104 protein-coding genes and 4 pseudogenes (2 of these 108 cut by a window edge) are annotated in these 115,343 nt (G+C 43.1%); 68 read left to right on the forward strand and 40 right to left on the reverse strand.

Annotated elements, in window-relative coordinates:
• The 9 genes from H571_RS0103805 to H571_RS0103845 all read right to left on the reverse strand — a co-directional run.
• Positions 1 to 441, reverse strand: partial view of a 3-hydroxybutyrate dehydrogenase gene (locus H571_RS0103805; RefSeq protein WP_027848154.1) — the 5' portion only. Its footprint begins 333 nt before the window's first position; 441 of the gene's 774 nt are visible here — the first part of the coding sequence; its start codon is at positions 439 to 441; the stop codon falls past the left edge of the window.
• 39 nt (positions 442 to 480) lie between these two features.
• Positions 481 to 1,821 (reverse strand): TRAP transporter large permease, encoded by a 1,341-nt coding sequence (locus H571_RS0103810; protein WP_027848155.1) that lies wholly within the window; start codon positions 1,819 to 1,821, stop codon positions 481 to 483.
• Positions 1,811 to 2,422 carry a TRAP transporter small permease subunit gene (locus H571_RS15440; protein WP_051168131.1) on the reverse strand — a complete coding sequence of 204 codons (612 nt, stop codon included), beginning with the start codon at positions 2,420 to 2,422 and terminating at the stop codon, positions 1,811 to 1,813. Before H571_RS15440 ends, H571_RS0103810 begins: the two co-directional genes overlap by 11 nt.
• Positions 2,422 to 3,462, reverse strand: a complete 1,041-nt coding sequence (locus tag H571_RS0103820; RefSeq protein ID WP_027848156.1) for a TRAP transporter substrate-binding protein — start codon at positions 3,460 to 3,462, stop codon at positions 2,422 to 2,424. The genes H571_RS15440 and H571_RS0103820 overlap by 1 nt, the downstream gene beginning before the upstream one ends.
• A 270-nt stretch (positions 3,463 to 3,732) precedes the next feature.
• Positions 3,733 to 5,370, reverse strand: a complete 1,638-nt coding sequence (locus H571_RS0103825; RefSeq protein WP_027848157.1) for a methyl-accepting chemotaxis protein — start codon at positions 5,368 to 5,370, stop codon at positions 3,733 to 3,735.
• A 77-nt stretch (positions 5,371 to 5,447) separates the two neighbouring features.
• Positions 5,448 to 6,842, reverse strand: a complete 1,395-nt coding sequence (locus tag H571_RS0103830; RefSeq protein ID WP_051168132.1) for a sigma-54 interaction domain-containing protein — start codon at positions 6,840 to 6,842, stop codon at positions 5,448 to 5,450.
• 11 nt (positions 6,843 to 6,853) lie between these two features.
• Positions 6,854 to 7,771, reverse strand: coding sequence for an LpxL/LpxP family Kdo(2)-lipid IV(A) lauroyl/palmitoleoyl acyltransferase (gene lpxL, locus H571_RS0103835; protein ID WP_027848159.1), 918 nt, complete (start codon positions 7,769 to 7,771; stop codon positions 6,854 to 6,856).
• 96 nt (positions 7,772 to 7,867) lie between these two features.
• Complete coding sequence (locus H571_RS14110; RefSeq protein ID WP_051168133.1) at positions 7,868 to 9,160, reverse strand: TolC family outer membrane protein; 1,293 nt, start codon at positions 9,158 to 9,160, stop codon at positions 7,868 to 7,870.
• Between the two features lie 210 nt (positions 9,161 to 9,370).
• On the reverse strand, positions 9,371 to 10,144 hold the full coding sequence (locus tag H571_RS0103845; RefSeq protein ID WP_027848160.1) for a FadR/GntR family transcriptional regulator: 774 nt from the start codon (positions 10,142 to 10,144) through the stop codon (positions 9,371 to 9,373).
• 115 nt (positions 10,145 to 10,259) lie between these two features.
• Between H571_RS0103845 and H571_RS0103850 the strand changes: the two genes are divergently transcribed.
• Positions 10,260 to 10,796: a hypothetical protein gene (locus tag H571_RS0103850; protein WP_027848161.1), complete on the forward strand. Its 537-nt coding sequence runs from the start codon at positions 10,260 to 10,262 to the stop codon at positions 10,794 to 10,796.
• 33 nt (positions 10,797 to 10,829) lie between these two features.
• On the opposite strand, the gene H571_RS0103855 is transcribed toward H571_RS0103850, so the two are convergent.
• The 3 genes from H571_RS0103855 to H571_RS0103865 are packed head-to-tail and all read right to left on the reverse strand — an operon-like array spanning position 10,830 to position 14,333.
• The gene (locus H571_RS0103855) at positions 10,830 to 12,848 is read right to left on the reverse strand and encodes a TRAP transporter permease (protein ID WP_051168134.1); all 2,019 of its coding nucleotides are present in this window, start codon (positions 12,846 to 12,848) and stop codon (positions 10,830 to 10,832) included.
• A gap of 30 nt (positions 12,849 to 12,878) precedes the next feature.
• On the reverse strand, positions 12,879 to 13,349 hold the full coding sequence (locus tag H571_RS14115; protein WP_036217522.1) for a DUF1850 domain-containing protein: 471 nt from the start codon (positions 13,347 to 13,349) through the stop codon (positions 12,879 to 12,881).
• Positions 13,350 to 13,355: 6 nt separating this feature from the next.
• Positions 13,356 to 14,333, reverse strand: a complete 978-nt coding sequence (locus tag H571_RS0103865) for a TAXI family TRAP transporter solute-binding subunit (RefSeq protein ID WP_027848163.1) — start codon at positions 14,331 to 14,333, stop codon at positions 13,356 to 13,358.
• A gap of 192 nt (positions 14,334 to 14,525) precedes the next feature.
• On the opposite strand from H571_RS0103865, the gene H571_RS0103870 reads away from it, so the two are divergent.
• Complete coding sequence (locus tag H571_RS0103870; protein ID WP_027848164.1) at positions 14,526 to 15,704, forward strand: acyl-CoA dehydrogenase; 1,179 nt, start codon at positions 14,526 to 14,528, stop codon at positions 15,702 to 15,704.
• Positions 15,705 to 16,934 (forward strand): CaiB/BaiF CoA transferase family protein, encoded by a 1,230-nt coding sequence (locus H571_RS0103875; protein WP_027848165.1) that lies wholly within the window; start codon positions 15,705 to 15,707, stop codon positions 16,932 to 16,934.
• Between the two features lie 3 nt (positions 16,935 to 16,937).
• Here the strand turns inward: H571_RS0103875 and H571_RS0103880 are convergent, their stop codons facing one another.
• Together H571_RS0103880 and cysK are read right to left on the reverse strand one after the other, a co-directional pair.
• Positions 16,938 to 17,909 (reverse strand): polyprenyl synthetase family protein, encoded by a 972-nt coding sequence (locus H571_RS0103880; RefSeq protein ID WP_027848166.1) that lies wholly within the window; start codon positions 17,907 to 17,909, stop codon positions 16,938 to 16,940.
• Between the two features lie 80 nt (positions 17,910 to 17,989).
• Complete coding sequence (gene cysK, locus H571_RS0103885; protein WP_027848167.1) at positions 17,990 to 18,958, reverse strand: cysteine synthase A; 969 nt, start codon at positions 18,956 to 18,958, stop codon at positions 17,990 to 17,992.
• Positions 18,959 to 19,231: 273 nt separating this feature from the next.
• On the opposite strand from cysK, the gene rplU reads away from it, so the two are divergent.
• The 14 genes from rplU (at position 19,232) to lspA (ending at position 31,028) form a co-directional block, all read left to right on the forward strand.
• Complete coding sequence (rplU, locus tag H571_RS0103890; protein WP_027848168.1) at positions 19,232 to 19,543, forward strand: 50S ribosomal protein L21; 312 nt, start codon at positions 19,232 to 19,234, stop codon at positions 19,541 to 19,543.
• A 29-nt stretch (positions 19,544 to 19,572) separates the two neighbouring features.
• Positions 19,573 to 19,830, forward strand: coding sequence for a 50S ribosomal protein L27 (gene rpmA, locus H571_RS0103895; protein WP_027848169.1), 258 nt, complete (start codon positions 19,573 to 19,575; stop codon positions 19,828 to 19,830).
• A 93-nt stretch (positions 19,831 to 19,923) separates the two neighbouring features.
• Complete coding sequence (gene cgtA, locus H571_RS0103900; protein ID WP_027848170.1) at positions 19,924 to 21,123, forward strand: Obg family GTPase CgtA; 1,200 nt, start codon at positions 19,924 to 19,926, stop codon at positions 21,121 to 21,123.
• 2 nt (positions 21,124 to 21,125) lie between these two features.
• Positions 21,126 to 22,253 carry a glutamate 5-kinase gene (gene proB / locus H571_RS0103905; RefSeq protein ID WP_036217524.1) on the forward strand — a complete coding sequence of 376 codons (1,128 nt, stop codon included), beginning with the start codon at positions 21,126 to 21,128 and terminating at the stop codon, positions 22,251 to 22,253.
• On the forward strand, positions 22,250 to 22,468 hold the full coding sequence (locus tag H571_RS0103910; protein ID WP_027848172.1) for a VF530 family protein: 219 nt from the start codon (positions 22,250 to 22,252) through the stop codon (positions 22,466 to 22,468). The genes proB and H571_RS0103910 overlap by 4 nt, the downstream gene beginning before the upstream one ends.
• A gap of 146 nt (positions 22,469 to 22,614) precedes the next feature.
• Positions 22,615 to 22,884: a 30S ribosomal protein S20 gene (gene rpsT, locus H571_RS0103915; RefSeq protein ID WP_027848173.1), complete on the forward strand. Its 270-nt coding sequence runs from the start codon at positions 22,615 to 22,617 to the stop codon at positions 22,882 to 22,884.
• A gap of 62 nt (positions 22,885 to 22,946) precedes the next feature.
• Entirely contained in the window at positions 22,947 to 24,536 is a 1,590-nt protein-coding gene (murJ, locus tag H571_RS0103920) for a murein biosynthesis integral membrane protein MurJ (protein ID WP_027848174.1), read from the forward strand.
• 134 nt (positions 24,537 to 24,670) lie between these two features.
• Positions 24,671 to 25,075, forward strand: coding sequence for a prepilin-type N-terminal cleavage/methylation domain-containing protein (locus tag H571_RS0103925; RefSeq protein ID WP_027848175.1), 405 nt, complete (start codon positions 24,671 to 24,673; stop codon positions 25,073 to 25,075).
• A gap of 5 nt (positions 25,076 to 25,080) precedes the next feature.
• Positions 25,081 to 25,764 carry a type IV pilus modification PilV family protein gene (locus H571_RS0103930; protein WP_027848176.1) on the forward strand — a complete coding sequence of 228 codons (684 nt, stop codon included), beginning with the start codon at positions 25,081 to 25,083 and terminating at the stop codon, positions 25,762 to 25,764.
• Entirely contained in the window at positions 25,761 to 26,003 is a 243-nt protein-coding gene (locus tag H571_RS0103935) for a hypothetical protein (RefSeq protein ID WP_027848177.1), read from the forward strand. Before H571_RS0103930 ends, H571_RS0103935 begins: the two co-directional genes overlap by 4 nt.
• Positions 25,993 to 26,502, forward strand: coding sequence for a prepilin-type N-terminal cleavage/methylation domain-containing protein (locus tag H571_RS0103940; protein WP_027848178.1), 510 nt, complete (start codon positions 25,993 to 25,995; stop codon positions 26,500 to 26,502). Before H571_RS0103935 ends, H571_RS0103940 begins: the two co-directional genes overlap by 11 nt.
• Before the next feature lie 82 nt (positions 26,503 to 26,584).
• The gene (ribF, locus tag H571_RS14120) at positions 26,585 to 27,601 is read left to right on the forward strand and encodes a bifunctional riboflavin kinase/FAD synthetase (protein ID WP_084482653.1); all 1,017 of its coding nucleotides are present in this window, start codon (positions 26,585 to 26,587) and stop codon (positions 27,599 to 27,601) included.
• Between the two features lie 36 nt (positions 27,602 to 27,637).
• A complete protein-coding gene (gene ileS, locus H571_RS0103950) occupies positions 27,638 to 30,490 on the forward strand; it encodes an isoleucine--tRNA ligase (RefSeq protein ID WP_036217528.1) in 2,853 nt (950 codons plus the stop codon).
• A complete protein-coding gene (gene lspA / locus H571_RS0103955; protein ID WP_084482655.1) occupies positions 30,483 to 31,028 on the forward strand; it encodes a signal peptidase II in 546 nt (181 codons plus the stop codon). Before ileS ends, lspA begins: the two co-directional genes overlap by 8 nt.
• A 13-nt stretch (positions 31,029 to 31,041) precedes the next feature.
• Here lspA and H571_RS0103960 read toward each other — a convergent pair whose 3' ends face one another.
• The 4 genes from H571_RS0103960 to H571_RS16165 form a co-directional block, all read right to left on the reverse strand.
• On the reverse strand, positions 31,042 to 31,740 hold the full coding sequence (locus H571_RS0103960; protein WP_027848181.1) for a DUF4276 family protein: 699 nt from the start codon (positions 31,738 to 31,740) through the stop codon (positions 31,042 to 31,044).
• Positions 31,733 to 32,848: an AAA family ATPase gene (locus H571_RS0103965; RefSeq protein ID WP_027848182.1), complete on the reverse strand. Its 1,116-nt coding sequence runs from the start codon at positions 32,846 to 32,848 to the stop codon at positions 31,733 to 31,735. The genes H571_RS0103960 and H571_RS0103965 overlap by 8 nt, the downstream gene beginning before the upstream one ends.
• A complete protein-coding gene (locus H571_RS0103970; protein WP_027848183.1) occupies positions 32,841 to 36,146 on the reverse strand; it encodes a type ISP restriction/modification enzyme in 3,306 nt (1,101 codons plus the stop codon). The genes H571_RS0103965 and H571_RS0103970 overlap by 8 nt, the downstream gene beginning before the upstream one ends.
• A 103-nt stretch (positions 36,147 to 36,249) precedes the next feature.
• Positions 36,250 to 38,244, reverse strand: a complete 1,995-nt coding sequence (locus H571_RS16165; protein ID WP_051168135.1) for a methyl-accepting chemotaxis protein — start codon at positions 38,242 to 38,244, stop codon at positions 36,250 to 36,252.
• Between the two features lie 232 nt (positions 38,245 to 38,476).
• Here H571_RS16165 and fkpB point away from each other — a divergent pair, with 232 nt between their 5' ends.
• Positions 38,477 to 38,926 (forward strand): FKBP-type peptidyl-prolyl cis-trans isomerase, encoded by a 450-nt coding sequence (gene fkpB, locus H571_RS0103980; protein WP_027848184.1) that lies wholly within the window; start codon positions 38,477 to 38,479, stop codon positions 38,924 to 38,926.
• Positions 38,927 to 38,944: 18 nt separating this feature from the next.
• Positions 38,945 to 39,898 carry a 4-hydroxy-3-methylbut-2-enyl diphosphate reductase gene (gene ispH / locus H571_RS0103985; RefSeq protein WP_027848185.1) on the forward strand — a complete coding sequence of 318 codons (954 nt, stop codon included), beginning with the start codon at positions 38,945 to 38,947 and terminating at the stop codon, positions 39,896 to 39,898.
• Here ispH and H571_RS15445 read toward each other — a convergent pair.
• Positions 39,895 to 41,064 (reverse strand): HD-GYP domain-containing protein, encoded by a 1,170-nt coding sequence (locus H571_RS15445; RefSeq protein WP_051168136.1) that lies wholly within the window; start codon positions 41,062 to 41,064, stop codon positions 39,895 to 39,897. The genes ispH and H571_RS15445 overlap by 4 nt on opposite strands.
• A gap of 219 nt (positions 41,065 to 41,283) precedes the next feature.
• Between H571_RS15445 and H571_RS0103995 the strand changes: the two are divergent.
• The 12 genes and pseudogenes from H571_RS0103995 to H571_RS0104045 form a co-directional block, all read left to right on the forward strand.
• Positions 41,284 to 41,709: pseudogene (locus H571_RS0103995) on the forward strand (transposase); the annotation flags it as partial.
• Between the two features lie 354 nt (positions 41,710 to 42,063).
• On the forward strand, positions 42,064 to 42,363 hold the full coding sequence (locus tag H571_RS15990; RefSeq protein WP_211219754.1) for a hypothetical protein: 300 nt from the start codon (positions 42,064 to 42,066) through the stop codon (positions 42,361 to 42,363).
• 150 nt (positions 42,364 to 42,513) lie between these two features.
• Positions 42,514 to 43,092: a helix-turn-helix transcriptional regulator gene (locus H571_RS14135; RefSeq protein ID WP_281167269.1), complete on the forward strand. Its 579-nt coding sequence runs from the start codon at positions 42,514 to 42,516 to the stop codon at positions 43,090 to 43,092.
• Positions 43,089 to 43,292, forward strand: a complete 204-nt coding sequence (locus H571_RS0104005) for a hypothetical protein (RefSeq protein ID WP_027848187.1) — start codon at positions 43,089 to 43,091, stop codon at positions 43,290 to 43,292. Before H571_RS14135 ends, H571_RS0104005 begins: the two co-directional genes overlap by 4 nt.
• Positions 43,293 to 43,356: 64 nt before the next feature.
• A complete protein-coding gene (locus H571_RS14140; RefSeq protein ID WP_051168137.1) occupies positions 43,357 to 45,807 on the forward strand; it encodes a dynamin family protein in 2,451 nt (816 codons plus the stop codon).
• The gene (locus H571_RS0104015; RefSeq protein WP_027848188.1) at positions 45,804 to 46,733 is read left to right on the forward strand and encodes a diguanylate cyclase regulator RdcB family protein; all 930 of its coding nucleotides are present in this window, start codon (positions 45,804 to 45,806) and stop codon (positions 46,731 to 46,733) included. The genes H571_RS14140 and H571_RS0104015 overlap by 4 nt, the downstream gene beginning before the upstream one ends.
• A complete protein-coding gene (locus tag H571_RS14145; protein WP_051168138.1) occupies positions 46,726 to 47,826 on the forward strand; it encodes a patatin-like phospholipase family protein in 1,101 nt (366 codons plus the stop codon). Before H571_RS0104015 ends, H571_RS14145 begins: the two co-directional genes overlap by 8 nt.
• Before the next feature lie 154 nt (positions 47,827 to 47,980).
• Positions 47,981 to 48,154, forward strand: a complete 174-nt coding sequence (locus H571_RS15715; protein ID WP_084482660.1) for an SHOCT domain-containing protein — start codon at positions 47,981 to 47,983, stop codon at positions 48,152 to 48,154.
• Between the two features lie 85 nt (positions 48,155 to 48,239).
• The gene (locus H571_RS0104030; RefSeq protein WP_027848189.1) at positions 48,240 to 48,542 is read left to right on the forward strand and encodes a YtxH domain-containing protein; all 303 of its coding nucleotides are present in this window, start codon (positions 48,240 to 48,242) and stop codon (positions 48,540 to 48,542) included.
• 72 nt (positions 48,543 to 48,614) lie between these two features.
• On the forward strand, positions 48,615 to 49,076 hold the full coding sequence (locus H571_RS0104035) for a hypothetical protein (protein WP_027848190.1): 462 nt from the start codon (positions 48,615 to 48,617) through the stop codon (positions 49,074 to 49,076).
• Positions 49,077 to 49,226: 150 nt separating this feature from the next.
• A complete protein-coding gene (locus tag H571_RS0104040) occupies positions 49,227 to 49,568 on the forward strand; it encodes a YkvA family protein (RefSeq protein WP_211219755.1) in 342 nt (113 codons plus the stop codon).
• Between the two features lie 70 nt (positions 49,569 to 49,638).
• On the forward strand, positions 49,639 to 49,899 hold the full coding sequence (locus H571_RS0104045; RefSeq protein WP_027848192.1) for a hypothetical protein: 261 nt from the start codon (positions 49,639 to 49,641) through the stop codon (positions 49,897 to 49,899).
• Here H571_RS0104045 and H571_RS0104050 read toward each other — a convergent pair.
• A pseudogene (locus H571_RS0104050) lies at positions 49,872 to 50,911 on the reverse strand (IS3 family transposase). The gene H571_RS0104045 and the pseudogene H571_RS0104050 overlap by 28 nt on opposite strands.
• 120 nt (positions 50,912 to 51,031) lie before the next feature.
• Here H571_RS0104050 and H571_RS0104060 point away from each other — a divergent pair.
• From H571_RS0104060 to H571_RS0104070, 3 genes are read left to right on the forward strand one after another with little or no spacing between them, the layout of a single operon-like run.
• A complete protein-coding gene (locus H571_RS0104060; RefSeq protein ID WP_027848195.1) occupies positions 51,032 to 51,592 on the forward strand; it encodes an AAA family ATPase in 561 nt (186 codons plus the stop codon).
• Positions 51,589 to 52,527 (forward strand): radical SAM protein, encoded by a 939-nt coding sequence (locus H571_RS0104065; protein ID WP_036217533.1) that lies wholly within the window; start codon positions 51,589 to 51,591, stop codon positions 52,525 to 52,527. The genes H571_RS0104060 and H571_RS0104065 overlap by 4 nt, the downstream gene beginning before the upstream one ends.
• Positions 52,517 to 53,005, forward strand: coding sequence for a hypothetical protein (locus H571_RS0104070; RefSeq protein WP_027848197.1), 489 nt, complete (start codon positions 52,517 to 52,519; stop codon positions 53,003 to 53,005). The genes H571_RS0104065 and H571_RS0104070 overlap by 11 nt, the downstream gene beginning before the upstream one ends.
• Before the next feature lie 199 nt (positions 53,006 to 53,204).
• Here H571_RS0104070 and H571_RS14150 read toward each other — a convergent pair.
• A pseudogene (locus H571_RS14150) lies at positions 53,205 to 53,840 on the reverse strand (IS3 family transposase); the annotation flags it as partial.
• Positions 53,841 to 54,009: 169 nt separating this feature from the next.
• Between H571_RS14150 and H571_RS15720 the strand changes: the two are divergent.
• The 4 genes and pseudogenes from H571_RS15720 to H571_RS14160 all read left to right on the forward strand — a co-directional run.
• Positions 54,010 to 54,546, forward strand: a pseudogene (locus H571_RS15720) (transposase); the annotation flags it as partial.
• Positions 54,547 to 54,907: 361 nt separating this feature from the next.
• Positions 54,908 to 56,116, forward strand: a complete 1,209-nt coding sequence (locus tag H571_RS0104090; protein WP_027848200.1) for a molybdopterin molybdotransferase MoeA — start codon at positions 54,908 to 54,910, stop codon at positions 56,114 to 56,116.
• Between the two features lie 87 nt (positions 56,117 to 56,203).
• A complete protein-coding gene (rapA, locus tag H571_RS0104095) occupies positions 56,204 to 59,143 on the forward strand; it encodes an RNA polymerase-associated protein RapA (protein ID WP_036217538.1) in 2,940 nt (979 codons plus the stop codon).
• 23 nt (positions 59,144 to 59,166) lie between these two features.
• Positions 59,167 to 59,985, forward strand: a complete 819-nt coding sequence (locus H571_RS14160) for a phospholipase A (protein ID WP_051168139.1) — start codon at positions 59,167 to 59,169, stop codon at positions 59,983 to 59,985.
• On the opposite strand, the gene H571_RS0104105 is transcribed toward H571_RS14160, so the two are convergent.
• The gene (locus tag H571_RS0104105) at positions 59,982 to 60,872 is read right to left on the reverse strand and encodes a TIGR01777 family oxidoreductase (RefSeq protein ID WP_027848202.1); all 891 of its coding nucleotides are present in this window, start codon (positions 60,870 to 60,872) and stop codon (positions 59,982 to 59,984) included. The genes H571_RS14160 and H571_RS0104105 overlap by 4 nt on opposite strands.
• Positions 60,873 to 60,947: 75 nt before the next feature.
• On the opposite strand from H571_RS0104105, the gene H571_RS0104110 reads away from it, so the two are divergent.
• Genes H571_RS0104110 through H571_RS0104125 form a run of 4 tightly spaced genes read left to right on the forward strand, consistent with a single transcriptional unit; the run spans position 60,948 to position 63,949 of the window.
• Positions 60,948 to 61,892, forward strand: coding sequence for an NAD(P)/FAD-dependent oxidoreductase (locus H571_RS0104110; RefSeq protein WP_027848203.1), 945 nt, complete (start codon positions 60,948 to 60,950; stop codon positions 61,890 to 61,892).
• 24 nt (positions 61,893 to 61,916) lie between these two features.
• Positions 61,917 to 63,389 carry a deoxyribodipyrimidine photo-lyase gene (phrB, locus tag H571_RS0104115; protein ID WP_027848204.1) on the forward strand — a complete coding sequence of 491 codons (1,473 nt, stop codon included), beginning with the start codon at positions 61,917 to 61,919 and terminating at the stop codon, positions 63,387 to 63,389.
• A gap of 15 nt (positions 63,390 to 63,404) precedes the next feature.
• Positions 63,405 to 63,683 carry a BrnT family toxin gene (locus H571_RS0104120; RefSeq protein WP_027848205.1) on the forward strand — a complete coding sequence of 93 codons (279 nt, stop codon included), beginning with the start codon at positions 63,405 to 63,407 and terminating at the stop codon, positions 63,681 to 63,683.
• The gene (locus H571_RS0104125; protein WP_027848206.1) at positions 63,680 to 63,949 is read left to right on the forward strand and encodes an antitoxin; all 270 of its coding nucleotides are present in this window, start codon (positions 63,680 to 63,682) and stop codon (positions 63,947 to 63,949) included. The genes H571_RS0104120 and H571_RS0104125 overlap by 4 nt, the downstream gene beginning before the upstream one ends.
• Before the next feature lie 64 nt (positions 63,950 to 64,013).
• On the opposite strand, the gene H571_RS0104130 is transcribed toward H571_RS0104125, so the two are convergent.
• From H571_RS0104130 to H571_RS0104150, 4 genes are all read right to left on the reverse strand, one after another.
• The gene (locus H571_RS0104130; protein ID WP_027848207.1) at positions 64,014 to 64,355 is read right to left on the reverse strand and encodes a zinc ribbon domain-containing protein YjdM; all 342 of its coding nucleotides are present in this window, start codon (positions 64,353 to 64,355) and stop codon (positions 64,014 to 64,016) included.
• Positions 64,356 to 64,415: 60 nt separating this feature from the next.
• On the reverse strand, positions 64,416 to 65,633 hold the full coding sequence (metK, locus tag H571_RS0104135) for a methionine adenosyltransferase (protein WP_027848208.1): 1,218 nt from the start codon (positions 65,631 to 65,633) through the stop codon (positions 64,416 to 64,418).
• A gap of 384 nt (positions 65,634 to 66,017) precedes the next feature.
• Positions 66,018 to 66,893, reverse strand: coding sequence for a DNA adenine methylase (locus H571_RS0104145; protein WP_027848209.1), 876 nt, complete (start codon positions 66,891 to 66,893; stop codon positions 66,018 to 66,020).
• Entirely contained in the window at positions 66,883 to 68,610 is a 1,728-nt protein-coding gene (locus H571_RS0104150; RefSeq protein ID WP_036217541.1) for an ATP-dependent nuclease, read from the reverse strand. The genes H571_RS0104145 and H571_RS0104150 overlap by 11 nt, the downstream gene beginning before the upstream one ends.
• A 647-nt stretch (positions 68,611 to 69,257) precedes the next feature.
• Here H571_RS0104150 and tkt point away from each other — a divergent pair.
• A complete protein-coding gene (gene tkt / locus H571_RS0104155) occupies positions 69,258 to 71,264 on the forward strand; it encodes a transketolase (protein ID WP_027848211.1) in 2,007 nt (668 codons plus the stop codon).
• 113 nt (positions 71,265 to 71,377) lie between these two features.
• Here the strand turns inward: tkt and H571_RS0104160 are convergent, their stop codons facing one another.
• A complete protein-coding gene (locus tag H571_RS0104160) occupies positions 71,378 to 71,938 on the reverse strand; it encodes a YIP1 family protein (RefSeq protein WP_027848212.1) in 561 nt (186 codons plus the stop codon).
• A 90-nt stretch (positions 71,939 to 72,028) separates the two neighbouring features.
• Here H571_RS0104160 and H571_RS0104165 point away from each other — a divergent pair, with 90 nt between their 5' ends.
• The 9 genes from H571_RS0104165 to fba all read left to right on the forward strand — a co-directional run bounded on the left by H571_RS0104165 (position 72,029) and on the right by fba (position 81,172).
• Positions 72,029 to 72,421 carry a MarR family transcriptional regulator gene (locus H571_RS0104165; protein WP_027848213.1) on the forward strand — a complete coding sequence of 131 codons (393 nt, stop codon included), beginning with the start codon at positions 72,029 to 72,031 and terminating at the stop codon, positions 72,419 to 72,421.
• Positions 72,422 to 72,631: 210 nt separating this feature from the next.
• A complete protein-coding gene (locus H571_RS15460; protein ID WP_027848214.1) occupies positions 72,632 to 73,705 on the forward strand; it encodes a methyl-accepting chemotaxis protein in 1,074 nt (357 codons plus the stop codon).
• Entirely contained in the window at positions 73,693 to 74,280 is a 588-nt protein-coding gene (locus H571_RS15725; RefSeq protein ID WP_425411346.1) for a methyl-accepting chemotaxis protein, read from the forward strand. The genes H571_RS15460 and H571_RS15725 overlap by 13 nt, the downstream gene beginning before the upstream one ends.
• Positions 74,281 to 74,345: 65 nt before the next feature.
• Positions 74,346 to 75,323: a serine/threonine protein kinase gene (locus tag H571_RS0104180; RefSeq protein WP_036217543.1), complete on the forward strand. Its 978-nt coding sequence runs from the start codon at positions 74,346 to 74,348 to the stop codon at positions 75,321 to 75,323.
• Positions 75,324 to 75,356: 33 nt separating this feature from the next.
• A complete protein-coding gene (locus H571_RS0104185; protein ID WP_027848217.1) occupies positions 75,357 to 76,091 on the forward strand; it encodes a glucose 1-dehydrogenase in 735 nt (244 codons plus the stop codon).
• Between the two features lie 87 nt (positions 76,092 to 76,178).
• Positions 76,179 to 77,753 carry a sensor domain-containing diguanylate cyclase gene (locus H571_RS0104190; protein WP_036217546.1) on the forward strand — a complete coding sequence of 525 codons (1,575 nt, stop codon included), beginning with the start codon at positions 76,179 to 76,181 and terminating at the stop codon, positions 77,751 to 77,753.
• Positions 77,754 to 77,834: 81 nt separating this feature from the next.
• The gene (locus H571_RS14175) at positions 77,835 to 78,866 is read left to right on the forward strand and encodes a type I glyceraldehyde-3-phosphate dehydrogenase (RefSeq protein WP_036217549.1); all 1,032 of its coding nucleotides are present in this window, start codon (positions 77,835 to 77,837) and stop codon (positions 78,864 to 78,866) included.
• Positions 78,867 to 78,899: 33 nt separating this feature from the next.
• Positions 78,900 to 80,063, forward strand: coding sequence for a phosphoglycerate kinase (locus H571_RS0104205; RefSeq protein WP_027848219.1), 1,164 nt, complete (start codon positions 78,900 to 78,902; stop codon positions 80,061 to 80,063).
• Positions 80,064 to 80,107: 44 nt separating this feature from the next.
• Positions 80,108 to 81,172 (forward strand): class II fructose-bisphosphate aldolase, encoded by a 1,065-nt coding sequence (gene fba / locus H571_RS0104210; protein WP_027848220.1) that lies wholly within the window; start codon positions 80,108 to 80,110, stop codon positions 81,170 to 81,172.
• 29 nt (positions 81,173 to 81,201) lie between these two features.
• Here fba and H571_RS14180 read toward each other — a convergent pair whose 3' ends face one another.
• Positions 81,202 to 82,917: a putative bifunctional diguanylate cyclase/phosphodiesterase gene (locus tag H571_RS14180; RefSeq protein WP_051168140.1), complete on the reverse strand. Its 1,716-nt coding sequence runs from the start codon at positions 82,915 to 82,917 to the stop codon at positions 81,202 to 81,204.
• A 61-nt stretch (positions 82,918 to 82,978) separates the two neighbouring features.
• Positions 82,979 to 83,884: an acyltransferase gene (locus H571_RS0104220; protein ID WP_027848221.1), complete on the reverse strand. Its 906-nt coding sequence runs from the start codon at positions 83,882 to 83,884 to the stop codon at positions 82,979 to 82,981.
• A gap of 123 nt (positions 83,885 to 84,007) precedes the next feature.
• On the opposite strand from H571_RS0104220, the gene H571_RS0104225 reads away from it, so the two are divergent.
• Both H571_RS0104225 and H571_RS14185 read left to right on the forward strand, forming a co-directional pair.
• Positions 84,008 to 84,382 (forward strand): translation initiation factor Sui1, encoded by a 375-nt coding sequence (locus H571_RS0104225; protein ID WP_027848222.1) that lies wholly within the window; start codon positions 84,008 to 84,010, stop codon positions 84,380 to 84,382.
• 5 nt (positions 84,383 to 84,387) lie between these two features.
• Positions 84,388 to 86,688, forward strand: a complete 2,301-nt coding sequence (locus tag H571_RS14185; protein WP_051168141.1) for a sensor domain-containing protein — start codon at positions 84,388 to 84,390, stop codon at positions 86,686 to 86,688.
• A gap of 2 nt (positions 86,689 to 86,690) precedes the next feature.
• Here H571_RS14185 and uvrD read toward each other — a convergent pair whose 3' ends face one another.
• A complete protein-coding gene (uvrD, locus tag H571_RS0104235; RefSeq protein WP_027848223.1) occupies positions 86,691 to 88,952 on the reverse strand; it encodes a DNA helicase II in 2,262 nt (753 codons plus the stop codon).
• A gap of 165 nt (positions 88,953 to 89,117) precedes the next feature.
• On the opposite strand from uvrD, the gene H571_RS14190 reads away from it, so the two are divergent.
• Positions 89,118 to 91,412 carry a putative bifunctional diguanylate cyclase/phosphodiesterase gene (locus tag H571_RS14190; protein ID WP_051168142.1) on the forward strand — a complete coding sequence of 765 codons (2,295 nt, stop codon included), beginning with the start codon at positions 89,118 to 89,120 and terminating at the stop codon, positions 91,410 to 91,412.
• 8 nt (positions 91,413 to 91,420) lie between these two features.
• On the opposite strand, the gene hexR is transcribed toward H571_RS14190, so the two are convergent.
• The gene (gene hexR, locus H571_RS0104245; RefSeq protein ID WP_027848224.1) at positions 91,421 to 92,275 is read right to left on the reverse strand and encodes a transcriptional regulator HexR; all 855 of its coding nucleotides are present in this window, start codon (positions 92,273 to 92,275) and stop codon (positions 91,421 to 91,423) included.
• A 192-nt stretch (positions 92,276 to 92,467) separates the two neighbouring features.
• Here hexR and H571_RS14195 point away from each other — a divergent pair, with 192 nt between their 5' ends.
• Positions 92,468 to 92,977 carry a disulfide bond formation protein B gene (locus H571_RS14195; RefSeq protein ID WP_051168144.1) on the forward strand — a complete coding sequence of 170 codons (510 nt, stop codon included), beginning with the start codon at positions 92,468 to 92,470 and terminating at the stop codon, positions 92,975 to 92,977.
• Between the two features lie 77 nt (positions 92,978 to 93,054).
• On the opposite strand, the gene H571_RS0104255 is transcribed toward H571_RS14195, so the two are convergent.
• The 5 genes from H571_RS0104255 to H571_RS0104275 form a co-directional block, all read right to left on the reverse strand.
• Positions 93,055 to 94,047: a c-type cytochrome gene (locus H571_RS0104255; RefSeq protein WP_027848225.1), complete on the reverse strand. Its 993-nt coding sequence runs from the start codon at positions 94,045 to 94,047 to the stop codon at positions 93,055 to 93,057.
• Positions 94,048 to 94,058: 11 nt separating this feature from the next.
• Complete coding sequence (locus H571_RS0104260; RefSeq protein ID WP_027848226.1) at positions 94,059 to 94,700, reverse strand: c-type cytochrome; 642 nt, start codon at positions 94,698 to 94,700, stop codon at positions 94,059 to 94,061.
• A gap of 123 nt (positions 94,701 to 94,823) precedes the next feature.
• Entirely contained in the window at positions 94,824 to 95,459 is a 636-nt protein-coding gene (locus tag H571_RS0104265; RefSeq protein WP_027848227.1) for a response regulator transcription factor, read from the reverse strand.
• A gap of 2 nt (positions 95,460 to 95,461) precedes the next feature.
• Positions 95,462 to 97,222: a sensor histidine kinase gene (locus tag H571_RS0104270; RefSeq protein WP_027848228.1), complete on the reverse strand. Its 1,761-nt coding sequence runs from the start codon at positions 97,220 to 97,222 to the stop codon at positions 95,462 to 95,464.
• A 12-nt stretch (positions 97,223 to 97,234) separates the two neighbouring features.
• Entirely contained in the window at positions 97,235 to 98,581 is a 1,347-nt protein-coding gene (locus H571_RS0104275) for a sodium-dependent transporter (RefSeq protein WP_027848229.1), read from the reverse strand.
• Positions 98,582 to 98,782: 201 nt separating this feature from the next.
• Here H571_RS0104275 and argH point away from each other — a divergent pair, with 201 nt between their 5' ends.
• From argH to H571_RS0104300, 5 genes are read left to right on the forward strand one after another with little or no spacing between them, the layout of a single operon-like run.
• Positions 98,783 to 100,216, forward strand: coding sequence for an argininosuccinate lyase (gene argH / locus H571_RS0104280; RefSeq protein WP_027848230.1), 1,434 nt, complete (start codon positions 98,783 to 98,785; stop codon positions 100,214 to 100,216).
• Positions 100,209 to 100,334 (forward strand): LPS translocon maturation chaperone LptM, encoded by a 126-nt coding sequence (gene lptM / locus H571_RS15730; protein ID WP_084482668.1) that lies wholly within the window; start codon positions 100,209 to 100,211, stop codon positions 100,332 to 100,334. Before argH ends, lptM begins: the two co-directional genes overlap by 8 nt.
• A 5-nt stretch (positions 100,335 to 100,339) precedes the next feature.
• The gene (gene lysA, locus H571_RS0104290; RefSeq protein WP_027848231.1) at positions 100,340 to 101,590 is read left to right on the forward strand and encodes a diaminopimelate decarboxylase; all 1,251 of its coding nucleotides are present in this window, start codon (positions 100,340 to 100,342) and stop codon (positions 101,588 to 101,590) included.
• Between the two features lie 12 nt (positions 101,591 to 101,602).
• Positions 101,603 to 102,433: a diaminopimelate epimerase gene (dapF, locus tag H571_RS0104295; RefSeq protein WP_027848232.1), complete on the forward strand. Its 831-nt coding sequence runs from the start codon at positions 101,603 to 101,605 to the stop codon at positions 102,431 to 102,433.
• Positions 102,430 to 103,131, forward strand: coding sequence for a DUF484 family protein (locus H571_RS0104300; RefSeq protein ID WP_027848233.1), 702 nt, complete (start codon positions 102,430 to 102,432; stop codon positions 103,129 to 103,131). Before dapF ends, H571_RS0104300 begins: the two co-directional genes overlap by 4 nt.
• On the opposite strand, the gene yihA is transcribed toward H571_RS0104300, so the two are convergent.
• On the reverse strand, positions 103,085 to 103,807 hold the full coding sequence (gene yihA / locus H571_RS14200) for a ribosome biogenesis GTP-binding protein YihA/YsxC (RefSeq protein WP_084482670.1): 723 nt from the start codon (positions 103,805 to 103,807) through the stop codon (positions 103,085 to 103,087). The genes H571_RS0104300 and yihA overlap by 47 nt on opposite strands.
• A 190-nt stretch (positions 103,808 to 103,997) precedes the next feature.
• On the opposite strand from yihA, the gene H571_RS0104310 reads away from it, so the two are divergent.
• The 3 genes from H571_RS0104310 (at position 103,998) to H571_RS0104320 (ending at position 106,335) form a co-directional block, all read left to right on the forward strand.
• Positions 103,998 to 104,603: a c-type cytochrome gene (locus H571_RS0104310; protein WP_342664329.1), complete on the forward strand. Its 606-nt coding sequence runs from the start codon at positions 103,998 to 104,000 to the stop codon at positions 104,601 to 104,603.
• Between the two features lie 72 nt (positions 104,604 to 104,675).
• Positions 104,676 to 105,290, forward strand: a complete 615-nt coding sequence (locus H571_RS0104315) for a thiol:disulfide interchange protein DsbA/DsbL (RefSeq protein WP_027848235.1) — start codon at positions 104,676 to 104,678, stop codon at positions 105,288 to 105,290.
• 121 nt (positions 105,291 to 105,411) lie between these two features.
• Positions 105,412 to 106,335, forward strand: a complete 924-nt coding sequence (locus tag H571_RS0104320) for a hypothetical protein (protein ID WP_027848236.1) — start codon at positions 105,412 to 105,414, stop codon at positions 106,333 to 106,335.
• Positions 106,336 to 106,355: 20 nt separating this feature from the next.
• On the opposite strand, the gene H571_RS0104325 is transcribed toward H571_RS0104320, so the two are convergent.
• The gene (locus H571_RS0104325) at positions 106,356 to 107,498 is read right to left on the reverse strand and encodes a cytochrome-c peroxidase (protein WP_036217553.1); all 1,143 of its coding nucleotides are present in this window, start codon (positions 107,496 to 107,498) and stop codon (positions 106,356 to 106,358) included.
• Between the two features lie 120 nt (positions 107,499 to 107,618).
• Between H571_RS0104325 and H571_RS0104330 the strand changes: the two genes are divergently transcribed.
• From H571_RS0104330 to H571_RS0104345, 4 genes are read left to right on the forward strand one after another with little or no spacing between them, the layout of a single operon-like run.
• Complete coding sequence (locus H571_RS0104330; RefSeq protein ID WP_027848238.1) at positions 107,619 to 108,893, forward strand: imelysin family protein; 1,275 nt, start codon at positions 107,619 to 107,621, stop codon at positions 108,891 to 108,893.
• A 10-nt stretch (positions 108,894 to 108,903) separates the two neighbouring features.
• A complete protein-coding gene (locus H571_RS0104335) occupies positions 108,904 to 110,340 on the forward strand; it encodes a di-heme oxidoreductase family protein (RefSeq protein WP_027848239.1) in 1,437 nt (478 codons plus the stop codon).
• Entirely contained in the window at positions 110,340 to 111,455 is a 1,116-nt protein-coding gene (locus H571_RS0104340; RefSeq protein ID WP_027848240.1) for an imelysin family protein, read from the forward strand. The genes H571_RS0104335 and H571_RS0104340 overlap by 1 nt, the downstream gene beginning before the upstream one ends.
• A gap of 4 nt (positions 111,456 to 111,459) precedes the next feature.
• Positions 111,460 to 112,575 carry a DUF1513 domain-containing protein gene (locus H571_RS0104345; RefSeq protein WP_036217555.1) on the forward strand — a complete coding sequence of 372 codons (1,116 nt, stop codon included), beginning with the start codon at positions 111,460 to 111,462 and terminating at the stop codon, positions 112,573 to 112,575.
• Between the two features lie 25 nt (positions 112,576 to 112,600).
• On the opposite strand, the gene H571_RS0104350 is transcribed toward H571_RS0104345, so the two are convergent.
• Both H571_RS0104350 and H571_RS0104355 read right to left on the reverse strand, forming a co-directional pair.
• On the reverse strand, positions 112,601 to 114,331 hold the full coding sequence (locus H571_RS0104350) for a potassium/proton antiporter (RefSeq protein ID WP_027848242.1): 1,731 nt from the start codon (positions 114,329 to 114,331) through the stop codon (positions 112,601 to 112,603).
• A 116-nt stretch (positions 114,332 to 114,447) separates the two neighbouring features.
• Positions 114,448 to 115,343, reverse strand: partial view of a TRAP transporter large permease gene (locus H571_RS0104355; RefSeq protein WP_027848243.1) — the 3' portion only. The gene runs 388 nt beyond the window's last position; 896 of the gene's 1,284 nt are visible here — the last part of the coding sequence; its start codon lies beyond the right edge, outside the window; its stop codon occupies positions 114,448 to 114,450.

Consider the following 115,343-nt stretch of genomic DNA (forward strand, 5'->3'; position numbering starts at 1 on the left):
AGAAAAACCAACCAAGCCATTGATGGAGGCAAGATTAATAATTCTGCCGCCCTTCTGACGCTTCATCACTGGGAAAACCTGCTTAATAATTAAGAAGGGTGCAACCAGCATTATGTCTAAGAGTTTACGAAAGCTATCGGAAGGAAAGTCTTCTATCGGTGCAACGTGTTGTAGACCTGCATTATTGATTAACACATCTAGCCCACCCAACTTTTCTACCACTTCATTTACTGCTGTATTTAGGGCTGCTTCATCGGTTACATCACAAGCCACACCTATACGGTCCGGCCCTGCGCCACCTAAGCGATCTAACGCCTCGGCAAGCGCTTCTTTATCTAAATCAAGAATGGCAACTCTGGCACCTTCTTCTAAAAAGGCACTGGCAATTTCAAAGCCTATTCCCTTAGCTGCACCTGTTATAAGTACTCGTTTACCCGCCATAACATTTCCCCTTTTTTTATTAATAAGGCTTAGTTGTTTTTATAAAAGACCCGGTAGCCAAAGTATGATGGCAGGGAAAATAATACAGAGAATTAAGCCTGTTACTTGTAGCAACACATAAGGAATAATTGATTTATAAATAGTTGTTATTTTAACTTTTCCTTCGGTCACACCTTTTAAATAAAAGAGTGCATAGCCAAAAGGTGGGGTTAAGAAGCTTGTTTGTAAATTGATTGCCATTAAAATACCAAACCACACTAAAGTTGCTTGAGTGGTCATACCAAAATCTAACAAGCTAATAACAGGTAATAAAAGGGGTAAAACAACATAGCTAATTTCTATCCATTCTAAGAAAAATCCTAGGATAAAAATCATTAACATAATAGATAGCAGTAAACCGTAAGGACCTAAACCAATGGATGAAACGATATCCATAATTAAGTAATCACCACCTAGCCTTTTAAATATCAAACTATAGGCAGTAGCGGCTATTACAATAAACACGATCATTGCCGTACTTTTTGCTGTGTCGTAACAAACATCTCTTAAGGTCACATAATCAAGCTTTCTAGCAATAATTGCTAAGAACATAGCGCCCAAAGCACCTATAGCAGCGGCTTCGGTTGGTGTTGCAATACCGCTCATAATAGAACCCAACACTGCCACCATAAGAAATACAGGACCGACTAAATCTCTTAACAAAGCCAAAGCTAAAGGCGTGGTATCTGTATCCAAGTCATCAGGATCAGCTAAAGGCATCCATTCAGGTTTAAGCCAGCCCATAAACAATAAATAAGCAACGTATAAAGCACCTAGCATTAAGCCCGGAATCAAAGCACCTTTAAAAAGGTCGCCCACTGAAACCTGCATAATAGACCCCATTAAAACCAGCATAATGGAGGGTGGAATAAGAATGCCCAACGTGCCAGAAGCAGCTACAACGCCTAGTGCCATTTCTTCTTTATAGTTCTGCTTAAACATAACTGGTAGCGCCAGCATACCCAGCATAACCACTGAAGCACCTACTATGCCGGTACTCGCCGCCATAACCACACCAAGCAAAGCAACAGAGATAGCTAGGCCACCACGTACTTGCCCGAACAATCTTTGTAAAGTCAATAACAGGCGACTTGCCACGCCTGATTTTTCTAGCATTAAGCCCATAAATACAAAAAGTGGAATGGCGATATACAGCCAGTTTTCAACCACGCCGCCAAAAATACGCGAGCCCATCATGCCTAAATAGGGCAGAGGAATATCACCCACCAGAGCAAAAATAATACTCAAGCCGCCTAGTACAAAGGCAACGGGATAGCCAGTAAAGATACCCAGCAGCAAACAAACCACCATTAAAATGGGCAGCATATACTCAATAAACATGGAAAGGCTCCTTAGTTGCTCGTTTAGGATCTAAAACAACCGCTAAATTATAAAAAACACGTCCTAAAGCATTAAGTGCCATAAAGAAGAGTGCGACAGATAAAGCACCTTTAATTAAGAACCTATCCGTAAGCCCACCAAAATTTGATTGTTCACCTGAATTAAAGCTCATCACTACTTGTGGCCAATAGAGGTAAGCAACCATTAAACAAAAGGGAATTAGAAAAAAAACATGCCCAACCAAGTCAACTAGGTGCTGTGTTCTTGGTGAAAAGCGCTGGTAGAGCAAATCAACTCGCACATGCGAATCGGTATGCAAGGCATAGGTTGATGAAAAAAGCACTAGAAAACCATAAAGGTACCATTGCAACTCTGTGGCGGAGTTAATCGTGAAGGCTTTATTAAAAAGAAAGACTTCACTACCCCAACGCAACAGCTCGTTCATTCCTAAAAGGTTCATAACGATGGTGGTCATGACAGCGGCTATGACTGCCAGAACAAGCCAGCTAGTCATTCTTCCCACCCAAATCCCAACCCCTATTAGGGGCTGAGAAAGGTAGTGAAGTGCCGCCGCCACTTTTAAGTGAGCGGCGTCGTTCATTATTTTAGCTCCTGCAAGTCATACCAACCGTCAATTAGCTTGGCGTGCGCCATAAGTGACTCGTAAGCCTCTTTAAAGCTGGGGTTATTAGCCATTTCTTCAGCTACTACTTCATTCCAAGCACCTTCAAGGTCTTTTAAAGTTTCATCATTAAAGCGTCTAACTTCAAAACCTTCTTTCTTTTCCATACGCGCAATAGCACGCATCTGTTCAGGTGGTGAAGCAGTCATAGACCAAGCGAGTGTTGACTGACAAGCTGTTTGGAATTGCTGCTGTTGTTTTTCGCTGTACTTATTCCACACATTTTTGTTAATGATTAGCGAGAACCAACTTGCAGACTGGTGCCAACCGGGGAAGTAGTAGTATTTAGTAATGTCATTAAAGCCCATGACTTCATCTACCTGAGGTACAGAGAATTCTGCGCCATCAATACGTCCACGCTCTAGCGCTAGGTAAATTTCACCGCCAGGCACTAGCTGAGTTGAAGCACCAAACTTATTAAGTACACGTGCACCCAAGCCAGAAATACGGAAACGCAAACCATCAAAATCTTTTACTGAGTTAATTTCTTTATTATAGAAACCACCGGTTTCTTGTGGCGATACAAAACAAGGCATTACCTTAATGTTGTAATCATCATAAGCAGCCTGAATAAACTTAGTACCGTCACCTGCCCACATCCAAGAAGCAAAAGCTTCAGGCGTTGGACCAAAAGGTAGTGCACCGTATAAGTTTAGTAGTGGGATGGTTCCTGCCCAATAACCCATCCAATCCCAACCTGCATCAATAGCGCCAGTAGAAACCGCATTAAACACTTCAAAAGCCGGTACTAGATCACCTGGCTCATGCACTCGGAATTTAATTTTGCCATCAGAAGCGATATTAACTTGCTTACCCATGTACTGGGCACCTGCTCCAAGGAAGTTATTGGTTGCGAAGGTACTAGCAACATCAATACTCTTTGGCCCATCAGCCAGTGCGGCTGTAGATAAGGCCATAGTTGCAGCAGCTATAGCGGCAACAAGTGGTTTTTTAATCATGATTACTACTCCTGATTCTTATGTTTATTCTAGGAACGACTAACCGCTTAGCAGGCGGCTTCTAAGGTAATGCAAACTACATACCAATATACAATAATTTATTTAAATTCAACAGGTTAGATGAATATATATTTTAAATCTTCTTTTAAGCAAACAAAAAAGCCCACAAATTCCTGATTTAAGGAATTTGTGGGCTTAAATAACAACAAACCTAGGGTTTACAGCGTCCTAAAATCCGAACACTTTCCTGATTTCAGGAAACCAAAGCATTTATACCTTGAAGCGCCCCGTTTGCTGCTGTAATTCTTGTGCGTAATCCGCTAAAGAGCTACTAATGCTGCCTATCTCATTAGAGCGCTCAGCACCCTCTGCTGCTAAATCATTAATTTCTGTAATGCTACGGTTTATTTCATCGACTACCTGCGTTTGCTCTTCAGTGGCTGATGCAACGCTAGCGTTCATATCAGAAATTTGTGTAATTGAATGTAGAATTTCTTGAAGCTCGGCTTCTGTATCAGCAGATAACTTCTCTGTTGCTATCGCTTCTTTACTGCCTGCTTCCATTACATGAACAACTTCCGCAACACCTGATTGCAGGTTAGCTATCATGGTTTGAATATTTTCGGTTGATTCTTGGGTACGGCTTGCCAAAGTTCTTACTTCATCAGCAACTACAGCAAAACCACGGCCATGCTCACCTGCTCTAGCTGCTTCTATTGCTGCGTTTAGGGCAAGCAAGTTAGTTTGTTCTGCTACGCCTCTAATCACATCAAGAACGGTTGTGATGTTTTCAGAATCTTCTGCTAGTTTTCTTATCGCAGTAACGGCTGTTTCAATTTGCTGAGATAGACGGCGAACTTGCACTGTTGAGTTATGAATAATCTCTGCACCTCGATTACCATTTTCTTCAGCACTTTGGGTAAGTACAGATGCCTGAGAAGCATTTCCTGCCACCTCTTCTATAGCGCTATGCATTTCATTAATAGCAGTGGCCACCATAGAAATGGCATCAACCTGTTGTGTTACACCACCCTCATTATTTTTTGCTGCCTGCGCTAAGCTTGCAGCTTCATCTTTCAAACTCACCGTTAAATTTTGTACCGCACCTATCATTTGCTGCAAATTACCTAACACAGCATTAAAGCTGCTAGACAATTGGCCTAGATCATCATTATTAGCAACAGGAATGCGTTGCCTTAGATCACCTTCTCCCTGCGCGATGTTATCGAGTTGATCTCTAATTTGCTTAATAGACTGCACAATTAATTTTAAGAAAATGAAGAATAGAGCAGCGCTTAAAGCTAGGGTTAACAGCGTTATAATTGAGACAGTGATAGAGCTAGAATAGGCCTCTCCAGAAGCTTCTTTTGCTCGTAAGTTTGCTTGCTCATCAGCATGCTCACTAATTTCATTATAAAAATTTCTAAGCTGTTTAAATAAAGGTGCTGTCTCACTAATATTTAAATTACGGGCCGCGTCTGGCTGACCTTCATCTGCCAAGGCCATAACCTTTTTTGCAGATGCCAACCACTGTGCAAAAGCTTGATCAAAACCCCTAGAGTGCTCTTCTACTCCCGTTCCCTTTAAACGGTTAACCGCTAAACCAAAACGCTCTTTAGCTTGCTGAACATTTTCATTAAAGTCTTTTAAATTATCAGTATTATTTTCACGATTAAAAGCAGCATCTACATAACTAAACTGAGCAGTTAATGCCTGATAAAGATCACGGTCACCATTAAGAATTTCACTTACTGCTGGCAGGTAGTTATCTGCTACCTCATCAACATCTGAAACCAGGTTGCGTACTGCATTTATACTAAACAACCCAATAAAAACCAAAGCAGCTGCAGTAATTATAAATGGCAGCGCTATACGTGTACGAAACCCCAGTACCGCTAATTTAGACATAGCTAAATCCTTCTATCTCATTAAACACCATTACACTTTACTACATTCTTTCACTTGCAAATACAAACAATTTGTAACTATTCAATAAAAGACTCATTAGTTAACTCATAGCGAGATAACTTGTCGTATATAGTTGTCTTCCCTATACCTAGCATTTTAGCTGCCAGCTGCCGATTGCCTTTACAAGTAATTAAAGCCTGTTCAAGTATTTCTTTTTCTGCCATAGCTAACTGCTCTTTCAGAGTGCCCGCCACTAAACTTTTATCTACAACTGAAGACCCAGCAGTTAAAGAAGAAGGTAAAGCTTGCAAAGAAATTTTATAGCCTTGGCTGAGGTAAAAAGCAGACTCAATGGCATTTTCCATTTCACGTACATTACCTGGCCAAGCGTATTCAAGCATACGAGTCAAAGCATCAGCAGTTAATTTTGGTGCTCTGCGCCCTGTTCGAGCAGCCAACCTATTTAAAAAATGCTCAGCAAGCGCTGGAATGTCTTCGCGTCTGTCTCTTAGTGGTGACAAGTCGACAGAAACGACGTTAATTCGATAATAAAGGTCTTCTCTAAACTCTCCTGCTTCAACTAGTTTTTCTAGTGGCTGGTGAGTAGCTGTAACCAAGCGCACATCAATTTTAACCAAGCGATTAGAACCCACCGCTTCTATTTCACGGTCTTGTAATACTCGTAATAACTTTGCCTGCATTGTTAGGGGCATATCACCAATTTCATCAAGAAAAAGTGTGCCCTTATCAGCTAACTGGAATTTACCTTGTTTTCCGCCGCGTTTAGCGCCAGTAAAAGCACCTTCAGCATAGCCAAACAATTCCGACTCAAGCAAATTTTCAGGAATGGCCGCACAATTAATTTTAATAAAAGGCGCTTTAGAGCGCTCCGACAACAAATGCAGTGCATGAGCATACAGCTCTTTACCCGTGCCTGACTCACCACGAATGAGCACTGAGGCATCACCACCGGCTACTTTTTTAATTTTCTCATTGACAGCTTTAATTAAAGGGCTGCGTCCAATTAAGTCGTTAATATGGTAATGAGCACCCGTTTGTTCTTTATCTAAGGCACGACGATAAAAGTCTAATTCTGAAACCAGTGCTTTAATCTGAGTATTCATTTGTCGCCATTCATGGGTGTCGTGATAGAGCACAAAACCTATTGCCCCTATCACTTTTCCTGCCTGACGTATGGGGTAGCGATTGGCTATCATGTGCCGCCCACGTATTTCTTGTAGTTTAGATAGCTCTTCCTGCCCACTTTCAACAACCAAGTGCATACGTGTGTTTTCAATTACATCAACAACATAACAACCATAGGATGTTTCTCTTTTAACACCTAGAAATTGTGCATAGGGCTGATTAATGAAGAGTATTTTTGCTGATTCATCAACGACGACTACCCATTCATCTAAAGCATCTAAGGCTAAATTCAAACTAGCTAGGTCTCTGCCTAAGTGAATACTCATACTTTTAATACTCAGTAGAGTGAAGGTGATTTGGGGTCTGGCCGTGTTTTAAAACGGCGGTGCATCCATAGGTATTGTTCTGGATTTAACCTAATCATGGCCTCAATAACTTGATTAACCTGAGTGGCATCAGCTACATCATCACCACTAGGAAAGTTTTCTAAAGGTGGTAGGTATTCTAGTGTATAGGTGTAGTTATCTGGATTCCGACACATTCTTATAGGTATCACAGGTGCTTTAGTCATTTTTGCCATACGTGCAGTCATGGTTATGCTGGCAGCTTCCACGCCAAAAAAAGGAGCAAATACACTAACTTTTCGACCAAAATCCTGATCGGGGGAATACCAGCAAGCCTTGCCTTGGCGCACTCTTCTGACTAGCTCTTTTAAGTCTTTACTAGTAATTTGTTTCGTAAAGCTTTTTGCTCGCCCTCTTTCTATAAAACGATTAAATACTGGATTTTTGTGAGGCTTATAAATGGTATCAACCTTATAAAATAAACCATGCAAAGCACCACCTAAGTCCATTATTGAAAAGTGCACCCCTAAAATAATTGCGCCTTCACCTTTTGCCAAAACCTTATCAAGATGCTCGCGCCCTTTAAAAGTGACTCGATCACTTAAAAAACTTACATCACGCACTAAGCCAGTGGCTATTTCAAACACGCCTATGCCATTGGCTAAGAAAATAGCTTTAACGAGTTTCTTTTGTTCTTCGGCTGTTTTTTCTGGAAAACAAAGCTTTATATTCACTTCAGTAATATGGCGACGACGAGCAGCTACCCCTAAAGCAAAATAACCTAACCCCTTGCCTAAAAATAGCTTTACCGACCAAGGCAAGTAGGCTGCAATAGTTAATGCACCTATAGCTAACCAAGTTAACCAATAACGTGGGTACCAAGAGTCTTTAGGGTAAGTATATTTCGCCATAGCTAATATCCTGAAAATAAAACGCAATTCTAACCCACTAGAAAAAAGAAAACCTCGGTGCTAGGCCGAGGTTTTAGTGTTACTACTAGTTGGAGATTAATTTTTAGCTTTAACTAGCCAGCCATTAAGCTCTTGCAAATCTTTTACTACTAAGCTGCCTGCGACTCGCTTTAAGCGCAACTGGTTAATAACGTAATTATAACGTGCGGCATCATAGTCACGGCGAGCACCCCATAAAGCACGCTCAGCATTTAGCACATCAACAATATTACGTGTACCTACTTCGTAGCCAGTACGTGTTGCCTCTAAAGCACTTTCTGCCGACTTAATAGCTAGTTTACGTGCTTGCACTACCAGTACATCGGTACTAACTTGGGTAAAAAGACTGCGTGTTTGCTGAAGCACTTGGCGTTTAGCCAGCTCTTCATTTGACTTAGCTTCATCCAGCATTGCAGACCCTTCACGAATACTAGCACTAGTGCGGCCACCACCATAAATTTCTATACTTGCACTAACACCTATCACTGTTTTATCACCACCCTGACCCGTTGGCAGGTCTGAGTCATCAGTATACTCAGCAAACAAACCCACTGTAGGTAGGTGCTTGCTGCGCTTAGACTTCAGGCTTTCTTCTGAGGCAGTTAACCCAGCACGGGCTGCTTGTAAAATTAAGCTTGAAGTTAAGGCTTGATCAACCCAAGCTTGGCGATCGTTAGGAACAGGGGCAGTAATGGGCAGTTCTTTATTCAAAGCATCTATTTGCTCATACCGAGTGCCAGTTATCTGTTCTAAGTCCTCATAGCTAATCATTAAAGCCGCTTCTGTACCTATGCGGGCTGCACGCGCACCATCATAAGCAGCTCTTGCTTCTAGTACGTTGGTAATAGAAATAAGGCCCACATCATACTGTTCTTGTGCTTGATCTAGCTGACGCTTAATTGCCTGCTCTTCTGCTTCTGAGGAGCGCAGGTTATCTTCGGCACGTAACACATTAAAATAAGCTTCAGCAACTCTTAGTAATAAATTCTGTTCAGCATCTGAATAGCTGGCCTCTGCGGCGTTAAAAGCCGCTTTTGCAGCGCTTCGTCCATACCAAGCTTCCCCATTAAGTAGAGCCTGTCTAGCGGATAGCGTGATATTCGTATTACTATCTACAGGTAGGTTATCACCGTCGAGTTTAGAGAAAGTACCACTGGCTGTTACTTGAGGTAATAAATAGGAAGTTGCTTGGCTAGATTGGGCACGTGACTTTTCTAAACGCGCTCGTTCTACTGCTAACTCAGCATCTTGCTTAACCGCATCCTGATAAACTTCTAACAAACCAGCAGCATGCAAAGCGGGTGACAAGAAGAAAGCCAGCGCACTGGCCAAAAGTGTTTTGCGGTACATAAGGTCAATATCCTCTAGCGCTGAAAGAAGCGGCTACACAATGATTAATTAGCTAAAAATGCAGATTAAAATTACCGAGTAAATGAGTGTAACTTAAAGCAGGAGTCTACATTAACTAGACTAGCCAGTCTACTTAAGCCGTCAAGAATTACAATAACTCAATATTAGCTTATATTAATGTATATTTCATCCCCCTAAAGCTATTTCATTTTACAGCTCGGTTGCTGATAAAAATCCTTTGCTCAACTGGCCTTCTAACTCTATGTTGAATCGCTCAGCAGAAGCCATGTGCTCACTCATCAATTGGTGCACCTTAGCTGTATCTTTGGCTCGAAAAGCTTTAATTAGCTCACGGTGATAGTGCAGATTATCTCTTGAAAAGTCTTGTTGCTCTGGTAACTGCACCTTTTTGTAGATCACCAAATCTTTAATCAGGTCATTTAAAAACTGGCCAATAAAAGCTAACAGCGGGTCTTTGCAGCGTTCTGCCAACACACTATGAAAATCTAGCTCAGCAATCCTTTGCGCTAAACGCTCATCTAAGTTTTTAGGCGGTAAAGCGCACTGTTCAGTTAAAGCTTCTAGCTTATCTAAATCTTCTTCTGTTAAATCTTCAACCACTAAAGCAGCCAACTCTGGCTCCACTAGCTTTCTTAAACGATAAATATCTGGCCCAGTTGGGTTTTGAAAATGTAGGTAATTGCGTAATAATTGAGAAGCCAAAGAAAAAGGTACTTGAGCCAAAATTGCGCCACCATTAGGCCCGGTTTTAAGGGTGACTAGCCCTTGTACCTCAAGTGATTTTAATGCTTCTCTAACTGTGCCTTTAGAGCATTCAAAAAGCTCCATCAAGGCCTTTTCATTTGGTAGACGATAACCAGGCTGTATATCTTGCACCACCACCCAACGCTTAACCGACTCAACTATTTGATCTGAGCGTTTCATTTTCTTAGGTGATGCTAGCCCCTCGAAGGGGTTACTCATAGATCAAACCTCTTAAAAACTTGTACAATTGACTTACAATTATACGGGTTAATGACAATAAACTTGATTGATTTTACAACTTACATTAGTTTTAACCTTTTACAGGAGGCAACACATGGAACGTCAGTACATGACTCTGGGTTACTACTCAGGCTTTGATAAACTTTTTAAACCCACCTTTGAAGTGATGGACTACTTAAAAAACCCTATCTGGGGTGATGCAAAAATTATTCGTGAACTGATTAAGGACAGATTGATTAAAGGTGAAAATGATTTAGAAGGACTCGCTAACCACCTTAGAGATCAAAATATTTTGCACCTTACTGGTCATTTGGTAGAAGGAATCACCCTCGACCGAGCTGTACGCGAAAGAGTGCATATAGAACTCCCGCTTAGAGAAGATGAAAAGCGCTTTGGTATGGCCTGGAGCACTATTCATAAACTTGACGCTACTAATGGTCGCCTTCGACGTAATGTAAAACTACCCATAGGCACCTTTGACAAAGACACCCCTATTATTGAAATTCTACGTGAACTTAAGCCTGCCTTCCCTTTATTTGATCTAGACTTAGCACTTACTGATGGCGTAAATAAAATGCTTCTAATTCGCCGTGAAGAGCTACTGCAGGAGCTAAGTCCGGCACAAGAATAAATCTTGTGCCATTTTAGAATACAAGCCTATTAATTATAGGCTTTGCTCTGCTACTAGCTGGCTTTCTTTACGCTGTTGCAAAAAGTTAACCAATACTAAAACCAAGGTAACTAGGCTGCCTACTAGCTGTAGCTTAAAGTCTGGGTTATAAATTGCGATAACCCCGCAAGTAAGTGCTATTCGCATCCAAGTCTGCATCCAAGTAAATAAGAAACCTTCCACCACACCTGCAAAAGCCATCAATGCCAAGCTAATTAAAAAGCCATTCCAGAGTATTAACTCAAGAGGCCCACCAATAATCAGTGCGGGATTAAATACAAAAAATAGTGGAATTAAATACAAGCCTTTAGCAAAGCGCCAAGCCTGCATACTGGTTTCCATCGTTTTACTACCCGCAATCGCTGCTGCAGCAAAAGCTGCCAAGGCCACAGGTGGCGTAACATTGGAGTCTTGTGAATACCAGAAAACCAATAGGTGCGCGACTAACAGCGGCATACCAAACTCTACGGTTAAAGCAGGGCCTACCAATACAATCAGTACAATGTAGCTAGCAGTGACGGGCAAGCCCAAACCTAAAATTAAGCTTGCAAGCGCAACCAAAAGCACCGCTAAAATTAAGCTACCACCTGAAAAAGCAATCATCATGGATGAAAACTTCAACCCTAAGCCTGTTAAGCCAACTACAGCAACCACAATACCGGCAATACCACAGGCAATACTGACTGCTACAGCATTTCTAGCACCTAGCTCTAAACCTAAGAAAAAACGATGCAGTCCATCTAGTAGGGCTAGTTTTATGCTTTCAACTAAACGGTTTTCTTGCTTACCTCGCTGCCAAGCACGCCACAAACCATTAAGACCCGCAATAACAATAATACTTATAACTGCATAAAAACCGACACGCATAGGTGAATAACCACTCGCTAGTAAAAACACCAGCAGTATCAGTGGCAATAAAAAGTACCAACCCTGACGCATAACATCCTTTACTTGGGGCAACTCATTAGAAGGCAAACCCTTCATGCCCTGCTTAATAGCAATGATATGCACAAAAAGGTAAACGGTTGAAAAGTAGAGCAGTGCAGGAAAAACACTCACTTTGATTATATCTAGATAAGGTACACGCGTGTATTCCGCGATTAAAAAAGCGCCAGCACCCATAAGTGGCGGCATAATTTGTCCGCCTGTACTAGCAGCGGCTTCTATACCTCCAGCCTGTGCCGGCTTATAGCCCAACCTTTTCATTAAAGGAATGGTAAAAGCGCCCGTTGTTACTACGTTAGCTATCGAACTACCAGAAATAGAACCCATACTTGCTGAAGCAATAACCGCTGCTTTAGCAGGGCCACCACGTTGACGACCCGTTGCCGCAAAAGCCAGATCAATAAAGAACTTACCAGCACCCGTTACTTCTAAAAAAGCGCCAAAAAGAACAAAAATAAAGACAAAGGTTGCTGCCACACCAAGCGGAATACCGTAAATCCCTTCTTGGCCTAGGTACATTTGTGCAGCCACTCTATCTAGGGTGTAACCACGGTGATTTAAAATACCAGGCAACCCTTCTCCTAACCAAGGCAGCTCACCGCGAGAACCTGCAAAAGCATAAAGAATTGCGACCACCCCGATAATCGTTAACCCCAAACCTACAGCGCGTCTGCTAGCCTCTAACAGCACTAGGGTTGTCATCACACCAACCCAGACATCTTGTTGTGTCCAAAAACCAGCACGATCAAAAATTGCATCCAGGTTATAAACTAAATAAAAGCCCGAATAAGCCGCAGCTAAAAATAGCAGTAAATCGACTAACCACATAAAGCTATTGCGTGGCGATTTTTTAAAGGGTGGAAAGAGTAAAAAGGTCAACATCAGCACTACAGCTAGGTGAACGCCACGCTGAAAAAATAAACCTAAAGGGTCAATACCAGCGGTATATAGCTGGAATAATGACAAGCCAATAGCCAAGATTATAATGGCTGCTTCAACAACCTTTGGACCACTTCGCTTAAGCTTTATATCTAACTCGGCCGAGTCATAGGTGACTTGATTACTCATAGGTGCATCTCTTTGTAAGCCCGTATTGGGTTAATTTCTTAATAATTTCAGTGTGACTCGCTGACCAGCAGCCAGTTCACTCAAGCTAAGGGTTGTTTGGCGATAAGCAAAACGATGATTCACAGCCAAAGAACCAACACGCAGCAGCATTTGGTTACCACTTATTTTTACTGCCATGTCTTTAATAAAGTAACCACCCTGCCCATCGCTTATTTGCTTGCCTCGACCCAAGGTATGCCCTAAGCCTGCTGCAAAGTCAGGCTGATGGCTAGAATCAAGTAACCATTGACCCGCTTTCACAATAAAACAGTCCTCTACTGCAAAACCAGCAACAGAGTGATTCCAGACTAAACACCAGTTTTCTTGTTCATTTAAGGGTAGGCTAAGCAATACTTGCTGATCTCTAGTCACCACCTGCAAATGGTAAGCAGGTGATGCTAGAGCTAGCGGGGTTAGTAAAAGCAGACAGCAGCCTACCAACCCTCTTATTTTCACTAACATGGGTTATTACTTAATTAGCAAGCGCTCAGGAATTGTCTCACCAATTTCTTTGTAATAACGCAGTGCACCTGGATGCAAAGGAATAGGAGTAGACCCTAAACTAAACTCAACGGTTGTATCGTTAGCTGCTGAGTGAATAGCACGTAGCTCTTCAACTTTCTCAAATAGCGTTTTAGTTATTTGATAAGCCAACTCATCAGACATAGAAGCGTTAACCGTTAGAACATTAGGAATACTCAAGGTTTGTACCGGCTTATTAACACCTTCATACAAGCCAGCACGTAGCGTGTAAGGAGCAAAAACTGGCTCTGCCTTCATTGCCTTAGCCATTTCCTGCTGGGTGAATGAAATAATTTTAATATCACGGCTAGTCGCCAAGCTTAAAATTGAGCTAGTCGGTGGACCAACGCTCCAGAAACCTGCATCGATATCACCATCACGTAACGCATCGCCTGTTTCGTTAAAATTCAAGCGTCTAGCATTTAAATCAGAGGTTTTAATACCATTCGCTTCTAGCAGAGTACGCGCATTCACTTCAGTACCACTGCCTGGTGCACCCAAAGAAACACGCTTACCTTTTAAATCACTTAAAGAATTGATACCCGAACCAGCTAGGGTCACCAACTGCACAGCATTAGGGTAAACCGAACCTAGCGCACGTACATCGGCTACTTTACGACCCTTAAAAACACCTTCGCCGTGATAAGCCTTATAAACCGAGTCGGCTAAAGCAATGGCTAAATCAGAATCTTCGCGGTGAATAAGCCCCATATTTTCTACCGAAGCACCGGTTACTTCTGCTACACCTGTGTAACCGGGAATATGACGGCCAATCATTTCTGCAAGACCACCACCAATAGGGTAATAAACCCCGCCAGTTCCACCTGTTGCAATCGAAAGGGTCTGTTCAGCTTGTACCGTCGTAGTGCCTACCAGTAGAGAAAGAGGCAAAGACAGAGCTAGTGCCGAGACAAATTTACGCATAATCTGTACTCCAATTTATATTTATTATTACTCGTGAACTTCCACAAAGAAGTCTCCAAAAAACACTAATGCAAAATGAAGCTTATGGCTAGCATTGATATTTTTTATATTCCATCGCTTGCTTTTTACAATTTATTATAATAAATGTACAGTTACAACTTGACCAGTAAACTTTAGCCTTGAGGAACAAAAATGACCCCCTTTCAGTGGCAAGACCCTTTTTTAATTGATCAACAACTAACCGACGACGAACGCCAAGTACAAGCAGCAGCGCGTTCTTACTGCCAAGATAAATTACAGCCTCGTGTGCTTAAAGGTTTCCGTGAAGAACACTTCGATAAAGAAATCATGACCGAAATGGGCGAAATGGGCTTGCTGGGTGCAACGGTTGCTGAAGAGTATGGTGGTGCAGCTATGGGGCATGTGGCTTATGGCTTAATTGCGCGTGAAGTGGAACGTGTCGATTCTGGTTACCGTTCTGCTATGAGCGTACAGTCTTCTTTGGTTATGCACCCTATTGAAGCTTACGGTTCTGAAGAACAGAAGCACAAATACCTGCCTCAGCTAGCCAGCGGCAAAATGATTGGCTGCTTTGGTCTAACCGAACCTGATCACGGTTCTGACCCAGGCGGTATGTTAACGCGTGCTAAAAAAACTGAAGGCGGCTACCTGTTAACTGGTCAAAAAATGTGGATCACTAACAGCCCTATCGCTGATATCGCCATTGTTTGGGCTAAATCTGATGCCCACGACAACAAAATTAAAGGCTTTATTGTTGAACGTGGTACGGAAGGCTTTAGTACACCAACCATTGAAGGCAAGGTTTCTTTACGTGCCTCAATTACGGGTGAAATTGTTCTTGATAACGCTTTTGTACCTGAAGAAAACCTACTACCCAAGGCTTCTGGCTTAGGCGGTCCTTTTGGTTGCCTTAACAAAGCTCGTTTTGGTATTGCTTGGGGTGTTATTGGTGCAGCAGAATTCTGCTGGCATGCAGCACGACAGTACACGCTAGACCGTAAGCAGTTTGGTCGTCCTTTAGCCGCTACTCAGTTAGTTCAGTTGAAGCTAGCCAATATGCAAACTGAAATTACACTAGGTTTACAGGCAGCACTGCAAGTGGGTCGCTTAATGGATAGCGGTAACTGGGCACCAGAAATGGTTTCTCTAATTAAGCGTAATAACTGTGGCAAGTCTTTGGATATTGCTCGTTTAGCAAGAGATATGCACGGTGGTAACGGTATTTCTGATGAATACGGTGTTATTCGCCACATGGTTAACCTAGAAACAGTGAATACCTATGAAGGCACCCACGATGTTCACGCCCTTATTTTAGGCCGTGCACAAACTGATATTCAGGCGTTCTTTTAAATGCCTGCTCAGCCATTAAAAGGTGTTCGTGTCCTTGATTTGTCCCGCATTTTAGCGGGACCTTGGAGCACTCAACAATTAGCCGACTTGGGTGCTGAGGTTATCAAGATAGAAAAACCCGGCGCGGGGGATGATACCCGCAGCTGGGGACCACCTTGGCTAGAAGGTTCGCAAGAATCGGCTTATTACTTGTCGGCTAATCGCGGCAAACAATCCGTTGCTATCGACATCTCTAAACCTGAAGGGCAAGCATTAATCCATCAGCTATTAGAAGACTGCGATGTATTAGTTGAAAACTTTAAAGTAGGTGGGCTAAAAAAATACGGCTTAGATTACGCCAGCTTAAAAGACAAAAAGCCTGACCTTATCTACTGCTCAATTACTGGTTTTGGGCAAGACGGCCCCTATGCTCACCGTGCTGGCTATGACTTTATGATTCAAGGTATGGGTGGGTTAATGAGTTTAACAGGGTTGCCTGACTCTGAACCAGGCGGTGGCCCAGTAAAAGTAGGCGTGGCTTTTGTGGATGTTTTCACTGGGCTTTATGCTTGCAATGCTATTTTGGCAGCCTTGTTTCAGCGCCAACAAACGGGTGAAGGTACGCATATCGACTTATCCTTGCTTGATGTGCAGGTGGGTGTTTTAGCTAACCAAGGCTTGAACTACCTCACTTCTGGCAAAGTACCACAACGCCTGGGCAATGCTCACCCGAATATTGTTCCCTATCAGGCTTTTGCTACGACAGATGGCTACATTATTTTAGCGGTAGGCAATGATGGTCAGTTTCAACGTTTTTGCAAGGTAGCAGGGCAAGAAGCCTTGGCAACCGATGCACGCTTTACTAGCAATCAGTTAAGGGTTGCTAACCGAGAAGTGCTTATTCCACTATTAAATAAGCTACTTTTAGAACGCACCACGCAAGATTGGCTTGGCGACTTAGAAGCAGTGGGCGTGCCTTGTGGCCCTATTAATAACCTAGAACAGGTTTTTGCAGATCAGCAGGTGCAACATCGCAATCTAGCGTTTGAACTACCTCACCCTCAAGCAGGCAAGGTTTCTTTAGTTAGCAACCCAGTTAGGTTTGATGGCAAAGCACTCAACGCAAAAACCGCACCACCCTTATTGGGCGAGCATACTTTACAACTGCTAAAAGACAAGCTAAAGCTGAGCGAAGAACAGCTTCAAGCTTTAGTGGATAAAGGCATTATTGCGGATAAAAAGCCTAGCTAAACACTAGCTTTTACGCCCTAGCGCCACATCGGTTAGGTGCAATAAAGCCTCTTTGTATTGTGAAGCAGGTAATACCTCTAGGCAGGCTTTCGCTTTTTCTGAACAAAGGCGAGCCTGCTCACGGGTGTAGTCTAGCGCACCCGTTTTATTCACGATTGCCAAGACATCATCTAAAGAATCTAACCCACCTTTGCGTATCGCTTGGCGAATTAATAACGCTTCTGCTTCGGTACCTTGTGCCATAGCGTAAATTAACGGTAGGGTTGCCTTGCCTTCGGCTAGGTCATCGCCCACGTTTTTACCCATGGTTGCGGCATCGCCTTGGTAATCTAGCAAATCATCAATTAACTGAAACGCCAAACCCAACTGAGCGCCATATTCACGCATGGCTTCTTGCTGTTCTAAAGTGGCTTCGGCCAGTACGGCAGCGGTTTGGGTAGCACCTTCAAATAACTTGGCTGTTTTGGCATAAATCACTTCACGGTACTGTTTTTCGCTTACTTTGGGGTTACGCACATTAGTGAGCTGCATTACTTCGCCTTCAGCAAGCACACAAGTTACCTTGGCAAGTATCTCCATAATCCGCATGGAATTAACCCGCACCATCATTTCAAACGAGCGTGAATAAAGAAAATCACCCACTAAAACACAAGACTGATTGCTCCATTGGGTATTAGCCGTTGGGCGACCACGGCGCATACTCGACTCATCCACCACATCATCGTGCAGCAGCGTTGAGGTGTGCATAAATTCAATTAAAGCAGCTAAAAGCAGGTGTTTGTCGCCTTGATAACCCAGCGCACGGGCAGTCAACAAAGCTAAGAGAGGACGTAAGCGTTTACCGCCACTGTCGATTATATGGTGGGCAATTTTTTCTACCAAAGGCACCTGTGAACGGCATTCATTGATAATCAGCTGGTTAACAGCTTCAAAATCATCAGCAACAACAGCGTGCAGCGAGGAACTGGCAGACATGAATTTAACACCCTAAGCGGCTAGTAAGAATAGCTAGGTATCCTAGCAGCCGCTTGGGTGCTGTCAAGCAAAGGCTGGTGTTATTGCACCAGCTCTTTTTCAGTAAAGATACCGTCAAATAGCGGCGTAGAAAGGTAGCGTTCACCTGAGTCAGGCAGAATTACCACAAACATCTTGTCTTTGTATTCAGGTAAAGCAGCTAAACGTAAAGCAGCGGCTGTGGCTGCACCACAAGAAATACCGGCAAGAATACCCTCTTTACTCATTAGTTCACGGGCGGTAGCTATGGCATCTTCGTTACTGACCTGTTCAACACGGTCAACTAAATTTAAATCTAAGTTACCTGGAATAAAGCCAGCGCCCAAGCCTTGTATTTTATGGGGTGCAGGCTTAAGTTCAGCACCCACAAGTTTCTGGCTAATCACTGGGGAATCGGTAGGCTCTACAGCAACACTGGTAATCCCCTTGCCTTGCGTCTTCTTAATATAGCGTGAAATACCAGTGATAGTCCCGCCTGTGCCTACACCGGCAACCAAGACATCAACTTTTCCGTCGGTATCCTGCCAAATTTCTGGGCCAGTGGTTTGCTCGTGAATGGCGGGGTTAGCTGGGTTTTCAAACTGTTGCAGCATAATGTAGCTATCAGGGTTAGCGTCAACCAATTCTTGCGCTTTAGCAATAGCGCCTTTCATGCCTTTAGCTGGTTCAGTCAATTCAATTTCAGCACCTAAAGCTTTAACTAGCTTGCGGCGTTCTAACGACATAGATGAAGGCATGGTTAGAATTAAACGGTAGCCTCTAGCCGCCGCTACAAAAGCAAGTGCAATACCAGTATTACCACTAGTGGGTTCAACTAGAGTAACACCAGGCTTTAATAGGCCGCTGGCTTCGGCAGCATTAATCATGCTAGCACCTATACGGCACTTCACTGAACCGGCTGGGTTACGTGATTCTAACTTGGCATAAACATTACCCGCAGGCCAAAGGTGGGCTAAACGTACTAGTGGCGTGTTACCTATAGTCTGTGAGTTATCATTAAAAACTTTCATGAGTAGCTTCCTTATATCTAAAGTAGGTCAAGGCAAAATCTATTAACCCAGTGTAACCAAATAAATGCTTAAGTCTTAGCTAGACTTGCTATAAGAATATAAAATCTTGTTAGAAAAGCGTTTCAATCTTGCTTGTTATGCCTGCTTGCATTAGAATCACGCGTCCTTTCGTCTGGACGGCTCCCTGCACGAGGGTTACCAAAGTGTTTCCCTTCATCAACAGGTATTAGTAGCCTTTCTGATCCAGAAGAAGTTAAGTAAATGGAGAGCAGCATGTACGCAGTTATTAAATCTGGTGGTAAGCAGTACCGTGTTAAAGAAGGTCAAACCCTTAAGCTAGAGAAGTTAGAAGTTGCAACTGGCGAAACCATTAACTTTGACGAAGTTCTACTAACTTCTGATGGCGAAAACATCCAAGTTGGTGCGCCTTTAGTCGCTGGTGCAAAAGTAACTGCTGAAGTTATTGATCACGGTCGTGGTGATAAAGTAACCATTATCAAATTCCGTCGTCGTAAGCACCACATGAAGCGTCAGGGCCACCGTCAGTGGTATACTGAAGTTAAGATTACTGGTATTTCCGGTTAATTTTCATCCAGAATTTGAGGTAAGACATCATGGCACATAAAAAAGCTGGTGGTAGTACTCGTAACGGTCGCGATTCCGAAAGCAAACGCCTTGGCGTTAAGCTGTTTGGTGGCCAGGTAGTTCAAGGTGGCAACATCATTATTCGTCAGCGCGGTACTAAGTTCCACGCTGGTACAAACGTAGGTGTTGGCAAAGACCACACTTTGTTTGCTAAAACTGAAGGTGTTGTTAAGTTTGAAGTAAAAGGCCCTAAGAGTCGTCGCTTTGTAAGCGTCGTACCAGCCTAATTTACTTCAACAAGTAAGTTATAGTAAGACAAGGCTCTACCAACCGGTGGAGCCTTTTTATATGGGGCATTCTGACCCCAAAGGTAGTACCTAATGCAATTTTTAGATGAAGCAAGAATTACGGTAGTCGCTGGTAAAGGCGGTAATGGCTGCATGAGTTTTCGCCGTGAAAAATACGTCCCTAGAGGCGGCCCAGATGGTGGCGATGGTGGACACGGCGGCACCGTTTACCTAGTGGGCGATGACAGCCTTAATACACTTATCGACTTTCGCTTCCAAAAACATTATCGCGCCGCTAGCGGTGAATCTGGCCGTGGTGGCCAGTGTGCAGGTAAAGCAGGCGAAGACCTTTACATTAAGGTTCCTGTTGGTACCAGCGTTGTTGATGAAGATACCTTAGAAGTAATTGGCGATATTACCGAAAATGGACAACTGCTTTTAGTGGCACAAGGCGGTCATCGTGGTCTGGGCAACATTCACTTTAAATCCTCCACTAACCGTGCGCCTCGCCAAACTACCAAAGGCACAGAAGGGGAAGAGCGCAACCTTAACCTAGAAATGAAGGTTATGGCTGATGTTGGCTTGCTTGGTTTGCCTAATGCGGGTAAATCAACGCTTATTCGTTCTGTTTCTGCTGCCAAACCTAAAGTAGCTGATTACCCTTTTACTACACTAGTACCCAACTTAGGTGTAGTTAAAGTTGGGTTTCATCAGCACTTTGTTATGGCCGATATTCCCGGATTAATTGCCGGTGCTTCTGAAGGTACAGGTTTAGGTTTTAAATTTTTACGTCACCTAACGCGCTGCCGTTTATTGCTGCACGTCATTGATATAGAACCTGTCGATCAATCCGACCCTGTAGAAGCTGCTCGCATTATTGCTAAAGAGCTAGCCAATTACAGCCAAACGCTTGCCGAACGTCCGCGCTGGTTGGTGCTTAACAAACTAGACCTAATGCTAGATGAAGATGCCGAGGCTGTTTGTGAAAAAATTATTAGTGAACTTAACTGGCAAGGCCCAGTTTTCCGCATTAGCGCTATTAGCAACCAAGGTACTGAACGCCTAAGTCAAGCAATCATGACTTGGCTACTAGAGCAGCGTGCCCTTGAAGCCAATGACCCTGAAGCCGCCCAAGCTGAAGAGCAAATTCGTGCCCGTATGGAAGCAGAAGCCGTTGCCCGTGTTGAAGCTTGGCTGAATCGTCGACACAAACGCAAAGCCGTTGATACCGATGAAGATGATGAAGACTTTGACGAAGATGATTACGATGTTGATTTTGAGTATGTGCAATAGCTATGTCGCATGAACGCCAAACCCTAACCCAAAGCCGCCGAGTCCTTGTTAAGATTGGTAGCGCTTTATTAACTAACGATGGCCAAGGGCTAGATGTTGCTGCCATTGAAGGCTGGGTAGCACAAATGGCTAGGCTTAAAGAGCAAGGCCGTGAGCTACTACTTGTCACTTCTGGCTCAGTTGCTGAAGGCATGGTGCGCTTAGGCTGGAAGCAACGCCCAAAAAGTGTTCACGAGCTTCAAGCTGCCGCTGCGGTTGGTCAAATGGGCTTAATTCAAACTTGGGAAACCGCCTTTAAAAAGTACGGCATTAACAGCGCTCAAATTTTGCTTACCCACGATGACCTCTCTAACCGCAAACGCTATTTAAATGCCCGTAGCGCCCTGCGCACTTTGGTTGATTTAGGCGTAGTGCCAATCATTAACGAGAATGACACAGTTGCCACTGACGAAATTCGTTTTGGTGACAACGACACGCTAGGCGCTTTGGTCACCAACCTACTGGAAGTGGATACGCTGGTTTTACTAACCGATCAGCTAGGTTTGTTTGATGCCGACCCACGTGAAAAACCTGATGCCAACCTTATTAGCGAAGGTAGGGCGCAAGACCCTGCACTCTTGGCCGTTGCCGGTGACGGTGGTGCTTTAGGTCGTGGTGGTATGTTCACCAAAGTACGTGCAGCACGTTTAGCCGCTCGCTCAGGCGCTAGAACGGTTATTTTAGGTGGCCGTACTGAACAAGCTTTAACTCGCCTATTTGAAGGTGAAGAGCTAGGCACACTTTTACTGCCCAATGATGAACCCATCACCGCCCGCAAACGCTGGTTAGCCGGTCATTTACAAGAAAAGGGTGTGCTAGTGCTTGATTCAGGTGCCAGTAAAGCTGTGCAACAACAAGGTAAAAGCTTATTACCGGTGGGCGTTAAAGAAGTGCGAGGCCGTTTTGCACGTGGAGAACTAGTGGCTTGTATTGATGAAAACGAACAACGCTTAGCTAAAGGCTTAATTAACTACTCATCTAGTGAAGCACGCTTGTTAGCAGGCCAACCCAGTAACCAGATTGAGCGCATTTTAGGCTATATAGAATCACCAGAGCTTATTCACCGCGACAATCTTGTGGTTATTAAATGAGCAGCCAACAGCCCAACAACCCCTTGCATGGCGTTACCTTAGAGCAGCTAGTCACCCAGCTAGAAAAGCACTATGGCTGGGAAGGCTTGGCAAAGCGTATTAATATCAACTGCTTTAAAAGTGAGCCTTCAGTTAAGTCTAGCTTGAAGTTTTTACGCCGCACACCTTGGGCGCGTGAACAGGTTGAAAAGCTTTATTTAAATACACGCTTTTAGTCACTACCTTTTCTGCTCTTCTCTATGGTAGAATCGCTTTCCCTTTATTTGGGTCTGTTGCTAAGTCTATAGATCAACAAGTTTTTGGGATTTTCTGCTGGATACAACCAGCTTTTACGATCATTGCAAAACTCCAAGGAGTTATCGTGGCCAACATCAAGTCTGCCCAGAAGCGTGCGCTTCAATCCGAAAAACGTCGTCTGCACAACAACAGCCTACGTTCTAAAGTACGTACCAGCATCAAGCGTGTACTTAAAGAAGTACAAACTGGTGACTGGGAAAAAGCTATGGCTGCTTTCCAAGCTGCACAGCCAGTTATTGATCGCATTGCTGACAAGGGTGTTTTCAACAAGAACTGGGCTGCTCGTACTAAGAGCCGTCTGAACGCTCGTGTTAAAGCACTTAAAGCTTCCTAAGTTTTAGGTAGCTAATAGAAAAACCGGCTTTTAGCCGGTTTTTTTACATATAAAGCCGAACCATGACTAAAACTACACCAGTCACACCCAAACAAGACCGTCCTCCTGAGCGCAAAAAACGCAGTTTACTTGGTTCAGGGCTGATCGTTAGTAGCATGACTTTTCTGTCACGAATTTTGGGGTTGGTGCGCGATATAGTCATTGCTTCTTTAGTGGGTGCCGGTGGTGCCGCTGATGCTTTTTTTATTGCCTTTAAAATTCCTAATTTTTTACGCCGTCTCTTTGCAGAAGGTGCGTTTAATCAAGCTTTTATTCCAGTATTAAGTGAATATGCTGAGAAAAAAACCAAAGCCGAACTCCGGCTTTTAATTGATTCTGTCGCTGGCTGCTTAGGCCTATCACTTGTTACCCTAACCTGTTTAGCCATGTTGGCCGCACCCGCTTTGGTCTGGGTATTTGCGCCTGGCTTTGCTAGCGACCCAGCAAAACAAGCCATAACAGCTGATTTGCTACGCCTTACCTTCCCCTATTTATTGCTTATCTCTTTAACCGCCTTCTCTGGCAGCATATTAAATACTTGGGGACGCTTTGCTATTCCAGCCATTACCCCCGTACTTTTAAACCTTAGCTTAATAGGCTGTGCATTATTTTTAACACCTCTGGTTAGCTCTGCTGCTGAAGCACTTGCTTGGGGCGTACTTATTGCTGGTATGGTGCAACTGGCTTTTCAGCTACCTTTTTTAGCTCAAATTGGCTTATTCCCTATTCCACGCCCTAAATGGAAGCATGAGGGGGTTAAGCGTATTCTCAAACTCATGGCACCAGCACTTTTTGGGGTTTCTATTAGTCAAATTAACCTCTTGCTAGACACTCTCTTAGCCTCTTTTTTAGAAGATGGTAGCGTAGGCTGGCTTTATTATGCTGATAGGCTAGTGGAGCTACCCTTGGGAGTATTTGGCATAGCGATAGCAACAATTATTCTGCCTGCCTTGTCACGCCAACATGCCAGCTCCGATGGTGATAAATTTGCTCAATTATTAGATTGGTCGCTGCGTATGGTGCTATTAATTGGCCTGCCTGCAACCCTCGCTTTAGTTATTCTGGCTAAACCTTTATTGATAACTTTGTTTCAATACGGCGCTATGACAGCCACAGATATCGTTATGTCTGCCCAAGCTTTACAGGCTTATGCTTTGGGTTTGTTAGCTTTTATGCTGATTAAAGTGCTAGCACCCGGCTACTTTGCTCGTCAAAACACCCGCACACCCGTAAAAATTGGCATTAAAGCCATGCTAGCCAATATGATTTTTAACCTAATTTTAATTGTGCCTTTAGCGCATGTGGGCTTGGCTTTAGCAACCGCTGCTTCGGCTTTTTTGAATGCAGGCTGGTTGGCTTTGGGGTTAAAAAAAGAAGGCGTTTTACGCTGGTCGCCTGGCTGGGGACGTTATAGTTTGCAACTGGCAACGGCTTTAACTGCAATGGTTTTATTGCTCTTGTGGCTGACACCTCAGGCTACTACTTGGCTAAGCGAAAGCTTAACAGAGAGAGTGGTTCGCCTAGCCATAATAGTTATAGCCGGTGCTGGGACCTACCTAAGCGTATTGTTTTTAGCTGGCATAAGGCTTAAACATTTTAAGCATCAGGAGTAGATGTAAGCTACGCCACTTACAAACGTTTATTTATGTGATCTTTTCAATTCAAGTCAATAAAAACTAAGACTCACCTCGCACTTTTCATCCCAACTACTAGGCTAAAAGATATTCTTGAACAAGGAGCCTAGTTCATGCCTAACAACAGCTACTCACAAGGTTTCACGCTTATAGAGCTATTACTAAGCCTATTATTAACTTCTTTAATGGTGCTAGGTATTGCCCAGTATTTAACGGTTAGCTCCAAAGTTCAATTAACTATCCAGCAAGAAACTCTGGCAGCAAGAACATTGGAAAGCTTACTTCTTCAGGCATATATCAACCCCTCTAGCCAAGAAGACTTTGAGCGTGTTTTTTCTAGTAATAGCTGCCCAACTGGTGCTTTATCTACACAGCTTGATTTTACTCATTGGTGCCAAGCTTTAGTCCAGTTACCTCAGCTAACGCTTACCTCGAACAGCACTTCTTTATCACTAGACTGGCGTGCACCAACAGGCAATAGGAAGTTAGTACGCCCAGCTTTTCAAACGAGGGAGTAAAACACATGCAAAAAGGATTCTCTTTAATCGAAATGCTGGTTGTTAGCTTATTTGGTAGCTTTCTCTTATTGGCTACTAGCCATGCCTTAACAACGCTTATTAAATACCAAACCCAACAGTCTGAATTGCTACGTTTAGCAGAACGTAGCTACCTTGCTGAAATTGCTTTAAAAAATGCCGTTAATAAAGCACAAAGAGTTTTAAAAGCTGGCGAGGCAACGAACAACTACCCTAACTTAAAGCAACTAGACACTTTGTTGGGTTACCCAAAAGACTCAACGATCAATTTTGACCAATTTGCTAGCTCTGACTGGATGTTACTTTCTCACGGACAAAATATAACCCAGCGAAGCCTTTTTCATTTAGATGATAAAACCTATGGCTATGGTCTTGCCTTTCGAGACTTTGAAAAAGATACCTCTCGCTCCGACACGCTAGTTAACCAAGTTGAATTAATGCGTTTAAGATTCTTCTATGAGGACGATAAAACTTGGGTTAAGGGTAATCAAGTAATTGATAGCAATAAAATAAGGGGTGTCCAGTTTGCATTTTTAATTACTTCAAGCCAGCCAATAAAAAAAACCAGCCCTAGTGAGTTTATTTTGTGGGATGAAAAACTGGTTCCGCCAAATGATGGTCATTATCGACAGTTAATAAGTGCCACTGCTCGGACTAGGATGTTGCAATGAAGCAAGTTGCAAAAGATAACCAAGGCTTTGTATTAGTTCCGGTCATTGTATTAATGCTGATTAGCTTATTAATGATTTTAATTGGTGGCAGAGAGCTACAACAAGCCGTGCTGATACACCACTTAAAGCTTTATCAAGACTGTACTCGGCTTGAAATACAGTTAGATTTAAAGGCTAGCCAAACTAATAAAAGCTTCTGCCAAGTTTGCTCTAAAGCAGTGGGCTGCTATGAAGATTAAAAATACTCAACAACTAGGCTTCAATCTTTTAGAAGTCTTACTCGCTTTGCTGGTTGTTAGTTTTTTAATGGGTTTTGCCGTGCCTTCTTACCAACACCTACTAGAGAAACAAAGCCAAACTGCTGAGTTAGCAAGGTTGCAAGCAGTACTTAATCATGCACGTTTAATGGCAAACTTAAAAAATGAAACTTTAAAAATTTGCAATACGAAGGATAGCAAAACTTGTAGCAGTTCAAGAGTTAGTCTAGGTGATTTGCTTATAGTGGTTGATAAAACTCAAGAGCCAGTACATTTTTCACCCGGCACGGGTTACCCAATTGTTCTTCCAAACCACTCATTAAGAATTCACCCTTTACCTACACAACAATCGGGTGGGACACTGCTTGCTTGCACAGGTTTTAGTAAAATTAGATCAAAACCTATTGTTCTTTCACCTACCGGGCGTGTCAGAGTTAGTGATAAAGATGATACTGACTTGGCTGACAAATGCCCTAACTAGCTGTTCGGCTGTTAGTAACCAGCTATCTTCTATATAATCAACTACTCAAATTCTTCTACTCAATAAACCAACCAGAGCCTAAATGGAACTGATTCGCGGCATTCATAACCTACGCAAAGAACACCAAGGCTGTGTAGCTACCATTGGTAACTTTGATGGTGTGCACCTAGGTCATCAACAAATCCTTCAGCAAGTGAGGGAGATAGCTGCACGCCTACGCCAACCAGCAACAGTAATGGTGTTTGAGCCTCAGCCCCGCGAATTTTTTGCCGGTGCAAAAGCGCCACCACGCATTAACAGTTTTCGTGAAAAAGTGGAACGCTTAACCGAGTACGGTGCAGAGCGCATTGTTTGCCTGCAATTTAATAGCCGTTTACGCCAACTCACCGCTGAAGAATTTGTTCAGCAAATTTTGGTCGATGGTTTGGGCATTGCACACCTAGTAGTGGGTGATGACTTCCGTTTTGGCTGTGATAGATCAGGCGACTTTCATTTATTGCAAAAACTAGGGCCAGAAAAAGGCTTTAGCGTTGAGCACACGCAAACTTTTTTAATGGATAATGAGCGGGTTTCTAGCACACGCGTTCGAGAGCAGTTAGTTAAAGGCAATTTAAGTGAAGCCGCTAGGCTGTTAGGCCGCCCACATAAGTTTTCTGGGCGAGTGGTTCACGGTCGCAAACTAGGTCGCACGCTTGGCGTACCTACAGCCAACCTTTTATTAGGTGATCGCAAACCTGCACTGAATGGCGTGTTTAGTGTGTTAGTAAAAATGCCAAACGGATTACCACGCCCAGGCATTGCCAATATAGGACTGCGCCCTACGGTAGATGGCCTAGTTCCAGCGCTAGAAGTGCATTTACTTGGCTTTAATGGCAACCTTTATGGTAAACGCCTTAATGTTTTTGCACTTGCTAAGCTTAGAGACGAACAGAAATTTGATGGTTTAGAAGCACTAACCACCCAAATAAATAAAGACATTACTCAGTGCCGCCAGTTTTTTATGCAGCATAACGCGCAATGGCAGCCCGGCGAATATTGGTTAGCGAGTGATCTAGCTAAACTACTAGCTCCTGCTCCACTAACCCAAGCGCCCCTTTAATTTCCAGTTAACCGCAACCTTGATGACACAATAACCATGACCGATAAGAATACCGACCAATACAAAGCAACCTTAAACCTTCCTGAAACCGCCTTTCCTATGCGTGGCAACTTGCCAACGCGTGAGCCAGAGCGCCTAAAGCAATGGCAGGAAATGGATATTTATGCACGTATGCGTGAACAGGCTAAAGGTCGCCCTACGTTTATTCTTCACGATGGCCCTCCCTATGCCAACGGCGATATTCACATAGGTCATGCGGTTAACAAAATCATTAAAGACTTTATTGTTAAAGCCCGCACCCTAGATGGTTACGATGCGCCCTACGTGCCCGGTTGGGATTGCCACGGCTTGCCGATTGAACACAAGGTTGAAGTAACCCACGGTAAAAACTTGCCTGCCGATAAAGCCCGTGAACTCTGCCGTGACTACGCTGGCGAACAGATTCAAGGCCAGATGCAAGATTTTATTCGTTTAGGCGTGATAGGTGACTGGAAAAAACCTTACCGCACTATGGATTTTGAAAACGAAGCCGGTGAAATTCGTGCGCTAGCAGAAATGGTTAAAGGCGGTTATGTATTTAAAGGCTTAAAGCCAGTGAACTGGTGTTTTGATTGCCGTTCCGCCTTGGCCGAAGCCGAAGTGGAATACGCCGATAAAAAATCCGACGCTATCGACGTTGCCTTTACCTGTAACGACACAGCCGAACTTGCAGCAGCCTTTGGCTTGGCTGAATTAAGCAAGCCAGCGGCAGTGGTTATTTGGACAACTACTCCTTGGACCATTCCTGCTAACCAAGCACTTAACGTTCACCCAGAGTTTGTTTATGCCCTAGTGGATACTGGCGAGCGTTTATTATTGCTGGCCGAAACCTTGGTTGAATCTAGCCTTGTCCGTTACCAGTTAGAAGGTAAGGTGATTGCCACAACTACAGGCGATAAACTAGAAAACATCCGCTTTAAGCACCCTTTTTACGAGCGTTTATCACCAGTATATTTAGCCGATTACGTTGAAGCAGAAATTGGTAGCACGGGCATTGTTCACTCAGCGCCTGCCTATGGCTTAGATGACTTTATCTCTTGCCGTGCGCATGGCATGGAATTTGACGACATTATCAGCCCTGTACAAAGCAACGGTGTTTATTCTGACGATTTAGGTTTTTTTGGCGGCCAGATGATTTGGAAAGCTAACCCACAGATAGTGGCCAAGCTTGCCGAAGTGGGCGCACTGATGAACCACCAAGAAATTACCCACAGCTACATGCACTGCTGGCGACACAAAAGCCCAGTCATTTACCGAGCCACTGCCCAATGGTTTGTGGGTATGGATTTGCCTAGCAAAACCGATGGTAAAACGCTAAGAGAAAAAGCCCTAGCCGGTATTGAACAAACCCAATTTGTACCGGCTTGGGGACAAGCCCGCCTGCATTCGATGATTGCTAACCGCCCAGACTGGTGTATTTCCCGTCAGCGCAGTTGGGGTGTGCCCATTCCTTTCTTTTTACACAAGGCAACTGGTGAACTTCACCCACGCACCACTGAATTAATGGAAGCCGTGGCAGTTAAAGTGGCAGAAAAAGGCATTAATGCTTGGTTCCAAATGGAAGCCAGCGAACTGCTGGGCGAAGAAGCCGCAGACTATGAAAAGGTTACCGATACTTTAGATGTGTGGTTTGATTCAGGCACCACCCATTGGCATGTTTTGCGTGGTTCCCACCCACTAGGTCACCAAGAAGGCCCCCGTGCGGATCTTTACCTAGAAGGTTCTGACCAACACCGTGGCTGGTTCCATTCTTCGCTATTAACTGGCTGCGCTATCGACGGTCATCCGCCTTACCGCCAACTTTTAACCCATGGTTTTACGGTCGATGCTAAAGGCCGCAAAATGTCCAAGTCGATGGGCAACGTAGTCGCGCCCCAGTCGGTTATGGATAAAATGGGTGCGGATATTCTGCGCCTTTGGGTGGCTTCAACCGATTATTCAGGTGAAATGGCCGTTTCTGATGAAATTCTAAAGCGCACTGCCGATTCTTACCGCCGCATTCGTAACACTGCACGTTTCTTGCTTTCTAACCTGAATGGTTTTGACCCAGCCAAAGACTTGTTACCTAAAGATGAATTGCTCGCCCTAGACCGCTGGGCAGTGGATGCCGCTTTACAACTGCAAGAGCGCATTACTAAGGCCTTTGCTGACTACCGCTTCCTAGATGTTTACCAACAGGTGCACCACTTCTGTGTGCGTGAGTTGGGTGGTTTTTACCTAGACATTATCAAAGACCGTCAATACACCATGCAGCAAGACTCACGTGGTCGCCGTTCTTGCCAAACCGCCTTGTTCCACATTGCTGAAGCCTTAACCCGTTGGATTACGCCCATTCTTAGCTTCACCGCTGAAGAAATTAACGAAGCCTTACCAGGGCAGCGTCCCGATTCAGTCTTGCTAACCACTTGGTACGATGGCCTCTATGCACTACCAGCAGAAAGTGATTTAAGCCGTGATTACTGGAACCGTTTAATTGAAGTAAAAGATGCGGTCAACAAATGCTTAGAAGATGCACGTAATGAAAAGCTGGTTAAAGGCTCTTTAAGTGCAGAAGCGATTCTTTATGTTAGTGATGAACTAAAAGCCGACTTAGAACGCCTTGGTGAAGAGTTGCGCTTTGTGTTGCTCACCTCAGAAGTGACTTTAAAGCCACTTGCCGAAGGAGTGGATGCACGCACTACTGACCTAGCCAGCCTGAAGGTTAGTGTTCAAGCCTCTGAAAAAGCCAAGTGTGCGCGCTGCTGGCACCACCGCGAAGACGTAGGCAGCCATGCAGAGCACCCAAGCCTTTGTGGTCGTTGCATTACTAACCTGCCAGAAGGTGAGGGCGAAAGCCGCAGCTATGCCTAATTCAATTAATCAGGAAAGTAAGCAGCAAAACTGGATAAAGCAGGGCTTAAGCAGCCTTGCTTTTCAAAGGCGAAGCCTGCCTTGGCTGTTAATTGCAGTGATTGTTATTGCAATGGATTTAGCCACTAAAGCTTGGGTTACTAGCCATTTTAGTTACGGTCAAAGGCTAGAAGTTTTGCCCGTATTTGATTTGGTATTACTGCACAACACGGGTGCTGCCTTTAGCTTTTTAGCTAACAGTGGCGGCTGGCAACGTTGGTTTTTTGTAGGCATAGCCCTAGTTGCTAGCTTAGTGATTTGGGGCTGGTTAAATCGTTTAAAACCCACAGAAAAAATCACTGCTTTAGCTTTAGCGCTTATTTTAGGTGGTGCCTTAGGCAACCTACACGACCGTTTTTTTTACGGCTATGTAGTCGATTTTTTAGCCTTTCATTGGCAATACCGCTACTTCCCTGCGTTTAACCTTGCTGATAGCGCCATAACGCTAGGAGCAATACTACTTATATGGGAAACATTTTTTGGAGCTAAAGAGAAGTAAGCGTTAATTATTACTAAAACTTTACTTCAGTAAAAGAGTTTAACCAGTTGTTAAATAGCTTACATTTTTGGCGTATTAAACTTAAGCCTATTTCTTGAGAAATCATTAGCCCATGGCGTCTTTTTTTGTAGCTGTAGTTGGTGCAAAGCCGTGTAATAAGCTTTGATGGTGCGTACTCAGGGTTAGTATTGATATGCTCCGGTGTTTCGTATTTTCTTATGATTGATTGTAGTTTCTCTTCTGTGATCTCAATTTTATTGGCCAGTATACTTGGGCTACTAAACAGCAAGGCTTCAAATTCGTGCATTTGAATGTAAGGTATAAAACGCTTTTCTAAATGCTTAACATCGGGTAATTTTTCTTTTAGCTTTTTTGTTGTTGCTGTTTGAAGAATATCAAGCTTAGTTGCAAGTTCCACCTTTTCACCACCAGCTTCTCTTTTACTAATTTCTGCCATACCAGGCCAGTCAGGGTCTAAGCGAAAATAATCAATCATGGTGGTTACTAGCGTAGTATTTTGCTGTTTTAAGTAGTTTCTAATATCCGTAAACATACGGTCAAATTTTATATTGCCGCCCTTATGACCAGACCTACCCACTACCGATGCATTTATGTATATTCCTTGGCTACCAAGCATAGGCGCAACAACTGAGTTTATAAAAGCGCGTTCGCTTGGGCCTTCAACAACCACATTAATTACTAAACTAGTCATAGCTTGGCGCTCCTACAATTACATTTTTACGCCACAACTCGCCTAATGAGTAATCCTCTAGCCAACTGCTAAGGTCATCATTATTTAAACGCTCAAAAATTGAAGCACCCTGCTTTCGGTTAACCACCACCACATCATTAGGTTCAAAGTAATCAACTAACAAGGGCGATTGGGTAGAAATAATTACCTGTGTTCTTTCTGAGGTCGCTTGAATTAACTCAGCTAAAACTTCTATGGCAAAAGGGTGTAAACCCAGCTCTGGCTCATCAATTAAAATAGTGGATGGCAGTTTAGAGCTTGGCTGTAACAGTGCCGTTGCTAAACATATAAAGCGTATAGAACCATCAGATAAATGATAGGGCTGCATGGGGTAATCAGAACCCTTTTGCCGCCAAGTTAAACGCACTTTTTCAGCCTCACCAAATTGGCGTGGCTCCAGTAAAAAATCATCAAAAAAAGGAATTACTAACCTTATATTTTCGACTATTTTTAAATAGTCTGCTTTATAGGTTGCATGGTTTTTTAGGTTTAACAAAAAAGCCGCAATATTAGATGCATCCTGCTCAAGTGCGTTGTGGTGCTCTACAATTTCATAACGGCGCATAGGTGCATTAGCACTGGTGTCGTGAAAGTGATAAACCACCCAGCTAGAAATTGCTTGGTAAACGTAGTAACCAACACCCCGCTCAGTATGTATCCCTGTACGATTTTTGGCATTATTTAATGCACTTTCTAGTGATTGCTCGGCAATGAAATTCCAGTTTCCTAGCTTAAATTTCTGTTCTTCTTCAAGAATTATAAAAGCTTCATCGGCTGTGGTAGCTAACTTAAAGCGGTACTCATTAGCACCAAACTTAAAGTGCATTAAAATTTCACTGGTGGCTTTAGGGCCGTTAAAAAAGAAACCATCAGCAGAGCCATTAGCTAAGGTATAGCCACGTAAATTTTCATCCACCATGGCACGTAACAAACGAAAAACTTCAATAAAGTTACTTTTACCCGCACCATTACCGCCAATTAAGATATTCAAGTTTTCTAGCTTGAATGCTTCTAGTGAGCGAATGGATTTAAAACCAGCGATTGATAAAGCATCTAACTTTCTACTCATGGCTTATTCCACTAGTGGCAATAGTAAAAACCTTGTCTATTTCTAACATTAGTCTGGCTGTTTCTGTTAAAGCGACAATTATTTTTTGGTAATGCTGAATATCATCAAAGCTTAGTTCTCTGCCTTGACGATCTTTTAACCATTTTTGTGCTGGTTGGTAACCACCTATATAAAACTCCCAAGCCTGTAAGGGTACGCTATCAAAGTACTGGTTGTCGTTAATCCAAACCTTGCCTTGTGTATCACTGGTTGCTTCATAGCCGGGGCTAGTTTTGGTAATTTTGCGCTTAACTAGGTTATCGCCACTCATCGGGTATTGGGTGATGGGTGTATCTAAAAGCGGTGATTCCATTAAGTGCAGCAAACGAATTTGGTCGCCTAACTCAACCAACTGCCAGAAATTTTTAGGGTCTGGGTAAGGGATTTTTGGGAAGTCAGTTTTTAAAAACTCTTGGTAAGTTTCACGATAATTGGGGCTATGCAGCACTGCATAGATATAGTCCAAAATATCAATCGGTGTAAATTCAGTTGGCAAGTTGTTACTTGAGTTAAAAGGCTTAAGCAAGCAAGAAGGTACAAAAGATTTTTCTAAGTTTTCAGCCTTAAAAGGCAGGTTTAAGGCTTTTTCAAAAGCTTTGATTTCATCCAAGTTGAGGTTGGGCAGGCGCTCACTGCCATCGTCAGGGTAGAGGTAAAGAGGGAATAAAACACCACCACCACGGTAATAAACATTCAAATCTACAATATGGTTAGATATGAAACATAGGTTCCATGATAAGTTACCAACTGCCTGCCCTTGTCGTCCAACAATAATTGCTGTGTTATCTTTATCAAAAATATGACTCATAAACTTGCCTCTAGGCATACAATGAATCCCTTTTGATGTTCCTGTATAATAAGTAAATCTACTATCAAAAGGGCGGTATAAAATAGAGGTAGTATGTTTTTTGAAGTTTTGCCCAGATTTAATTATATCTTCTTTAGCTAAATGAACTTTCCAGTCCCTAACATCAGGGCCTAGCTTATAATATAGTCTTGCCTCTTCGTTATTTTTAACCATAAAATCAGAAATTGTTTCTTCAACTTTATCCTTAGTATAGTGAATCGTAAACTTGTCCCTAGCAGTAAAACCACCATTAGACTTTTCAATAAATAAATTATTAATTGAGAAATAATCACCATACACTCCTTGAAGCTCAAAATCTTTTGGCACCATAAAGTACATGGGTGCAACATTGGGTATTGCTTGATAAGGCACATCTTTAAAATTATTCTTTTCTAAAAATGCATACTTATCAACTCGCTCACCATAAAGGTCATGGTGGAATATTTGCCCTAAATCGCCCTTCTTTTTAATACGGGAACCATTTTTTACTAATATATTAATACTTACACCTTGCTCAATATCAAAGACATTTTCATCAATTGAGCCATCAGGCGCCGTTTCTTTTTTCTTAGCATTACCGTGTAGGTCTATGGTATAAATTTCATCGTAGGTTTTAAGTAGATTCCAGCGCATACCACGAAAAGTTGGATTATCTAAAAAACCATGTGGATTAATAAAGGCTAAAACACCTTCACCATTTTTTTCAATAAAATGCTGACCAAAACGCATAAATTTAACGTAATCATCATTTATCCATTTAGAGTTACGCTCTTGCAGCTTTTGCTTACCACCCGGCTCTTTTTTATAGTCATCCATTAAAGACATTATCCAGTCGCCTTTACTGGTACTTTCGCCTAGATAAGGCGGATTACCCATAACTACCATTACAGGTGTGTCTTTTTTTACTGTATTGGCTTCACGGGCTTCATCACTTAGCCACTGTGAAAACAGGGTATGCGTATCTGGATGATATTCTTCTAATGAATTAGTAAGAAAAATACGTAAACGGTTATTGAGTGAAGTGCTAGAGCTTGCTTGGTAGCCTGTTTCGCTAAGTAGCATATCTAATTTTAAATGTGCCATAGCATAAGAAGCCATTAACAGCTCAAAGCCATTTAAGCGTGGAATTAAATCTTTTTCTACATAACTAGGCCAAATGCCTTGCATATTTTTAAAGCGGGTTTGATAAAGGTATTTAACAGTTTCGGCTAAAAAAGTTCCTGTACCTGTAGCTGGGTCTAAAATTTGCACCCTATGAACTTCTACTTCTTCTGTTATGGCTTGGCCTTTACTTTTACCTTTAGTAACTTTAGTACCTTGGGCTTCTCGTTTTATAGTGGTTTTACTGTTATCTGCCAAGCCATCTTTTAAATTAAATTTACTTTTTAACACTTCATCTACTGCACGAACAATAAATTTAACCACTGGCTCGGGTGTGTACCAAACTCCCCGTGATTTGCGTAAAGCTGGGTCATATTTAGTTAGGAAGGTTTCATAAAAATGAATGATCGGGTCGGTTTGTGCCGTGCTTTTACCATAGTCGCCTAAAATTTCTTTTACATTGGCGTGGCGAAATACTTCTGCAAGGTTATCTACCGTTGTGGTTATGCGATCATCAATATTGTGGCCAGCAATGGATTGAAAAAGATTACGCAATAAGGGATTAGATTTTGGTATTAAGCGGGCAGCTTCGTTACGGTCGAAGGTTTCTAAAATTGGGTCGTGATAACGAGCTGCAAACATACCATAGGCTAGGGTTTGTGCGTAAAGGTCTGCAAACTGTTGGGGAGTTAAATCATGAATTAACATGGTTTTAAATACTTGAAACTGATTAGTTAGCTCAGTTTGCTGTTCATTTTCTAAGTCTTTATTCAAGGCTTCTTTTAAAATGCTTTCTAGTAACCGTGCTTTACCGGCCATTAGCTCGGCAAGCTTACTGGCATTTTTAATTGCTTGAGTGACTTTAACGGAAAACTCTTTTATTAAGTTTTCAAATTTACTAATAGTATCGCTATCTGCTAGTTCTATTTTATTGGCATTATCAGGTGCAAACTGGCCTAGGCGAATTTCAGCAATCATTTCACCTTCTACAAAAAACTGAAACCACACATAGTCAGTGATAATTAAGTTATCGAGTGCTTTTTTGTAGCGATTAAACTGTTCGTTGTATAGTTTGTGGTTAAGGTTTTTGCCTATGTCTTTGGCTTCTATATAACCAACCGGTATTCCTTGGCGGGTAATAACAAAGTCTGGGTTTCCGCAGTCAGTAATTTGTGACGGTTCATTTGTAATTGTGTGGTTAGGTAGCAAATGACTTAGTAGCTGCTCTAGGTCAGCTCTGAAAGTGTGTTCGCTGGTATGGCCTTGTGCCAAACGGCTGTTAATTTTTTCAATATACTGACTAACATCCATAAACCTTTACCTTTCCTTAATTTTTATAGCGCTTAGTTTACAGGCTATTGCAGAACAAAAAAAAGCCTCCAATTAAGAAGGCTTTTAGTTTAGTAGTTAAGAGTTAAAACTCTTCCCACTCATCATCGCTTTGGCGCTTGAGTGCTGGTAAGGGTTTACCAGTTTTTCTTGGTGCTTCAACTGGTTTTGGCTTAGGTGCTGGTGTTTTAGCTTGGTTAGCCGCTAACTTAGGCTGTGCTCCACTCGGCTTTTTGTTTTGCTTGGGTTGGCTAGCTGCATTGTTAATACGAAACTCTGCTACTGCCTTATCTAAAGCAATAACTTGTTCTTCTAGTGATTCAGCTGCCGCTGCCGCTTCTTCAACAAGCGCTGCGTTTTGCTGGGTTACACCGTCCATCTGCATTACTGCTTGGTTAACCTGCTCTATGCCTTGGCTTTGTTCGTCTGAAGCTGCTGAAATTTCGCCCATAATATCGGTTACACGTCTAACAGAACCAATAATTTCTTCCATGCTTTCGCCAGACTCATTCACCATTTGGCTAGTCGCACTAACAATTTCACCATCTAGCTTAATTAAGTCTTGAATTTCTTTAGCTGCTGCGGCAGAGCGTTGTGCTAAGGAGCGCACTTCACCTGCAACCACTGCAAAACCACGCCCTTGTTCACCTGCTCTGGCAGCTTCAACTGCTGCGTTTAATGCCAAAATATTAGTCTGGAAGGCAATACCATCTATAACACTAATAATTTCACTCATTTTATTGGCACTAGCAGACAGCTCGTTCATTTTGGTTACTGTATGACGAACCTTCTCACCACCTTTAACCGCTTCTTCATTAGCTGCGGCTGAAAGCTGGTTAGCCTGACGTGCGTTGTCTGCATTTTGTCTAACGGTAGAGGTTAATTCTTCTAGGCTTGCGGCGGTTTCTTCAAGGCTAGAAGCTTGCTCTTCTGTACGCTGAGATAAGTCTGAGTTACCTGCAGCAATTTCACTAGAGGCTGTACCAATACTACTAACCGACGCTTTAATACCGCTGATTAACTCATTTAAATGGTCAACCATTTCTTGCAAGGCTACAGCTAAACCACCTATTTCATCGGAGCGGCGCAGGTGTTTAGGGTCTATACGCTGAGTTAAGTCGCCTGCGGCTATGGCTTTGGCAAAATTCACCCCATCAATCAGTGGGCGGGTAATTAAGCGAGACAAAATCATGCCTAGCAGCAAACCTATAACGATGGCGACAAATACACCTATAGTAATAATTTTGATGCTCTGGTTTTGTGTCGCAACCATTTGTTGAGCACCTTCTTCTGCTGCTCTTTCTGCCTGACTAATAACTTCCTGACCTAAAGAAGCCATACGTGGCAAAATTTCTTTAGTTAGCTTGTCATCATTTTCTATCCAGGCAGCAGCGGCTGAAAAGTACTCATCGGTCGCTGTTCTTGCTTCATTAACCGACCTATCTATACGATTTGGGTCTAGCTGATTAAAGTAGCCTTCTAATTTTTTGCGTAGCTCTAACATACTGTTGTAATGCTTACGGTCGGCATGAATGCGTTCTTCTTTTTCATTACGCATAATTTCTAATGCAGTTGTCCAAACACCTAAAGCTGCACTTGAAGCTTCTCTTTGGTATTGGTTCTCTGCTAACTCTGCAACTTTTAAACCATTTTTTATCATTAGCTGTACTGCAGCTTCGTTAGCCTGCAAAGCTTTAACACCAGCATCATAGCCTTTACGGTATTCGTTAGTGCCAGTACGTGCTGTTTTGGAACGGTTTAATAGCCCCTGATCTTCGCTTGTAGCATCTATTTTATCTAGCGCACCTAGAATGACATTCATGTTGTTTAGGGCGCTTTGATGTATTTCTTCTTTACCTTCTAAGAGGTAATTTTTTTCATCTAAAATGGTTAGGTAGGCATAGCGCTCTACCTGTGTTGCTTGCAACAAGCCTTCGAACTTATCGCGTATTTCGTTTAGGTTCATTATTGCAGTAACACCTAGCAAGCTTAAAATAGCTAAAACAGCTACAAAGCCTGCCAAAATTTGCTTTCCTAGCGTCCAGCTAAAAATTCCTGATGGTTGACTACTTTTATTCATCTTCACTTCTCCGCTCAGCAAGTCAAACCGTTTAATGCTTTAGCATCCGGCTTACATAATGCAATAATACTTAACTTAAGTAAGAAATATCAGCATTAAATTACATTTTATGCATAAATGTTTTTTTCCTCAAAACCTAACCTCTAGCTTAACCCTAAAACCAACGACTAGGCAGGTAACTAACCAACAATCATGCTAAAGTTTACTTTTCTTATTTTTGCTGGAAAACACCATGAAAGACTTAAAAATCAGTGAAGGTACTCGGGTTGTACTTCATTTTGCATTGCTTTTAGAAGATGGCGAAGCTGTAGATTCTACTTTTGATAAAGAACCAGCAACACTAACCTTTGGTGACGGTAATTTGCCCGAAGGGTTTGAGTCTTGCCTCTTAGGTTTGCAGGCGGGCGATATAAAGAGCTTTACAGTGCTTCCAGAAAAAGCCTTTGGTCAGCATAACCCAAGCAATGTGCAACAGTTTGCGCGTACTACCTTCACTAATATTGATGAACTGGAAGAAGGTATGATTATTGGTTTTACTGATAAGTCTGGCGGCGAGTTACCCGGCGTTATTGTTGAAATTAATGACCGTCAGGTAGAAGTTGACTTTAACCACCCGTTAGCAGGACGCACGCTAACCTTTAAAGTTGAAATTGTGGATGTAACTCCAGCAACGCTTCAGTAATACAGGTAGAAATAAACTATGAACAAAAGCATTCAGTTAGCAAATCCTCGGGGCTTTTGTGCCGGTGTTGATCGTGCCATTGAAATAGTTAACCGAGCGCTGGATGTGTTTGGACCACCCATCTATGTTCGCCATGAGGTGGTTCATAATCGGTTTGTGGTGGAAACACTACGTGAGCGAGGTGCGGTTTTTGTTGATGAGCTGCATGAAATTCCTGATGACGTTATTGTTATTTTTTCAGCTCATGGTGTTTCTCATGCCGTGGAACAAGAAGCTGAACAGCGTAACTTAAAGGTTTTTGATGCTACCTGCCCACTCGTTACCAAGGTGCACATGGAGGTACTAAGGTACGCGCGTTTAGGTCAAGACTGCGTGCTTATTGGTCATGCAGGTCATCCTGAAGTTGAAGGCACTATGGGGCGTTATGATACTAGTCATGGTGGGCATATTTATTTAGTAGAAAGTGAAGCTGACGTTGCCAGCTTGGAAGTAAATAACCCTGAAAACCTTGCCTATGTAACGCAAACAACTTTATCTATGGATGATACCGCTCGGGTTATTGATGCACTGCGCCAGCGCTTTCCTAAAATAACCGGCCCACGTAAAGATGACATTTGTTATGCCACTCAAAACCGTCAAGATGCGGTTAAAACCTTGGCAGAAACTTCTGATCTAGTCTTGGTGGTGGGGAGTCCTAATAGTTCTAACTCTAACCGCTTACGCGAATTAGCGGAGCGTATGGGTGCTAGGGCATTTTTAATTGATGGTGTTAACGACCTTCAAAAAGAATGGCTAGACTCTGCTGAACGCATAGGCATTACGGCTGGGGCTTCTGCACCAGAAGTGCTGGTTGGTGATGTCATTAAACAGCTAATTAGCTGGGGTGCCAAGCCGCCCTTAGAGTTGCCTGGCCGCCCAGAAAACATTACTTTTTCTATGCCAAAAGAGTTGCGTTTAACACCTATAGACTAGCTTTTAAGCTTCTTGCTTACTTGAATATCCCAAAATAGAAAAGGTTGAATTTTCTTTAGCATCGCCTGATTAAGCATTTTTTGAATTGCATAATCAGGGTTGCTACTGTCCCTTCTAGGTGGCGGTAAATAGCTTCGCCCATCTGCACCCCGAAGAGCCGCACATACAGGCTCGTTAATTTTTACACCTCGCTCAATAACAACGGCAGTATCACCATTGGCTAGAGAAACTAGGCTAGCTGGCGGATATATACCTAATTGGCTTAAAAACACCTGCCCTAGTTTTTTATCAAGCAGCTCTTGTTCTTCACCCAACATTTCTCGCATTGCCTGACGTGGCGTTAATAAGGGCCGGTACTCTCTCCAAACTGTCATAGCTGTATAACTATCCGCTAGGGCAATTAAACGTGCTGCAAGGCTAATTGCATCGCCTTGTAGTTTTTTTGGGTAGCCAGAACCATCTAACCTTTCATGGTGCTGCATAACTGCTTCTAGCCACAGCTCATTAGTTACCCCTAAGCTTTGCAGTAAAAATACTGATTTTTCTGGGTGGGCAAAAATACGGCTTTTTTGAATAGTATCTAGGGGTTTTTGCTGACTATTCAGTTTTTCTTGTAGCTCCAACATGCTTATATTAGCTGTTAAAGCTGCACTAACAGTCGCTTCTGCAACCTCTGTTGGCAACTTAAGCTTTTCTGCAACAACGGCTATTACTACCGCACAGCGTAAGCTACTCATTAAGCTGACAGAAGGTAAGTCTTTAGGCCAGTGTGCTGCACCTAACAAAGCATTAGGAGCGGCTTTGGCAATTTTTAATAATTCTTTAGCTATACGAACAACCGTTGACTCAACCGCTGAGGGTTTACGTCCTTCGCTTAAGTCTTTTGTAATTTTAAATAAACTTGAATAAAAAGCTTCTAAATCTAAAAAAGGGTTAACTTCTGAAGTGTAGCTTTGCCCTTTAAAATCTGGTGCTGTTCCATCACGGGTAATTTCTTTTTCATCAGGATCGTAGTAGCCCATCATCAATAAAGATTCTGTTTGTTGCTTGCTCTCAACTAAAGACCCACGTGACAGCAGTAATACTCGGTTACGAGTATAGATATTCAGTGGCACCCTATCCCCTACAATTAATTGCCTTGGCTGCACCTTGCGCAGTCTGACCATTATGCCTCCAAGCATTTTTAGATTTATTTGCAACAGATTAACTAACAGCCACTTTAGCCCGCCTTATTCATGAGATATAGCTGAAAAGCGGGTGTGGCTTTGGTATGCTGTTGAAATATAACAAGTTCCGGCAAGAACGGTTTGTCTCAACAACCAAAGCCACGGGTGAAACTATACCACCATGAAAACCTCATTCAATGCCTCCGTGAATCTTTCGCTCACCAGTCAGATGCGTACCGTCATTCTGCAACGCGCTCTGGGCTGGAGTGCTCTGCCGAACAGTTGCTGGATCTGTACCGCAAAAGAGGCAAGGCCGAAGCCCATATGGGCGAGTTAAAATCCACCCTGGATCTGCACCTGCCTTCAACCAATCGAGGGGCATCAACGGTTCAGCAGGTGATGGCCCGTAATCAGGTCAACCTGCTGCTGAATCTTTACGCCTATCAGCTGATGCACAGCCTGCGCTACCTGATGCAAGAAAAAACCGGCAAGGGCTGGAGCCTGAGGCGTCTGAGAGAGCAGCTGCTGAAAGTGGCCGCCACCCTGACCGTTCATGCCCGGCAGATCAAGGTCAATCTGGGTGCTGCCGCCAACAAGTGGTGGCCGATCTTGCTGGAAGCCCTTTACCGACCGCGAACAGAGTAGCTGACATCAGCTGGCATCGAGGCAGTTATCCACAACGCATTATCGGCAACAGCCGAGAATCACGGCTGCCTGTGAGTCGAAAATCAGGCTCAGGAAAGCTGGAAAGTGACAAAAAATCAGTTAAAAAGGCCACATAGGGTCGCTGGTAGCAGGGTCAAACAGCGGTTCGGAGAGGCTGATTCACAGCCTCATGAATAATGCGGGGTAATACCCTTCCATTAAGCGACCCAAGTTGTCGCCTCGCTCCATTACTCTGCCGCTATATCTAAAGTTGTACCTTATTAAGCCAATTACATGTTTATTTGGTTGCCATTTTTGGTTAGTCTGACAAGCGCCGAGACATGGAGAAGAGGAATGTCGGAAAACAAGGATACCCTGCTCAGGTTACTTGCTACCCTGCAGCTGATCCCACGCCACCCAGGACGTATTGCAACCACCACATTGCAAGACAAGCTGGCTGACCGTGGCTTTAAGATTGATCTGCGATCTTTACAGCGCGACCTCAAGGATAAGCTATCCAGCCATTTTCCTTTGCACTGTGATGAATCTGTACGCCCCTACCGCTGGAGTTTTGTAGCCGATACCCAGATCAACTTGCCAGAACTGGATACCCCTGCAGCCCTGACCCTGTGTCTGGCGGAAGAGCAACTCTGAAGCCTGCTGCCAGCCAGCGTTGCTGATCAGCTTAAACCTCAGTTTCAGGCCGCCCGCCAGCATCTCAACAGCCTTGAATACAACCAGCTGGCAGACTGGGCAAAACGCGTCAGAGCACTCCCCAATGGCAAAGCACTGATACCTGCCCCACTGAATGACGATGTCTGGGCAAGAGTCAGCGAAGCACTGCTGCATCAAAAACAGTTACAAGTCACCTATTTAAGCCGTGCCCAGCAACAAGCCAAAACCTTTACCCTGCACCCGGTCGGGCTGGTATCCCGTTATGCACTCAGTTACCTGATTGCACAGGTGGAAGGTTATGACAACCTGCGCCACTTTGCCCTGCACCGTATCCAAACCGCTGTTCTGCTGGATCAAGCCAGCAACCACCACCCGGACTTTGATCTGGATGCATACATTCAAAGCGGTGCCCTAAGCCTGACTACAGAAGATGGCAGCACCCTGCTAGTGGCCGATGTTCACCCACAACTGGCTTGGATACTCAGGGAAACCCCGCTCAGTACAGAACAAACCCTGACCCCGATTGAAAACAGCGACTGGGAACGATTGGAAGCCAAAGTGCTGCAAGACAAGGAAACCCTGTGGTGGGTTTATGGCCTGAACGACAAAATTCACCTGCATCAGCCTCAAGCCTGGGTGGAAGAAATCAAACAAACCCTGAGCCAACTTAATAGTTTTTACGGCACAACAGAAGGAGCGGCAGAATGATCAAGCCTCAGCCTTTTGAACTGATCTGCAAACAATGCGGCTGGAGCAAAACCTTTGCCCCGAGAAGCGATGTGTTCATGCCAGGACACGACTATGTAAGCAATTGCCCCAAGTGCGGGAATAGTGAGTTGGAACATAAAGCAGCAGGGCCAGTGAAAGGCTTGCTGGCAGAGTTGCAGGCGCAGCTTAAACATCAATGAACACTGTTGACAACCATGTACGGGATACACGCTTCACATACAAATTACATTGAGAGAGTGAAAAATGCACCAACTTAATATTGATACTTTACGAATGGAAGCCAAGCGCCAACTGGCACAATTGAAGAGCCTATTAGAAAAAGCACAACAAAAAGGATTGGTAGATGAACCCGCAGCTGATGACCACAATCGCGCAACCTTTGACACCCAATCAATAGCCAAAGTACTGGAAGTTCTGGATGGTGAGAGTTACAAGCTTGATCACCTAGACATGGTGCTGGCTGTAGTTGGCACCATGAAGGCGGGCAAGTCCACCAGCATCAATGCCATCGTCGGTGCAGAAGTACTTCCAAACCGTAATCGCCCAATGACTACGCTGCCCACACTAATTCGACATACACCAGGTGTACTGCAGCCTCGTTTGATTTTTGAAAAGATACAGCCGCTCAATGAGCTGCTGGTTGCATTGTCTCAGGCCATCAAGTCGGCAAATCCAGAGGCTCTGACGGAACTGCAAAACGACAAAGATATGAAAGAACTCTTGATACAAATTCGACAGCAGAACTTTTTTGAGTCACAGCATGAGGGTGCTGAAAATATTTTCCGATTCCTTAAAAGCCTCAACGACCTAGTTCGTCTGTGCTTTACATTGAAAGCCACGTTTCCTTTTGATGCTTATGCAACAGTAGAGGCCATGCCTGTAATTGAGGTTGAGTTTTCACACCTTAAGGATACGCCTGTTACACAGGGGCGACTGACATTACTGGATACCCCCGGCCCCAACGAAGCAGGACAGCAGCATTTGCGCCACATGCTCAAAGATCAGTTAAAAAAAGCATCAGCAGTATTAGCTGTACTTGATTACACCCAACTCAAGTCTGATGCAGATGAACAGGTGCGTGAGAACCTGATGGAAATCTCCTATACGGCCAAGGATAGGATGTATGCGCTTGTCAACAAATTTGATCAGAAAGACCGAAATGGGGATGATGAGCCGGCAGTGAAGAAGTACGTAGCGCAGACACTTATGAAAAATGTTATGGCTGAAAGCTCTGTATTTCCTGTTTCTTCCAAGCAAGGGTACCTGGCCAGTCGAGCACGAAATGAGCTTGAACGGAATGGTAAGCTACCGAACAACGAGTGCTGGGTTGAGGATTTTGGTAAAGAAAGATTTGGAGGTATGTGGGTGGATTTTATTAATGATCCACAAATGGTTAAGGCTGGAGCAGACAAACTTTGGCAAGAGTCGGGCTTTTCTATTCCCTTAGAACAAGTTATTTTTGAAGCTCACCGTAATGCTGCTATGGAAGCATTACGTTCAGCTGCCTCTAAACTGGACAACTTTGCCAAAGATACCGGTAACTTCTTTAAAGCCAATGTTGGCTCCCTAAAGAAAAGTGTTGCAGAGCTCCAGAAAAATATCGACCGACTCCAGCAAGATATTGAAAATATAGCCAAAATAGAAGCATCCACTGAAGATGCGCTCAAGGGTATATTGAAAGGCACCCAAAGAAAAATAGAGACTGCTGCTGCAGAAGTTCAAAAAGAAGTAACTGAAAAAATAGAGAGTTACTTCAAGGAAGGGAAAACTGCCGAGTCTGATAACCTTCAGAAAAAAGATCAAACCAAAGGTTCATCGAACTCCAAAGAAAAAACAACTCCCATCAATGGTTTTTTTGGTGTTGCATTCGCTTCAATTCTAGGTAATAAGAGAGAAGAGAAAGACCCTACACTTGACTTCGATCCAAGCAGTCCGATTATCAAACTTGATGATCGGGCCGAAGCTCAAGACTTCATTAAGCGCATTGAAAGCTCCATCAAAACCCTCATGGATAAGGCGGAAAGTGATTGCAACTCCTGTATTCAATCTGGAATAGATAATTTTTCAAGTGAGTTCGAAGGTCATCGCATTGATGCACTTGAGAAAATAAAAGAATCAATAAAGCGAAATCTAGATGATTTCGATATTATGGTTAATCTGCCGAATACTGAGAACATAAAAATCGACTCTCCTGTTTCCAGCCTAATGAAAAATGCCATCATGGAAAAAACAAGAACTGTAACTAAACACAGGAGGCAGGATGGGTTATGGGGGACTATTTGTAGGGTGTTTGATACAGATCACTGGGGGTGGGAGTCTTACCAGGATAGTGAAAACTATTTTGAGATAGATATTATACAAATAGACAAGTCAACAAGGCTGGCTATTGATGCAGTTTTTGAGTCCGCTAATGATATCTTAAATAAGGATATTTATCCTCAACTGCAAAATGGAGTGGAAGATTTTTTTTGTGCGTTTAGGAAGAGGGTAGAAAATATCCGTGGTGATCTTATTGCTGGTGTCCAAAAGCATAGCTTAGATCATGCAAGAAAAGCAGATATATTAGCAGTATCATCAGAAATGGCAATTGAAGCAGCTGCCTTGGAAAAGGACTGCATAACTTTAAATGACTCCGCTGAAACACTGCGCTATAAAGAAAGCCCATCCTCAACAAGGATTGAGGTGCAGGTATGAGTAATGATCTTGCACCCATCACGCCAAACTCAACTCTTTGCCAAACACTAAGCTGCTTGCAGGAAAAGTTTGTGGTGGATTTTGCCAATGGTATAGATGTTACGCGCGATCATATACGTGTGCAGCGTCAACGCACAGGTTTTTTTGCACGAATGTATGATGGCTTTACAGGTAAAGGTGCTCGCAGGCAGACCGAAATTAATGCCAGCTTAGTTGATGGTGTAGAAGCATCATTGAAGTGGCTAACTGAGCTTACTGAATCCATGGCACAAAGTAATCTGGCAATCACACAGGTCAACGATCGCGTGTCAATCTTGAGTGGAAGCATGGTCGAGCTAAGCCATTACAGTATCGACACACGAGAACAGCTGCAAGAAATGGCTTACCGATTGGATAAACGAATGCATGATATGGCACAAGAAATTTCACGCATCGACTTCATTCAAAAAGCAAAACTAAATATAGATATTACATTCAGTAAGTGGGAAGCAGGTCATTTTTCTGTATTATCGCCTGCAGGTCGCTGCTATGCTGCCATGGAAGAACTGCACTGGGGGTCTTTAGGTGATTATTGTCGCTGCTTAGATAATCCAGCGCACCAGCGCAGAGAGTTCTTGCAGTTGGTGATTGATCGTTCCACAAAACAGCTGGCAGTGGATGCTGCTGTCGAATTACAAACACCAGCGGAAATGGCAACTGTCTGGCTGGCTGCCCCATCTATCTCACGCAGTAGTAATGGTATTGACATGCCGCAAGCCTTGTCTTGGCTAGCTGATCAAATGACCATTGATAGTACACCCTTTATATATAGCGCAGCACATATAACTAAAAATTTACCAAGCAAGGTGCCTTTAATAGCACAAGCTAGGCGTATTGCAGAAGCAATGACACATGAAGTCTTCCCATTGGAGACACTTGATGCCTGACACTACAGTTTTTTCTGAATCCCCTTCTACAGGCCTTGTACTCTCCGGCGGTGGGGCAAAAGGTGCTTACCAAGTGGGCGTGCTAAGGGCATTAACCGAACTAGATATTCGTGTAGATATGGTAGCTGGTGCAAGCATTGGTGCATTAAATGGTGCCGTATTAGCCTGTGCACCCTCGCTGCCTGTAGGGGTACAGCGTCTTGAAGAGTTATGGATTAGATTATCAAAGGAGTCGCCACTTCAAACTAACACACCGCAATACTTTAAGCTGTTGGCAGCAGCAGGACTGACTCTGGGCACACCCCTTTTATCCAAACTATTAATGACTTTGGGTGCAACAAGTAGTGACTCATTACTATCTGATCAACCTTTGAAGCGACTAATTGATGAATACTTGGATATTGAAGGTCTGATGCGTGGTCTTCCACTGTATGTCTCTGTTTATGAAACCCTAGGTGGTATGACTGATATACTACGCTGTGTTTTAGCTGACACTGGATTGGTCGATACGCCGCCCTCGGACTTTATGCATGTGCAAGCATTACCAGACGACGAGCGCAAAGATGCTTTGCTTGCATCTGCTGCTCTACCGTTATTGTACCAAGCACGCCAGATAGGTGGAAAAAAATATACAGATGGCGGGCAAGGCGGATGGCAAACCTCGCAAGGGAATACACCGATAACGCCTTTAGTCAAAGCTGGCTGCCAACAAGTTATCGTGACGCACCTGAGTGATGGATCGCTATGGAGCCGCCATAATTTTCCAGATACAACAATCCTCGAGATACGTCCTCAATCTAACATTACTCAAGGTAGCGAATTAAAAGCATTACTTGGCTTCGATGGAGCAAGCATAACCAGACTGATGGAACAAGGCTATCATGATACACTTCACTGCATATGTCGCGTTACAAAAGCATCTAACTCACGCAAAGCTCTCCAACATTCGCAGCTTCTTCTCGATAGCAGCTTAAAGCGAGGCATTAATCAGGATGCTGATCTGCTCAATGCAATGGAAAAAATACGACTCAGTAATCAGAACAGTCCGAATAAATTTATAGCTGCATCTGAGATCAGCACTAATGAAAAGTAGACCTCATGTGACAAAACTCACCAACCACAAGCATGGGTGGAAGTAATCAAAAAGACCCTGGAAGTTACAGCAGAATAACTTTACTAAACATATACGCCTGCTTAATCCATCGAATATACGCAGAGCGTGGGGCAGCTACCATCGGTTTGATGAAATGATGGATACCGTCATTGCCAGACTGCAATCCAGTAGCTTCATCGAGCAAAAAAATCAATCCAATGATCCCGTAGTCCAACGTCTGGAGCGTCTGCAAAGCTTGTTCGATAAAGGATTGGTAAGTGAAGCTGAGTTTGAGATGAAACGAAGCCAGCTGCTGAATGAAATCTAAAAACTCGATAAATCAGTAAAGCGACTCAACCTGACGCTTGCATGGTGATAATCAGATCTACAACATGCAAAAAAGGAGTATCACCATGAGTCAATTTTCTTCCTGTACCCTGGCTACACTGTTTGGCGCTGCTGTTGGCGCTGGCGTGACTTACATGCTGTTAAAAGACAAGGATGAACTCGCAGAGCATTTTGATGAAGGAATGCAGATCATCGACAAGGTTGCTGAGGACTTGGAAGAACGAGTCACAGAGTTTTTTGATTCTGTCGAAAAGTCCTTTTCATCTGAAACAGATAGCAAGGACGTAACTGACACAAAACAATCTGACGACAGCACAAGCACTGTGGAGGTTAGTGATACCGGCGCTGATCCTAAACCAGCCGTGTGATGCTTTTATTACAGGGTATAAACAAAAACGGAAAGACATTTTTCACAAATATTGCTTAATGGAGAAGGTTCAATGAAAAGTTTTTTCAGAATTAATTTCGGGGTTCTGTTATTTTCGTGTGTATTTTTTTTGGTCGGATGCAGTAGTGGAGCGCCAAGCGGTACAGACTCGGACGTAAAGGAACTTGTCTTACAAATCGCTAAGGATGAAATACGTGATCAGATTGCACCTTTGATGTATCAGAAGGTAACAAATGTTCCGGTCGGTATGCTGGGAATGAAAATAACTTACGACACTTTAGTGCAGGAAAAAGATAAAGAAAAGGTGCCAGAAGTTTTAAAGGCAATAGATGCTGCAATGGGGGAGATGGCTATCTCCCTGGAAAATATTCGACCTGAGTCCGTTAATGACGAGCTAAAGAAATCAGAGAGTTCGGCCGATCTGGTGGTTAATGGGGAAAAGAATCCAATATCTTATACAGCACAATTTAACTCTGATGGTGATCTTTATGTGGAAGTTTATGGGCTTAGGTGATATCCAGAACGCTATCAATGAACAATCTTAACAAGTTAATTGGATGAACTATATGAAGGTGGTCTGAGCTGACAGCTCAGACCACCTTCATTAAATCCAGTTGTTGTAAACTGTACAATTAACTTATGCAGCCAACACGATTGAGGGTTAATGATGTCAGAAGATAAATTCAGCTCGGCTTATTCAGATAGCAGTTTTTGGGAGAAGGTTAAGGGTTATGCAAAGGTGGCTGGCGAGGGTGTTTTGGAGCCAGCATTAAAAATGTATTACGCCGCCTTGGATGCAAATACACCAGCTTGGGCTAAAGCAACAATAATTGGTGCTTTAGGCTACTTTATTTCACCAGTCGATGCCATTCCTGATATTGTTCCAGTGGTCGGCTATTCTGATGATCTTGGCGTTTTGGCAGCCGCACTTGCCGCAACAGCCGCGCATATTAAAGATGAGCATGTAAAAAAAGCAAAAGAAACATTGGCGCAGTGGTTTTCGTAAACGATTACTGCAGAACCTTTTTTCGGCACAGCGTTACAATTAATTTATTGGAACAGGATCAAGGATTACAATGGATATTAAATTTTTAAACCCACTTGCAAAGCCAGCCTCAGACTTGCTGATTGAAGGTATGAAACAGTTAGGTCGGGTACAAGGTGTCGTTCATGATGCATTTGAAGCAGAAGTGGCGGGTGAAAAAGGCTTCATCGTTTGGGACAGCATCATCATGAATGAAGTTTATTTCATGCCTAACGATAACAAATTGACGATTCAATCTTTCTTGATAACCATGGCTTGTACTGGTCAAGCCCAAGTGGACACTTTTAATTGATAATTTTCATACTCAACTGGGGTCATGTCACCATTAGATGTATGAAGCCTTTTTAGGTTGTAATATTTCATATATGCACCAACATCGGCTGCCATAGATTCGTAAGTTGGGTGTTGAGCTTTGAGTATCCAGTCGTGTTTTAAGCTACCAAAAAAGCGTTCAACAACGGCATTGTCCCAACAAGCACCAACATCACCCATCGACTGCAAAACAAGGTTGCTTGTCATGCGTTTGTTAATAGACCAGCCGATGATTCGGCGAGAATACAAGTCCATAACAACGCTTAAATACATCCAACCTTGCCCAGTTCTTAAATAGGAAATATCGCCTGCCCATACTTGATTAGGTTGAGCTGGATTAAAGTCCATATTAATCAGGTTAGGTGCCGCTAAATGGCGCTCGTCACGCTTGGTCGTTACCTTGTAAGCCACGCGCTGGCGTACCACCAAACCTAGCTTACGCATGATTGTGCGTGTTTTATAACGGCCTATAAAATAACCTTGTTTACGCAAAGCTTTCATCAACTCACGGCTTCCTAAGCTGTAACGACTTTCTTTAAATAGTCGCTTAGCTTCACGGTATAACATCAGCGTATCTTTAGTAATAAGCTGTGCTGGGCGCTTTTCCCAAGCATAATAGCCTGAACGACTTAAGCCTAAAGCTTTGCAACACAGACTTACTGAGTAGCCTTCTTGCACCTTGGAATGAACAAACTTAAAACTTATTTCATTTCCCTGGCGAAGAAGGCCGATGCCTTTTTTAAGATGTCTTTCTCAATCTTTAAACGCTTATTTTCAGCACGGAGCTTTATCAGTTCGGTACGTTCGTTGTCGTTCAGCAGGGTGCCTTTAACTTGCTCTTCTTGTTGATTCTTCCAATTATAAATCTGGTTGGGGTTTACCCCGACCGCTTCAGCTGCTTCACTAACGCTGTAACCCTGATCATTGACTAGAGATACCGCTTCTTCTTTGAACTCTTTAGAGTAGGTTTTATATTTACGTTTCTGATTCATCGTTCACCTCAAGCTAGACTGGGTCTATTGTCTCTCATTGAAGTGTCTATTTGAATTAGACCAGAACAAGTAGCCATGTTGATGAGTTTTAAAATTAATTTTATTAAAGGTGAGTAAAGCATGAGAAATATTTTTATTACGATAGAGGGTGTTGACGGTGTTGGGAAGACTGCAACTGTAAAATCTCTTGCTGAATTAATGGGTGCTACTGTAATTCAGACGCCATCGATTAAGTTTTTAAATGAAAGGGCTGTTTTGGAAAGTGAGTGCATTAAAAGGGATAAGTTTTTATTTTATTCTAATGCAATAATTGATCAGCAGAGCGAGATAGACAATCTTCTTAATAGTGGTATTGTTGTATGTGATAGATATATTCACTCTACGTTTGCTTATCAGTCAGATGATTTTAGTGACAAGTCTTCACAGATAAATACTTTTTTTGAAAAGATAAGGCGTCCGGATTATTCTTTCTTGTTGACTGCTGAAAAAAAAGAAAGATTGAATAGGATAAAAAGCAGAGAGATGCAGGCGGGCTTTGTCAATGATATGGATTATCGCTTTGATGTTATAGATGATGCGGAAGTGAGATACTTGAGTATGAGTGATTTAATACATGTTGATACAAGTGGCAAGAGTATTGATGAGGTGTGTAGCTTTATTTTAAAAAGGATTGACTTATGATTGAAAGAATTTCTTTTGAAGATATATTAAAGATTGCTGATTGGTGGAAAGAGTCAGGAGGGTCATCAAAAGTTGAAATAGCTGCGCTAGAGCCTACTTTGTGGAAAGATGGAGATCGAGATATATGCGACATTGTAAAGTATCTGAAAGAAAATGGTTTTATAGTGTCCATAACAACCAATGGCTCCACATTATCTAAATACAGTAAGTCAATCAAAGAAGCAGGAGTTGACTTGTTGAGAATTAGCTGGCACTCTCTCGATGATGATGTTTTTAAAGATATAACTGGAGGCGGCAATCAAGAGATTGTGGTAAGAGGGTTGCTAAAATCAATTGAACTTGGAATAAATGTAAAAATAAATCGTGTGTTGCTGAGAGGGTATACAAAAGATATTAGGGATAAGGTGGGTTTAATTGATAAATACAAGCTCAAAATAAAGCTCCTGGATCTTTATTGGACTCCTTCTAGTAATGACTTTTATGAAAAATATTACATTTCTCCTCAGGAAGTTATTTTGAATGAGTTGGACGGTTTTTATTTGGAGAAAGTAGATAATATTGAGGCATCAGGAAGAAGTAGAGTAACTTATAGAACTAAGAATGGTGGAGTTGTTGAGTACAAGGTAAAGGAGAGCGCAGAAAAAAATCATGAATACTGTAAGGAGTGCAAGTTTAAGGATGAGTGCTTAGAAGGTTACGGAGACTACTTTAGAGTTTTCCCAGACTCTTCTGCATCACTGTGTTACTTGAGAAAAGACTTGGCAACTTATGATTACAGCTCAATCTTTAAGGAAGAAACACCACTCAGGTTTGTTCTAGAAGGTAGGTGCAATTTTAATTGTGGGTTTCCTGGTTCAAAGACATCCTGGTGTTTAAAGCAAGGGAGAGGGTTTTCTTTTCCAAGTAGAAAAGAGGTAATAAAAATTGAATTATAAAAATGAAAAAATTGCAGTTTTAGAAAAAATAAAAAAAAACTTGCTTGAGTCAATAAATCAAGCAAAAAGATCAATTTCAGACGCTCAGTCTGAAGCAAATTATCATGTGGGAGCTATGCAGAGTCGCTATGATACGTTTAAGGAAGAAGCGCAGTATTTGGCAACTGCTCAAAAAATTAGACTAATCGAGCTTGAGAATAGTTTTGCACAATGCGAGATTATAATAAAGAAGATTTTGAGTGAAAGCTTCGTTTTCAAAAAAGTTGAGCTAGGAGCTTTATTTACGGTCAGTAGTAGTGATGGCGCAAAAAGCTACTTCATAGTTCCAACCTCAACTGGTGAGGTTGAAAAATTATGCGGACTAGATGTTTTTTGTATAAATATGAGCGCACCAGTAATAAAAAAATATATTGGTCTTGTTGAGGGAGATGAGCCAGAAGATAGTGAAAAAGAAGAGTATATCGAGTCTATTTTTTGAACGCGCCATGCCTTAGTAGTCGATAGGGAGTAATTTATTAAGGGGGCGCGAGACGCAAGAACCACTGTTGCAGGCCTCATTTTTGCATGAAAAATTCACTGAGATGGAAGTGACGGGTAAAATAATTAACGCTCCAAGTTTAAATGATGTAATTTATCTGTAAATACCCCATTTATAACACAGTCATCTCGTAGAGAATTTATGCCGCATTTCGGTACTCTAACGGCGTCATGTCATTCAGTGAGTCGTGTGGTCGTTCAGTGTTATATAACTCAATCCAGTCTTCGGTTATTTGCTTTACCTCATTCAGGTTGTTGAAAATATATAAATCCAGTACATCATCACGATACGTTCGGTTAAATCGCTCAATGTATGCGTTCTGGTAAGGGCAACCAGGTTTGATGTAATCAATCATAATGCCATGCACTTTTGCCCAGCTGGTGAAGACTTCTGAGGTAAATTCACTGCCGTTATCAACGCGAATTTTCTCAGGGTAACCGTGCCATTCAGCCAGTTGGTCCAGATAACGTATTACACGCAACGATGGCATACTGGTCGCGATATCAATGCCGAGTATTTCACGGTTAAAATCATCAATAACATTGAATGTCCGAAACCGGACTTTGTTGTGTAAGCTGTCGCTCATAAAGTCCATTGACCAGCACTTACCCAGCGCACTAGGCGCAGCCAGAGGCTCAGGGTTGCGGTTAGGCACGCGTCGCTTGCCTTTGCGCCGCAGGTTCAGTTTTAACTCAGTATAAACACGATATACTCGCTTGTGATTCCAGCTGTGGCCTAGCTTGCGAAGACGTTTGAAGCACTTAGGAAAACCCCAGCGATGATGCAGCATCACTGAAAACAGGTGCTTGGATACCATTCAATGTATGAGAATAAAAGAGTCTGGGCGTTCATCTACAGGACAGCATCAAATGCTAAGGTCGGAATCAACATCACCAGACTCACCGGAACAGAGGTAGCTAACCTCAGCTCCAAGAGAGATACAAGGTCGTCCATCTGATGAACTGCGAGAATGATGCCATGACCTGAGCTATCAGGCCGACAGCTGGGCAAACCCGCGCAGGGTGGTACTGGTCGTTCAGGAAAAGCCCGATGACCTTTTCCTGCACGCCTTCTTCATCGTCACCAACCTGCAGGAATATGAGTGCTCTGCCGAAAAGTTGCTGGATCTGTACCGCAAAAGAGGCAAGGCCGAAGCCCATATGGGCGAGTTAAAATCCACCCTGGATCTGCACCTGCCTTCAACCAATCGAGGGGCATTAACGGTTCAGCAGGTGATGGCCCGTAATCAGGTTAACCTGCTGCTGAGTCTTTACGCCTATCAGCTGATGCACAGCCTGCGCTACCTGATGGAAGAAAAAACCGGCAACGGCTGGAGCTTGAGACGCCTGAGAGAGCAGCTGCTGAAAGTGGCCGCCACCCTGACCGTTCATGCCCGGCAGATCAAGGTCAATCTGGGAGCTGCCGCCAACAAGTGGTGGCCGATCTTGCTGGAAGCCCTTTATCGACCACAAACAGAATAACCACCGTCAGCAGGCAGTCAGGCAAGTATCCACAAGGGGTTATCGGCAACAGCCGAGAAGCTCGGCTGCCTGCGAGTCGAAAATCAGGCTCAGGAAAGCTGGAAAGTGACAAAAAATCAGTTAAAAAGGCCAGTAAGCTCAGTAAAAAATGAGTATCAAAACATAGGGTCGCTGGTAGCAGGGTCAAACAGCGGTTCGGAGAGGCTGATTCACAGCCTCATGAATAATGCGGGTTTAGATGTATTGGGCTGGATCAATAGCCATAACTGGTAGTAAAAACATATAAATTTTCAAAAGTTTTTTAACGACTTAATTTGCTATGCTCTAGGGCAGAAAAGTTTACCCCGATTAAGGAAGTAAGATGACTGCTAACTCACCTAAACTCATGCCTATTGCTCAAGCCTTAGAACAAATGCTAGAGCAAATTACACCCTTACAACAAACCAAACAACTGGCATTGCTTAAAGCCAACCAACGTATTTTAGCAGTTGATCAGTTAGCACCCATCAATGTACCTCCTGCAGATAATTCCAGCATGGATGGTTATGCCTTAGCTTTTGCTGACAGAGGAAAGTCCTTAGTTGTTTCACAGCGCATTACTGCTGGTAGTAGCCCCAGCCCTTTACAAGCTGGAACTTGCGCTCGTATCTTCACTGGAGCTGAAATTCCAGCCGGTGCAGACACAGTTGTTATTCAAGAAAAAGTAACGCTTGATGATGCAGCTAAGGCAAAAATACCTGCTGACTTAACGCTTGGACAAAATGTACGCCCACTTGGACAGGATATAAAGCAGGGCGATTTAGTTATAGCCGCAGGTACACGCCTTGATTACCGCCATCTAGGGTTACTAGCCAGTATAGGTTTAGCTGAAGTGCCTGTTTTTCGCCGACCCAAGGTTGCCCTGCTAGCCAGTGGTGATGAGCTAGCCAATGCAGGTGAGTCACTAAAGCCTGGTCAAATTTACAATTCTAACCAACCGCTTTTAACTAGCCTATTAGAAGACCTAGGTGCTGAAGTTATTCATGCTGAAAAACTAGCCGACACCCAAATAGCCACTGAACAAGCCCTAGCCCTAGCAGCCGAACAAGCAGACCTTATTTTATCCACAGGCGGTGTATCAGTCGGCGAAGAAGACCATATTAAACCAGCGGTAGAAAAGCTAGGAAAGTTGGGGTTATGGCGTATTGCTATGAAGCCGGGCAAACCTTTAGCTTTTGGTGAAATTAAGGGCGTACCTTTTCTTGGTTTACCGGGTAACCCCGTTGCTGTTTTTGTGGGTGCAAAAATTTTTCTAAGTCCTCTATTAGCAAAACTTAGCGGTGCTTTATTTGAACCACTAGAACCTGCTTTGCAAAAAGCAACAGCCCTGTTCACCGCAACAACTCAAATACGCCAAGAGTACTTAAGGGTTAGAGCTACAAAAGTTAAGGGTGAATGGCTACTAGAAGCCTACTCTAATCAAAACTCTGGTGTTCTTAGCTCTGTTGTTTGGGCAAATGCACTGGCTGTACTTCCTCCTGATAGCAATATTAAGCCGGGTGACAAGGTAAGTTTTATGGAAATTAATTAAACCGCTATTCACCTTGGGCTAACTTGCTGAATCCGCTAGAATAGCGCCCCGCGTTTCTATACCTGTCGCTTTTAGGAGCTTTTTTTGATGTCTGCTACTTCTGCCCAACACCCTCTATTTATTCCTGGCCAGCGCTGGATCAGCGATGCTGAAATTGAACTAGGTTTGGGCACCATTTTGCAGTGTGATAAACGCAGTGTAACCCTACTTTTTAATCACAATGGTGAAACACGAACCTATTCCACATCTACAGCACCTTTAACTCGTGTAGTGTTTAGTGAAGGGGATCAGGTTACGCATCAAGATGGTTGGAGTATGCGAGTAGCAGCAACTGAATCCATTGACGGCCTGCTTATTTACCTTGGCTCTAATAAAGAGGGCGAGCCACTTGAGCTAATGGAAACCCAGCTAGCGCCACAAGTTCGCTTCCAAGGCCCTAGAGAGCGGCTGTTAACTGGCCAAATCGACCGCAATAATGAATTTATGTTGCGTGCCCTTAGTCGCCAAGCTCAAACCCGTTTAGCTAAAGACCCTTTACGTGGTTTGCGTGGCCCTAGAGTGGGGCTTATTCCTCATCAACTTTACATTGCTCATGAAGTGGGTCGCCGCCTTGCACCTAGAGTTTTGTTAGCCGATGAAGTGGGTTTGGGTAAAACCATTGAAGCGGGTTTAATTCTGCACCAACAGCTAATTACTGGCCGTGCACGTAGAGCCTTAATTTTGGTTCCCGGTAGTTTATGCCATCAGTGGTTGGTTGAATTGCTGCGCCGTTTTGGTTTGCCGGTTACTTTAGTCGATGCTGACCGTGCCCAAGCCACTGGTGCACCTTTTGCTGATGCCACTATCGCCTTAGCGAGTATTAATTGGTTAACACATGATGAACCAGCAAAGCAGCAAGCACTTGCTGAAGATTGGGACTTGCTCATTGTTGACGAAGCCCACCACCTGCGCTGGTCGCCTAATGAAGCCAGCCCTGAATACGAGTGTGTGCGCCAGCTTGCAGAACCTATCCCCGGCTTATTATTACTTACCGCAACACCTGAACAATCAGGCGAGGCTGGATTTTTTGCCCAGTTACAACTCCTAGATCCTGCACGCTACCCCAGCCTAGAACAATTTTTAGCTGAAGAAGAAGGCTACCGCACCTGTGCCACAGCCATAGCCCGATTAGAAGCCCAGCAACCACTTGAACCAGCAGACTTAGCCGCCTTACAAGAACGCTTAAGTGGCGATAGTTTGGCACTGTTAGACTTATTGGACAATCCACAAAGTGACGATGCCCAGCGTGATTCAGCCCGCCAACAGCTAACCGAGCAGCTATTAGACCGCTACGGTACAGGACGCGTGTTATTCCGTAATCGCCGCGCCAGCGTACCAGGCTTTCCCGAGCGCAAGGTTTTCCCTGTCGCCTTAGATTGCCCAACCGTTTATAAAGAAGTATTAGATGAATACGATGAGCCACATAAACAAATGATGGCTTCTGCCTTAACAGGACAAGACTGGCCCTATGCAGGCCTTTATCCTGAACGCCTTTATGCAATTCAAAAACGTGAAGAAGGGGATTGGTGGAACTTCGATCCAAGAGTAGATTGGCTGCTAGAGAAACTAAGCGAGCTTAACAATGAAAAAATTCTGCTTATTTGTGCACATGCCGATACTGCCCTTGATTTAAGCGATGCCCTTCGTCGTAGAGCAGGTATTTTAGCTGCAGTTTTCCATGAAGACATGCCACTGATTGAGCGTGACCGTGCAGCGGCTTGGTTTGCTGACGATGAAGACGGCGCACCCATTTTAATTTGTTCAGAAATAGGTAGTGAAGGACGCAACTTTCAGTTTGCTCACCACCTAGTTTTATTTGATTTACCTGCCCACCCAGATTTATTAGAACAGCGCATAGGGCGTTTAGATCGCATAGGTCAAACGGAAACGGTTAAAATTCATGTGCCCTACCTAACCAATACGCCGCAAGAACCTTGGCTAGCTTGGTGTGGCGAAGAGGGCTTAGACCAATTCAGTCACCCTCGCCCTGTGGGTGCAACCCTTTGGCAGCAATACCAAGAAGAGCTGCATAATTTATTAGAAGGCATTTTAGAGGTTGACGACTTTTTACCTGAAGTAAAAGCTACACGCCAAGCAGCAGAAATAGAACTAGAAGCAGGTCGTCATCGTTTATTAGAACTGGCTTCGCATCGCCCTGAAGTTTCAGCCCAGCTAGTTGAACAGCTAGCCGATGATGAAATGGACAAAGAGCTAAGAAACTACCTAGAGGTGGCACTGGATGTTTACCGTATTCAAAATGAAGACCTAGATGCCAATACTTGGTATTTAAAGCCTGGGCAAGAGTCAGACACGGCTATTTTTACTGATGTGCATTTTGATATGGAAGAAGGCAGTTCAGGTACTTTCTTGCGTGACAAAGCCTTGGCGCGTGATGACTTGCACTTTCTTACTTGGGAACACCCCTTAACACGCAATTGTTTAGAGGCTGCTACCAGCACAGTACAGGGCAATGTCACTGTGGCTCTGTTAAAAAATCCCGCTTTACCCGCAGGCACACTGCTAATTGAAGTTTTCTTTTGTTTGGAAACTTCCCAGCAAGAAGGTTTAGATATAAACCGTTATTTACCTCCACTAAGCCTACGTTTACTGCTAGATGGTCAGGGCAATAATCTAAGTAGCAAGGTTAAATTTAAAGGCTTATCGCGCCAGCTAGTTAGAATGAAAAAAGGATTAGCACGTGAAGTAGTTAAGTTACGTAAAGACCAGTTACGCCAGTTGTTAGACAAAGCAGAAACCCTAGCCGAAGAAGAGCTACCTTCCATGCTAGAGCTAGCACAACAAGACATGCGTGACCTGCTAGATCCTGAAATTGCACGCTTAACTGCTTTGCAAAAAAATAACCCAGCTGTACGTAACGAAGAAGTTGAGCAGTTAGTAGAACAACGCAAACAGCTAGATTCCGCCTTAAATGCTGCTAGCCTAAGACTGGATGCCCTCAGAGTTATTGTTGCTGGTGGACAAGAGTAGAACGACTACAAGACAGGGTTAAGATGCGATTATTTACTTTATTTAGTGGTTTATTACTTCTTAGCCTGCCTAGTTTATTACTAGCCGAAAAGCCCAAGTGTGCAGAGTCTATCGTTGGCTGCTTTCAAACTTCCGAACAATCGGCTTTAAGTGTTTATGAGCCCATGTACTTAATTGCTGGCGGAGAATACGGTGAAGACTTAAAAGGGCGCTTTCAATTTAGCTTTAAATACAAGCTATTTGATGATCAATCTTCCTTAATTAAATCAGCGCCTTGGCTAGACAGTTTTCATCTTGCTTACACACAAACCAGCTTATGGAATTGGTCAAAAGAATCTTTACCCTTTGAGGACACTAGCTACAAACCCTCTTTCTACTTCACCTTAGATGCAAGCCCTGCTTATGATTTATTAGCCTTTGGCTATGCCCATGAATCTAACGGTCAAGCCGAGGAAATATCGCGCAGTATGGATGCGATGTTTATTCAACCTGTTTGGAGCTTCCCTTTAGCTAATAGCTCTTTAATTCTATACCCTCGCTTTTTATATTATTTTAGAAAAGGAGAGTTTAATGAAGACCTTGCCGATTACCGTGGTTATGTTGATTTAAAACTGCGCTACGGTAATCAAGATAGCTGGGGGATTAACACCCTTTATCGTTACGGAAAGTCTGGCCAATACAGTGTGCAGGTCGATCTTACCTACCCTATAAGAACACCTATTTCGATACGCACAGGTGGTTTTTTGTACCTTCAATACTTCCAAGGTTATGGCGAAAGTATGCTGAGCTACAATAAAGCAGTTGGCCCAATTTTTAGAATTGGGCTGGGTATAGTGCGTTAAGCATTAATAATTGCTGCTAAGGCTTGGTCTATTTCTGAGTAGCTAAATTCAAAACCTTCCTCTATTAATCGTTGTGGAAGCATTTTAGCACTCACCAACAACAGCTCGGCCATTTCACCAAACAACACTTTTAATACTGCTTCTGGCATAGGGAAAATAGTAGGACGGTTTAGGGCTTTACCTAAAGCCTTAGTAAATTCAGCATTGGTTACTGGATTAGGTGCACTGGCATTAAACACCCCACTAACCTGTTTATTTTTTACCAACCAAGCATAAATTTTAGCCATGTCGGTTAGGTGAACCCAAGGAAACCAGTGCTGACCACTGCCTAAACGACCACCTGCACCTAAACGAAAAGCCGGTAGCATTTTTGCTAATGAACCACCGCCCTTACCTAGCACTACACCCGTGCGTACTAAACAAACGCGCACACCCAGTTTTTCAGCAGCTAAAGCGGCTGCTTCCCAAGCCACACATAAATCATGCGTAAAGCCTGTTGCAGGTTGCGTTTGCTCCGTTACCGCATTATTGCCCTGCTCACCATAAAAACCCACAGCAGATGAGGATACCAAAACTTCTGGCTTAACCGTTTGCGCTTCTATCCAAGCGACTAGCTGCTCCGTTGTTTTTACTCTTGAGCTTATTAGTAAGTTTTTACGCTCTGTTGACCAGCGTTTGTCGGCAATACCCGCACCAGCAAGATTAATAATAGCTTCTACAGAGTTAGGCTCTAACTCACTAAGCTGGTTTACATATTCGGTTACACCCTCAGGTAAACTAGGGTTAAGCTGCCTTGTCCATAAAACTAACTCATGCCCTTGACTAACCAACAAGGGACAAAGTGTTTTACCAATAAAACCTGTACCACCTGTAATTAAAATACGCATGATCACCTCAACTGATTTCTATACAATTACTATACATTACTTTTATATAACACTGAGTAAAGCTAAGTTAACGCTATGAAAAATATTCACCACGCTATTATTGGTGCTGGTTTGGCAGGTCTTGCCTGTGCTAACCGCTTGCAAACTGCTGGGCAAAAGGTTGAGATTTTTGAAAAAGCACGTGGACCAGGTGGACGTTTAAGTAGCCGCCGCCGTTTAAATACCACTATTGATTTAGGCTGCCAGCAATTAAACGCTTCAACACCCGAGTTCAACCAACAGCTTAAGCTATGGCAAAAACAGGGCTGGGTTGCTAGTCATAATCAACAAAGCTTCTACGGCATACCACGCATGAGCGGTTTAACCCGACACCTCAGCCAGTCTTTAAAGCTGCACTTAGCAACACGCATCACCTGCTTACATAAACAAGGCAAGGACTGGTGGTTAGAAGATGAGCTAGGCAAGCTTTACGGCCCTTATCAACAAATAACCCTTGCTACCCCCGCAGCACAAGCTTTGCCATTAATAGCCAAGCACAGCACTCAACTTAGCCAACAAATAGCTAAAGCTAAGCATTTACCTTGCTGGGTTGCTTATTTTATTTTGCCTAAAAACATAGCCGTGGCGGAAAGCCCACAAAGCAACTCTTCTCAGCCATTAAGTCGCTGGACTTTATTGAATAACAAACCAGAGCAACAAGCACAATTATCAAGGTGGGTTGTGCAGGCTTCACCTGAATGGAGCCAAGCGCATCAAGATTTAAGTGCCAAGTTAGCAGCGCAAAAACTCTTTGCGCACTGGTGCAATGATGCGGCACTTAGCCTAGTTGAACCGCCTTTGTTATTAGAAGCTCACCGTTGGCTTTATGCATTTACTAGCCAACCCTTAGGCATAGCTTACTTACAAGACCTAGCACAAGGCCTCAATGTTTGTGGTGACTACTGCTTGGGTTCTCTTGCCGAAGATGCTTGGCTTTCAGGTGATAAGCTAGGCAAACAACTGATAAAAACCAGCAACTAAATTTAAAATGAAAGAGTTAAACCTATGCCGCGTCAGCTAGTTTGGTTTCGTAGTGATTTACGCCTTGAAGATAACCCAGCACTTTTTCGAGCCTGTCAGCAGGGTGAAGTGGTAGCCGTTTTTGTTCATTCGCCAGAGCAATGGCAAGAACATGGCTGGGGCGATTTAAAAACTGCTTTTGTACTCAGCAACCTTCATGCCCTAGCCCAGCAACTGCGCCAGCTTAATATTCCTTTAAAAATTCTAACCGTGACCCGTTTTAGCTATGCGCCCCAAGCCTTGTTAGAACTGGCAAAAGAACTGGGCATAAGCAAACTGCTATTCAATGATGAATATGAGTGGAATGAGCAGCAGCGTGATAACGCAGTGGTAGAAGCCTTTACTCAAGCAGGCATTAATGTTGAGCGTTTTACTGATCAGGTTATTTTCCCTCCTGGTAGCATTCGTACTGGCAAGGGTGATTTTTATACAGTTTTCACTCCCTTTTACCGTAATTGGCTAAGCCAGCTTAAACCAGAACACCTAGTGCCTTTGCCAGCGCCCCAAGCCCAAGCACCGACTCAACTAGCCAATGACCCTTTACCCGCCTTTGTTAGCAGCCAACAACTTGAGCATTGGCCAGCCGGTGAAGCAGCAGCCCATAAAAAGCTGCAAGACTTTGCTGAACAAGGGTTGAATAACTACGACCAACAAAGGGACTTCCCAGCCCTTGCTGGCACTAGCCAAATCTCTGCTTATTTAGCCGCTGGCGTATTATCACCTCGTCAAGGTTTAGCAGCAGCACAAATGCATTCAGCTGGTCGGTTTATGGATAAAAGCACCGGCGCTGGCGTATGGGTTTCAGAATTAGTCTGGCGGGAATTTTATCGTCATTTGCTAATTGGCTTTCCACGTATCAGCAAAGGCCGAGCTTTTAAACCAGCAACAGAAAAGTTAGCTTGGCGCTCGATTGAAAACTCTAAAGTACAAAGGGATTTGCAGGCTTGGCAAACGGGTAATACTGGCTTTCCTATTATTGATGCTGCCATGCGCCAACTGTTAGAAACCGGCTGGATGCACAACCGTTTAAGAATGTTAGTGGCGATGTTTTTAAGCAAAAACTTGTTGATAGACTGGCGAGTGGGTGAAGCCTTTTTTATGCAGCATTTAATTGATGGCGATTTAGCGGCCAATAATGGCGGCTGGCAATGGGCAGCTTCAACCGGCACCGATGCTGTGCCCTACTTTCGTATTTTTAACCCCTACACCCAATCCGCCAAATTTGACCCAGAAGGCAAGTTTATTCGCCATTATGTGCCAGAACTAGCCCACTTAAATAATAAACAAATTCACCAACCACCTGCTAACCTGTCATTTAATCAGCAACGGGCTGTGGATAAGTTAACCAGTGATTTGTTTGGGAGTAGAAGTGGTGAGAGCAGCAGCTACCCAGCACCCATTATAGATTTAAAGCTAAGCCGAGACAGAGTGATGCAAGCTTTTGAAGCGATAAAATAGGCTATACTTTAATTCATGAAAAAGATTAGATGGAATAAAGAGAAAAATAAGCTGCTGCAAAAGGAAAGAGGCATTAGCTTTGAGGATGTGGTTTTTCAGATGTCAGTTGGTAATATTTTAGATACTGTTGAACATCCAAATAAAGAACACTATCCAAACCAGCAGATACACGTAATTAGAATAGAAAAGTATGCTTATCTAGTTCCTTTTGTCGAATCAGAAAATGAAGTTTTTCTGAAAACGATTATTCCGAGCCGAAAAGCGACTAAAACCTATTTAGGAGATCCAAAATGAATAGGCTAAATAAAGAAGAGCAAGCTCTACTTGATGCTTTTGAAAACGAAGAGCTACATCAGGTATCAAGTTTTGAAAATAAGAAAGTTCAGCACCAGAAATATGCTCAAGAAAAATTAAAACAAGAAGCTGCTATTAGTATCAACTTGTCATCTATCGACTTACAAAAACTACAAAAGCATGCTCTAGCAGAAGGTGTTTCTTATCAAAAGCTGGTCGCTAACATCTTGCATAAATACTTAGAAGGCCAACTACACGAAGCTTAGTTCTGTTAACAAAAGCTCAAACAAAAAGGCAGCTCAAGAGCTGCCTTTTTAAATCAAAAAAAGACTAAGCCTTTTTAACAAACTCTGTTTTTAGTTTCATCGGGCCTATACCATCAATTTTGCAATCAATGTCGTGATCACCATCGACTAGGCGAATATTCTTCACCTTTGTGCCTACTTTAACCACAGATGAAGAGCCTTTAACTTTTAGGTCTTTAATTACGGTAATGCTGTCACCATCGACTAAAACAGTACCGTGAGCATCTTTATACACTTTTTCTTCTTCGCCGCTGGCTTCAACAGCATCTTTTGACCATTCGTGCGCACATTCAGGGCAAACATACTGAATGCTGTCATCATAAGTGTATTCAGAGCCACATTTTGGGCAGTTGGGTAAACCACTCATCGTAAAATTTTCCTTACAAAAAATATAAAACGCCTAGGCGTAACCAACCGCCAGTATAACCTAAAGACCTGCCGCTGCTTTTAGTTCGGCAATGCGGTCGGTTTTTTCCCAAGGGAAGGCAGTGAAAGTTTCAACCATTTCTTGGCCATGATCATCTTTCCAAGTATAGCTAGTATCAAAAGCTTCACGGCCAAAGTGACCATAGGCAGCGGTTAGTTGATACATGGGGTGCAGTAAATCAAGCATCCGTGTAATGGCATAAGGGCGCAGATCAAAACATTCACGCACTAGCTGATTAATTTTTTGCTCGGAAATTTTGCCTGTACCAAAAGTATTAACCGAAACAGAGGTAGGTTCAGCCACACCGATAGCATAAGAAACTTGAATTTCACAACGGTCGGCTAAACCTGCCGCAACCAAGTTTTTAGCCACATAACGGCCAGCATAGGCTGCTGAGCGGTCAACTTTGGAAGGGTCTTTACCCGAGAAAGCACCACCGCCATGACGCGCCATGCCACCGTAGGTATCTACAATAATTTTACGGCCGGTTAAACCACAGTCACCCACTGGGCCACCTATCACAAATTTACCCGTTGGGTTAATGTGGAATTTGGTGTTTTTATCGAGCAAGTTAGCTGGAATCACTTGCTTAATAATCAGCTCCATCACCGCTTCTTGTAAGTCTTTTTGGCTTACTTCAGGGTTGTGCTGAGTCGAAAGAACTATGGCATCTATACCCACTACCTTGCCATCTTCATAACGGCAGGTTACTTGGCTTTTAGCATCGGGACGCAGCCAGTTTAGCTGACCACTTTTACGCACTTCAGCCTGACGCTCAACTAAACGGTGCGCAAGGGTAATGGGTGCTGGCATTAATACTTCAGTTTCATTCGAGGCATAACCAAACATTAAACCTTGGTCACCAGCACCTTGGTCTTCAGGGCTTTGGCGATCAACACCCTGAGCAATATCTACCGACTGCTTACCAATAATGTTAATCACGCCACAGGTATCACCATCAAAACCCACTTCAGATGAGTTGTAGCCAATGTCTTTAATAACACCACGCACTAGGTCTTCTAAATCAACCCAAGCCGAAGTGGTAATTTCGCCACCGACTATTGCTACACCGGTTTTAACCATAGTTTCACAGGCAACACGGGCTTGTTTATCTCGGGCAATTAACGCGTCTAACACTGCGTCAGAAATTTGGTCAGCTAGTTTGTCTGGGTGACCTTCGGAAACAGATTCAGAGGTAAATAAAGAGTATTCACTCATGCCAGTAGAGCTCCTGATAGCTTTTTTTATGTATGCCCGACATTCTACCCAGCCTACCCTTATATTGCACTTGAAAAAGACCCACCCTAAAGATGAACAGAAATCTTTTATTAGTTAGCTGCAAGATTTTAAAGAATCCCTTTTCATAAGCTTCTAGGGGCGGCCTCTGTCAAGATAGTATTAAATACTTATTACTTAACCGTGCTCAGTTATTATCTGGGGTGGTAGGTTTAACTCAGATACTTGAAGCAAAATGCTAAGCCAAAAAAATCAAGTGTCAGGCAATTTTTTTCATAAAAGACCCATCAATATAATAAGGGTAGTTTGGAGTGCAAAATTACACCCAAAAGTTTGAGTTGCTAATGGAGCTTTACTCAAGAAGGATTAATTAACTTTTTCAAGCTGTAAAATATTTTCATCAGGAACTAACAAACCCTCACTAAAAAACATAACCTCACTACCAACATAGTGCTTTTGTGCTGAGTAATTAAGACCGTATGAAAGGGATTGGCTTAAAGAGTACATTTCACAAATTTCTTTAACATTATCGTAAGAAACCATCCAACGCTGCTTAAAGCTTGGGGCTTGTAAAACTTTAGCAATTTGTACATGATCATCATGTTCATAAAAATTTCGGTATAACCCCTTACCTTTAACATAATAGGGTGGATCCAAATAAATTAAAGAATCAAAAGGCAGGAAATCATTGCATCTATTAAGAAGTGATAGTGAATCTTCACAATAGACAGTTATATTATTTGATTTTTCTGCTATTTTTTCTATACGTGAAATAAGAACGTTTTTATTAAACCTAGCATCTAATTTATATTCACCACTTTGTTCTTTACCACCAATAACTCCTGCTTTTAAAATTCCAGAACGATTAGCTCTATTCATAAAAAGGGTAGCAAAACCCTTTTCCACGATATTTGTGTTGTTTTCGTCACGTAAAATTGTGCGCCACTTGAACCATTCCTCGATAATTACTGGAGTAGAATCTAATAGCTCTAACAATGCACCTGTATGCTGAGTTACAGCAAGCCAAAAGGAATAAATTGCAGGATCTGCATCATTAATGTGTATGTGGCTAGCATGGCCTTCTAAAAGTAAGTAAAGCGCTACACCTGCACCACCGGCATAGGGTTCAAAGTAATGACCACCTGTAACCCCATTAATTTTCATAAGGTTGGCAACAAAAGGAGAGAATCGCGCCTTACCTCCAGGGTAACGTAAAGGGCTGTATATTTTTTTAGGGTGCATTAGTCACCTGCTTTAGCTTCACTTTTAAGACCTCAAGCTTTGTCAAATTAACTGTATACCCTTTATTCATGGCATAGTTTAACGCAGCTTTAAAATCATTTAAAAACTTATTACTTAATTCTGGGTGTTTTTTAACCCAGTAACTCCAAGGGTTATAGAGATTGGTTAACCTACCAACTAAACTTTGTATTTTCTCTTCCTTATAAAATCGTTTAAACACCTCTCTAACTTTCTTGTTTTTTTGTTTTATATTCCCATCAACTTCTTCTTTATATTTTTCAATACTTAATCTTAAATCAATTTTTTCGTCATTAATAGAAAAAGTATTTAACACTTCACTTGCACAATTAGTAAAAACTGAATGTGTAAACTGTATTTCATTATCCCAAAACTCATTATCTTTAGGTAGATTATATAAAAACTCAAAAATCAACTGATCTGGTGGCAATTCGCCTGGCAATAAAACTATTGTTTTGTAGTTTTTATCAGCAATTTCTGCTTGCTGGTCAGCATCCAAGCAAATAACACTACGCTCTGAAAACTCAGTAATATTGTTTTTTATTAACTGTATATAATTAGAGCAGCCAAGGGTTATTTCTGGAAGTGGTTTTGTGAATTTCTTGATTGTTTGACGAGTCATTAGCGCATTGTAAAAATCTGAAGCCTCTTTATCTTCAAAATAAACATTAACTTTTGGTAGATTAACATTTTTTGGCGCTTTTATAGTTTCAGTATTAATATCTGCATTAATTCTCATCCACGACCAGTCATCCCCTACTTGTATTCTGCCATGAGTGTTGCTTAAATAAATTGTTTTATACCTTCTACGATACAGCTGACCTTGCTCATAAGCATAATCAATAATACTTGGTGAGTGTGACGTAATAACAACTTGTAGATTTAATTTCCTACACTCCCTTTCAAGTATTTTTAACAATTTAATTTGTGCTGCAGGAAATAAACCTGCATCTGCTTCATCTATTAGAAGCAAGCCACCTTTATAGTCTTTATATTCACTTTGTAACTTTTTAAATGACATTAAAGCTAAAATTATTTGACCAGCATTATCTTCGCCAGCAGAAACTGATTGGTGATCATAATCATCACCATGAGAAACAGCAGACTTAATAATTCCACTTGTGCTCGTGGCACTTGACGCCCTACGATTTAAAAGCTCATTGGTAAGTCCTATAAACTCTTTTTTATGGTTTTCTAGGTATTCAAAGTTTAGTGTTTTGTAATCTCTTGATGCAATTGGATATAGACGTTTTAAACTTAAAAATATTACTGGATGGGTAAAATTCCTACTCGTATTAGCACCATCTGGAACGGTACTATTGTGCCTAACAACCGCTCTAGGGACATTGTCACGTGTCGTTAAACTAAGGTTGCCTGTTGCATCTTTTTCTGTATAACCATCATATAGTTCAAGACTAACCTTCATCGAGCCTGTGGTATCGAATTCTTCTGACATTCTAAAATGTTCAGTATATTGAGATTTAAATAAATCACCCGTAATTTGACGATAATTTAATTTACTACCTTTTACATAATCCTTCTCAAAGCTAAAAACTTGTGCTGCTATACCAAGAATTGATGATTTTGATGTACCATTTTTACCACAAATAACTGTAATACTATCAGCGAACTCAATATCAACATCCTCAAGACCACGAAAACTTTCTATATTTATTTTTTTTAATCGTGTAACTGACATGCCACATCCCTTTATTTTCTATTTTTCTTACGTAATCTTCTTGATATAGACAACTACTAACTAAAACACCTTTGCCGTATACCGTCAAAGTTAACTTCCACCGCATTTAAAATTACTAACTGTATTAGCTTTTCTGGATTAAGAGCTAACAACGTGAGGTTCTGTAACATCGCCTTAGCCACTAGCACATGAATTTTCACCATAAGATCCATCTATAATAATGTGGTAGTAGTTAGGGTGAAAAATGTCAACCATGCTATTTGAGTTAACTTAGCAGAGCTATAAACACCTATCTACTCAAAACATAACAAGAGTTGTAATTTATTGGCGTTAGAGACTCACAGCCATATCTTGACATGTTAGCAATAATCTAACGGATAAAAGAAAACTAGGAGCAAGAGCTTTTATGCACTCTGTGCCTTAATTTCAGATAATAAAATACGAAATTATGCTAATCATTCTACACAAACCACCCCTAGATTGCACTTGAAAAACCTATAGCTTAAAGATGAAGCAAACTCTCCTTAGTGCAAGTCTTAATACAAGTTTGCTACTCGCTGCTAGATGCGGGAAAATAGCGCAAAATTTTATAACCCTCTAATGACTTGTCTTGATAACTAACCCCTAGGGGCAGGAGTGTATTACCCATGACTTCACGTTTTGATCGTGCCAACGCCATACGCGCACTGGCTATGGATGCTGTACAGAAAGCTAAATCTGGCCATCCGGGTGCGCCCATGGGCATGGCGGACATCGCCGAAGTGTTATGGAACGACTACCTAAAGCACAACCCAACCAACCCTGAGTGGGCAGACCGTGACCGTTTTATCCTTTCTAACGGCCATGGTTCCATGCTTATTTATGCACTCTTGCACCTATCAGGTTATGACTTATCTATCGAAGATTTAAAAAACTTTCGTCAGCTGCATAGCAAAACCCCTGGCCACCCAGAATATGGCTACACGCCTGGTGTTGAAACCACCACCGGCCCTTTAGGTCAAGGTGTTGCTAATGCAGTGGGTATGGCGCTGGCAGAAAAAACCTTAGCGGCTCAATTCAACCGCCCTAACCATGAAATAGTTAACCACCATACCTACACCTTTTTAGGTGATGGCTGCATGATGGAAGGCATTTCACATGAAGTGTGCTCGCTAGCTGGCACGCTAGGCTTGGGTAAGTTAATTGCCTTTTATGATGACAATGGCATTTCTATTGATGGTGAAGTCGATGGTTGGTTTACCGACAATACCGCCCAGCGTTTTGAAGCTTACGGTTGGCAAGTATTGCGTGCTGATGGGCATAAACCGGAAGAAATTAAAGCGGCGATTGAAATGGCGCGTGAAAATGACGACCGTCCTAGCCTAATTATTTGTAAAACCCAAATTGGTTTTGGCTCACCCAATAAAGCCAACACCGCCGACAGCCACGGTGCGCCACTAGGCGATGATGAAATTGCCTTAACGCGTAAGCAGCTAGGTTGGAAGGCTGCACCTTTTGAAATTCCTGCTGATATTGCTGCCCAGTGGAACGCCCAAGAAAAAGGCCAGCAAGCCGAAGCCGCTTGGAACCAACGTTTTGCAGCTTACCAACAAGCTTTTCCTGAACTGGCTGCTGAATTTAAGCGCCGCTTAGCTGGCGATTTACCTGCCGACTTTACTGCTTCGGTTGATGCCTATATTCAAGAACTACAAGCTGCAGGCGAAACGGTTGCTAGCCGTAAAGCCAGCCAAAATGTGCTGAATAAACTGGCACCCCAGCTACCTGAATTATTAGGTGGCTCAGCTGATTTAGCCCCTTCCAACTTAACTTTTTGGAAGGGCGCACAAGCCATTACGGCTAAAGATGCTTCCGGCAACTACCTGCATTACGGTGTACGTGAATTTGGTATGGCGGCAATCATTAACGGTATTGCTTTGCACGGTGGTTTTATTCCTTACGGCGCAACCTTCTTAATTTTTATGGAATATGCCCGTAATGCACTGCGTATGGCAGCCTTAATGGGTGTTCAGCACATTGAAGTTTTCACCCATGACTCGATTGGTTTAGGTGAAGATGGCCCAACGCACCAGCCGATTGAACAGCTAGCCAGCTTGCGTGGCACACCGAACATGAGTGTTTGGCGCCCTGCCGATGCGGTAGAAACAGCCGTGGCTTGGAAGGCGGCACTGGAGCGCAAAACTGGCCCTACTGCGCTAATTTTCTCGCGCCAAAACTTGCCCCACCAAACCCGTGATGCAGCCCAGCTAGCCAATATCGCCCGTGGTGGTTATATCTTAAAAGACTGCCAAGGCGAGCCAGAAGCCATTATTATTGCGACAGGTTCTGAAATTGGTTTAGCCATGCAAGCGGCTGAAAAGCTCAATGCTGAAGGCAAAAAAATCCGTGTGGTCAGCCTACCCAGCACTGATGTATTTGAGCAGCAAGATGCTGAATACCGTCAGTCAGTGATTCCAGCTGAAGTCGCTGCCCGTTTAGTGATTGAAGCCTCGCATAAAGACTGGTGGTACAAGTACGCTGGTTTAGAAGGCACCATTATTGGTATGGAAAGCTTTGGTGAATCGGCACCCGCCGAGCAACTCTTTGCAGAGTTTGGCTTTACTTTAGATAACGTCTTGGCTTGCTTAGAAGAGTTATTAGAAGGGTTAGATGACTAGCCTTAAGCCTGCTAACTAGCTTTTAGCTTATTCGCTTAAGAAAAAGGCGCTTTCCTATCAAGGTTAGCGCCTTTTTTGTTGTCCTTAACTTTTGTTGTTCTTAGCTTAGAGTTTTAATAAGCCCAAACTATCACCAAGAGTAAAACCCAAGCTAAAAAAGAAGCGGCAATAATAGTGTAAGTTGCTGACATACTTACGGTAATATCCCCTGATTCTTTACTTAAAGACTTACAGCCTTGGTAAACCAAGATAATCGATAAGACAAGTGCCAAGCCCACCACCAAGACATTAAATAGCAAAATCGGCACCAGTAAAGCAAAGGATGAAAGCCACAAAGGCAAGGGCGCAATGGCTGCTAAAAGGTAAGTGTCTTGATAGCTAACTGTTAAACCATGCCCCTCTAAAACTGAGTGGATTAACCAACCCATAACAAAGAAGGTAAGCAACTCAGCCAAAAACAAGGTAGTGGTTATAAAGTGCCAGTCTTTACTAGCAAAGCCAGGTAAAAAGCTATCACCATAATGGGTACCTGCATAATAGATAAGCACTGGGGGCACAAAAGACATAGGCAATACCAACAACCAAGCAAGTTGAGGTATAGATAAGTTTCTTAACTGTAATTCTGACCAACCCTTAGTTGAAAAAGGTAAGCCAAATAGCATTGAGATATTCATAACGACCTCCACAAGTATCACGGCATGATACTTATTTTATAGTCTAGTTTTCCAAGGCTGGCAAGGCGTTTTTAATCAACAGGTAAAAAAATGACCCAATTAAGCAAACAGGATTTTAAAAAACTATCTGATTTTCGCTATCGACTTAGAGCTTTTCAGCGAAGCAGCGAAGAGATCTGTAAAAGCCATGGCTTAACTTCTTTGCAGTATTTATTACTTCTACACTTAAAGGGTTTTGAATCTAGGGAATGGGCAACCATTAGTGAGCTAGCAGAAAAGCTACAATCTAAACACCATGCAACCGTGATGCTAATAGATCGTTCGAGTGAATTAGGTTTAGTTGAAAGGCGTGTTTCCGCCACGGATAAACGCTGCATGGAAATTCACTTGCTACCTAAAGGTGAGAAACTGGTAGAAGCCATTGCTTGGCAACATAGACCTGAGCTTAATTATTTACAGCAAGAATTTCCGTTAACTAAATAAATTTAGCCCCCCGTTTTCACACCTAACACAACATCAAACTGTCATATTTAGAAGATAAAATAATTCAAGTGCATTTTTATGACATAAATCAACAAACAACCAAGAGGCAAGCTCTAGCATGGCAAACCCTTTTAGCTTTAACTCTAAAATCAACCCTTTTCATAAGGCTAAACAGCCTAAAAATAATAAATAGCTTGGAGGTTTCCTGCGGTGAAAAACAATCAACCCGTCACTCAAAAAGAATATGTTGTCCGTTCTGATTGCGCCATTATTTCTCATACTGATGCCGCAGGAAACATAACCTATGTGAATGATGAGTTTGTAGAATATGCCGGTTTTTCACGAGCTGAACTTCTAGGTCAGCCACACAATATTATTCGTCACCCTGATATGCCCAGAGAAGCCTTTCGTGATATGTGGGCAACACTTAAAAGTGGGCGAGCTTGGCAGGGAATAGTTAAAAATCGCCGCGCTAACGGTGATCATTATTGGGTAAAAGCAACCGCCACACCTCTGCCTAATGGTGGTTATATGAGCGTTCGCTTAAAACCCACCCAAGCCGAAGTTTCTCAAGCTGCCGCTTTGTATGCTCGTATGCAAGCAGGTAGTTCCGACAAGCTTTCTGGTGGCTATCATTTAAGTGGACTTTACTCTCGGTTTTCACATTTTTACCAGGGCATTAATTTAACACCTACCGCCATGCTCCCTATGTTTTTCTTCCTTTTAGCTACGCTAGGAATGCTTTTAGGCTGGCATTTTTATATTAATGATTCTGCTACCCATAAAATCATGCTACCTATAGCCTCAGGTATTTTAGTGATTGGCGGTATTGCTTTTATGTGGCTCTACTTTGTTATGCGTGAGCAAACACGCAGAATTAACTATTTAAAAACTGTTGCCTTAGAAATAGGTTCAGGCAACTTGGTTGGACCTGCGCCCATGGGTAAAGCAGATGAAATAGGCGGTGTTTTTAATGCCGTTCAAATCATGCGCAACCATCTGCTAGAAGTTGCTTTTCAAATGAGCCAGTCAACTAAATCACTTAATTTAGCTGCGACGGAAATGTTAGCTGCTAGTAAAGCAACATCTGAAGGTGCAGCCTCTCAATCTAGCTCATCTGCTAGCATGGCAGCAGCCCTAGAAGAGTTAAGCGCATCGGTTGATCAAATAGGAGAAAGCGCTACAGCTGCTCATGCTGCTTCTAATAAAGCGGGTGAAGTATCCAAGGCGGAGCCGAAGCTGTTTATGCAAGCACCAAGGAAATTAGCGCTATTGCCGGTGTAGTTAATAACGCATCAACTAAACTGCAAGACTTAGAACATTTATCAGGCAATATCGGAAAAATTGTCTCTACCATTCGTGAAATTGCTGAACAAACCAATTTATTAGCTTTAAATGCTGCCATAGAAGCAGCTCGTGCTGGTGAACATGGGCGAGGTTTTGCAGTTGTAGCAGATGAAGTGCGTAACCTAGCCGAACGAACCGCTAATTCGACTGTTGAAATTTCTGACATGGTGACTCAAATTCAAAAACGCACAGAAGAAGCCGTAACAGAAATGGATGCCAGCGTTTTGCAGGTAGATGAAGGCGTTAGTAAAGCAGAACGTGCTGGCCAGTCAGTTGCAGCAATAGAAACAGAAACCAGCAAGGTTGTTCAAACCACCCTAGACATTCAGGCCATTCTTCAAGAGCAGGCTTTGGCAGCCAAAGAAGTTGCTGAAACTATTGAAGGAATCGCCCGTTTAGCTGAGTGCAATGCTGCTCAAGCATCACAAACATTGATTGCTAGCCAAAATGTGCAAAACACTACCCAGGTGTTAAACAGTCTTTGTAAACAATTTAAGGTCTACCCAGGTTAATCAAGGTAAAGGCAACAAGGTTAGTTCGTGGGCTGCTACACTAGGCTCACCTTTAGGAGCTAATTATGCACGAACATCCATTTGCCGAACTTACCCCAGACCTTGTTTTAGATGCTGTAGAAAGCCTTGGCTTGATAAGTGATGCGCGGGTACTCACGCTAAATAGTTATGAAAACCGTGTTTTTCAAGTAGGCATTGAAGCTGAAGCTCCTTTAATAGCAAAGTTTTATCGCCCAAATCGCTGGAGCGATGCTCAAATTCTAGAAGAACACAGCCTTTCGTTTGAGCTAGCTGAGTTAGATATTCCCCTAGTTGCCCCCATAAAATTTAACGACAAAAGCTTATTTGAATACAAGGGTTTTCGCTTTTGCTTATTTGAACGCCGTGGTGGTCGTGCCCCAGAAGCGGGGGATTTAGACCAGCTTTATCGCCTAGGGCAATTACTCGGTCGTTTACATGCTGTGGGTGCTAAAAAACCTTTTCTTGAACGACCAGAACTTAATGTTGCTACCTATGGTCAGGCATCCTTTGAATTTTTACGTAATAACAACTTCCTGCCCAAAAGCCTAGCAGCTAGATGGGAAGCTCTAGTAGAAGACCTATTAAAAACTCTCACCACCCTCTTTGCTGAAAACCCCTACACCTCCCTTCGTATTCATGGTGATTGTCACCCTGGTAACCTGCTTTGTCGTGATGATAGCTTTTTTATTGTAGATTTAGATGATTGCCGCAAAGGTCCAGCAGTACAAGACTTATGGATGATGCTAACAGGTGATCGTCAAGAACAAACCCTACAGCTTTCTGAATTAATTAGTGGCTACAATGAGTTTTATGATTTTTCACCAAGCGAATTGCCGCTAATTGAAGGATTACGCACACTTAGAATTTTGCACTACAGTGCTTGGCTAGCTAGGCGTTGGAAAGACCCAGCCTTTCCGTATAGCTTTCCTTGGTTTGGTACAGAGCATTATTGGAATGAACAAATTTCAATATTAAATGAACAGCAGTTTGCTTTAGACCAACCCTACTTACAGTTGTTTTAACTCATTAATTTCTTACATTAAAAGGAAACCATCATGTCGCGTTTAAAAAACAAAGTTGCCATCATTACTGGTGCTGCTCAAGGTATGGGTGCTGCTCATGCTCGCTTATTTATTGCCGAAGGTGCTCAGGTTGCTTTAACGGACTTGAATGAAGAAAAAGGGCAGGCGCTTGCTAAAGAGCTAGGCGACAAGGCTATTTTTATTCAACACAATGTTACCAGTGAAGAAGATTGGGCTAGAGTAGTTGCCACCACTGAACAGAGCTTTGGCCCTATTAATGTTCTAGTTAATAATGCAGGCATCACCATGGCTAAGCCTTTGGCTGATACCTCTTTGGAAGATTACCGCCGTATTGTTGATATCAACCAGGTTTCAGTGTTTTTAGGTATAAAAGCTGTTGTTGCTTCCATGAAAAAAGCTAAAAACGGTTCTATTGTTAATATCTCTTCCATCAACGGGCTGGTAGGTGGTGCACTTGGCTATACCGACACCAAGTTTGCTGTACGCGGTATGACTAAAGCAGCCGCTTTAGAGTTATCGCCTTTAGGTATAAGGGTTAACTCGGTTCACCCAGGCGTTATTGAAACCCCTATGATAATGCAGGGTGACACCAAGGCAGCAGTAGAAGAATTTGCCAAACAAATTCCTTTACGCCGTATAGCAAAACCAGAAGAAATTTCTAACTTGGTTTTATTTTTAGCTTCTGATGATTCCAGTTATTCAACAGGTGCTGAGTTTGTTGCTGATGGCGGTGTGACTGCACAATAATGAGCTAATTATTTTATTATTAATAGGCTGGTTAGACTAGAAGATAAAAAAGCTGTAAAATGCAGCGCTTTTACGGATAGACTAACCATGCCACTGACATCTACACGCTTCCGTTTAATTAATTTAAAAAACCTAATTATTTTACTGGCATTTTTTGTTGCCTTTATTACCCTTGCCAATGGCTTTTTTGCTAATTATCAGGTGCAAAGAAACCAACTTTTAAAACATACACTTGAAACTAATCATGCCTACACGCAAAAACTTGCAGCCGCTACCAACAACTTTATTGAAGCAGCACTGCAACAACTTGCCTACACCGCTAAAATTGTAGAAAAAAACCTAGACAACCAAAGCTTATTAACAGCTGAAGCTGAGCGCCTACACCAACAAACATCAAGCTTTAATTCGGTTGCTATCGTTAATAAAGAAGGCATTGCCTTAGCCGCATCACCTAACACGCTCGGTATTTTAGGTGGCAAGCTTGTATCGGCTGGTGTATTAGAAACTCTAGCAGCAAAAAAACCGCTAGTTAGCACACCCTACCTTTCAACGGTTGGCAATTTACTGGTTCTTATTTCTTCCCCCATCTTTGACGCATCGGGCAATTACTTGGGCTATGTTGGTGGTACTATTTATTTAAAAGAAAAAAGTATCCTTAATGACCTGCTTGGAAAACACTTCCACCGAGATGGCTCTTACATTTATGTTGTAGATCAAAACAAACAAATTATTTATCACCCCAACCCAAAACGTGTTGGCTCTTATATTGAAAACAATGAAGCTATAAATAGTGTTATTAAAAACATCAGCGGGTCAGCACAAGTAACCAATAGTTTAGGTGTTGAAATGTTAGCTGGTTTCTCACCCATTACAACCACCAACTGGGGTGTTGTTGCTCAGCGTCCTGTTACCGCCACACTAAGTTCACTAGACGATTTAATGAAGCGAGTGGTTTATCGTACTTTGCCCCTAGCATTATTTACTTTTTTTATTATTTGGCTACTGGCTAACTACATTTCTCGCCCTTTGCGCCAGCTAGCAACCACAGCTAAAGAAATGGATTCACCTAGCGCACACTCCAACTTAGCCAAGGTTGAGTCTTGGTATTTTGAAAGCAAAGAGTTAAAGCAAGCCATGTTAAAAGGGTTAGGCTTACTGAACACTCAAATAAGTCAGTTAAAAGAAGATGCTGCAACAGATCCTTTAACCGGTGTTTTTAACCGACGCAGCCTGCAGTTATTACTTAAACAGCTAGAACAAAAAGGTATCCCTTTTTCTGTACTGGCTGTTGACATTGACCACTTCAAAAAAGTTAACGACACCTTTGGTCATGCTGCTGGCGATAAGGCTTTAATTGAACTAACCAAAATGATGCGCCAAATCTCAAGAGAAGAAGACCTAGTAGCCAGAACGGGTGGTGAGGAGTTTTTATTAATTCTGCCAAACACGACCACCTCTAGCGCACAGGCTATAGCTGAAAGGTTACGTAAACTGGTTGCCCAAACGCAGATAGACCCTGTTGGTTCAATACAAGTGTCTATCGGCATAGCAACTCTCTCAGCCAAGGGTGGTTCAAGCGATGAAGTACTTAATCAAGCTGATGAGGCGCTTTATCAAGCAAAAAGGTTAGGCCGTAATCGCTGTGAAGTTTATACACCTTAAAAAAGAACACTGAAATTTGCGCCTTTTAGCTGAATACGTGAAAATAGCCAACCATTTACAATTAAGGTAATCACCAAACCAATGAAACCTAGGCTTGCCATTAATGGATATGGACGTATAGGGCAATGCATTCTTCGTGCTTGGGCAGAGCGTGATGATTGCCGTGGCTTAGATATGGTTGCTTTGAATGAATTATCCGATTTAGACACCCTTGCCTACCTAACGCGCTACGACACTATTCATGGCCGCTTTCCTGGCAAGGTAGAAACACGTAATGAACAGCTATGGATAGATAACCACCCCATTAGTGTTTTGTGTAGTGCCACTCCCGAGGGCTTGCCTTGGGCAGACTTAAATATTGATTTACTACTTGAATGTACGGGCAGTTTTAAAGACCGTGCTACTGCTGAATTACACTTAGAAGCTGGTGCTAAACGCCTACTTTTTTCTCACCCTGCTGAAGCCGATGTGGATGCTACTATTGTTCGTGGTGTGAATCTTGATCAGCTAACCCCTGACATGCGCATTGTTTCAGCCGCTTCTTGTACTACCAACTGTGTTATTCCCCTACTTAAATTACTCGATGAAAATTTTGGAATAGAACACGCTACCACCACAACCATCCATTCGGTGATGAACGACCAGCCAGTAAGCGATGCTTACAATAAAAATGATCTGCGCTTAACCCGCTCGGCTATGGCTTCGATTATTCCGGTTGAAACAGGTTTAGCTAAAGGTATTTATCGTTTACTGCCGCATTTAGAAGGGCGCATAGCCAGTACCCACTTACGAGTTCCTACCCTTAACGTTTCTGCTATGGATTTAACCCTTTGTGTGCAGCGCGATACCACTGTGGCAGAGATAAACCAGCTTTTGCGTAATGCCAGCGAAGGCGCTTTGCAAGGCATTATGGGCTATACAGAAGAACCTAATGCCTCGGTCGACTTTAACCATGACCCCCGCTCTAGCATTGTTGATGCCACCCAAACTCACGTAGCAGGCAAGCGTTTAGTTAAGCTTTTATGCTGGTTTGATAACGAATGGGGCTTTGCTAACCGCATGTTAGATATAGCAATCCATTGGCTAGCACTTGAAAAAAACACCAAAAAATAATGACTCAACCCGTTATAAATATGAGGACTATACATGCAAGTAATTAAAATGACCGATTTAAACCTAGCGGGTAAGCGAGTACTTATTCGCGAAGATTTAAACGTACCCATTAAAGACGGCAAGGTCTCTTCCGATGCGCGTATTCGTGCCAGCCTACCCACCCTTCAGCTAGCCATTAAAGCCGGTGCTAAGGTGATGCTTATGTCGCACCTAGGCCGTCCAGAAGAAGGTGTTTACGATGAAGCCAGCTCTTTAGCACCAGTAGCTGAACACCTAAGCGGCTTATTAGGCCAGCCGGTTAAGTTGGTTAAAGATTACCTAACAGGCGTGGAAGTGGCGGCGGGTGAAGTGGTGCTTTTAGAAAACGTACGCTTTAATAAAGGCGAGAAAAAAGACCAAGACGATTTATCTAAAGCTTATGCCGCCCTTTGTGATGTGTTTGTGATGGATGCTTTTGGTACTGCGCACCGTGCCCAAGCTTCAACCCACGGCGTAGCTCGTTTTGCTCCGATTGCTTGCGCTGGCCCTTTATTAGCTGCTGAATTAGATGCGCTAGAAAAAGCCCTTGCTCAGCCAGCCAAACCACTGGTAGCTATAGTGGGTGGCTCTAAGGTGTCTACCAAGCTTGAAGTGCTAAATGCTTTATCTGAAAAGTGTGATCAAATAATTGTGGGTGGTGGTATCGCCAATACCTTCTTAGCTGCAGCTGGTTTCCCTGTTGGTAAATCTTTATACGAAGCTGATTTGGTTGATAAAGCTAAGCAGTTAATGACACAGGTAAACATTCCTTTACCTACCGATGTGGTAGTAGCTAAAGCGTTTTCTGAAACGGCAGAAGCAACCATTAAGCAAGTAGCAGAGGTTGCCGAAGACGAGATGATTTTAGATATTGGCCCAGATTCTGCTTCTGCTTTAGCTTTATTGCTAAAAGAGGCTGGCACTATTTTGTGGAATGGCCCTGTGGGTGTTTTTGAAATTCAGCAGTTTAGCAGCGGTACTCAAGTGCTTGCTAAGGCCATTGCCGAAAGCGCTGGCTTCTCCATTGCTGGCGGTGGTGATACCCTAGCAGCCATAGACAAGTACGGCATTGCAGATCAGGTATCCTACATCTCTACTGGTGGCGGTGCTTTCTTAGAATACGTGGAAGGCAAAGAATTACCTGCTGTCGCTGCATTAAAAGCTGCAGCTAATAAATAAAACCAACAATTAAACACACCCTTATTATAAAAGGTAAAAATATTATGGCTCTAATTACCCTACGCCAAATGTTGGATCACGCAGCCGAATACGGCTATGGCGTTCCTGCATTCAACGTGAATAACCTAGAACAAATGCGCGCTATTATGGAAGCTGCCGACCGCACCGATTCACCTGTAATTGTGCAGGCTTCAGCCGGTGCACGTAGCTATGCCGGTGCGCCTTTTTTACGCCACCTCATTTTAGCAGCTATTGAAGAATGGCCACACATTCCTGTGTGTATGCACCAAGACCACGGTACTAGCCCTGCGGTGTGCCAGCGTTCCATTCAGCTAGGTTTTAGCTCAGTAATGATGGACGGTTCTTTAGGTGAAGACGGCAAAACACCCACCAGCTATGAATACAACGTCGATGTTACCCGTCGCACCGTTGAAATGGCACACGCTTGCGGTGTTTCTGTTGAAGGTGAACTGGGTTGTTTAGGTAGCTTAGAAACCGGACAAGCTGGCGAAGAAGATGGTATAGGCGCAGAAGGTACCTTAAGCATGGAACAAATGCTCACCGACCCAGAAGAAGCGGCTGACTTTGTTAAGAAAACTCAGGTTGATGCTTTGGCTATAGCGATAGGTACTAGCCACGGTGCTTATAAGTTCACCAAGCCACCCACAGGCGACACACTCGCGATTGACCGCATTAAGGCCATTCATGAACGCATTCCTAACACCCACTTGGTTATGCATGGCTCTTCATCAGTTCCGCAAGAATGGCTGGCCATTATTAATGAATTTGGTGGCAAAATTCCTGAAACCTACGGTGTACCTGTAGAAGAAATTGTTGAGGGTATTAAATACGGTGTGCGTAAGGTGAATATTGATACTGACCTACGCCTTGCTTCAACGGGTGCGATTCGCCGCTTCTTAGCGGAAAACCCAGCAGAATTTGACCCACGCAAATACCTGAAAGCGTCACAAACAGCCATGACGGATATTTGTATTAACCGTTATGAAGCCTTTGGTACAGCAGGCCAGGCTAGTAAAATGCGTGCACTTAGCCTAGATGCCATGACAGAGCGTTACTTAACAGGCGAACTTGATCCTAAAATCAAGTAAACCTTTAAACCTCTGGTTAGCCCTAAGGGTTAATCAGAGGTATTAATTGCTTCCACAAATGCATCTAAAGCTAAAGGGTGGCCAATATAATAACCCTGCCCTAAATGGCAGCCTGCTTTTGCTAAATAATCCCACTGCATTTTAGTTTCTATTCCTTCAGCAACAACCTGCATACCTAGCCCACAACCCAAACCTATAACGGCATCAATAATGCTGGTATTGCTATCTTTGGTGTTTAAATCCTGCACAAAGGTTTGGTCAATTTTTAAAGTATTTACAGGAAAGTTGCGCAAGTAAGCCATGGACGAATAGCCGGTACCAAAATCATCTATAGCGAGCTGTACGCCTAAATCACGTAGGCTTTGCATGGTTACTATGGCTTCATCAACCTTCTCCATTACCATGCTTTCAGTGATTTCTAGTTCAACTTGGCTAGGGTTAATACCACTAAAAGCAATGGCTTCCATCACTAACTCTCTTAAGCCTGGGCGCTGAAATTGACGCATAGAAAGGTTAACGGCTACTTGTAAAGGGTAACCCACAGCTTGGCTGGCTTTAACTGTGTCTGATAGAGCAGTGAAAAGTATCCAGCGACCGAGAGGGTTTATCATGCCGGTATCTTCAGCCAAGGGAATAAACTCTGCTGGCAAAATCATACCATCACAAGTTGGCCAGCGAATCAGTGCCTCCATTCCAGTGATTTTGCCCGTTTTTAAATCTTGCTTGGGCTGGTAGTGAAGCAAAAAACTGTCGTGTTGCAGTGCTTTGCGCATTTTAGCTTCTAAACGAACCCTGTGCGCACTACTTATATTTAAATCTTCGGAGAAGAAACGGTAACCTCCCTTGCCTTCACCTTTGACTAAATTTAATGCTGTCTCGGCACAACGCAACAAGTCATCTTCCGTTTGAGCATTGTCTGGATAAATAGCTAAACCTAGGCTGGCTGAAACATAAACCTCTTCACCTTGAATATTAAACGGCTCTTCAAGGCAGCTAATGAGACGCTCCGCTACAATGCTGGCATCGTCTGGTTTACGCAGTTCACTAAGAATAAAAGAAAAATCATTGCCGCCCATACGCGACAACATATCTGCATCCCTTTCTTGACGGCTTTCTTGGCGAGCTAGTAGGTCTGTACGTCTAATTCCTGTTTGTAAGCGCTTGGCTACATCAATTAATAACTGATCGCCCGCAGCAAAACCAAAGGCATCATTAATAAGTTTGAAGCGGTCGACATTAAGTAACACTAAGCCAGTTCGGGTGTTATGACGCGAAGAAATATTAAATTCATGCCCCAAACGGTTACGAAATAAAATACGGTTAGGCAGTTCGGTTAGAGGGTCATAGTGGGTTAAACGTTCTAATTCTGCTTCGCTACGGTGCAAAGCAGAAAGCTCACTAAAAATTGCAAAATAATAGCTAACTTCACCCTTTTCATCGGTGACAGCTTCAATATTCAAATGCTTAAGGTAAGAGTTACCACTAGAGAAATAATCCCAAACTTCACCTTCCCAACGCCCTGTTTTATTCAGCTCTGCCTGTAAGGTTTTATAAAAGGCCGCATCGTGATGACCCGATTGGTTAATGCGCGGTGTTTTACCTAGGGCTTGTTCTTTTCTGATACCAGTTAGGTTTTCGTAGGCTGAGTTAACATAAACAATCGTCTGCTGTTGGTCAGTTACCACAACTGCATGAGGTATTTTTTCAACGATAGCCATTAATAAAGCGGCTTCTAAGTGCTGCAAGGTTATCTCCTGATTCCGTTCAAGGTTTTAATTAAACTACCTTAAAAAAAACTGCAAGTCATTAGGCTTTAGGCTTAACGGTTAACTCTTGGCGCAAGGTAGCTATGCGCTGGTCTTTCTCTTGCCATAACTGATTAATCCAATCTTGAAATGCGCTTCTAAAAACAGGGTCTTCTTGATAATCGCCAACCAGCAGAGCTTTAGGTAAAGGTTGTTTTTGTATATCAATAATCACCCGCCCAACCCTACCGCTAAGCAAGTCCCAAAAAGTAGGCGGCTGCTTACTAGCATAAACCAGTGTGACATCTAGGTAACTATGCAGCTGCTCATTCATTGCACTTAAAGTGAAGGCTACGCCGCCTGATTTTGGCTTTAATAAATACTGATAGGGTGATTGCTGCTGCTCTTTTTTTGCAGGAGTGAAGCGTGTGCCTTCTAGGTAATTAACTAAAGAAACTGGGCGCCCCCTTAAACGGTCGCAAGCCTTACGGGTTATCGCTAAATCTTCACCGCGTAACTGTGGATTTTTTTCCAACTGCTCTTTGGTATGACGACGCATAAAAGGGTATTCTAAAGCCCACCAAGCTAAACCCAGTAAGGGAACCCAAATAAGTTCTCGCTTTAAAAAGAAGGTAAAAAAAGGTGCTTTGCCGTGGATAGCTGCCATTAGGGCAGGAATATCGACCCAGCTTTGGTGGTTAGATATTACTAACAAGGATTCTTGACGACTTAGCTTTTGCTGCCCACGAATATCCCAATAGGTGGGTGTAAGGTAACGAAAGATTAGAATGTTGATGCTTATCCAGGTAGCTGCAATAAAACGTACTGCCTCAAAGCAAAAATCTCTAAACCACTGAATAGGAACAAGCAGCTTTAGTAATGCAAAAAAAAGCAGGGGCACCATTCCTACTAAGGTGTTAAGCAATAACAGCAAACTAGTCGCTATGCCAGTCAATAACTTATGCATTATCGAGTCTCAAATAGTGATTCTTAGTTAACTTAACCACTGCTATACTCAAACAACAGTAGTTTAACCCTGACTTAAATATGTTACTTTACATCATTACAGCTAGGTAACTTGGAATTTCTTATGTCTTCTCTACAGCAGCAGTTAAGCGGTTTAGTCTATTCTACTGACCAAGGCAAGCTATGTCCTGCCTGTAAAGAATCACTTACCTCTTGTTGCTGTGCAGAACTTGCTGACCAGCAACGTTTAGAGTCACTCGATGGGATAGTACGCCTTCGCCGAGAAACTTCTGGGCGTAAAGGTAAGGGTGTTACTACAATTCAGGGTGTGCCCTTGAATAAAAATGAATTAAAGTCTTTAACGGCTGAACTAAAAAAACGCTGTGGAACAGGCGGTGCTTTAAAAAATGATATTATTGAAATTCAGGGTGATCAACGAACAGTCATTAAGTCCCTACTGGAAGCAAAGGGATTTCGAGTTAAGCTAAGTGGTGGCTAGGTTTTATGTCCATTAAATCTTTTTTTTCAAAAAATAAGTTGGTTATTTATTCAGTCTTTACTGTCCTCGCCTTTTTTATTTTAATAGCACAAGCAATAGGCCAAGGTTACGCATCTCAATTACCAGAAAGTTTTTTTGATGAGTATGGCTCACCCATGCTGATTATCGACCCTAAAACTGGTGCTATACGCGATGCTAATAAAGCTGCTGCTAAATTTTATGGCTACACTATTGAGCAGTTAAAGCAGCTTAATATTCAAAAAATTAACGCGCTAGACTCTGAAGATGTAAAGCTTGAGCGAGAACTCGCTGAACAAGAAAACCGCAACTACTTTGTTTTTCCTCACCGTTTAGCTTCAGGTGAAGTACGCACTGTTGAAGTTTATTCCTGGCCCTTAAAAACGGATAAAGGTGAAAGGCTACTCTTTTCCGTTATCTTAGATATTACTGGCAAAAAAATAGCTGAAGCCAGTGTTTTAGAGTACAAAGACCGCTTAGAATCTCTAGCCGAATCACGTTACCAGCAGCTAGTCACTACCCAAGGGCGCATTAACCAAATCCGCTGGATCACTACCTTTGTTCTATTGGTGATTATTGCTTTCCTTGTATGGAATATTTTTAACCGACGCAAAGCAGAACATAAGCTGCGTGAAAAAACGACCATGCTTGAAGGCTTGCTTAACTCCATTCCTGAAATGATCTTTTTTAAAAACAAAGAAGGTCAGTACCTAGGTTGTAATAGTGAGTTTGCTAATTTTGTAAATCACACCCCAGCTTCTGTCTTAGGCAAAACAGACTTTAATTTTTTTGCAGAAGCTTTAGCAAACAAATACCGCAAAGCAGATCAGCAAGTAGTAGAAACTCGTGATCAGGTTCGCCTAGAAGAGTGGACACGTTTCCCCGATGGCTCAGACCGCCTACTCGATAAAATTAAAGCGCCCCTGTTAGATGCAAACAATCAGTTTATTGGCGTGTTAGGGATAAGCCGCGATATTACTGAGCATTACCAACATAAGCAGCGGATAGAGTTTTTAGCCTACTACGACCCTTTAACCAACCTGCCTAACCGTTATTTGTTTCAAGAGAAACTGCTTGCTAGCGCCAAACAGCTGAAAGCAGGCAAAGCACTCATGGTGCTAGCAATTATTGACCTAGACCACTTCAAAAACATTAATGATGCGCTAGGACACACCAAAGGCGATGAATTACTCATTGCTATTTCAAAACGCCTTAATGGTTTACTTCAGCCTAAAGAAACCCTAGCTCGCTTTGGCGGTGATGAGTTTGTTTTATTGTTAATTCAAGAAGACTCAGACCTAAAACTTGCTGAACAAAAATTAGAAGAGCGCCTAGAAGTTTTTCAAAGCAGTCTCACCCACCCCCTTCGCCTTGGTGAAAATGAATACCTACTTGGCTGCAGTTTGGGTGCTTCTTTTAATTCAGACTTTACTCGATCTTTTACAGACTTACTTAAAGAAGCAGATATTGCGCTTTATGCCGCTAAAGAAGCAGGGCGTGGAACTTGGCGACGCTTTAAAGCAAGCATGCAAACTCAGGTTGAGAACCGTTTTGAACTAGAGGGTGAGCTAAGAAAAGGCCTAGAAAGCCAACAGTTACGCCTTTATTTACAACCTAAAACCAAGCTAAATGGCGTTGTTTACGGCACTGAGTCTTTAGTACGTTGGGAACATCCTGAAAAAGGCTTAATTCCACCCGACCAATTTATTCCTTTAGCCGAAGATACCGGCATGATTATTCCCTTGGGTGAATGGGTTTTGAAAGAAACTCTATTGCTCATGAAAGCTAACCCTAGCTTAACCTTTGCTGTAAATATCAGCCCTCGTCAGTTCCGTAACTGTGATTTTGTTGAGCGGGTTCAGCAACTAATAGATGAAACCGGCGCTGACCCAAAACGCTTAACCTTAGAAGTAACAGAAGGCTTGCTAATTACCGACTTTAACCAGTCATCTAAACGGATGCTGGAATTGCAAAAGCTAGGGATAAGTTTTTCTATTGATGATTTTGGTACAGGTTATTCATCTTTGTCTTACCTGAAAAAGCTACCTATCAATGAATTAAAAATTGATCGTTCCTTTGTTGATGGACTACCCGATGACTCAAGTGATGCGCTACTTATTGAAACCATGATGGCTGTAGCCAAGCATTTAAACCTGCTAGTTGTAGCAGAGGGTGTAGAAACAAAAGAGCAGCAAGCCTACCTTTATTCGGTAGGTTGCAATCATCATCAGGGTTATTTTTATGGTAAACCTGAACCAGCAAACCAGCTACTGGCTCGGTTAAAATAAGCTTAATCTAAAGGTATTAAAGGGGCAAAACCTAGCACCAGCCATTTTTCCCCTACCCCTTCAAAGTTGATTAGTAGGCGAGTGCGCTCGCCCTGCCCTTCAGCATGCAAAATAACGCCTATACCAAACTTTTTATGCTCAACTCGCTGACCAATTCTTAAATTGGCTGCTTCGGCACTTTCTTTTGCGCCACTTAACGGATTGCCCGCACCAACACCACCCACACGCACTCCAGCTTGCTTGGGTCGGTCCTTCGCAAAATGCATAGGGCGACTAACAGAAGCGCTTAATCTAACTTCATTAAGTAACTCAGCAGGTAACTCGGTTAAAAACCGTGAAGGGCGGCAGTATTTTTCTTGTCCAAAGATGCGCCTAGTTTCTGCATGAGTCAGGTAAAGGGTTTTCATAGCACGGGTAATGCCCACATAACAAAGGCGGCGCTCTTCCTCTAAGCCATCATCTCCTGATTCCATCGCCATAGAATGAGGAAACAAACCTTCTTCCATGCCTGCCAAAAATACCAGTGGGAACTCTAAACCCTTAGCGGTATGCAGGGTCATTAACTGTGCGGCATCTTCATCTTCTTCTGCTTGTTTATCGCCTGCGTCTAGACTCGCTTCGGTTAAAAACACGGCTAGGGCTTGGCGTCCTTCAAGATTAATTGCTTCATTAGCTTCATCTTCTAAAGTTAAAATAGGCTCATAATGATGCACAGCACTTATCAGCTCTTTAAGGTTTTCTACCCTTGCTAAGCCTTTTTCGCCCTTTTCTTTTCCATGAAAATCTATAAGTTCGCTTAATTCCAAAGTAAGCTCAACGCTTTCACGCAGGCTTAAAGGCAGCGTTTCTTCATCCATTCGCTCAATCAGTTCAATAAATTTCTGTACTGAGGTAACGGCTCTACCCGTGAGTAATTGCTTAGTCACCATTTCAACTGAGGCATCCCATAAACCTAAGCCTTCATCCCTTGCATAGGCTCGAATTTTTTCTAGGCTGGTCGTTCCTATACCTCGCGTGGGGGTATTAATAATGCGCTCAAAGGCTGCATCATCTTGGCGATTAACCATTAATTTTAGGTAACCCAAAGCATTTTTTATTTCCATGCGCTCATAAAAACGGTGCCCACCATAAACACGGTAAGGCATGCCTTGACGCAAAAAGGCTTCTTCTAAAGAGCGTGACTGGGCATTGGAGCGATAAAGCACCGCACAATCACTACGCAAACCACCTTCTTTTACATGCTGGGCAATAATGTCAACAATAAAGCGGGCTTCGTCCTGCTCATTAAACGCTGCATAAACACGAATAGGGTCGCCGGCTTGGTCATCTGTCCAGAGTGCTTTACCTAAGCGCCCTGTATTGTTTTTTATCAGTGCATTGGCTGCATCTAGAATCGTTGAAGTTGAGCGGTAGTTTTGCTCTAGCTTAAGTAATTGTGAACCTGCAAAGTCTTCGGTGAAATTATGAATATTTTCAATTTTAGCGCCGCGCCAACCATAAATAGACTGATCATCATCACCCACAGCCATAATGCACCCATTAGCGCCTCGTAACAGCTTTAACCAAGCATACTGTAGGCTGTTAGTATCCTGAAACTCATCAACTAAAAGGTTAGAAAAACGCTGCTGGTAGTGTTTTAACAAAGCTGGTGTATCTCGCAAAACTTCTAAAGACCTTAAAAGCAGTTCTGCAAAATCAACCAAGCCTTGACGCTGACAAAGGTCTTCATAGGCTTGATAAATTTCTTGCAAGCGCCGTTCATACATGCCTAGAGATAGCACATGGGCTGCCCTTCTGCCTTCTTCTTTATGGCCATTAATAAAAGACTGAGCTTGTTTAGCAGGTGTGCTTTCTGTGTCTATGTTTAGCTCTTTCATTAAGCGTTTAATCAAGCTTAACTGGTCGTCGCTGTCTAATATTTGAAAATGCTGAGGCAATTTAGCTTCTTGCCAATGAGTGCGTAGCAAGCGATGCGCTAAACCATGAAAAGTACCTACCCACATACTACGCAGGTTCATATTAAGCTCGGTTTCTAGCCTTAGCCGCATTTCCTTGGCTGCTTTGTTAGTAAATGTAACTGCCAGAATTTCGTGGGGAGACAAGCCTTCTTGCCGAATTAGCCAAGCTATACGCTGTACTAGGACCCTTGTTTTACCGCTACCAGCACCAGCAAGCACTAACAAGTCTTGCCGTGGTGCAGCAACCACTGCAGCCTGAGCAGGATTAAGGTTTTTTAACAAAGGGTGAGAAGCAGCAGAGGTCATGGTAAGCCCAATCAATTTTGATTAAAAAAGCAGCAAGCGAGTCAATTCAAGCCAGCAGATTATACAAAATACTAACATACTCTGTATGGCTAACCTCTTGTTACTCTGATATAAAATGTGATGTGCGTTTCTGAATAACAATAATATTGGAAGCCAGAGTACTAAATGGATAAACATAATCTTACTAAGCAGCGTGCAAAAAAACGCCTTATATTGCACTACTACTCAGCCACTGCTTTTTTAGCCCTAGTTGCCCTGTGGTTTATTTTTTTCTACACCACCAACGCAATTAGTCTTTTACAAGTTGCTTTAATTGCTTTCTTTAGCCTGCCATTAATCGCGGGCAGCTACGTTCTTTATAGCCAACAGAAAAATCTCCACCAAGAAATTGCTAACCATCAAACAACCCTTAGCGAATTGGCAGATCAACGCCAGAAAATTAGCCAAGCCATGGAAGCTAGCAAGCTAGCACTTTGGGAGTGGGACTTAGAAACAGATTCTATTTACCATTCACACTTTTTTGATATTTTTGGTTATAAAGAAGATGAAATTCCGCACTTTATGGGGCACTTACAACCCCTAGTACACCCAGATGACTACCCTCGCTTAAGGCAAGCGCTGATAGATTCACTTAAAGGCCGCAATGCTCACTTTCAATGCCGCTTTAGAGTAAAGCACAAGTCAGGGGAATGGCGCTGGCTAGAAGACCATGGTGAAGTAGTTGAGCGGAATAGCGTAACGGGTACCGCAAAAAAAATGCTAGGTACGCGCCGCGATATAACCGAAGAGCAAGAAAAAGACGACTATTTGCAACTGGCTTGGAAAGCCTTCGAGTCCTCGGGTGAAGCAACCTATATTATTAGTCCTGACAGCAAAATAATTTTTGTTAACCAAGCCTTTGTTGATATTACGGGCTACTCACGGCAAGAACTACTAGACAAAGATTTTTGGTCAGTCGACTGTTTTGCTGCTACTCGCGACTTTTATAAGTCCATCTCTCGTAGCTTAAAAATGGAAGGCCGTTGGGAAGGCGAGCTAGTTCAACAGCGTGCCAATGGTGAAAGCTACCCACAGTGGTTAAGAGTGGTAAGAGTTCTCAACTCTTCTCAACAAAAACCTTTTACTATTGCTATTTTTTCTGATTTAACACAAAGCAGAGAAGTTGAAGCTAGGCTGAACTACCTAGCTGAATATGATGAGTTAACTGGCTTGGCTAATCGTGGGCAGTTTTATGATCGTATGCATCAAAGGCTGGCTCAAGCACGCCTTTATAAAGAAAAGCTGTCCTTAATTGTTTTTAATATAGACCGCTTTAAAGCCTACAACAACTCTTTGGGGCATCATGCCGGTGACAAGCTACTTAAACTTGCCGCTGAGCGTATTTCTAATGTACTAACCAGTGCGGTTATTATTTCACGTACAGGTGGTAATGAGTTTGCTGTACTTATTAACGGTGATGAAGATCAAGCCTTGCTGCTTAGTGAAGAACTACAAGAACAAATGCACCTACCCTTTAATGTCGATCGCCAAGAGTTACGCCTTACATTAAGTGTTGGTATTAGTAGCTATCCAGATCATGCTCACGAGTTACAAGTGCTACTTAACCAAGCTGACCAAGCAAGGTTAAGCTGCAAATCTTTAGGTGGTAACCGTATTCAGGTTTACAACGACACCATTCGTCAGAGTAGCCTTGAGCTGCTGCGCTTAGAGCAAGATCTACGTAAAGTTTTAGAAACCAACGAAATAGAAGTTCACTTTCAACCCAAGCTAGACTTAAAAACTGGCAAAATCACTGCGGCAGAAGCTTTGGCGCGTTGGCATCACCCAGAACAAGGCTATATTTCACCTGCCGTCTTTATTCCCTTGGCTGAACGCACTGGTTTAATTGAAACCTTAGGCATACAAGTGCTTGAGCAGTCCTGCCAACAGGCAGCCCAATGGTACTATCAGGGCATAGAAATTCAGGTTGCAGTGAATATTGCCGCCCAACAACTCGATAGCGGCTCGTTAGTGCAACAGGTAGATGAGTTGCTAAATAAATATGAATTACCTGCCAGCCTGTTAGAGCTAGAGCTAACAGAAAGTACCCTTATGGAAGATGCAGAAGCCGCTATTGTTGAAATGCAAAGCCTGCGTAATCGTGGCATTTCTCTTGCCATAGATGACTTTGGTACTGGCTACTCTTCTCTTAGCTATTTACAACGCTTTCCCTTAGATGTTTTAAAAATTGATCGCAGCTTTTTAATGACAGATCAAGGCAGTAAAAACCAGGGCACGCTCACTCGTGCCATTATTGCCTTAGGCCATGGTTTAGGTATGCGGGTTGTTGCAGAAGGGGTTGAGGACTCACAACAGCTTGAGGAGTTAAAACAACTAGGCTGTGATTTTGCACAAGGCTTTATTATTAGTAAGCCTGTTCCAGCAGAAAGTTTTACCCAACTACTAGAACAGCAATATTAAGCCAGTGTTTAACGCAACCTGTCTGGCAGTCGCAAACCTTGCAAACTACGTTTAACCACCTGCAAGTGTTCTATTAGCTTTGGACCCCGCATTTTTGCCACACCAACCGCCAAAACATCAATAACTACTAGGTGCGCTATACGCGAGCTCATGGGTGTATAAATTTCTGTATCTTCTGGCACGTCCATAAATAAAGGCAAGGTCACCATATCTGCTAAGGGCGAACCAGAAGGGCATAAACCTATAACATTTGCCCCAACTTCTTTTGCTAGCTGCACACTTTGCATTAAAGACTTAGTACGCCCAGTTTGTGAAATAGCAACAACCACATCACCTGGTTTTAAGGTAACGGCTGACATATTTTGCATGTGAGGGTCGGAGTAGGCAGCGGTCGACATTTGTAGGCGAAAAAACTTGTGCTGTGCATCGACTGCAACCGCACCCGAAGCACCAAAACCATAAAACTCGACTCGATTTGCATTGGTAAGCAAATGAATCGCTTCTTGCAGCTTGGGTGTTTCTAATTTATCTCTAACCTGTAACAATCCACCAATTGTTGAATCAAAAATACTCCGTGAAAACTCTGCAACGGTATCGCCATCGTTCATAGAGAACTGAGCAAAGCTGATATCCGTTGCCAATACTTGTGCCAAACGTAGCTTAAAGTCTTGAAAACCATCGCAACCCAGCGCACGACAAAAGCGTACAACGGTTGGCTCGCTAACATGAGCTTCAGTGGCTAGATCGACTATACGCATGTGAATCACTTCGTTAGGATTCTTCAGTACATAGTTTCCTACCTTCTGCTCTGAGCGGCGAAAGGTGTCCATCGTATTACGTAGGTGTTCCAGAATATTAATCACGTTCAGTCAATTCTTATAAAAGGTACATTTATCCGTTCTACCCATGTCAGACCTTAGGTATGAACCTAATTTATATTTTCTAGTCGAACATTGCAGTCAATTTTGCAGCATTAGCATAAAAAATGCAGCCTATTCTGCATAATATCTATTAATCAGCGTTAAACCCCAGCTAACTTGAAGAAGGGAACCCTTTTGAACAAACTTTTTAGCCTTAAGTTACTAAAACAGCAGGGCATCTTACTCACCTTAATAGGCTCGGCTTTAATTCTAGTTTTGGCTGTTGCTTATGAAAAAATTACCGGTCTTTTACCCTGCCCACTTTGTTGGTTGCAACGCGGTATTTTTGTTGGTTTCTTTTTACTTAGCCTAGTGGCATTTTTACTAAAGCGTATAACGCTTATGCGTTGGTTGCTTATTGCTGCTTTTACCTTGGTTACTGCAACGGGCATAGGGATAGCTTTACGCCACCTATATATTAAGTTAAATCCACTAAGTGTGGGTTGCGGCTTAGATGTAGAAACACTACTTGATTTTTTTCCAGTACAAGAAGCCTTAACACAAATGCTGGTGGGTTCTTCAGATTGTGCTCAAGCTGCCAACTTATTTGGCTTGCCTCTGCCTGTGTGGAGTTTAGCAGGTTACCTTCTTCTAGGTGGTTTGGCAGTTTACAGTCTAATTAAGCCAACTAAGTCTTCTGCATAAAATAAAAAAATAGCCCCTAAGTGGTTAACCTTTACTTGGGGGCTAATCAAGCTTCTCTAACTTTTACTTAGTGGTGGTTATTTAAAAGTTCTTGGGCGTAGGTTATCTGGCTTAACAAAATCTTTTTCACCAAAGTTTTCATGGTCACCTAACAAGCGACCTTGCTTTTCTAAACCATAGTTAGTGTGCTTATGAAAGGTATCTAGGTACTTGGCACGGGTATCTTTTACATCACCCGTGAAGCGTGGTTCTTGCGGACGTTCTTGGCTATCAATGTATTCGGCAATATCCCAAGACTCCTGCACACTCATGGTCATTGGCTGACCTAAGGGCATATTACTACGAATAAACCCAGCAAGCGTATGCATACGTGAAATACCCGCACCCCAGTTGTAAGATAAATCACCCCAAACTGCTGGGAAGTGGGGTGTGCCATCCACTCGCATACCGCTGCCATCATCTGAGTGACAAATAGCACAGTTTTCTGTGTATAGCTTCTTACCACGATCATAAGAAGGTGTACTAGGTGCTTTTTCTATTGGATAACCAGCACCATAGAAATTCTTTCTTTCAAAGATAGGCAAACCCTTAGCTAGCCACTGGTGATATGAAGTTAAAGCAATCATATCGTCACTGCCGTAAGCGGGTGGTTTACCATTCATAGAGAAAGCAAAACAGCCAGCTATGCGTTCTTCTAGGTTGTTAACATGCTGGTTTTTACCACGAAAGTTAGGCATGGCTATAGCCGCACGCCAAACTGGTGCAGCAAAAGGTAAACGACCTTCACCCATGTGACAGCTTTTGCAGTTCATATCATTAAAGACATTTTCACCACGTAGCTGCTGGGTATTCATAAATAAATCATAGCCACGGCGAATGGTTCGCTTTAACTCAGGATGCAAGTTAGAAGCTTCTAAATCATCCATTGTTGGTGGCACATGAACAACCTGACCTTCTTTAGGCTCGGGCATATTAATTGGGAAACGTAGCTCCTGCTTAGCTAGTGCACTAGTGCTAAGGCTCATAGCTAAAACTAGACCAGCTAACAGAGCAATACTTTTAATTTTCATGATAATGCTCCTTAGTGTGCAGGCTGAGTAGACAACCAAGCCGCTACGGCCTTGATGTCACGATCATTCATACGTTCAGCAATAGCTAACATTAGGTGTTGCGGATCATTGTCGCGCTTGCCTTCTTGCCAAGCTATTAGCTGACTTTCTAAATAGCCTGCATGTTGGCCTGCAATACCAGGAAAGTGTGCGCCAGCACCTTTATTGCCAGGGCCATGACAACTAGCACAGGGCACGATGTAGCGATCCCAGTCACCTTGAGTAACTAGCTTTTCACCATAAGCTAGTAGCTCAGTATCGGTTCCGCCACCAGCCGCTTTACCCGCTGATTGCTGACTGTAATAAACAGCTAAGTCTTTCATTTGCTGGTCATTAAGCATCATTGCAAAAGGTGCCATGCTGGCGTTGACACGTTTACCACTTTTAAACTCTACTAGCTGTTTATAAATATAATTGGCATCCATTCCTGCAAGGCGCGGCCAAGATTCGCCACCCGGGATATTCATGCCATTACCATCAGCTTGGTGGCAGGCCATACAAATAGCAGAACTTGCTTTTCCGGCAGCTGCATCACCGTCTAATGCAACTACTGGCAGGCTAAAAAATAGCCCTAACAACAACGCACTGAACTTTATTTTAGTTTTGCTTTCCATAAGCTTCCCCTCATTATTATCTAACTAGCTTTTATAGCCATCATCACCTTACTTTCTTTGTGCTCATACAGGTACTAGTAAATTATTCACCCAACTAGGGATTTCCTTTAGTGGATTTACTCCTTAAAAAGAAAAAGCTAAGGGCAAGCCCAGTAGCATGGCTGCATGGACTAATTCAGCCAAAGAATTAACCTGCATTTTTTGCATTAGGTTGTGCCTATGCACATCCACTGTTTTTGGGCTTATATTCAGGTTAGCCGCTATTTTTTTAGCCTGTACTCCACAAATGAGTTGCAACATAACCTGCTGCTCTCTTTCTGTTAGCTCTGCATAACGCTGTGTTAGCTTGGTTAAAAGCTGTTGCTTAGTGAGTGCTAGTCGGTGGCTAGCTATCGCAGCTTGTAAACTGTCGAGTAATTGCTGGTCATTAAAGGGTTTTTCAAAAAAATCTGCAGCACCTAGCTTCATTGCTCTAACTGCCATAGTTACATCAGCATGGCCACTCATTAAAATACTAGGTAAAAGGATTTTTTGTTTTTTTAATGCTTGAAGCAGGTCTAAACCACTAGCTAATGGCATACGCACATCCATCAACAAGCAGCCTGGCTGCTGATCTAAAGGTAGGTTCAGTAACTCTAATGCGCTATTAATAGTGCATGTTTCTAAACCTACGGTTTGCAGTAGCCACTGCAAAGACTCAACCACCTGTGGCTCATCATCTAAAAGCCAAACGATGGCTGGTAGCTCTGTTTTATTCATAGTTAACTCACTATAGGCCACTCTAAGCGGGCACACACACCACCTGTTGAATGCGGGAGGAGTTCAAGTCTAGCACCCTGAGCGGCTGCCAAGCTTCTACTAAGACTTAACCCTAACCCCATTCCATGTGTACGCGTGGTAAAAAAAGGCTCAAAAATATGCTGACTAGCTTCTGGCGTTAGCCCTTCACCCTCATCTATCACATCAAAAACTAAAACCTTAGCGGCAAGGTTTAGGCTAAGGTGAATGGCTATTTTCCCGCCTAGCTTAAACTGCATAGCATCTAAAGCATTACTTAGTAAATTGATAACTATCTGTAAAAACTCAACACGGTTGGCTTTTATGTGCGGCAGCTCTTCTGGCAGATATAGCTTTAGTTCAACCTGTTGCTGCTTCAAGCTGGCCTCCATAAACAGCCTAACTTCTTGCAGTAGCTTTTTTGGGTCTAGCTGTTCTTGACTGCTACTGCCTTTACGCATGAAGGCCCTTAGGTTACGTATAATTTCTGCCGCGCGTTCACCCTGCGCAGTTATTTTTTGTGCCGCAGCCAACAAGTTTGCTTTTTGCGGAAAGTCTTGAGTAGTTACTGCTTGTAATAAGCGCTGGCTGCCCTGTGCATAATTAACTATGGCTGTTAGGGGTTGATTCAATTCATGCGCCAAGCCTGATGCTAGTTCTCCCATAAGGGTAAAGCGAGAGAGGTGGGCTAGCTCTTGTTGTTTTTCTTGGTTGGTTTGCATTACTTCTTCTAAGGCTTGGCTACGTTTACGCACCAAGTAACCCACTCGAATATGGTGAGCAAATAATAAAACTAGTAATCCTGAACCCAGCATTAAAAGGTAACGGTAGCGGTAAACTGCGTTTAATAGAGGGTTGTGCGGAAAGGCTTCAAAAGGCCCAAGGCGTAGTCGTTCAAATAAATTATAAACAGGCTGATAAGAAAGAGGGGCTGACCACTGGGCTGGTTTACCTTCTCTAGGCTTAAGTAATGCCTGCAATACTTGGGAGGCTTCAGCGGCAGTCGGTTTGCCAGTGCTTAAAAATGGCCAGTCGGGGTAGAGCTGACTTGAAGTAAGACAGGGGTAACCTGAATGTTGTCGTTCACCAATGACACGGTAATCAGCAAGGTTAATTCGCCCTTCTGCTGCTAACACTTCTGCCAAGCAACTACGCACAATAATACCATCAACCTCACCCCTGGCTAGCTGGTCAAATAACTGTTCCATAGGAAAGCCAGTTAGCTGCCATTGTGCAAAATCTTTTTTAGGGTCTAAGCCTTCTTGCGCCAACTCATCCCAAATAAGCTGAAAACCACCAAAGGCATCAAAGGTTACCGCACCTAATTTTAACCCCTGTAAATCTTGCCAGGTATGAATAGTTTGATTTTCTACAGGCACAAGTAGAACAGAGCCAACGGCTTGTTGAGCCAGTTCAAAGAAGGGATTATTTAGTGTTGCTAAGGGTGCTAGCTGGAAGGTTTGGCTAAGTTGAATGTAATGCCCAGGATTGGTAATGACATAGTCGAGCTTTTGTTGTGCTAAAGCGTCAGCAATACCTTCTAAGCTTAACTGATGTAGCTCTATTTGCTTGTCTGGAAACTGCTGCTTAAGTGCAGCCAGTGTTGGCTCCCAACTACTGGCTGCTTTTGCTTCATCTCGCCAATCTAAAACACCTAGTGCAATTACTGAGCTGGCATAAGCTGGCAGACCAGTAATTGCTAGTAGGTAAAAGCAAATTAAAACGCCTAGGCTTCTACCTAACATGCTTTACCCTTATTAAAGGTTAGTGAAGAACACCACTAAAACAGCAACAGGTGCTAAAAACCGAGTAATCATATTCCATAGGCTAAAGTCATAAATATCCAGACCCAGCTCTTCACGAACGCTTTCTTTATCTAAATGCCAAGCTACAAACACAATACCGCCTAAACCTGTTAAAGGCAGCATAAATTTGCTGGTGACTTGATCAAGCAGATCGAAGATGTTCAAGCCAAAAATTAAAAAGTCGCCTAGTAAATTAAATGACAAGAGTGCCAGCAAACCTAAGGCCCAAGCAGCGATACCTGAGACAAGCGTAGACTTAACACGATTTAAAGGTGTGCGCTCTTCGACGAACTCGACAACTGGCTCTAAAAGAGAAATGGCTGAAGTAATGGCTGCAAAGGTTAGCAAAACAAAGAAGGCGACACCGACAAACCAGCCGCCGGTAATATTACCAAAAGCCAAGGGTAGGGTTACAAAAATTAAGCCGGGTCCTGAGCTTAAATCTAAACCTTCTGCAAAAACAATAGGAAAAATTGCCATACCAGCAGCAAGGGCAATAACCGTATCCATTATAACCACGGTACGTGCTGTTTGTAGCAGGTTGATGCTTTGACCCATGTAAGAACCGTAGGCCATCATAATGCCCATACCCAAAGATAAGGTGAAGAAAGCATGACCTAAGGCTGCCAGCACTACTTCACCCGTAAGCTGTGACCAATCAGGGCTGAACATAAAGGTTAATGCACGACCAAAACCACTGGTGGTTGCACCATAAATGACTAGCAGTAAAAGCAGCGCAGCTAAAGCAGGCATAAGAACAGTAGCAGCACCTTCTAGCCCTTTAGTAACACCACGCGCCACTATACCTATAGTAATTAGCATAAATAAGCTGTGCCAAACTAATAGTGTGACAGGGCTGGCTAACAAACCACCAAAGATAGCGCCAATACCCTCGGCATCTTGTCCAGCAAAATTACTCACCACGGCATCTTTAATATAAGACAGTGACCAGCCACCTATCACGCTATAAAAAGAAAGAATTAAAAAGGCACCTAACACACCGCTGATACCCACTAAAACCCAAGCCTTGCTAGCCTTATTTTTTTCAGCTAAGTCACGCATGGTATTTACTGGGTTTTTTTGCCCACGGCGACCTAATAACCATTCACTCACAAGAATGGGCAAACCTATTAAAAATATACAGGCCAAGTAAACAAGCACAAAAGCTGCGCCGCCACTTTCTCCGACCATATAAGGGAACTTCCAAATGTTGCCCAAACCTACTGCTGAGCCGGTAGCGGCCAGCACAAAGCCCATACGGGATGACCACTGGGCATGTACTTTGGTTGATGCGTTCATAAATTTACCTTAAATCGGATGTTTATATTTATTGCTTACCAAACAGGGCGTTAGAATATAGCCTTGAGCAATTTGCAGCAAACCTAAGTTAAGAGCATTTTAGCCAGCCCAAGATGGCGACTTTTCTTCTAAGCCTCTGTTAAACTGAGTCAATTCTTTTTTATTATTTATTACATAATCGCTTTTGGAGCCAAATATCCCATGACGCAGCAAAGCGCCCCTACCACTGAAACCAACCCAGCCACTACTACCGAAAAACCTTGGGGTGGTCGTTTTAGCGAACCTACTGATGCCTTTGTAGAGGGTTTTACTGCCTCGGTAACCTTTGACAAGCGCCTTTACCACCATGATATTCAAGGCTCTATTGCTCATGCCACCATGTTAACCCGTGTTGGTGTGCTAACAGAGGCTGAGCTAAAAGATATAACTACAGGCTTAGAAGCCATTCGCCAAGAAATAGAAAGTGGCAACTTTCAATGGTCAGTTAGCTTGGAAGATGTGCATATGAACATTGAAGCCGCTTTGACTGAACGCATAGGCATTACGGGCAAAAAGCTGCACACAGGCCGCTCACGTAATGATCAAGTAGCCACCGATGTACGCCTATATTTGCGTGATGAAATTGATGTATTAGCGGCTGAGTTATCTCGCTTACAAACGGGTTTAATTACCCTAGCTGCTGCAGAAGCTAACACCATTATGCCAGGCTTTACTCATTTACAAACTGCCCAACCAGTTACTTTTGGCCATCACCTACTGGCTTGGAATGAAATGCTGCAGCGTGATTACGAGCGCCTAATGGACACACGTAAAAGGGTGAATGTTCTACCCTTAGGTGCTGCTGCTTTAGCAGGAACAACCTACCCTATTAACCGTAACTTAACGGCTGAATTGCTTGGTTTTGATCGTGCTTCTGAAAACTCTTTAGATTCTGTTTCTGACCGTGATTTTGCCATTGAATTCTGTAGCTTTGCTGCCCTTCTACTAATGCACATGTCGCGCATGAGTGAAGAACTCGTACTTTGGACCAGCTCCCAGTTTGACTTTATTAACCTGCCAGACCGCTTTTGTACGGGTAGCTCCATTATGCCGCAGAAGAAAAACCCCGATGTGCCAGAACTGGTGCGCGGTAAAAGTGGTCGTGTTTATGGTCATCTAATGAGTCTGCTAACGCTTATGAAGTCTCAACCCTTGGCTTACAACAAAGACAACCAAGAAGACAAAGAGCCTTTGTTTGATACGATTGATACGGTAAAAGGCTGCTTACGGGCTTTTGCTGACATGATTCCAGCCCTAGAGCCACGCCGTGATGTAATGCGTGAAGCTGCACGCCGTGGTTTTGCAACCGCGACTGACCTAGCCGATTACCTAGTTCGCAAAGGTTTACCTTTCCGTGATGCACACGAAGTTGTTGGTAAATCCGTAGCTTTTGGTGTAGCTGAAAACCGTGATTTATCAGAAATGACTTTAGAAGAATTACAGCAATTCTCAACCATTATTACTGCCGATGTGTTTGATGTATTAACCCTAGAAGGCTCGGTAGCAGCCAGAGATCATCTAGGTGGTACTGCGCCAGCACAAGTCACTGCAGCAGCTAAACGTGCTTTAGCCTTGGTTGCTCAGCGTGATGAGTAAAGTCTTTAAATTTTTTGTGCTTAGCCTGCTCCTACTACTAGCCGTTGGCTGTGGTCAAAAAGGTGACTTATACCTACCCGAGCCAGAAGCCAAACTAACTCAGGATACAAGAGCTTAATGACTATGGAATTTTTTACTTACCGTGAAAACCAGCTTTATGCTGAAGATTTAGCAGTCCAACAATTAGCACAAGAGTTTGGTACTCCGCTTTATGTTTATTCCCGCGCCAGCTTAGAAGAGCGCTACCAAGCCTATGCAGAACCCTTGGCTGGTCGTCCACATTTAATTTGCTACGCTGTTAAAGCTAACTCTAATCTAGGTGTACTTAATGTTTTAGCTCGTTTGGGTGCAGGTTTTGATATTGTATCTGCAGGTGAATTAGAACGCGTTTTAGCTGCTGGCGGTGACCCTGCCCGCGTTGTTTTTTCAGGCGTAGGCAAACAAACCGATGAAATTCGCCGTGCGCTTACTGTGGGTATTAAATGCTTCAACGTAGAATCTATTCCAGAGCTTTTGCGCATAGAAGCAGTAGCAGAAGAAATGGGTCAGGTAGCCCCCATTTCTATTCGGGTAAACCCAGATGTTGACCCTAAAACCCACCCATATATTTCTACAGGTTTAAAAGCCAATAAGTTTGGTATTGCTTTTGAACTTGCTAGAGAGGTTTATCAACAAGCTTCATCGCTACAACACCTTAAAGTAATCGGTGTTGACTGCCACATTGGCTCGCAAATTACCCAGCTATCACCTTTTTTAGATGCCCTAGATCGCATTTTACTACTCGTCGATCAACTAAAAGAAGATGGTATTGAAATCCGTCACCTAGATTTAGGCGGTGGCTTGGGTGTACGTTATCAAGATGAAACACCCCCCTCTCCAGCCGAATACGTTGAAGCGCTTTTAGAGAAACTAGGCGACCGTGAATTTGAGTTAATTTTTGAGCCAGGTCGCGCCATTGCTGCTAATGCAGGCATTCTATTAACGCGTGTTGAATACCTAAAAGAAGGCGAAGAGAAAAACTTTGCCATAGTGGATGCCGCCATGAACGACCTCTTGCGACCTGCGCTTTATGACGCTTGGCAAGGCATTATTCCTGCTTCAATAAAAGAAGACGGTTCAAATAAAACTTGGGATATTGTTGGTCCTGTCTGCGAAACAGGTGACTTCCTAGGTAAAGACAGAGAGCTTAACCTAACAGCCGGTGATCTTTTAGCTGTAACCTCAGCAGGTGCCTATAGCTTTGCCATGGCCTCTAACTACAACAGCCGCAATCGCCCTGCGGAAGTTATTGTTGATGGGGCAGAGCGTCACTTGGTGCGCCAACGTGAAAGCTATGAACAGCAAATGGCTGGTGAGCATAGCTTACCTAAATAATGAGTTAAGAAAATGCTAGTTCATTTCACCAAAATGCACGGTTTAGGCAACGACTTTATGGTGGTAGATCAAATATCCCAAAAGGTTAGACTTCGCCCTGAACATGTACGTCGCTTATCTGACCGTAATCTTGGTGTAGGTTTTGATCAGCTATTAATTGTTGACCCCCCATCTAACCCTGAGTTTGATTTCTGCTACCGAATTTTTAATGCTGACGGTACAGAAGAAAAAAACTCAGGAAATGGCGCCCGCTGCTTTGCCGTTTTTGTGCATGAAAAAAAACTAACCTGCAAAAAAACACTAAAAGTAGAAACCGCTGGTGGCCCATTAATTGTAACCTTGAATGACAAGGGTCATGTAACGGTAGATATGGGAGTGCCTTGTTTAGACCCTTCTAGTCTACCTTTTCAAGTTGAAGCCCCAGCAATTAGCTACTCGCTAAACCTAGCTCAACAACCTATAGAGATTGGCGCAATTTCTATAGGCAACCCCCATGCCATTACGCGTGTTGAAGACGTAGCTACTGCTGAGGTTAACAAGCTAGGTGCAGAAATAGAAAACCATCCCTACTTTCCTAATCGAGTAAATGCTGGTTTTTTACAGGTGCTTTCTCGCACGCAAGGGCGATTAAGGGTTTATGAGCGAGGTATAGGCGAAATTCTTGCTTCTGGCACTGGTGCTTCTGCGGCTATGGTTTATGGTCGATTACAGGGCTGGTTTGATTCACGTGTTGAAATTCAATTACCCGGTGGCAGATTACAAATTGAGTGGCCAGGAGAAGGACATTCAGTCAAGCTAACTGGGCCAGTACAAAGAGTTTTTGAAGGACAGATTTTCTTATGAGCTTGGTAACACCCAACCAAAACAAACAAAACCCTACAAATCAAGTGTTAAACGCTGAACAGGTGGCTAATTGGCTTAGCCAAAATAGTGACTTTTTTATTGGTCGAGAAAATATTCTGGCTAGTATGCAGTTAAATCACAACTGTGGTGACTCAGCAGAATCCTTACTGCTTTATCAACTAAAACTACTACGCCAAGAACTCAACCAGCATAAACAAAATCATGAACAATTACTGAATACTGCACGAGACAATGAAAAGCGCTTAAAGCGTATTGAGCGGTTACTGGTAAAGCTATTAGAAGCAGAAAATACCGAAGAGTTGGTTACGCTTCTTAAAGAAGAACTAGAGCAAAACTTTAATCTGCCTTACCTAAGGGTTTGGAGCCATAGCAAAATTGAAAACCTTCCAAAAGCTACGGAAGAACAGCAGCAAGCCCAACTAGCCTTGCTAGCTAATAAGTCTTCAATAAACTTACAGCTAGATACTAAAAAAGCAACGCTCTTTGGCTTAGATGAATTGCAGCAGGGCTCGGCGATTGTTTGTCGTTTAAGTCATTCAAACCACCTTGGCCTGCTGGTGATTGCTCACCCTTCCAGCAATCACTTCCGCCAGCAAGATACTTTATTTGTGGAATACCTAGGCGCTATAGTTAGTGCTCTAATTCATCGTCATCAGCCAAAGAATCAAGCGTTTTAGCATAAGCACCTAGCTCAAACCACGCATCTAATTTATCCCAAGCTTCAGCTGTACCATCGCTCTTCAAAGATGAAAACAGCTGTACGCTTAAATCACCTGCCATTTTATTCAACTCATTACGTACAGCTTGTAACTGGTTGGCAGCTGGGCCACGTTTTAACTTATCTGCTTTGGTTAGCAAAACATGTACGGGCAGGTCCCGACTCGTCGCTACATCTATAAGCTGCAAGTCAAAATCCGTTAGCGGGTGGCGAATATCCATCATTATCACCATGCCAGCTAAACATTGGCGCTGAGTAACGTAATCACCTAAATGCTGCCCCCAGTCTTTACGTATTGCGTTAGGAACCTTGGCATAACCGTAACCAGGTAGATCAACTAAACGTCGCTGTTCATCTAAACTAAAGAAGTTAATTAGCTGTGTACGACCCGGTGTTTTACTTGTTCTAGCTAAACGAGCTGATGTAAGACAATTAAGTGCACTTGATTTACCTGCGTTAGAACGCCCAGCAAAAGCAACTTCCCAGCCTTCATCTAAGGGGCAAAGTGCTAGCGTTGGCGCACTTATTAAAAAGCTAGTAGCGTTATAATGCTTGGGCTGCAGCACTTTTACAGGCTGGGAAGCAGGCTCATAAATAATTTTCTTAAAAGGCTTTTTTTTCTTAACCTGACGCATGGATAGGGGTCATCTACAAGAAATTAAACAAAAGGGATTAGACTACTGGCATTCCAGTTAGCTTAAGCCTTAGCTATAATGCGGTAACTAATAAGGTTAATAGTTTATCACTCACCGTCCGTAGGCGCGATGCTAGTGCCAGTTAACGGACAAATGATTTTAAAGACTAGCAAAAGACGAGACCCAACCGATGATGAAAAAACTACTGTTAAGCCTAACTCTAGCTGCTGGTGTTGCTGGAATGGCCAATGCACAAAGCGTAGAAATGAAAACAGCTACCTGTACGGCTTGCCATGGCGGTGAAGGTATCAGCATGGTTCCTAACTGGCCTAATCTTGCTGGCCAAGGCAGCAACTATTTATACAAACAAATTATTGATATTCGCGATGGTCGTCGTGATATTCCAGAAATGGTTGGTATGGTTGATCATTTTACCGATGAAGATGTGCGTGAAATTGCTAACTTTTATGCCAGCAAGCCAGCTAACCTAGGTCAAACTGACCCAGCTTTAGCAGAAAAAGGCCGCAATCTTTACCGTGCAGGCGATATGGCTAAAGGCATTCCTGCTTGTACTGCTTGTCACCTACCCAATGGCGGTGGTAACAAGCCAGCAGCCTTCCCAGCAGTTTCTGGCCAACACCCAACTTACACAGTTAACCAGCTAACAGCCTTCCGTGCGGGTGAGCGTACCAATGACCCTAACTCGATGATGCGCCTAATCGCAGAAAAAATGTCTGATGCAGAAATGGAAGCCGTTGCCTCTTACATGTATGGTCTACACGGTACTAACCGTTAATAGCTCAAAATAGCTTTTTAAAGATAACCAGAAAGGGGTGGCAACACCCCTTTCTGTTTTGGAGTTTTATGTATGAAGAAAACACTTCGCAACCTACTATTCATTACCTTCAGCCTGCTTTCAATCGAAGCATTTGCTCAAGGCTATACCACCCTAAAAGATCAAGCACCCTTACAGGTTGCGCCTGATAAAATTGAAGTGACCTCTGTTTTCTCTTATACCTGCCCCTATTGCTATCAGCTAGAGCCACTTTTACAAACCTGGGCAGCACAACAAGATTCAGATATTGAAGTTGTACACCTGCCAGCTGCTTTTAATAAGCAATGGGAACACCTAGCTCGTGCCTACTACATTATGGATGCCTTAGATTTAAGCGAACAGGCACACATGGGACTTTTTAACGCTATCCATCAAGAAAATGCCAACCTTGGCAGTCAGCGAGCCTTAGGCAAGTTTTTTGAACGCTATGGCGCAAAAAGTGAACAGGTAAATCAGCTTTACGCCAGCTTTGGTGTAGAAAGCCGTTTGCGCCAAGACCTAGCTCGCCTAAAGGCTTACCGTGTTACTGGTGTGCCTGCCATTGTTATTGATGGTCGCTACGTTGTTGATGGTAAGTCAGCTGGCAGTTTAGCCAATATGCTAAAAGTAGCCGATGAGCTTATTGCCGAGCTTCGTAAATCACGCTAAGTGCGCTACAAATAACTGCAAAGTTATGTTGCGTGTTACAGGTTGAAACGGACAAGCACCAACAAAACATTTATCATGCGTATCTACCTTCTACTAGATACACAGTGGTTTTGCTGTGAATATGCCAGACGATAATTATGGAATAGACTCTACACCTTTGGGTAGTAGATCAAAAGATCAGGATACTTGGGCTACTAATCAGAAAACCAACTCTGAAGAAGCCAAGGAAAGTCGTGCTGCCCGAGAAAAAGAACGCCTTCTCTGGGAAGAAGAAGAGCGGCAGAAAAAAATCAAAGAAAGAGAAGAGGCTGAAAAGCAGCGTTTAGAAGCAGAAAGACGTGCACTTTATGCTGAACTTGAAAGCCTAGACTATGACTTGCTTTCGCTCTTAGACTTCCCAACAGACCACGAGCTTTATGCTGCTAAGCGTGCTAGAACTCTGTGGTTTATAGCTTTGGGTTCGGCGCTCTTTCTTTTTCTTGCTAGCCTTCTAAGCTTAACCAGCCCTTGGGTTGGTGGTATTGCTGGTGGCATTGCCTTTGTACTTTGGCTAACCCACGGTGCTGGCATGATGAGCTACTTCCCTTCTCTTAACCGCTACCCAGCTTTAGTAACCCAGCGCAAACGCTTAAAGCGTGACCTAATTGAATACATTCGTAACCTAGAAGGTCGATTAGGTTACATGCATCGTATTTATCCACTAGTCGAGTACAACCCGCGCTTAGGCTCTAGAAAGTTTAAGCGCCTAGCTTTAATGTCAAAAGAACACACCCTACTAGCCAACCTGCGCACCCTACAAGATACGCGAGCCTACCATGAGTATATGGTTGAAGCGCTACGCGGCTATCAGGAAATGTTACAACAAGAAAAAGAAGATAAATTTGTTGAATCTATGGATTTTGATCCAGACCTGCTTGAAGAAAATGCCCAGCAAAAAAATAATGCTGACCAGCAAACCAAAGAGGCCGAGCAAGCAACAGAAGAAGAACAGGAAACTAGCGCCTCTAGCAATCAAGACACTAGCCTTTTTCCACCTAAAGATTAAGCAAACTTCAACTTTCTAAGCTATTGCTTGGCTTTTAACAAATGCTCATAACGTTGATCAGTCAGTGTTTTCATAAAAGCTACTAACGCATCTATCCGTCGGTCATCTAAAGCCGGCCCCATCGTTAGCAAATCCATTGAAATATTCTCTGCTATTTCTGGTTCACCCCAAAGCTCACCCGTTTCAGGGTTAATCTGCCGTTTAGCTGCCTTGCTGTTAAATTTGTTGTAAAACAGTACCACCGTACGTAAGTCTTCAAACACCCCGTTATGCATATATGGGCCAGTCACTGCCACATTACGCAGGGTTGGAGTACGAAACTTGCCACGCTGGGCAGGGTCGTTTACGTCTGGGTGCTGAAACAAACCCTCATCTAACACCTTCACCCCATTCATAGCCCGCAGCGCTTTATTTTCTGGTACGCCAATATTGTGGTACTCGAAGTTGGTAAACACTTCGCCGCTACGGTTAGGCGTTGTTTCTAACTGATGACATTGGTTGCAGTTAGTAAATTGCTGCGAAAAAAACAAAGTACGCCCCAATTCTTCTTCATCAGTAAAGGTGTATTCACCGCGTTGTTCACGGTCATATTTAGAGTCATAAGGATTAAACAAAGCGGTTCTTTCAAAAGCAGCAATTGCATCTGCCATCGCTTTATAAGCGGTATCTGAATCTGCAAATACCTGTTCGCCATACAACTGTTTAAAGGCGGCAACATAGTTAGAATTCAGTTTTAGGCGTGCAACCACTTCAGCAGCAGAGGTCATACCCATTTCAATCGGATTGAGTGGCGGTCCTTCGGCTTGTTCTGCCAAGGTTGCTGCTCTTCCATCTAAAAATAAACCACCAGCATAAATGCCATTAGCTTTTAAATGAAAGGGTGGAATAGCTGCCGCATAGGTGACTGTGGGTGCATTACGGTCGCCCAAAGAATGGCCGTCATCACCCAAGGAAACTGCTGCCGCAACACCCTGACCACGCTTATCGACAAAGGCTTGACCTACTTGGTGACAGCTAGCACAAGATTGGGTGAAATTCTTAGACAAGGCTGTGTCAAAAAATAGCTGTTGGCCTAGGTGTTCTTTTTGGGTTGCCAAGGTGTTAGCTGTTGCTGGCAAAGCAAAAGCTAATCCGAGCAAAACAAGGGTGTGCCTACTGAACATTTTAATTTCCTTTTAAATCATACCAAATGATAACGATTTTTATTAAATTAATTATTTCCAATCATAATGAGAAGTGTTACCGTTAACAACGATTTTCACACCTCTAAAGGATCTTTTTTTATGCGTCTACTTACAGGACTAGCGCTAGCCTTCAGTTTAACCGGCTGCGCTTCATTAACAACACCTTCTAAACCTGCTGAACCTGCTGATATATTAACGACTTATAGTGAAATAGCTGAAGCTGGGTATAGCGATTCAGTTGCCCTTGCAAAGGTTTTGCGTACTAAAGTTCATGCTTTGTTAGCGAATCCAACGGAAGCTAATTTACAAGCTGCACGTGAAGCCTGGATAGCCTCACGTGTGCCTTACCAACAAACTGAAGTTTACCGTTTTGGTAATGAAATCGTTGATGATTGGGAAGGACGAGTCAATGCTTGGCCTTTAGATGAAGGCTTAATTGATTACGTAGATACCAGCAGTTATGGCGAAGAATCTGATGAAAACCTACTTTATACCGCCAACGTAATTGCCAATACCAGCCTACGTTTAGGCAGCCAAAAAATTGATACCAGCAAAATAACTGCTGAGCTACTTGCTGAAACCCTACACGAAGCAGATGAAATTGAAGCTAACGTAGCCACCGGTTACCACGCTATAGAGTTTTTGCTTTGGGGTCAGGATTTATACGGCACTGAACCCGGTTCAGGCGAGCGCCCAGCTACTGATTACAGCCTAGATAACTGTACTGGTGGTAACTGTGACCGTCGCCGTGACTACCTAAGCGTAGCGACAGATTTACTGATTAGTGACCTAGAAGAAATGGCTGCTAACTGGCAAGAAGGTGGCGAAGCACGTGCAGCCTTAGCCGCTAAGGGGACAGAGGGTGGTTTAGCCACTATTTTAATTGGTATGGGTAGCCTGTCTTACGGTGAACTTGCGGGTGAGCGAACCAAACTAGGCCTTATGTTGCATGACCCAGAAGAAGAGCACGACTGCTTCTCAGATAACACGCACAACTCCCACTTCTACGATGTGGTAGGCATTCGTAATGTTTACCTAGGCGAATACACCCGTGTTGATGGTAGCAAAGTTAAAGGCCCTAGCCTCTCAGACCTAGTAAAAGCTAAGGATGCTGCACTCGATAAACAGTTACGTGCAGAGCTAGATGCTTCTTTAAATGCCGCTTCAGCTATTGTTAAATCAGCAGAACAAGGCTCACCTTTTGATGTGTTAATTGCCGCAGGCAACAAACAAGGCAATACCCTAGTGCAAGGCTTGGTGGATGGTTTAACCACACAAACTCGCTCAATTGAAGCCGTAATGAGCTTGCTTGGTATAGAGAATACTGAACTTGAAGGTTCTGATAGCCTAGACAACCCAGCTAGCGTGATGTAAACCTTAATTTATGACTAACAAACCCTTGTTAGCCAGTTTAGCAATCCGCAGTAGACTAATAACTTTGGTTCTACTGTTGGTTGCTTCTTCTTGGCTTAATGCAAACCCTTTATTGCCTGGAGGCGAAACAACCGCTGCTAGCCTGAAGGGCAAACATGCTTTTTCACAGCCTGCAGCAAATATGTCACTTGAAGAGCGGATGAATTTTAATCTAGGTGAGGCAATTTTTGGCAAACTCTGGGTTTCTTCACCTTCTTCTACCACCGCTAGTGATGGTTTAGGGCCGCTTTACAATGCCCGTTCTTGCTTGCGCTGCCATGTGAATAATGGTCGTGGCAAACCGCCTGAACCTGACCTAGCCCAAAGCAATGCTCGCTCTTTATTTTTACGTTTAAGCATTCCGCCACAAAATTCAGAAGACCCCAGTGGCAAGCTTGCTGCTATTCCTGAGCCTGTTTACGGTGCACAATTACAAGACCAGTCCATTCAAGGCTTGGCTGCTGAGGGTCGAGTTCGCCTAACCTATACCTATTCAACCCTCACCCTTGCCGGTGGCGAAGAAGTGGAGCTGCGCCAACCTCATTATTTCATTGACCAACTAGCCTATGGTGACTTACACCCGCAATTACGCACCTCAGCCCGCGTTACACCACCCATGTTAGGCCTAGGTTTATTAGAAGCCATTCCAGAAAGTGAACTAGAAAAAAATGTAGCAACCCAGCAAAAGCACCCTGAAATTAGCGGCAAACTTAATAAAGTGTGGGATCATCAATTACAAAAAACTGTGGTAGGGCGCTTTGGCTGGAAGGCAATTCAACCCAACTTAAAGCAGCAAAATGCGGCGGCTTTTATTGAAGATATTGGTATTTCAACAACTATTTTTCCGCAAGGTTATGGCGGCTGCACTAGCGCACAAACCGACTGCCGATTACTGCCCGATGGTAATAGCGAACATTTAGGCGGTGTAGAAGCTTCACCGATTATGACTCAAGTGCTGGAGTTTTACACTCAAACCCTAGCTGTTCCACCTAGGCGTAACGCCCAAGATGCCCAAGTATTAGCCGGTGAAAAAATTTTTAAACAGTTGGATTGTGCGGCTTGCCACCGCCCTAATTACACCACTGCAAAAAATGCACTGCCACTCTTAAAAAACCAAAGCATCTGGCCTTACACTGATTTACTATTGCATGACATGGGCGCAGGTCTTGCCGATAATCATAGCGAGTTTTTAGCCAGTGGCAGCCAATGGCGCACACCGCCGCTTTGGGGTGTGGGTTTAACCCAGCTTATTAGTGGTCATTCGCAGCTATTACACGATGGCCGTGCTCGCTCTATTCAAGAAGCCATTCTTTGGCACGGTGGCGAAGCCGAAGCATCCAAGCAGCAGTTTATCGCCTTACCTAAAAGCCAGCGCCAGCAGCTTATACACTTTGTGGAGTCTCTTTAATGCCATCTTTACCTATCTTTTCCACGAAATTCACTGCCAAAGCCTCACTTATTGCTTTGGTGCTGACTTCAACTAGCCAAGCTTTAGCAGCTCCTAGCCAAGACCAGTGGCAAGCGTATAACCAAGCGGCTATTAACCAGTTGGTAGTTCCTGGCTATCAACAACTCACCCAAGCCTTAGAAGCTAGCCAAACTCAAGTCAATGCCTTGTGTGAAGCAAGCAAACTTACCAAATCACAAAAGCTAGCCAAGCTAGAAGCAGCACAAGTGGCCTATCAAACAGCCATGAACCAATGGCAAGCGATACAACACATTCAATACGGCCCTGTTACTTTACTCATGCGTAACTACGGATTGCACTACTGGCCAGACAAGCGAGGCACAGGTGCTAGCCAACTTCGCAGTGCCTTGCTGCTAGACGATGCTGTTTATAATGATGACTTTTTTCAATCTTCTAGTATTAGCTTAAAAGGCTTTCCTGCCATGGAAAAACTGCTATTTGATGCCGATGCACTAGAAAACCTTCAGCCCAACACTACTTCTTGCCGCTTTTTAATGGGTGTTAATCATTATATGGCGATGGTTGCTAAAGAAATTGAACAAGACTGGATGCTTCAAGCAGAAAGGCAGCTAAACCCAGGCAGCAATCCTTATTACGACACGCCAGCAGAAGCCGCCATTCCTTTAATGAAATCCTTGGCTGAGCCGCTACAGGTGATAATGGATTACAAGCTGGATTACCCACTGGGTAGTAGCTTTGAGAAAGCCCGTTGGACCCGCAGTGAATCTTGGCGCAGTAATCAATCCATTCGCAATATCAACACCAACCTAGAAGCCTTGCACCAGCTTTACAGTGGCTTAAAGCCTGTTAGCGTGTATTCTTTATTGCTGGAAGCAGGCGAAAAAAACCTAGCCAACACGATAGAAACAAGCTTCAAAACTCTGAATCAACAGTTTCAAAAAATACCCGAAGTTAATCAAAAAGATTTAATGACTAACACCGACCAGCAACTACGCCAGTTGCGCCCAGCAATTGAAGAACTGCAAAAAAACCTTCAGTTAGCTATGGCAGTACTTGAAATTCACCTAGGGTTTAATAGTCGTGATGGTGACTAATTCAATGCAAGGCATTAACCGCCGCCAACTACTGGGCTGGTTGGCTGCTGCGCCTTTGCTGGCAAAAGCACAGTTAAGCCAAGCCAGTGAAACGCAGGTGATTGAACAGCAGCTTTATGCCTCTGCCGCTAAAAATGTGCAGGGTGGTTATTACCTCAGTTTTTTTAACGCTTTAGGCCAAAAACAAACCAGTCACCCCTTGCCAGCAAGGGCGCATCAAGTATTAGCCGACCCAGTCAGGGGCTGGTTATTTACCCTTGCCCGCCGCCCTGGGGAGTTTATTGCTATTTATGACTACCGCAATCAACAAGCCATCACAACCTTAGCCGTTCAAGCTGGCCATTATTTACAAGGCCATGCACTTTTATCACCCGATGGTCGCTACCTTTATACCAGCGAAACCCGCTTAGAAAGTGACCAAGGCTACCTAGTGGTTCGTGATTTAGACGATGATTTTAAAGTGGTAAAAGAATTGCCAACCTACGGCATAGAACCCCATGAGTTTTTATGGATGCCTGATGGTAAAACGCTGGTGGTTGCCAACGGTGGCATTAAAACTAAAGGCCGAGAAAAGCTTAACCTAGCGACCATGCAATCCACTTTGGTTTACTTAAATAGCCAAACGGGTGAGTTAATCGAAAAGCAGCAACTTGCTGATGAATTTCACCAGTGTAGCCTTCGTCACCTAGACGTTGCGCCTGATGGTCAGGTTATTATCGCTTTACAATACCAAGGCCACCCAGCCGATTCAGTGCCCCTAGTTTTAGCCCACCGCCAAGGTGAAGCCCTTGTTTCAATGGCACTACCTGAACGCCTGTATAGCCAGCTTAAGCACTATTGTGGCAGCGCTTGCTTTGATACTTCCGGCAGGTTTGCGGCTATTTCTGCACCCAGAGGTAATCACGTTATCTTGTGGGATATGCAGCGAAGGGCGTTTTTATCAAGCATCTATGCAGCCGATGGCTGTGGATTAGCGGCAACCAATAAAGCAGGTGAGTTTTTAGTTAGCACAGGGCGTGGCAAGGTGTATCAATTCAGCGCCTTAACAGGTGAACAACAGCTTCTACCGCTAGAAGAAAGCAGCCAATGGCAATGGGATAACCACCTAACGGCTATTTAACTAACCGCTAGTTAACGACTCACTGTTAGCTAGCAACTTCTAGATTTAAAGGCTTAAGCCCCACCTGTTGAATTTTGTTGTTTTCAACTTCAACCACCACCCAGCGAATACCGTGCCATTCCATTTGGTCACCCACTACGGTTTGACCACCAAAGCGGCGAATTAACAGCTCACTTAACGTCAGTCCAGCTTGTTCTGGGCTAATGGTTAACCCGTAAAGATCGGCTATATCTTTCAGCGGCGCATCACCTGATAAAGTAAAATCACCAAAGAAAGTACGGTTCTTTTCTTTGTCAGGTTGAGAGTCACTATTAAACATTTTGCTCAGTACAGGCAAGTCAGACTCGCGACCAATAATGCACAGCTGATCGCCTTCTTTAAGCTGCGTACTACCCGAAGGATGAATCAGTTTTCTGCCACGGAATAAAGCGGCTATACGTGCGCCAGAAGGGAAGCGTAAACAGCGCAGCTCTACGCCATCTAAAGTGCCGCCTTTTACGGAATAAACAAAGGTTTCAAAATCATCTTCAGCAAAGACACCCAGCAAAGATCGGTTTTTAGGCATAAAACCAGCTGGTACTTCTACTTTTAACCAACGTGCCGCCCAAGGCAGACTTGCCCCCTGCACCAGCAAGGACATTAAAACTACAAAGAAAGCAATATTAAAATACAAGCTGGCATTGTCCACCTGAGCGATAACAGGGAAGATTGCCAATACTATCGGCACTGCTCCACGCAGACCGACCCAAGAAATAAACGTAAGTTCTCGCCAACTAAATTTGAAAAAAGGTTTAATACAAAACAGCACAGCAATGGGGCGTACAACTAGAATCATACCAATAGAAAGCAGTGTCGCTGGTATGGCTGTTTCAAGCATTTCATGGGGGGTTACTAACAAGCCAAGAATTAAAAACAAGCCAATTTGACTTAGCCAAGCAAAACCATCGTGTACAGGTAAAACGTGCCCTAACTTGGCCGAACGGCTGTTACCTATCATTAGGCCTGCTAAATAAATGGCTAAAAAACCACTGCCGCCTAGCATATTGGTGGTAGCAAATAAGGCTAGGCCTGCACCAGTAATTAACAGGGGGTAGAAACCCGTTGAAAGCTGTAGTTTTTTTAATACTTGTGCAAAAAACCAACCACCGGCAATCCCCATAGGAATAGCGATTCCAAACTGCTGCACAAACATCAGCAAAGCACTAGCTAGGTCGGCATTATCTTGAGTTAGCAGAGTAATTAAGGTGATGGTTAGAAAAATAGCCATAGGGTCGTTAGTGCCCGACTCTATTTCCAAGGTGGCACTTACCCGTTCATTTAGGCTAACACCTTTACCGCTAAGCATAGAGAAAACTGCAGCAGCATCGGTTGAACCCACGATAGCGCCTACTAATAAACCTTCTAAAATAGAAAGGTTAAATATCCACATGGCTAGCAGGCCAGTTAACCCAGAGGTAATTAATACACCACCAGTAGCCAGCACCAAGGCAGGCCGCAAACCCACCCTAAAGGTTTTCATGCGGGTTCGCATACCGCCATCTAGCAGTATAACCGCCAAAGCTAAATGCCCTATTACATAAGCCGCTTCAAAGCTGGCAAACTTTAAACCGCCAACACCATCTTCACCGGCCAGCATACCTACCGCCAGAAACACCAAGAGCAATGGCATTCCGATACGTGCAGAAATAACCGTAGCCAAAATACTTAGGCACAGCAAAATAGAAACAACTAAAAACCAGGAATTTAAATCTTCCACATCAGCACTTTAATTTCAGCCTAAAAATAAGGCACTTAGTATGCCACAAATCGAGTGTCACTTAGGCTACAAAAGCGAACCGTTAAGGTTATTTTTGAGCTTTGCCTTTACTAAATTTACCTAAAAGCTAAATCTCTCAAAAACAACGCTATTTGCGGGAAAAGAATAATTAAGCCAGCCACTAGAACCAACATAAAAACAAAAGGTGGTGTACCTCTAATTACTTCCCAGTAAGGGCGCTTAAAAATAGCTATGGCAGTAAAAATATCACAGCCAAAAGGTGGCGTAGCTGAACCAATCGCCACAATTAAAGTAATCAACACCCCAACTAGAACAGGATCTAAACCAGTACTTGCTATAGCCGGTGCAAAAATAGGTGTTAAAACTAAAATCACCACTATAGGGTCAACAAACATACAGGCCACAAAAAATGTAAGGGCAATAATAACCAACACACCATGCGGCCCTGCCTCGTTAATACCTATGCCAGCTAAAAGCGTTTGTGGAATATGTGCAAAAGAAATAATCCACGAGAAACCATTACCCACTGCTACCAAAATAAATACCACAGCAGTAATTAAGCCCGTTGATTTGGCTATTTTGTAAATATCAGCCATTTTTAAGGATCGAAAAACAACAAACTCCAAAATAACTGCATAAAGCACACAGGCAGCCGCTGCTTCTGTTGGACTAAACACGCCACCATAAATACCACCCACAATAAGCACAGGGAAACCTAAAGGCCAAAGTGCTTGGCGTAGCGCTGTTAAGCGCTCAGACCAACTAGCACGAGGTTCTGTCGGTACTTTATTAAGGGTTGCGTAAATAACACAGTAGATAGAAAAAACAAATAAAATCAGTAAACCTGGTCCAATACCCGCAATGAATAGCTCGCCAATTGAAGTGCCTGAAATAACACCATAGATAATCATGCCGATGCTGGGCGGAATTAAAAAAGCGATATCACTAGAATTGACTATCAGCGCTAAAATAAAAGAGTCTTTATAGCCTG

This window comes from Marinospirillum minutulum DSM 6287, from assembly GCF_000422325.1.
Lineage (GTDB): Bacteria > Pseudomonadota > Gammaproteobacteria > Pseudomonadales > Halomonadaceae > Marinospirillum > Marinospirillum minutulum.

What these genes read in the sequence shown, in the direction of transcription:
- H571_RS0103810 (WP_027848155.1), bottom strand. Translation starts at nt 1,821, where the DNA reads ATGTTTATTGAGTATATGCTGCCCATTTTAATGGTGGTTTGTTTGCTG.
- H571_RS15440 (WP_051168131.1), bottom strand. Translation starts at nt 2,422, where the DNA reads ATGAACGACGCCGCTCACTTAAAAGTGGCGGCGGCACTTCACTACCTT.
- H571_RS0103820 (WP_027848156.1), bottom strand. Translation starts at nt 3,462, where the DNA reads ATGATTAAAAAACCACTTGTTGCCGCTATAGCTGCTGCAACTATGGCC.
- H571_RS0103825 (WP_027848157.1), bottom strand. Translation starts at nt 5,370, where the DNA reads ATGTCTAAATTAGCGGTACTGGGGTTTCGTACACGTATAGCGCTGCCA.
- H571_RS0103830 (WP_051168132.1), bottom strand. Translation starts at nt 6,842, where the DNA reads ATGAGTATTCACTTAGGCAGAGACCTAGCTAGTTTGAATTTAGCCTTA.
- lpxL (WP_027848159.1), bottom strand. Translation starts at nt 7,771, where the DNA reads ATGGCGAAATATACTTACCCTAAAGACTCTTGGTACCCACGTTATTGG.
- H571_RS14110 (WP_051168133.1), bottom strand. Translation starts at nt 9,160, where the DNA reads ATGTACCGCAAAACACTTTTGGCCAGTGCGCTGGCTTTCTTCTTGTCA.
- H571_RS0103845 (WP_027848160.1), bottom strand. Translation starts at nt 10,144, where the DNA reads ATGAGTAACCCCTTCGAGGGGCTAGCATCACCTAAGAAAATGAAACGC.
- H571_RS0103850 (WP_027848161.1), top strand. Translation starts at nt 10,260, where the DNA reads ATGGAACGTCAGTACATGACTCTGGGTTACTACTCAGGCTTTGATAAA.
- H571_RS0103855 (WP_051168134.1), bottom strand. Translation starts at nt 12,848, where the DNA reads ATGAGTAATCAAGTCACCTATGACTCGGCCGAGTTAGATATAAAGCTT.
- H571_RS14115 (WP_036217522.1), bottom strand. Translation starts at nt 13,349, where the DNA reads ATGTTAGTGAAAATAAGAGGGTTGGTAGGCTGCTGTCTGCTTTTACTA.
- H571_RS0103865 (WP_027848163.1), bottom strand. Translation starts at nt 14,333, where the DNA reads ATGCGTAAATTTGTCTCGGCACTAGCTCTGTCTTTGCCTCTTTCTCTA.
- H571_RS0103870 (WP_027848164.1), top strand. Translation starts at nt 14,526, where the DNA reads ATGACCCCCTTTCAGTGGCAAGACCCTTTTTTAATTGATCAACAACTA.
- H571_RS0103875 (WP_027848165.1), top strand. Translation starts at nt 15,705, where the DNA reads ATGCCTGCTCAGCCATTAAAAGGTGTTCGTGTCCTTGATTTGTCCCGC.
- H571_RS0103880 (WP_027848166.1), bottom strand. Translation starts at nt 17,909, where the DNA reads ATGTCTGCCAGTTCCTCGCTGCACGCTGTTGTTGCTGATGATTTTGAA.
- cysK (WP_027848167.1), bottom strand. Translation starts at nt 18,958, where the DNA reads ATGAAAGTTTTTAATGATAACTCACAGACTATAGGTAACACGCCACTA.
- rplU (WP_027848168.1), top strand. Translation starts at nt 19,232, where the DNA reads ATGTACGCAGTTATTAAATCTGGTGGTAAGCAGTACCGTGTTAAAGAA.
- rpmA (WP_027848169.1), top strand. Translation starts at nt 19,573, where the DNA reads ATGGCACATAAAAAAGCTGGTGGTAGTACTCGTAACGGTCGCGATTCC.
- cgtA (WP_027848170.1), top strand. Translation starts at nt 19,924, where the DNA reads ATGCAATTTTTAGATGAAGCAAGAATTACGGTAGTCGCTGGTAAAGGC.
- proB (WP_036217524.1), top strand. Translation starts at nt 21,126, where the DNA reads ATGTCGCATGAACGCCAAACCCTAACCCAAAGCCGCCGAGTCCTTGTT.
- H571_RS0103910 (WP_027848172.1), top strand. Translation starts at nt 22,250, where the DNA reads ATGAGCAGCCAACAGCCCAACAACCCCTTGCATGGCGTTACCTTAGAG.
- murJ (WP_027848174.1), top strand. Translation starts at nt 22,947, where the DNA reads ATGACTAAAACTACACCAGTCACACCCAAACAAGACCGTCCTCCTGAG.
- H571_RS0103925 (WP_027848175.1), top strand. Translation starts at nt 24,671, where the DNA reads ATGCCTAACAACAGCTACTCACAAGGTTTCACGCTTATAGAGCTATTA.
- H571_RS0103930 (WP_027848176.1), top strand. Translation starts at nt 25,081, where the DNA reads ATGCAAAAAGGATTCTCTTTAATCGAAATGCTGGTTGTTAGCTTATTT.
- H571_RS0103935 (WP_027848177.1), top strand. Translation starts at nt 25,761, where the DNA reads ATGAAGCAAGTTGCAAAAGATAACCAAGGCTTTGTATTAGTTCCGGTC.
- H571_RS0103940 (WP_027848178.1), top strand. Translation starts at nt 25,993, where the DNA reads ATGAAGATTAAAAATACTCAACAACTAGGCTTCAATCTTTTAGAAGTC.
- ribF (WP_084482653.1), top strand. Translation starts at nt 26,585, where the DNA reads ATGGAACTGATTCGCGGCATTCATAACCTACGCAAAGAACACCAAGGC.
- ileS (WP_036217528.1), top strand. Translation starts at nt 27,638, where the DNA reads ATGACCGATAAGAATACCGACCAATACAAAGCAACCTTAAACCTTCCT.
- lspA (WP_084482655.1), top strand. Translation starts at nt 30,483, where the DNA reads ATGCCTAATTCAATTAATCAGGAAAGTAAGCAGCAAAACTGGATAAAG.
- H571_RS0103960 (WP_027848181.1), bottom strand. Translation starts at nt 31,740, where the DNA reads ATGACTAGTTTAGTAATTAATGTGGTTGTTGAAGGCCCAAGCGAACGC.
- H571_RS0103965 (WP_027848182.1), bottom strand. Translation starts at nt 32,848, where the DNA reads ATGAGTAGAAAGTTAGATGCTTTATCAATCGCTGGTTTTAAATCCATT.
- H571_RS0103970 (WP_027848183.1), bottom strand. Translation starts at nt 36,146, where the DNA reads ATGGATGTTAGTCAGTATATTGAAAAAATTAACAGCCGTTTGGCACAA.
- H571_RS16165 (WP_051168135.1), bottom strand. Translation starts at nt 38,244, where the DNA reads ATGAATAAAAGTAGTCAACCATCAGGAATTTTTAGCTGGACGCTAGGA.
- fkpB (WP_027848184.1), top strand. Translation starts at nt 38,477, where the DNA reads ATGAAAGACTTAAAAATCAGTGAAGGTACTCGGGTTGTACTTCATTTT.
- ispH (WP_027848185.1), top strand. Translation starts at nt 38,945, where the DNA reads ATGAACAAAAGCATTCAGTTAGCAAATCCTCGGGGCTTTTGTGCCGGT.
- H571_RS15445 (WP_051168136.1), bottom strand. Translation starts at nt 41,064, where the DNA reads ATGGTCAGACTGCGCAAGGTGCAGCCAAGGCAATTAATTGTAGGGGAT.
- H571_RS15990 (WP_211219754.1), top strand. Translation starts at nt 42,064, where the DNA reads ATGTCGGAAAACAAGGATACCCTGCTCAGGTTACTTGCTACCCTGCAG.
- H571_RS0104005 (WP_027848187.1), top strand. Translation starts at nt 43,089, where the DNA reads ATGATCAAGCCTCAGCCTTTTGAACTGATCTGCAAACAATGCGGCTGG.
- H571_RS14140 (WP_051168137.1), top strand. Translation starts at nt 43,357, where the DNA reads ATGCACCAACTTAATATTGATACTTTACGAATGGAAGCCAAGCGCCAA.
- H571_RS0104015 (WP_027848188.1), top strand. Translation starts at nt 45,804, where the DNA reads ATGAGTAATGATCTTGCACCCATCACGCCAAACTCAACTCTTTGCCAA.
- H571_RS14145 (WP_051168138.1), top strand. Translation starts at nt 46,726, where the DNA reads ATGCCTGACACTACAGTTTTTTCTGAATCCCCTTCTACAGGCCTTGTA.
- H571_RS15715 (WP_084482660.1), top strand. Translation starts at nt 47,981, where the DNA reads ATGATGGATACCGTCATTGCCAGACTGCAATCCAGTAGCTTCATCGAG.
- H571_RS0104030 (WP_027848189.1), top strand. Translation starts at nt 48,240, where the DNA reads ATGAGTCAATTTTCTTCCTGTACCCTGGCTACACTGTTTGGCGCTGCT.
- H571_RS0104035 (WP_027848190.1), top strand. Translation starts at nt 48,615, where the DNA reads ATGAAAAGTTTTTTCAGAATTAATTTCGGGGTTCTGTTATTTTCGTGT.
- H571_RS0104040 (WP_211219755.1), top strand. Translation starts at nt 49,227, where the DNA reads ATGATGTCAGAAGATAAATTCAGCTCGGCTTATTCAGATAGCAGTTTT.
- H571_RS0104045 (WP_027848192.1), top strand. Translation starts at nt 49,639, where the DNA reads ATGGATATTAAATTTTTAAACCCACTTGCAAAGCCAGCCTCAGACTTG.
- H571_RS0104060 (WP_027848195.1), top strand. Translation starts at nt 51,032, where the DNA reads ATGAGAAATATTTTTATTACGATAGAGGGTGTTGACGGTGTTGGGAAG.
- H571_RS0104065 (WP_036217533.1), top strand. Translation starts at nt 51,589, where the DNA reads ATGATTGAAAGAATTTCTTTTGAAGATATATTAAAGATTGCTGATTGG.
- H571_RS0104090 (WP_027848200.1), top strand. Translation starts at nt 54,908, where the DNA reads ATGACTGCTAACTCACCTAAACTCATGCCTATTGCTCAAGCCTTAGAA.
- rapA (WP_036217538.1), top strand. Translation starts at nt 56,204, where the DNA reads ATGTCTGCTACTTCTGCCCAACACCCTCTATTTATTCCTGGCCAGCGC.
- H571_RS14160 (WP_051168139.1), top strand. Translation starts at nt 59,167, where the DNA reads ATGCGATTATTTACTTTATTTAGTGGTTTATTACTTCTTAGCCTGCCT.
- H571_RS0104105 (WP_027848202.1), bottom strand. Translation starts at nt 60,872, where the DNA reads ATGCGTATTTTAATTACAGGTGGTACAGGTTTTATTGGTAAAACACTT.
- H571_RS0104110 (WP_027848203.1), top strand. Translation starts at nt 60,948, where the DNA reads ATGAAAAATATTCACCACGCTATTATTGGTGCTGGTTTGGCAGGTCTT.
- phrB (WP_027848204.1), top strand. Translation starts at nt 61,917, where the DNA reads ATGCCGCGTCAGCTAGTTTGGTTTCGTAGTGATTTACGCCTTGAAGAT.
- H571_RS0104120 (WP_027848205.1), top strand. Translation starts at nt 63,405, where the DNA reads ATGAAAAAGATTAGATGGAATAAAGAGAAAAATAAGCTGCTGCAAAAG.
- H571_RS0104125 (WP_027848206.1), top strand. Translation starts at nt 63,680, where the DNA reads ATGAATAGGCTAAATAAAGAAGAGCAAGCTCTACTTGATGCTTTTGAA.
- H571_RS0104130 (WP_027848207.1), bottom strand. Translation starts at nt 64,355, where the DNA reads ATGAGTGGTTTACCCAACTGCCCAAAATGTGGCTCTGAATACACTTAT.
- metK (WP_027848208.1), bottom strand. Translation starts at nt 65,633, where the DNA reads ATGAGTGAATACTCTTTATTTACCTCTGAATCTGTTTCCGAAGGTCAC.
- H571_RS0104145 (WP_027848209.1), bottom strand. Translation starts at nt 66,893, where the DNA reads ATGCACCCTAAAAAAATATACAGCCCTTTACGTTACCCTGGAGGTAAG.
- H571_RS0104150 (WP_036217541.1), bottom strand. Translation starts at nt 68,610, where the DNA reads ATGTCAGTTACACGATTAAAAAAAATAAATATAGAAAGTTTTCGTGGT.
- tkt (WP_027848211.1), top strand. Translation starts at nt 69,258, where the DNA reads ATGACTTCACGTTTTGATCGTGCCAACGCCATACGCGCACTGGCTATG.
- H571_RS0104160 (WP_027848212.1), bottom strand. Translation starts at nt 71,938, where the DNA reads ATGAATATCTCAATGCTATTTGGCTTACCTTTTTCAACTAAGGGTTGG.
- H571_RS0104165 (WP_027848213.1), top strand. Translation starts at nt 72,029, where the DNA reads ATGACCCAATTAAGCAAACAGGATTTTAAAAAACTATCTGATTTTCGC.
- H571_RS0104180 (WP_036217543.1), top strand. Translation starts at nt 74,346, where the DNA reads ATGCACGAACATCCATTTGCCGAACTTACCCCAGACCTTGTTTTAGAT.
- H571_RS0104185 (WP_027848217.1), top strand. Translation starts at nt 75,357, where the DNA reads ATGTCGCGTTTAAAAAACAAAGTTGCCATCATTACTGGTGCTGCTCAA.
- H571_RS0104190 (WP_036217546.1), top strand. Translation starts at nt 76,179, where the DNA reads ATGCCACTGACATCTACACGCTTCCGTTTAATTAATTTAAAAAACCTA.
- H571_RS14175 (WP_036217549.1), top strand. Translation starts at nt 77,835, where the DNA reads ATGAAACCTAGGCTTGCCATTAATGGATATGGACGTATAGGGCAATGC.
- H571_RS0104205 (WP_027848219.1), top strand. Translation starts at nt 78,900, where the DNA reads ATGCAAGTAATTAAAATGACCGATTTAAACCTAGCGGGTAAGCGAGTA.
- fba (WP_027848220.1), top strand. Translation starts at nt 80,108, where the DNA reads ATGGCTCTAATTACCCTACGCCAAATGTTGGATCACGCAGCCGAATAC.
- H571_RS0104220 (WP_027848221.1), bottom strand. Translation starts at nt 83,884, where the DNA reads ATGCATAAGTTATTGACTGGCATAGCGACTAGTTTGCTGTTATTGCTT.
- H571_RS0104225 (WP_027848222.1), top strand. Translation starts at nt 84,008, where the DNA reads ATGTCTTCTCTACAGCAGCAGTTAAGCGGTTTAGTCTATTCTACTGAC.
- H571_RS14185 (WP_051168141.1), top strand. Translation starts at nt 84,388, where the DNA reads ATGTCCATTAAATCTTTTTTTTCAAAAAATAAGTTGGTTATTTATTCA.
- uvrD (WP_027848223.1), bottom strand. Translation starts at nt 88,952, where the DNA reads ATGACCTCTGCTGCTTCTCACCCTTTGTTAAAAAACCTTAATCCTGCT.
- H571_RS14190 (WP_051168142.1), top strand. Translation starts at nt 89,118, where the DNA reads ATGGATAAACATAATCTTACTAAGCAGCGTGCAAAAAAACGCCTTATA.
- H571_RS0104255 (WP_027848225.1), bottom strand. Translation starts at nt 94,047, where the DNA reads ATGAAAATTAAAAGTATTGCTCTGTTAGCTGGTCTAGTTTTAGCTATG.
- H571_RS0104260 (WP_027848226.1), bottom strand. Translation starts at nt 94,700, where the DNA reads ATGGAAAGCAAAACTAAAATAAAGTTCAGTGCGTTGTTGTTAGGGCTA.
- H571_RS0104265 (WP_027848227.1), bottom strand. Translation starts at nt 95,459, where the DNA reads ATGAATAAAACAGAGCTACCAGCCATCGTTTGGCTTTTAGATGATGAG.
- H571_RS0104270 (WP_027848228.1), bottom strand. Translation starts at nt 97,222, where the DNA reads ATGTTAGGTAGAAGCCTAGGCGTTTTAATTTGCTTTTACCTACTAGCA.
- H571_RS0104275 (WP_027848229.1), bottom strand. Translation starts at nt 98,581, where the DNA reads ATGAACGCATCAACCAAAGTACATGCCCAGTGGTCATCCCGTATGGGC.
- argH (WP_027848230.1), top strand. Translation starts at nt 98,783, where the DNA reads ATGACGCAGCAAAGCGCCCCTACCACTGAAACCAACCCAGCCACTACT.
- lptM (WP_084482668.1), top strand. Translation starts at nt 100,209, where the DNA reads ATGAGTAAAGTCTTTAAATTTTTTGTGCTTAGCCTGCTCCTACTACTA.
- lysA (WP_027848231.1), top strand. Translation starts at nt 100,340, where the DNA reads ATGGAATTTTTTACTTACCGTGAAAACCAGCTTTATGCTGAAGATTTA.
- dapF (WP_027848232.1), top strand. Translation starts at nt 101,603, where the DNA reads ATGCTAGTTCATTTCACCAAAATGCACGGTTTAGGCAACGACTTTATG.
- H571_RS0104300 (WP_027848233.1), top strand. Translation starts at nt 102,430, where the DNA reads ATGAGCTTGGTAACACCCAACCAAAACAAACAAAACCCTACAAATCAA.
- yihA (WP_084482670.1), bottom strand. Translation starts at nt 103,807, where the DNA reads ATGCGTCAGGTTAAGAAAAAAAAGCCTTTTAAGAAAATTATTTATGAG.
- H571_RS0104310 (WP_342664329.1), top strand. Translation starts at nt 103,998, where the DNA reads ATGATGAAAAAACTACTGTTAAGCCTAACTCTAGCTGCTGGTGTTGCT.
- H571_RS0104315 (WP_027848235.1), top strand. Translation starts at nt 104,676, where the DNA reads ATGAAGAAAACACTTCGCAACCTACTATTCATTACCTTCAGCCTGCTT.
- H571_RS0104320 (WP_027848236.1), top strand. Translation starts at nt 105,412, where the DNA reads ATGCCAGACGATAATTATGGAATAGACTCTACACCTTTGGGTAGTAGA.
- H571_RS0104325 (WP_036217553.1), bottom strand. Translation starts at nt 107,498, where the DNA reads ATGTTCAGTAGGCACACCCTTGTTTTGCTCGGATTAGCTTTTGCTTTG.
- H571_RS0104330 (WP_027848238.1), top strand. Translation starts at nt 107,619, where the DNA reads ATGCGTCTACTTACAGGACTAGCGCTAGCCTTCAGTTTAACCGGCTGC.
- H571_RS0104335 (WP_027848239.1), top strand. Translation starts at nt 108,904, where the DNA reads ATGACTAACAAACCCTTGTTAGCCAGTTTAGCAATCCGCAGTAGACTA.
- H571_RS0104340 (WP_027848240.1), top strand. Translation starts at nt 110,340, where the DNA reads ATGCCATCTTTACCTATCTTTTCCACGAAATTCACTGCCAAAGCCTCA.
- H571_RS0104345 (WP_036217555.1), top strand. Translation starts at nt 111,460, where the DNA reads ATGCAAGGCATTAACCGCCGCCAACTACTGGGCTGGTTGGCTGCTGCG.